The organism is Nocardia sp. NPDC056100, from assembly GCF_042266325.1.
In the GTDB taxonomy this organism is placed as follows: Bacteria; Actinomycetota; Actinomycetes; order Mycobacteriales; family Mycobacteriaceae; genus Nocardia.
This window is the reverse complement of record NZ_JBHJVY010000001.1, coordinates 2,336,327-2,451,069: the sequence shown is the minus strand read 5'-3', so window position 1 is coordinate 2,451,069 and position 114,743 is coordinate 2,336,327. Positions and strand designations below refer to the sequence as shown.

Sequence of the window (114,743 nt, the reverse complement as noted above, 5' to 3'; positions counted from 1 at the left end):
GCGACGGCGACATCGTGCAGCGCGGTGTGCAGATCGGGCCGGTCGACCAATTGCAGCGGTTCGACGCCGCTGATCCCGGGCAGTTTGATGAGCTTGCCGTTGACCGCCATCGATTGCGACCGGATCGGCGCGGCAATGGCCCGGACCGCGTCCGCGGCCCCGATGATCTCCAGCGCGGCCAGCCCGTTGGGGGCCAGGGCCAGGTTGGAGCCGATGCCGTACGCGGGTCCCGGGTACGCCTCGAAGACGCGGGCCTCGATCCCGGCCCGGTGCAGTGCGGCCGCGACGACCGGTCCGGAAATGCCGCCGCCGATGACGAGGGCGCTGCGAATAGCGCGTGAATTGGTGGACATGGGTTGTCTCCCTGAATATTCGAAGGGTGCGATAAACCCCGAATCAGAGCGTGCGCGGAGAACCCAGTTATCCTGTAGTTGCCAAACTCGGTACGAGTTCGCCTGCACGAGCACGGATCGGGAAGGTGTGTTCCCGGGTCTCGGCGGTGGTGTTGCAGCACCTTCGCCGGGGCCCGGTCTATTCGGTGAATCGATCGGTGGTTCAGTCCGGCGGCGATTGCGCGCCGGGCAGCCCTCCCTCCACTTGCGCCACGACATCGGCGGGCAGGGAGCCGCCGCTATGCCACTCCCGCCATTGGTCCACCTGGGGAAAACTGCCGTCGGCGAGAGCATCGCGCAGTGCGCGCGCCCAGTTCGCCTCCGCGGTCAGCATGGTGAGCTCATAGTCGTCTTCGACCAGGAACAGGCGCGGCAATGAGCCTGCGAGCGAATCGATTTGAGTGCGGGTGGCGGCGATGGTCGTCTCCAGCTTGGTGATTCGGTCGGTGAGCAGGCCGATCACCTCATCGGGCGGCAGCACCGAGAGCACCGAGAGTCCGGCCATGAACGGCCGCTGTTCGGGTTCCGGGCTGGCGATGAGTTCCCTTGTCCAGTCCGTGAGTTCGGCGCGACCGGCCTCGGTGATGCGGTAGATGGTGCGTTCGGGGCGGGCCCCGTCGCGCTCACTGCCGGTGACCTCGAGGAAGCCGTGTTTGGTGAGGTTGTCCACGACGGTATAGAGCGAACCCCATTTGACGCCCATATCGTGGTCCTTGCCGAACTCCCGCAAACGGGCGGCGATCTCATAGCGGTGCATGGGCTGAATGGCCATGACCGACAGCACCGCCAGTGCCATCAGATTTCCGACCTTGCGCTTGCGAGCCATCTCCGGCACCTCCCTTACTCGTCTACGAATATACGTCTACGAGTATCTGAAAAACAAGGGCCGATACCTGCCCCGAAACGACAGCGCGCCCCGCACGGCAAGGCCGTGCGGGGCGCTGGATTCGGTTCGCGTGTCAGGAGGTGGCGAAGCGTGCGCGCAGATAATCCGAGGTGGCCTGATCGGCGGGCAGGAAAGCCTCCAGGTGCAGTTCGGCCAGGGTGATATCGGTGGCCGTCGCGAACGAGGTCAGCGTCGTGATCAGGCGCAATTCGCCACCGGGGCTGCGCAGCCGCAGCGGTACCGCGAAACCCAGATGCTGCGGACCGGGATCGACCTTGGGCAGGTACGCCTCCAATTCGGTGATGAGCGCGTCCAGATCCGGATCCGGACTGCGTGCCGCCCGATTGCGCAGGCTGTCGGTGATATGCCGCCCCCATTCGGGCAGATTGATCACCCGCCGGGCCAGGCCGTCCGGATGCAGCGCCAGCCGCAACACATTCAACGGCGCGTCGAGTAGCTCCGGCGCACAGCCCTCGGCCAGCATCTCGAATGCCGCATTGGCCGACACCAGGACCCCGTACGGCCGGGTCACCACGGCCGGATACGGCAGGTGCCCCTGCAGAATGGTGTCCAGTGCGTGCCGTACGGGACCGAGTTCCGGTGCGTCCAAAGCGGATTCGGGAAAAGCGGGAGCGTAGCCCGCGGCCAGCAGCAGCGTATTGCGTTCGCGCAGTGACAATCCCAGCGATTCGGCCAGCCGCACCACCATGGTGCGCCCGGGATGTGAGCGACCCTGCTCCAGGAAGCTCAGATAGCGCTGACTCGTCTCGGCGCTGATCGCTAGATCGAGCTGGCTGATCCGGCGCCGGGTGCGCCAGTGCCGCAACTGCTGTGCGAAGGGGCTCGCCGGTGCTGCCACCGCCATGATCGTCATACCTCCACTGTGTGCGCCCGGCCGTCTCCGGGCGATTCCCCGGAGGGAATGGCCCGCCTGTGGAATGACAAGCGCGGCCATTCGATCATTCCCCGCGGAGCATGATCATTCCCTGCGGGGAATCGCGCTCGATCGCGCCGCCGAACAGACTTTCGGTCATGAGCAACGAGCTGAACACCGCCGCACTGACCACCCTGACCGAGCAGTACATCACCCTCTGGAACGAGGCCGACGCGGCCGCTCGCACCAAGCTGATCGCGGAACTGTGGGCCGAGGACGGCGCGCAGGTGCTGACCGATCCGCCGCAGGAGATCCGCGAGGCGGCCGCCGCCATCGCCTTCCCCGTCCCGTACCTGACCGTCCGCGGCCACCGTGAGCTGGACGCCCGGGTCACCCGGGCCTACGAAATGTTCATCGCCCCGGGCGAATACACCTTCCAGCCCCTCGGGGTGGCACAGCGCCTGGCCGGCGGTCTGGCCGGTCTCGGTTGGGCGATGGTCTCCACCGCGGACGGCTCGATCGGCGGCACCGGCTACGACGTGCTGGCGCTGGACGAGGACGGGCGCATCCGCAGCGATCACCAGTACATCGGCCCCGCGTAGCGACACATTCATCGGCACAACAACTTTCGAACGCTTTCAGGAGAACCACAATGAATGGCATTGCGTACCAGATGGATCCGCTGCGCGGCCTCGACGGCCTCGGCACCCGGGCGCAGCGGTTGCCCGAGCCCGGACCGCATCAGGTCGTCGTGAAGGTCCGCGCCACCTCGCTGAATCGTCGCGACATCCTGCTCTACGAGGGCAAATACCCGGTCCCCATGACCCCCGGCATCACGCCCCTGGTCGACGGCGTCGGCGAGGTGATCGCCCTGGGCGAGGGCGTGACCCGCGCCGCGCTCGGCGACCGGGTCACCGGCACCTACTTCGTCGCCTGGAACGACGGGCCGCAGACCCAGAAGTCCTCCTTCGAGCAGTACGGTGCGAATCATCACGGCTGGCTGGCCAACTATGTGCTGCTGGAAGAGGATTCGGTGGTGCACGTCCCCGAGCACCTCACCGACGCGGAGGCCGCATCGCTCACCGCGGCGGGCCTGGTGGCCTGGTCGGCGCTGACCAAGCCGGTTCCGGCGGGACCGGGGGATACCGTGCTCACGGTCGGCACCGGCGTGGTCGGCTTGTTCGCCGTCCAGCACGCCAAAATGCTTGGGGCGCGAGTCATTTCGATCACCTCCTCGCCCGATAAGGCCGAGCGCCTGCGCAAACTGGGAGCCGACGAGGTCATCGACCGCAAGGAATTCCCGGACTGGGAGCAGCGGGTCCTCGAGCTCACCGGTGGGGACGGTGTCCAACATGTGATCGATGCGGTCGGCATGCCGACGCTGCCGAAATCGCAGGCGTCCGGGGCCTACAACGCGATGATCACGCTGATCGGCGCGTTCCTGGCCGAGGCCGGACAGCAGCCCGGTGATCCCACGGGCTTCAAATACCTGGGCGTGCGCCGGATCGCGGTCGGCTCGCGCGCCGATTTCGAGGCGATGAACCGCACCATCACCGACCATCGGATGCGGCCGCTCATCGACCGGGTATTCCCGTTCGACCAGGCGCGCGAGGCGTTCCGCTACTACACCGAGGGCGACCCGTTCGGCAAGGTCGTCATCTCCGTCGCCTAGCCGCCCCGCCCCGTCACCCGGCCGCCCGGCCCGTCGTCCCCGTCGCTCGGCCGCCCGCCCCGTCGTCTCCGTCGCTCGGCTGCCCGCCCCGTCCGTCATCCCGGCATGCTTTTGGCCGGGATCCACAGCCCGGCAACGGTATTAATTCAGCCGGGCTGGGCGGCGACCTCCGCCGCACTCGCGAACCCACGGATACGCGCGGTGTCATTTCCCTTGCGCCACAGCAGTACCCACTGAATCGGCGCGGCATCGCGGAGCGGGACATAGGCGACATCGGGGCGGGCGTGATAGCGCTGCGCGTGAGCCCCGATGGGCAGCACCCCCTTGCCCGCGCCGACCGCGGTCAGCAATTCACCGGTGGTCCCGGTTCCGGTCAGCACGGTGGCGGCCGGGATATCGGCCAGGGTCACCGAACGCCGCTGCGCGAGGCGGTGATTCACCGGCACCGCCAGTATCCGGGCCTCGATGACCAGCACCGGCCCGGCGGTGATATCCGGATCGTGCACCGGCAGCACCCCCAGCGCGATATCGATCTCACCCTCGCGCAACCACGGAATCACCTGTGCGGGTTGAGCTTCCCGAATCCGCACCGCGCACTCCGGCAGTCGCTCGCGGAAGAGTTCGGCCGCGCGGGTGAGTAGTTGTCCGGTTGCCGCTTCCACGAACGCCACCTCCAGGGTGCCGCCGCGTCCGCGTCCGGTCGCCACGGTGTGCGCCACCGCCGCCGAGATCCGATCCCAGGCGGGCCGCAGTTCGGCGTAGAGATCACGCCCGGCCGGTGTCGCCGCCACCCGCCTGCTGCTCCGGTCGAAGAGCGGAACGCCCAGTCGCCGTTCGAGTTTGGCCACGGTCTGACTCACCCGGGCGGTGGAGATGTGCAGCCGGTCGGCGGTGCGCCCGAAGTGCAGTTCCTCGGACAGGGTGAGCAGGACCTCGATTTCGTGCCGCTCCAGCATTTCCGCCTCCACCAGCATTGTTAAGCCGTGCTTGACGATCGTTGCACACCGGGAGATTGCCGCCGCCCGCGCGGACGCCGACAGTGAAGCGGACCGCACCGCCAAGGAGGAACCGCAATGCCCGTCACCGCCTCGCACGCACTGTCCGCCCCGATCGCCGAGTACACCGCGACGGTCCGGGAATTGCGCGACCGCGCCGAGATCACCGACGCGCTGTACCGCTTCGCCCTCGGTCAGGATCTGGGCGATCGAGACCTGTTCGCCTCATCGTTCACCGAGGACGCCGAACTCGACTTTCAGCCGACCGCCGACCGCTGGGGTGGCAAGGCCCCGCTCATGGTGGGCCGGGATTTCATCGTCGACACCATCCTGAGCGGCTTCGCGGGCCGCGTCGACACCAGCCACCAGGTCACCAATCCGCGCGTTGTCATCGACGGCGACACCGCCTGGCTGACCGCCATGGTCGAGGCGCAGCACCTGCGCACCTATGACCACGATGTCTTCGCGCTGCTGAAGAACCGCTACGAGGTGGAGCTGGTTCGCGATGGTGAGCGCTGGCTCATGCGGCGCATCCGCATTGTGAATATCTGGTTCACCGGCGACCCGAAAGCCATCTTCTAGCAATCCAAGAAAATAGATACTGAGCTGGAATGATTCTGAGTCGTTAGGTCGATTCAGGTTCATGGCAAACCTGTGTACGGTCCTGGAAGACGAGCTTTTCGGATCGGCGGGCAAGCTGCCCGGGAATCTAAGGAGTTTCCGGTGTCCCTCGGCGCGGTGCGCGAGAAACCTCAGGTGAGCGACGACGACGGCACACCCGGCGTGGTGGAGTCCGGTGAGATGTCGGCGCGCACCCTGGTGCTGATGATCGTGCTCTCGCTGGGTGTGGTGCTGGCCCTGGTCGGTGGCAGTGTGCGCAGCAGCTTCGGCGGCTGGGGCGAATCCTCCGATGAACCCGCGGCCCCGGTCACCAGCTCCACCCAGCAGCCCGCCAGTGCGGGACCCGCGCCTGCTCCGGCACCCGCTCCCGCACCCCCGCCGCCCGCACCGGCCCCCGAACCCGCGCCCGCTCCGGAAACCTATTACGCCCCGGCCCCGGCCCCGGTCGCTCCGGCTCCCGCGCCCGAACCCGCGCCGCCGCCCGCGCCCGCCCCGCCGCCGCCCGCGCCGGTCATCCCGGACATTCTCGCCCCCATCCTGCCGTTCCTGTTGCCACCGCCCCCGCCACCACCGCCCCCGGCCCCCTGACCGGCGACCGGCCGGAATCCGAAGGAGGACAACCATGCTCGGTAGCCCGCGGCAATCCGACTCGGCGCACGAAGGCGATCTCGACCCGCGCGGTCTGGCCGCGGTCGTCCTCGTTTCCGGGCTCATGGTGCTCGCCATCGGCGCGGGCATGCTGCTCACCCGCTCCGGCGATACCGACGCGAATCCCGTTCGCGGCGTGCTGGATCCGAGCCGCACCTCGATGTATCACCCCCCGGCCGCGCCCGCCGCGGTCGCTCCGGCCGAACACGATTCCGTCGCCCCGGCACATGGATTGCTGCCCCCGTCGAAGGCTCCGGTGGCCGGTCCGGCCGCGCCGGTGAACGGTCCCGCCACCCCGCAGATCGGCTCCCCGGAGCTGGTGTATCCGCGCATGGCTCCGGCGAATCCGCCTGCCGCGCCTGCCAATCCGCCGCCCGCCGGGGTCGTGCCGCCCGTCGCACCGCATCCGGTCGAGGTCCCGATCCTGTTGCCGCCGCGATAACCCAGCGCCCCGGGATCGCTCCCGTCAGATTCCGGAAACGCCTGCGAGCTGGCCGATTCCGTAGGTGACCGCCATGGCGAGCGCACCGCCGAATACCACCCGCAGCACCGCGCGCCGGGGATTGCCGCCGCCGAGTCGCGCGCTCACCGAGCCCGTGATCGCCAGTGCCACAAGCACTGCCGCGAAGGTGACCGGAATCCGCCACGACACCGGCGGCAGCAGAATGGCCAGCAGCGGCAGTATTGCGCCGAGCGTGAACGACACCGCCGAGGAGATTGCCGCATGCCACGGATTGGTGAGTTCGGTCGGGTCCAAACCCAATTCGGCCTCCGCGTGCGCCCGGAAGGCGTCATGCGCGGTGAGTTCCTCGGCCACCTGGCGCGCGGTAGCCGTCGAGAGCCCCTTGCCCTCGTAGATCTGCGCGAGCTCGGCCAGTTCGAACTCCGGTGATTCGGCCAGTTCCCGCCGCTCCTTGGACAGCAATGCCTTCTCACTGTCCCGCTGCGTGCTCACCGATATGTATTCGCCCGCCGCCATGGAGATCGCACCGGCGGTCAATCCCGCGATACCCGCGGTGAGAATCGCCGAACTCTCCGTCGTCGCCGCGGCCACACCCACCACCAGCCCGGCGGTGGAGACGATCCCGTCATTGGCCCCGAGCACCCCCGCCCGCAACCAGTTCAGCCGCGAAGCCAGCCCCTCGTTATGCGGTTCATGCGGATGCGGTTCCCCGATCCCGCCCGCCTCGACACTCGTTTCGGCCACCCCGAAAGCCTATTCCACCCCTTGACCGTTTTGTCGTATCTGCCGCGGCCGCCGCCGGACGGCCGGTTCAGGACGAGACGGCCACCGGGAGCCGGTAGGTGTGCGGATCGTCGATGGCATCCAGGAGATACATCGCGAGATCGGCCCGGCGGGTGGTGGACCCCACCGGCGCGGTCGCGCCAAGTGAGACGCGCGGTGTCCCGGCGGGACCGTCGACGAGCCGGGTCGGGCGGACGGCGGTCCACCGCAGCTCGCTGGCGGCGAGCAGCTCTTCCATACGCGCCATATCGTCGTAGGTGCCGCGCATGAGGCGATAGAGCAGGCGGCCCGCGAGGCGGGTGCCCGGTCCGGCCGAGGCGGGGACTTCGATTCCGGCAGAAGAGATCACGAGCACCCTGCTTCCGGGCGCGGAGGCCGTGATGAGCGCCTCGGCACTGCGCGAGTAGATGGTGGCCGGACCGCGCCCGGTGGCCCCGAGCGCGGAGATCACCACATCGTGTCCGCGCAGCGCCGTGAGCGCCGCCGGATCGGTCGGATCCGCGACAATCGTGGCGACGGCCGCCGGGAACGCGGACTGTTCGATCGATCGGACGCCGGATGAAGCGTCCGCGGCCGGGTGTACGGGCCGCATGGTCGAGCGGGTCTCGACGGTGGGGCGCGAGGTGGGTTGCGAGCCCGGGCGGATGACAGCGGTGACATCGTGACCGCGGGTCAGGGCCTGCCGGACCAGGATTCGCCCGGTGCGGCCGGTGGCTCCGAGGATTGCGATGGTCGCCATATCAGTGTGCGGCCGGGCGGGTGGCGGGCTGGAACTTGAAGGAGACGGCTTCCATGAGGGGCTTGTGCTGGGTCTTCTGGACCGCGGCGATGCGCCACTGGCCGTCGGTATCGCGAATGACGGTGTAGGTGGCCAGTTTTCCGAGCTTCTTGGCCGTACCCTTACCGGATTCGCCACGGGTGACCACGATCGCGGTGTCGGAGCCGTAGCGGCGGATCTCCAGGATGTCGATGGTGAGCCGGGTGCCCTTGAGGAAGCTGTCGAACAGTGCCTGATGTGCGCCGCCGATCTCGTCGCCGCCGTGGTAGACGGTGCCGACGTAGGTCACGTCGGTGGCGTCGGCGGTGAAGCAGGCGCCGTAGGCGGCGCCGTCGCCGCGGCCCCAGGCGTCGGCGCTGCGCTCGATCAGGGCGCGGATGGCGGTGGTGTCGATCTCGGTGGCGTTCATGGTGTCTGCCTTTCGGTAGTGATCATTGGTGTGGACGATGGGGCCGCTGCCGTCGGTGAGCGCGGCCAGTGCGCGGTCGACCACCTGCTGCGGCGTCTGCACGTACTCGGCGGGGACGCCTTCGGCGGTCTGTGAGCGGGTGATGGTCACGCCGGGGCACAGGCCGATGACCCGTACGCCCCGCGAATGTTGTTCCTGCCAGAGAGCTTCGGAGAAGCTGGCGACGAAAGCCTTTGTGGCGCTGTATATCGCGAGTTCCGGCCGGGGTTCGAAGGCCAGCGCGGAGGCCACGTTGACGAGCGCGGCCCCCGGCTCGGCCCGGGCGAGGAAATGGTGTGCGAGCTCGATCACGCTGCGGCAGTTGAGATCCAGCGTTTCCAGCGCGTCCGCCACGGGAGTCACGGCGAACTCGCCGTGCGTGGCGGTGCCCGCATTGTTCACCAGCACCGCGTAATTCGCCGCGTCGAGCCGTTCGGTGACGGTCCGCACGCCTGCGGTGGTGGCGAGGTCGGCGATCAGGAATTCGTGATCGTTCCCGATCTCGGCCCGGAGTTCGTCCAGTCCGGCCGCGCCCCGGGCCACGGCGGTCACCGTGTATCCGCGTGCCGCCAGCGTGGTGGCGAAGGCCCGCCCGATTCCGGCGCTCGCACCGGTGACCAGTGCTCGTCCGGTCCGCGTGGTGGGGGTCATTCGAATCAGCCTCCATGTTATTCTTCTGCCTAGAAGATGCTTCTTCGTTAAAGAAGTTTCTTCGTTGAGGAAGAGATTAGGTGAAGGAGGCGAACCGTGTCAACACCCGCGGGATCGAAAGAGAGCGAAATCTTCCGGCGGTACGAAAGCGCCGTCGTTCTGCATGCTCAGGCGGGCGCGAAGGTCGTCGGATTGGGGGCGACCGATCTGTACGCGCTCAACATCCTGGGGCTGAGCGGGGCGATGACCCCCGGTGAACTCGGCACCCGCACCGGCCTGACCACAGGCCCGACCACCCGGCTCATCGATCGGCTGGAGGCGGCCGGTTATGTCCGGCGCGCCGCCGATCCGGGGGATCGGCGCAAGGTGATCGTGGAGCCGGTCGGCCAGCCCGCCGAGCTGGATCGAGTGCTCGCGCCGGTGCGCCGGGCGATCGGTGAGATCATCGGCGATTACCCCGCTGACCAGCGCGCGGTACTGTTCGACTACTTCGAGCGCGCGGCCGCCGCCTATCAGCGCGCCGCCGGCGAGATCGGCTGACAAGCGTCATGCCCCCGGCTCGCCGAGGGAGGTCTGGCTCTCGTTTTGCGGTGAATGCGAACAATTTGCTGGAACGATGAAGGTCATGGTGCGCATCGTCTGTCGCTATTGGTCGCTTGTCATTCCGCTCGTCGCCGCCCTGGTACTGGCCGTTTCCTGGGGTCGTGACCTCGGTCCGGCGGTGGTGGTACTGGTGTCCGCGGCGCTGGTCGGGGCGGTGTTGTCGGCGGTCAGTCATGCCGAGGTGGTCGCGCACAAGGTGGGTGAACCGTTCGGATCGCTGATTCTCGCGGTGGCGGTGACCATCATCGAGGTCGGCCTGATCGTCACGCTCATGCTCTCCAGCGGTGACAAGGCGGCCTCGCTGGCCCGCGATACCGTCTTCGCCGCGGTGATGATCACCTGCAACGGCATTCTCGGCCTATCCCTATTGGTGGCGGCGGCGAGACGGCGGCTGGCGGTCTTCAATGCGGAGGGCACCGGCGGCGCGCTGGCCACGGTCGCCACCCTGGCCACGCTGAGCCTGGTGCTGCCGACCTTCACCACCAGTGAGCCCGGTCCGGTCTTCTCGGCCTCGCAGCTGATCTTCGCCGCGACGGCCTCGCTGGTGCTCTACGGCGTCTTCGTCATGGTGCAGACGGTCCGGCATCCGGGTGACTTCCTACCCGTGGAGGACGGCGACCAGGCCGATGACGACCATGACGAAATGCCCACGCGCAAACAGGCTTTCATTTCCCTGGCGCTGCTGCTGGTGGCCCTGGTCGGTGTGGTCGGCCTGGCCAAGCTGGTATCGCCGTCCATCGAAAGCGGTATCGCCGCAGCGGGTTTGCCCGCCTCCGCGGTGGGTGTGGTGATCGCACTGCTGGTGCTGCTGCCGGAAACCATTGCGGCCGTGCGGGCCGCGCGCCGCGAGCGGGTGCAGATCAGTCTGAATCTGGCGCTGGGTTCGGCGATGGCGAGTATCGGCCTGACGATTCCGGCCATCGCGCTGGCGTCGATCTGGATCGAGGGTCCGCTCATGCTGGGCCTGGGCGCGACGCAAATGGTGTTGCTGGCGTTGACCGTTGTGGTCGGCGCGCTCACCGTGGTGCCCGGCCGCGCGACTTTATTGCAGGGCTGTGTGCACCTGGTGTTGTTCTCGGCCTTCGTCTTTCTGGCCGTCAGTCCGTGATCGCGGGTTCACGAGGTCCAGCGATAGATCTGCCCGTCCCGTAGTTCGTACGTGCTGGCGGGTTTGACGCCGTCGTGCCCGGAGAGCAAGGCCATGACCCGGGTGCGCCCGCGCGTGGTGATGCCGTCCTCGGTCCAGTGCACGTAGGGGTGTACCAGTTTGGCGAATGCCGTCCAGTCATCGGACGCGACCGCCGAAAGGACTGCCGACACTGTTGGATCCACAGGCACAGTGAACACTCCGGTCGGTCTTTACGCGCTGGCATGGCGGAAAACCGCCATAGCCGATGCGCACCCGGTATGGGTGGATTCGGGTAGCTGACTGTTCACCAAATTTCGGTTTTGGTATCGCACCAGCCGTTTCGGGTGGCCTGCCGCCGGTTGACTGGACGTGTGTCCAGCATCATATCGATAGCGGTAGCAACTAATAACAAGTTCTAGATCCGCAGGTCACATAGGCAATCGTCTTGTTGAACAGGATCGTCTCACATGTACTGGAAGGTAACTTAGAGTCCTGGGTCACACTTCCGACGGATTTGTTGTAACTCCGCGTAACCATTAGCTTTGATGGCAGGCAGTGTTGCCGATCACGGAGAAGAAGATTTGAACCTCGTCACCCGGCGCCGAATTCGGCGTCTCGCAGAAGTCACCCCGCAATGACCCGGACCCTCGCGCGCCGCTCGGCCGTGCGCAGCAATGTCCGCATCGTTCGCGAGAACTTCTCCGGCACCGCGGTGGCCTCCCTGCGCACCTTCGGCCGCGCGGCCGGCATCGCCCAGGAATCGGTGGCGGGCACCTTCACCGATATCGCGCGCCGCGAATTCCAGTGGAAGGAAGCCATTCTCCAGGCTTGGCGGCTGGTGACGGTGACCGCGATTCCGGCGATCCTGATGGCGATTCCCTTCGGCGTCATCGTCTCGGTGCAGGTCGGCAACCTCATCCACACCCTCGGCGCGGATTCGCTGCTCGGCGCGACCGGCGGCCTCGGCGTCATCAAACAGGGCGCGCCGCTGGCCACCGGCTTCCTGCTGGGCGGCGCGGGCGCGGCGGCACTGGCCGCGGATCTGGGCGCGCGCACCATTCGCGAGGAGATCGACGCCCTGAACACCATGGGCATCAGTCCGATTCACCGCCTGGTGATTCCGCGCATGGTGGCCATGCTGGTGGTCGCCCCGCTGCTGAACGTGCTGATCATCTTCGTCGGCGTGCTCGCCGGATATGTGGTGGCCATCGGCGGTCAGGGCGTCACGCCGGGCAGCTACTGGGCCACCTTCGGTTCCTTCACCACCACCGCCGATGTCTGGATCTCGCTGCTCAAGGCGGTCATCTTCGGTTTCATCGTGGTGATCATCGCCTGCCAGCGCGGGCTCGAGGCCAAGGGCGGGCCGCGCGGTGTGGCCGATGCGGTGAACGCCGCGGTGGTGCTCTCGGTGGTCTCGATCGTGGTGGTCAATCTGATCGCCACCCAGATCACCGCCATGTTCCTGCCGACGAGGCTCGCCTGATGTCCGCTACTTACGTCCCGAAGGGACTGGGCTGGTTCGCGCGCTTCTATCACCGTCGCGGGCTACTGCTGCGCCGCGTCGAAGGCGTGGGCTTCGTGCTCTCCTTCGTCTGGCAGGTGCTGTCGTCGATTCCGTTGACGCTCAAGCGCTATCGCGACGAGACCATGCGCGCCATCACCAATATGACCTGGGGCCGCGGCTCCATCATCGTGGGCGGCGGCACCGTCCCGATGATGATCGTGCTCGGCCTGGTCATGGGTGCGTCGGTGGCGGTGGAATCGTTCGCGACGCTGGACATGCTGGGCATGGGCCCGGTCACCGGCCTGGTGTCGGCGTACGCCACCACCCGTGAGCTCGCGCCGATCGCGGCCGCCATCGGTTTCGCCGCGCAGGCGGGCTGCCGCATGACCGCCGAGATCGGTTCCATGCGCATCTCCGAGGAGATCGACGCCATCGAATCGCTCGGCCTGCGTTCGGTTCCCTTCGTGGTGACCACCCGGGTGCTGGCCGGTGTGGTCGCGATCGTGCCGACCTTCCTGATCGCGCTGATCATGTCGTATCTGGCGTGCCGCGGCCTGATCACGCTGGTGCACGGATCATCCGCGGGCGTGTACGACCATTACTTCTTCCAATTCGTCTCCGGCTTCGATGTGATCGCGGCGGTGGTGAAGGTGGCCATCTTCGCGGTGGTGGTGATTCTGATCCACTGCTACTACGGCTTCTTCGCGACCGGCGGTCCCGAAGGTGTTGGCATCGCCTCCGGCAAGGCCGTGCGCGCGAGTTCGGTGGCGATCATCGCCCTGGACATGGTGCTCTCGCTCGGGCTGTGGGGCTTCAATTCGGCGATCACGTTCACGGGGTAGGGGATGCCGAACTACGGAATGCCCGGTGTTGCCGTGGACCGGAAACGGTCCATGGCGGTCGGCGCGGTCGCGCTGGCGCTGATCGTCGCGGTGGCGATCGGCTGGACGGTCTACTCGTCCGCGAAAACCGAAGACGGACTTGCGATTACGCTGCGCACCGAACAGATCGGCGACGGCGTGCTGGTCGGCACCGAGGTGCGGGTGAACGGCGTGGTGGTCGGCAAGGTCACCGATATCGCCCCCGACGCGCACGGGACGCAGCGAATCGGGTTGCGGCTGGACGACTCCCGGTTGTTCGGGATCGACGATTCCATGCTGGTGGACTACGCGCCCGCGAACCTGTTCGGCATCAGTGAGATCGAACTGCGCGGCGGATCCGGCGGTGCGCCGCTGCACGCGGGCGCGGTCATCGATCTGACCGGGGCCCGGGCGAACGCGGTCTACGACGCCACCATGGGGTCGATTCTGCGCAGCGCCTCGCAGGTCGGCGGTTCGGTGCTGACCCCGCAGATGGCATCGGTGATCGCGCAGGCGGCCGCAGATACCGAGGCTTTGACGCCGCTGGCGCAGGCCCTCATCACCGCCACCCGCACGGTCGCGGACAACCAGAAGATGCCGCTCTCGGAGCTGATGGGCCAGCTCGGCCCGGCGTTCGACGGCGGCGGCAAATTCGCCGGTGCCACCGTGCAGGTGGTCGACATGATCCGCAGTGTGCAACGGCTGCAGGGCAATCGGGCCACCTACGATTCGAATCTGGCGCTGGTGACCGGGCAGCTGCTGCCCGAACTCGCGAAAACCCTTGGCACGGCCGGTAATCAGCTCTCCGGACTGACCGATATGCTCGCGCCGGTGCTGGCCATGCTGGCCCAGATGGTGCCGCAGCCGCAGCAGTCCAGCGCCGAATTGCGCACGCTCATCGAGCGTTTGCGTGCCGCCATGCCGGATAACGGACAGGGCCCGGTGCTCAACGTCGAGGTCGATCTGCGTGGCGTGCCCGCCGTCGCGATCCCGCTGCTGGGAGGCGCGCGATGACGGTCAAGGGCGCCGCCTGGCGGCTCGGCCTGTTCACCACCGTGATCGTGGTGGTGCTCATGCTGGTGATCACCGCGATTCAGCGGCCGGTCTCGGGTGAAACCGAAACGCACGACGCGATTTTCACCGATGCCAATGGGCTCAAGGTCGGTGACGACGTGCGCATGTACGGCGTGCAGGTCGGCAAGATCAAGCACATCGAACTGGAGGGTGCGAAGGCGCGGGTCCAGTTGTCGGTCAAGACCGACGCGCCGATCTACGACAACAGCAAGCTCGCCATCCGGTATCAGAATCTGACCGGGCAGCGCTATGTCGATCTGCAGCAGCAGCCGCAGCCGGGACAGCGCGTCAAGGCGGGCGCGCGCATCGAGATCGACCACACCGTGCCGTCTTTCGATGTGACCAGCCTGTTCAACGGCCTGAAGCCGGTGCTGTCCACCATTTCCCCCGAGGCCATCAATCAATTCAGCGCCAGCATGGTCGCTTTGATCGAGGGTGACGGCAGCGGTGTCGGCCCGGCCATGGACGCCATCGGCAAACTCGCGTCCTACGTTGACAATCGGCAGCAGGTGATCGGCACGCTGATCCGCAATATGTCCGATCTCGATGATCGGCTCAGCGGTCGGGTGCACTATCTGGTGCCGCTGCTGGCGCGCCTGAGTGACATTTTCGAAGCGCTGCAGGCGAATATCGGCGGGCTGGCGCAGTTCGCGGCCACCGCGCCGTCGGTGCTCGGCCCGATCGACAGCCTGTTGCGCACGCTGGGCATCGACAGCGGCAGTGATGTGGACGCGCTGATTCGCCGCGTCTTCCCGGACGCGCAGCAGGCCGTCGAGGTCTTCGGCCGCCTGCCCGCGGTACTCGCCGCCGCCGACGTCTCCGCGCCCAATGCCACGGGCTGGAAGCCGCTGTGCAGCAAGGGCAATGCCGACGTGCCGCCGCTGGTGCAGGTGCTGATCTCCGGACAGCAGGTGTCGATATGCAAGGGATGACGTTGCGGCGCTTGTTCGTTCGAAATGACCGCGTGGTCGACGACGCCACCAAGAAGAAGCGCGAACTGCGCCGGGGCATTATCGGCGCGGCCCTGGTCGCGCTGGGCCTGCTGGCCGCGGGCGTGCTGTTCGTGGTGCCGTTCGGCAAGCACACCTACACCGCCGAACTCTCCGAGGCGCAATCGGTGAAAACCGGTGACGACGTGCGCATCGCGGGCATCTCGGTGGGCGAGGTGAAATCGCTGGAGCTGAAGCCGGATCGCGTGGTCATGCGTTTCACGGTGAATTCCGATGTGTTCCTGGGTGATCAGACCTCCCTGGACATCCGGATGCTCACCATTGTCGGCGGTCACTACGTCGCGGTCTTCCCGGCGGGCGATAAAGCCCTGGGCGACAAGGCGATTCCGCCGGATCGGGTGCGCCTGCCGTACAGCCTGGCGCAGACCTTCCAGGACGCGGCGACCCCGCTGGCCAAGATCGACGGTCAGACGCTGAACCGCAATCTGGCCGCGCTCGGCAATTCCGTCGACGGTGCGCCGGACAGTCTGCGCACCACGTTGCAGACCGTGAGCACCTACGTCGACGCCCTGGATCGCCAGCGCACCCAGGTCTCCAACGCGGTCTCGGTCGCCGATGAGTACGTGCGCATGTACGACGGCGCGAAAACCGATCTGGGCCGCCTGATGGACAACGCCAACCTGCTGGTGACCGTGCTCGCGGACAAGCACTCCGAAATGGCGGAGGCGCTGCGCCTGCTCAGCGCGGTGCTCGATCGGCTCGATGGCGCGCAGCCGCAGTGGGACGCCTCGCTCAAACCCAAACTGAACGATGCCATCACCCAGTTGGAGCAGCTCGGAACGCGTTTCGCGCCGACGCTCACGGCGGCGCAGGAGCTACAGCAAAAACTGTCGTCGCTGGTGATCCCGGACGGCGGCGTGACCATCGACCAGTCCGCCCAGACGGTGCCGGTCTGCGTGCCGCTGCCCGGAAAGGACTGCTGATGCTCAAGCGGATGCTCGCCTCGCAGGCGTTCATGTCCATCGCCGGTGCGGTGGTCGTGGTGGTGCTGGCCGTGGTCGGCTACTTCATCTACTTCGATCCCATGAAGAAGACCGAATCCTATTGCGCGGTAATGCCGGACGCGGTGGGTCTGTACGTGGGCAACAAAGTGACCATGCGCGGTATCGCGGTGGGCACGGTGACCTCCATCGATTCCGACGGCGCGAAGGTGAAGGTCGGCTTCTCGGTGGACGCGAAGTACCCGGTGTACGCCGACGCCGCGGCCACCACGGTCGCGGATTCCATTGTCGCGGACCGCAATCTGGCCGTACTGGCCAGCGGGAAGAACCGGGCGCACTGGGACTCCTCGCAGTGCATCAGCAAAACCCTTACGCCCAAGAGCATTACCGAGACGCTGACCGCGCTGGCGGATCTTTCCTCGCAATTGCAGCAGGCGCAGGCCCCGGACGCGCTGGCGCACGGCCTGGCCGGGCTCGATACCGCGACCGCGGGCGCGGGACCGCAGATCAACGCGATCGTCAAACAGCTCGGTTCCGCGCTGGCCGCGCCCGATGCCGATATCGGCCATCTGGCCGGTATTTTCGACGCCTTCGCCTCGGTGGGCGAGAAGGTGGAACAGCACTGGGGCGATCTGCGCTCGATGCTGTTGCGCCTGGCGCCCGCGCTGAACAATGCCAGCACCGAATTGATCGGTCCCGGAGCCGAACTCATCGACCGGCTGGGCCAGGCCCTGCCCATGCTCAATGATCTGATCACCATCATCGGCGATCCGATCATGCGGGCGCTGGACGACACGCTGCCGCTGGTGCGCCTGCTGCGCGCCAATGTCGGCTCGCTCTCGGAGATCATGCTCAAACTGCCGGTGCTCACCAATGCCGCCAAATCGGTCATGGGCTCCGGCGTCACCTACGGTTCGCCCCGCGCGGCGCTGCCCGCCCCGGACGCGGCCCAGGTCTGCGCGGCCGTGAACGCCGTCACCCCCGGCGCGTGCAGCGACCCCGGCAACGGCATGGTCGATGTCCCGCTGGTGCCCCTCGTGCTCGGAATGGCAGGTGCGCGATGAGAATCGGACCCTGGGAAATCACCCGCAACGCCGGTTATATCCGCTTTGCCCACCAGGTAGTAACGCCTGAGCAACCCGCACCGACACACCTCGTGCAAGCAGGGGCTGCGCTGGCCGCAGGTACTGCCGGGCCTATGGAATTTGCGATGAGGGCAGATTCCGCACACCGGGCAGCGACCCCCGGGCGTGCGGGCTCCGTGCCGAGGGCAGTCGGCCGGAGCCACCCCGCCTCCTTCTCGGGCAAACGCATCGGACAGGCCGTCGGTGCGGTGTTGTTGTCGGCGGGCCTGGTGGCCGGTGCGGCGGGTTGCGCGTTCGATCCGGCATCTGTTCCGGTGCCGGGCACTTCGGTGTCCGGGCCGACGTATCGGATTCACATCGAGTTCGGCAATGTGCTGAATCTGCCTGCGCGGGCGAAGGTTATCGCCAATGGCGCACAGGTCGGGACGGTTGCCGGGGTGCGCGTGGTGGATTCGGCGCATGCGGGCGGACGCGGCGGCTATGTGGTTGTGGACGCCGACATCTCGACCAAGGCGCAATTGCCCGCCACCACCATCGCCGAGCTGCGGCAGAACACGGTGCTCGGCGATATCCATCTCGCGCTGACCACCCCGCCCGACGGATTCGGCACGCTGTTGCGCGAGGGCGGCACCATTCCACAGGAGCGCACGCATCCGGCGGTGCAGTTGGAGGACACCATGGCCGCGCTGGCCGCCTTCACCCAGGGCGGTGCGGTGAATCAGTTGCAGGACATCATCAATCGCTTCAACGCGGTGCTGCCCGCCGATCCGAACGAGACCAAGCGCATCGCGCAGAACGCGGCGGGCAACGCCGTGGATCTGGCCGCGAATCTGGATCAGGTCGACTCGCTGCTCAACGGCCTGGGCGTCAATGCCCAGGTGCTGCATGATCGCGCGGATTTCCTGGATCACGAGCTGAGCCAGGAGTCGGTGGACACCCTGAACGGCGTCACCAACTCCATTCGCGGTGTGGCACAGATCTTCACTTCGCTCGGGCAGCTGGGAAATTCGCTGGCCTGGCTGGCCCCCGTGGTGAGCTCGGCCGATGGCGCGGCGAAAGCGTTTGTGCCGCTGGCTTTCTCGGGCTCGCCGCTGGATCTGTCGGTGTCCTCGAATCTCTCGCTGCTGGTTTCCCTGCTGCGCGACAAGCTGATTCCGTTCGTCGAGCACGGCCCGAAGGTGAATATCACCGGCGTGCACACGGATTCGGTCTCCAAGGACGACCAGGTGGGCAATATCCTCTCCACCCTGCGCATGATCGGAGCGGTGCGATGAAGTGGGGTTCGCTGGCATCGCTGGGCGGTATCGCCGCGGTCACCGTGCTCGGCGCGAGCTATCTGACCTTCGGTGTGGTGCGCGCGGATCCGTTCGCCGAGTACACCAATGCGTCCATGGTGCTGGCGAATTCCGGTGGCCTGAGCGTCGGTTCGCCGATTCTGCTGACCGGTATGAAGATCGGCCGCATCACCTCGGTGGACAGCAATGCGCGCGGTGTGGAGGTCGGTTTCCGCATCGACGCCGATCGCAAGGTGCCCACCGACAGCGTCATCAGCATCGAACAGCTCTCGGCGCTGGGTGAGCCGTACGTGGAGATCCGCCCCAAGACCGGCGGTGCGCCCTACCTGAAGAACGGTCAGCGCCTGGACACCTCGGCGGTGAAATCCCCGCTGTCCATTCCCGAGGTATCGCGCCTGGTCAACAAGGTGATGAACCAGCTCGATCCGGCGGTTGCGGCCTCACTGGCCAATACCCTCGGGGTGGCGTTCCACGACACCGATTCGGCCATGCCCGCGCTCACCCGTGCCGGTGATCTGCTGGCGTCGGCGATCATGAGCCGCGAACCGAAAATCGCGCAGCTACTGAATAGTTTCCAGGCCGCCGCCTCGAATATGGACGGTATCCCGGAGGCGACGGCGGCTGCCGCGCCCGCGTTCGTCCAGTTCGCGCAGTCTCTGAACGATCTGGTCGAGGCGGTCGGTAGACTCACCGATCGAGTGCCCGGACCGCAGTCCTATGTGGACAGCAATGGGCTGGCACCCTTCCTGGCGAAGCTGACCGATTGGTTGCAGCAGGCCGGACCCGAATTGAAAACCCTCGCGCCCCAATTGCAGCCGCTCGCCGATGCCGCACGCACGACCGGGCCGCAAATAGATATCAGCGCCCTGATCTCGCAGGCCCTCGCCAGTACCGGCGATAACGCCGTGCGGGTGCAGGTCAACGTCAAGTAGTCACCGAAGAAGGAGAAGCGGATGTCGCAGGACACCGAGCCGAAGCGGGCAGTCGACGCGGAGGCCGCTGCCGTCTCCGCTCCCGAGGCGCAGGAGCCCGAAGCGCCGAAGGTCGAGATGTCGAAGCCCGAAGCGCCGCAGGCGCAGACCTCACAGGCCAAGACCGTCTCGCTGAAGCTCTCCACGCTCGGCACCGTCGCGGCGGCCGTACTCCTGATCGGTGCGCTCATCACCGTGAGCGCACTGTGGCTCTCGGCGCGCGGGGATCTGCGTGACCGCGATACCGCCTCCGCGGACGCACAGCGCGCCGAACAGATCGCCACCGACTATTCGGTCGGCGCCTCCAATATCAACTTCTCCGATCTGAATTCGTGGACCGGCCGCCTCAAGGCCAACACCACGCCCACGCTCGCCAATAAATTCGAGGCGACCGCGCCGAAGTTGCAGGAGATCCTGGTTCCGCTGAAGTGGACCTCGAGCGCGACTCCGGTGACGGCGAAGGTGATGTCGCAGAACAACGGCGTCTACCAGGTGAATGTGTTCCTGAATGTCACTTCCACCAATGCGCAGAATCCGCAGGGCGTGCAGACCACCGTCACCTACACCGTGGCGGTCGATCCGAACAATGGCTGGAAGGTCGCCGATGTGGGCGGTATGAATCTGGCGCTGCCCAAGCAGTGATCCCGCGGGACTTCCCGTCGTTCGGCCCCACCGGCACTTGCGGTGGGGCCGAACTCATTTGGACGGGATTGCGATCCAGGTCACTTTCATGCGATAGTTCTCCCATCGTGTGAGACGGAGCAGTCTCACATTGCTTCGGAGGGTGGAAGAGAGTGCGCAAGCCGAAAACCGCACGGCGAATAGCCGTCGTGCTGGCCGCAATCCTGTCGTCGGCTGCCATGGCGGCCGCCGGTAATGCGGAGGCGGATCCGATTCCGGTGCAACCGGCCCCGGCGATCGCCGTTCCGCCGGAACTGGATTCGGCCTTCTATCGCCCCGCACCGGATGTGATCGCGAGCAAGGCCCCGGGCGAGATCATTACCGCCCGCCAGGTCAATGTCGCCAATTTCGGTGTCATCCCGGTGAATGTGGACGCCTGGCAGCTCTCCTACCGCTCCAATAACAGTCGCGATGAGCCGATCGCGGCCGTGACCACGGTGTTGAAGCCGCGTGGTTCGGCCCCGGACAAATTGGTCTCCATGCAGATCGCCGAGGACTCGCTGGCCGGATACTGCGCGCCCTCCTACGCGGTGCAGCAGTGGTCGCTGAGCGCGCTCGGCGGTCAGGTCGTGGTGCCCGCCGAATTCGCCATCACGCAGGGGGCGCTGGCGCAGGGCTGGGCGGTATCGATTCCCGATCACCAGGGCCCGAATGAGGCGTACGCCGCCGGACCGCTGGGCGCGCGCATCACCCTCGACGGTATTCGCGCCGCGAAGAATTTCGACCCCATGCGACTGGCCGCCGATACCCGCATCGGCATGTACGGCTATTCCGGCGGCGCGATCGTCACCGGGCATGCCGCGGAATTGAAGCAGTCCTATGCCCCCGAACTGAATATCGTGGGTGCGGCCGAAGGCGGTGTGCCCGCCGATTTGGGTGTGACGCTCAATGTGGCGAACGGGCAGGCCACCTCGGGCCTGATCTTCGCCGCGGTGCTCGGATTGACCCGGGAATACCCCGATTTCGCGCGTTTCGTGAATGAGCGCATGGATCCGTTCGGGCAGACCTTGGCCGCGGTCAAGAACAATCTGTGCCTGCAATACACCGCCGCGCTGCTGCCCTTCCTGAATCTGAAGGGCATGCTGCACACCGCCGGTGACCCGCTACAGGAGCCGGTCGTCGCCGATGTCCTGGACAAGACTCGAATGGGCAAGGTCGTCCCCGATATGCCCATGTACATCTGGCAGGGCAATCCGGATGAGGTCATTCCGGTCGGCCAGGTCAATACGCTGGTGGACACCTACTGCCGAAATCCCGAAGCGAATGTGCAATACACCCGCGAGCACCTGGGCGAGCACGTCGTCACCGAGATCTCCGGCGGCGGTCCGGCCATGCTGTGGATGAAGGATCGACTCGACGGCGTTCCGGCGCAACCGGGTTGCTCCACCACCGACGCCGGTTCACTGTTCCTGAACCCGCAGGGCACGGCCCTGCTGTTCAACACCTTCGGTGAGGTGTTCGCGTCCTTCTTCGGAAAGCCGCTCGGCGCGAAATAATACGGTCGACCTCGTGCCCCGAAATCAGTGGAGGGAACCACCATGGAACTCGGTCTGCACTACTGGAACTTCTCGACCCCGGCCGAACCGGAACTGATCACCCCGACCCTCACCAGCACCGCGCGGACCGCCGAACAGGCGGGCTTCGAGGAGTTCACGGTGATGGACCACTACTTCCAGATGGAGGCGCAGGGCAGCGCGGATGAGCCCATGCTGGAGGGGTACACCACGCTGGGCTATCTGGCGGCGGTCACCGAGCGAATGCGCTTGGGGCTCTTGGTGACCGGTGTCATGTACCGCTATCCGGGCCTGCTCGCCAAGATCGTCACCACCCTGGATGTGCTCTCCGGTGGCCGCGCGCAGCTGGGTATCGGGGCGTCCTGGTACGAGAAGGAACAGCGCGCGCTGGGCGTACCGGTGGTACCGGTCGCCGAACGTTTCGAACGGCTGGAGGAAACCCTTCAGATCTGCTTGCAGATGTGGGGTCCGGACAATGGCCCGTACAAGGGCGAGCACTATCAGCTCGCCGAGACCCTCTGTGTCCCAGCGCCTTTGAGCAAGCCGCGACCGCCCATCCTGATCGGCGGCGGTGGTGAGCGCAAGACGCTGCTGATGGTGGCGCGCTACGCCGACGCCTGCAATCTGTTCGTGATGGATATGGACGATGTGGCGCGCAAACTGGATGTGCTGCGCGCACACTGTGATTCGGAGGCCCGCGATTACGACAGCATTCGCAAGACGGCCTGTTACGTCCGGCCCGTGCTCGCCGACCCGGACCAATTCGTGCGTGATGCCGAACAACTCGCGGGCCTGGGGTTCACCCTCTTGAACCTCATGCCCAATGGCGATCCGCTCGCCTACACCGAACGGATCGGCGCGGAGGTGCTGCCCCGGGTCGCCGGGCTGTAGCGCCGACCGTTCCCGTGACGCCGGACGGGGCGGCCGGTATCATCGCGCGCGCTACTGATCACCTGGAGGAACCGTGTCCGCGAACCCCACTGCCGCCGAACTGCTGGCGACCGTCGAAGCCTCCCCGCGGGCGGTGGCGGCGCATGATCGCGCCGCCTGGGTCGGCCTTTTCGCCGATTCCGCCGGCGTGGAGGATCCGGTGGGTTCGCGCCCGCATATCGGCCGCGCCGCCATCGAGCGGTTCTACGACACCTTCATCGCGCCCAATGGCATCGCCTTCGATGTCGCGCACGATGTGGTCTCCGGTTCGACCGTGTTCCGCGATCTGACCATCGCCACCACCATGTCCACCGGTGTCACCCTGCACGTGCCCATGCACCTGCGCTATGACGTCACCGAGATCGACGGTGAGCTGAAAGTCGCCGCGCTGCGCGCACATTGGGAACTGCCCGGCATGATCACCCAGCTCATGGGCTCGGGTGTACAGGGCCTGCTGGCGGGTGCGAAGCTGGGCCCGCAGCTACTGGGCAATCAAGGCGTCGGCGGCGCACTGGGTTTCATGAAGGGCATGCGCAGCGTCGGCTCCGCGGGCAAACAGGCCGCCGGTCGCCTGCTGGACGCGGCGGGCCGCGGCGAATCCGCCGGAGCGCACGCCGCCCTGGCCCCGGTGCCCCGGCTGTCCTGGGCCGAGGATGAGCGAATGTCCCTGGAGGACTTCATCGTTCGCGCCAAGGGTCTGCGCTGGAGCAAGCCCATCGCGGCGGGCCGCACCGTCACCGCGACCGTTGAAACCCGCGACGGCCGCGGCATCGCACAACTCGACTTCCATGAGCGCGGCACCCGCATCGAAGCCGTCCGCGTTTTCGTGCCCTCGCGCTAGTCCCGCCCGCTCACGATCGCCGAAAGTGGATCGGTGCGGCTGAAATTGCTGCCACCGGCCGCGCCGACCACCTTCCCGTGCACGGCGATCATCCACTGTCCGCACACGCACCGTAGGTACTGCACCGAGCGGTGCGAGGACACGGGCGTGGGGGAGGGCCAAGCGCAGGAAGGGCATTCGGCTATCACCACTTCATCCTGCGCGCGTACGCGGCGGCACGCTCGCAGGACACGCGGCAAGATCGCAAACTGATTGCGAGAATTGCCTGGTTCACATTGCCCGATTTCCCAATGGATACAGGCGAACTCGAGCGGGTACTCCCCGTTCGAGTGCCGTGCGCCCCGCACGATCGCGGTGGTGTCCTACCGGATGCTGTTGTGTCCCGGCGGCTTTGCCGGATACCCGCGCGCGGCCGTCAGTGCGCAGCGCCGCCACCACCGCGCCGCACCGCGGTAGGCGTTGTGCCCCACCAGCGCTGGCAGCACCGGGTGAAGGTGGATTGTTCGGACAGTCCGACCAGCGACGCGACCTGACTCATCGGCATATCGGTGGTGGTGAGGTAGCGATGCGCCTCGGTGCGCCGCACCTCGTCCAGCAGTGCCGCGAAACTGGTGCCCTCGGCGGCCAGACGGCGTTGCAGTGTGCGCGGATGAATGGTGAGCAGCCGTGCGACAGCGCCGATTTCGGGCGCTGCGGTGCCGAGCAGCTTCTGCAGGGTGATGCGCACCTGCGGGGTGAGCGCCCTCGAATCCCCGCCGGACAGCTGTGCCAGGAAGGCCATGGCGAGCCGATGCAGATTCTCGTCACCGCCGGACAGCGGGCGATTGGCCAGACTGCTCGGCACCCGCAGCACCGCGGCCGGTCGCTCGATTCGCACTGGCGCGCCGAAGAATTCCTCGTACACCGCGATCGGCGCGGCCGGTCGATAGGGCAGCTCCACCGAGCGCAGCCCGTAGCGTTCCTCGGCCAGCCGCTGAATCGTGCGGTGTACGAAGGCCAATCCCACATCGGTGCCCTGCACCGGCGTCGGCAGGCCGTGCGCGGTGACGCCGTAGCGCAGCGCGGTGACGCCGCGATCGCCGTACGGATCCGGTGTCATGGTCAGGCTGAGCGAGCGCGCGTGCACGAACAGATAGCGCGAGGTGCACTCCAGTACATCCGCGAGCGTCGGCGAATTGCGGATGGCCAGCGCGAGCGGTCCGAGCATGTCCAATTCCTGCCGCCGGGACATGCGCAGCCCCAGATCCGGACAGTTCAGGCGATGCGCGGCCAGTTCCAGGGCCGCGCCGACGGCCTGATCGGGGACGAGCAGATCGTCGGTGTCCAGGGCCTCGGGTGGCAGCCCGCAGAGCGCGGCGAGCTCTTCGGCATCGCCGCCCAGTTCGGAGACGGTGGCGCGAAAGCCGCGCAATCCGGCGGATCGAATGACCGACATGTCGTTCAGAATCAAATACTTGTCGCGCAGAGTCAAGAAGGGCGAGCCCGGCGGACGCAGACTGGAGTTCATGAGCGCCGCGACCTCCAGCACAGTCGAGCATCTAGACGTCGTGATCGTCGGGGCCGGACTCTCCGGCATCGGCGCGGCGTATCGATTGCAGGCCGAACATCCCGGCCGCAGCTACGCCCTGCTCGAATCGCGCGCCGCGCTCGGCGGCACCTGGGACCTGTTCCGCTATCCGGGCGTGCGCTCGGACAGCGATATGTTCACCCTGGGCTACCCGTTCAAACCGTGGACCGATGCCAAGTCCATCGCGGACGGCCCGGCCATCCTGCGCTACATCACCGAGACCGCCGTCGAGAACGGCATCGACAAGCACATTCGCTACGGCACCAAAGTGCTTGCCGCACAGTGGGACAGCGGCGATTCCCGCTGGACGCTGACCCTGGAGACGCGCACCGGCGACAGCGTCGAACAGCGCACGCTCACCTGTGGCTTCCTCTACTCCTGCGCGGGCTACTACAACTACGACCACGGTTACGAGCCGGAGTTCCCCGGTATCGGCGATTTCGCGGGCACCGTCGTGCATCCGCAATTCTGGCCCGAGGACCTGGATTACACCGATAAGAAGGTCGTGATCATCGGCAGCGGCGCGACCGCGGTGACCCTGGTGCCCGCCATGGCCGAACAAGCCGAGAAGGTCACCATGCTGCAGCGCAGCCCCACCTGGATCTCCGCGGTCCCGGGCCGGGACAAGATCGCCGACCGGGTGCGCGAACTGCTGCCGCCGGGGCTGGCGCACCGGGTGATCCGCACCAAGAACATTCTGTTCAATGTCGGCTTCTATCAGTACTGCCGCCGCCGCCCGGAATCCGCGCGCAAGATGCTGACCGGGCTCACCGCCCGCATCCTCAAGGATGACGCGCTGGTGGCCGAGCATTTCACCCCCGACTACAACCCGTGGGATCAGCGGCTGTGCGCGGTGCCGGACGCCGACTTCTTCAAGGCCATGCGCAAGGGTAAGGCCGAGGTCGTCACCGATCACATCGAATCCTTTGTGCCGGAAGGGATTCGGCTGAAGTCCGGGCGGGTGCTGGAGGCCGATGTGGTGATCACCGCGACCGGTCTGCAATTGCTCGCCTTCGGCGGCATCGGTCTCTCGGTCGACGGGGCTCCGGTGGATCTGGCCGATCAGTTCGTCTGGCAGGGCACCATGATCACCGGCGTGCCGAATTTCGCGGTCTGCATCGGCTACACCAATGCCTCCTGGACGCTGCGCGCCGACCTGTCCTCGCGCCTGGTGTGCAAGGTGCTGGGTTATATGGATCGCAGCGGCTACCGGGCCGTCGTCCCGCAGCCCGATCGCGCTCTGGGCGAGCGCCCGCTGCTGGATCTGGCCTCCGGCTATGTGCAGCGCTCGATTTCGGAGTTCCCGCGCCAGGGCGACCGGCATCCGTGGCAGGTGCGCCAGAACTACCTCATCGATTCGGCCACCACCATGCGCACCGATCTGCGCAAGACCCTGCGCCCGGTGGCGGCGAAGACCCCCGCCCGGGTCTGAGTTCGCGACCCCGCACTGATGCGGCCGCACCGCTCGGCGTGTGGTAGGTCACAGTGGGCTGTGAATTGCCAGTCGTTAGCATCGGATTCGTGAGAGCGAAGCGGACGGCGGCGGCGGTGGCGACCATGGCGGTGCTGGGATCGGCGGCGTGGCTGCTGCCCGCGGCCGCACAGGCCGCCCCGCCCGCCGCGGTGGACCTGTGGACCGTGCCCACCGCACCGGCGGATTCCGCGACGCTGATCGTGGCCTACAGCTTCGGCAATCGGCTTGCGCCCGGCACGGATTCGACGCGCACCATCGGCGAACCGGGTCCGGTGAACGAGGCGCTGGCCGCGACTGTGGTGGCCGCACGCGGTGATCGAGCCGTTCCGGTGTACGCGCAGACCGAGATCGCGCAGGTGCTGCGGGAGCGGTACGGCCTGACCGATGTGATTTCCATCGATCCGGATCGCGCCGCCGACGGCACGCTCGTCTACCTCTCCACCGACGGCGTGGCGGCCAAGGTCGCGGAATTGCGCGGCGGCGCGGCGGCTTCCGACGCCGCTGCCGTGGTGGCGTTCCAGGATCACCTGTGGCGGGCCACCCGGACCACGGCCAAGCGCGGGTTCCATGCCTTCGCGCCCGCCGGGGTGGCGATGCCCGCACAGTACGATCCGCAGTCCGGTCAGCCGTGGACGACGAGCCCGCTGCTGTATCTGCCCACCGATTTCGCCGGGCGGCTGGCGCTGCTGAAGTAGCCCGCGCGCGACATTCCGGCAAGGGGTGCGCGAAGCCGCACTTGGGGTTTACCGCTGGCTACATCGCATGTCAGGCTGCCGTTACGGCCGGCTGAATCCGCCGGGGAGGGGAGCGCAGATGATTTCCGGTGATGCCGCGATACTGATTCCGGGCGCTGCCCGGAGGTCGATTCCGGGTGCCGCCGCGGTGATTTCCGGCATTGCCGCGATACCGATTTCCGGCGTTGCCACGATGCTGCCCGCACCCGATTTCGAACCCGCGACAGCGCCCTGTATCCGCTCCCGGAGTCGTCCCGCGCGGCGGCGCGCCCGGGCGCGAACGCAATCGGCGGCGCAATCGAGCCCGCGCTCCTGTCGCAATCACGTCATGCGTAATGCGGCCGCGCGGCGCACCGGAACCGTTGCGCTACAACGGGTATTACAGGCTTCGCACGCTGCGAAATCACACCCCTGTGACGCGGGCGATACCGCCCCGCGTCAATTCGCCGGGGCGGCACTGCGGTTGGCTCTCGAGGTGCTCGACGGGCGGCGCTCACCGGTACAACTGCGCCCGCTCGCGGAGCCGAGTGTGATCGCGGTACTGCGCACTTTGGCCGAGCACGGGCAGGCCCCCGGGAGTGAACTCGGCGCCGCCACCCTCACCAGGATCGATGTGATCATGGCCGGTGCGGGGGCCGCGGAAGTGTGCGCGGGATACGACCGGGGAACGCGACATTTCGCACTTGCCGCCCGTATTGTCCGCGGTCGTTCCGGGTGGCGGTTGACCGTTTTCCGGGTGTGCTGAAGACCGGATGGTCTCCGCGGTAATAGCAGAATAGTCTGATCTCACCGAATTCCATTCGCGCCTGGTTTGAAACTACCCCGCCGCGGCATTAGCATTTCGGCGAATAGCGGCACCTCTACGTGGAAGGGCAGTCCATGGCGAAGAAAGTCACCGTAACTCTGGTTGACGACTACGACGGCGAATCGAAGGCCGACGAGACAGTCTTTTTCTCGATCGACGGCTTGGACTACGAGATCGATCTGTCGATCAAGAATGCCGGCAAGCTGCGGGAGTCTCTCGAACCCTGGACCGAGAAGGCCCGCAAGGTCGGTCGTTCCAAGCAGCGCAAGGTCACGGCGGCGGGCGGGCGTACTCGTCCGGCCGTTGACCGGGAGGAAAGCACCGCGATTCGGGAGTGGGCGCGCGCTCAGGGCCATCAGGTCTCCTCGCGCGGCCGTATCCCGGCCGAGATCGTCGATGCTTACCAGCGGGCGAAGTAATACCGGGCGATTAACCCTCGCCCGTAGGGAAATTCGGCGGCAGCCGGTGGCCTTCCGGTCACCGGCTGCTGTCATTCCGAGTGGAAATTTCCGACCCAGATGTTAAGCAAGGCGAAGTAGCGAATTTCCGGCTATCGGAAGTTCGGTCCGGATTCGCTCCAGTTGCCGCTTGGCGCGTTCGCGATGCGCGGTCGCCGCGGCAGTATCGCCGAGTGCCTGTGCGAGCGTGGCCAGTACCGCGTCCATCGGTCCGAACGAGGCCATACTGGTTTCGCTGCCGATGATCGCTCCCGAATGCGGCAAAAGGTATTCATAGAGCGCCGCGATATCGTCCGTTTCGCCCAGTGCGATGGCGGTATGCGCGCGCAATGCCGACATCAGCATCGGATACATCTCCTCGCGCACCCCGGCCGTCTCGTGGTAGACCGCACGCGCCCGGTCGGTATCACCGGCGTGCACGAGGGAGAGCGCGTACGCCTGTCCGAAGGTCCCCGGCAGCAGCGTGTAGGTCTCGCCCAATCGCCCCACCAGCACCGACAGATCACCGCGCGCCCATCCGATCGCGAGCGCGCAGAACAACTTCGCCTCGGCCGCGTTGGCGATCCCGGAACGCGTTATCCGCCTGCCGAATTGCTCGTACAGCCGCTCGGCGGGCTCCACCTCGCCGCGCAGCAGCTCCAGGCTCGCCGCGAAACAGCTGACCAGATCCAGCAGCGACTGCAATTGCCCCTCGTCGGCCAGCTCCACCGCCTGCGCCGCCAGCCGCCCCGCCTCCCGCAGATCCGACCGCGCCACCGCCGCACGGTATTCCATATAGTGCGCCACGGCCTGATACTCGGCCAGCCCCGCCCCCGCGGCCACCAACTCCAACTCCGCGATCAACGCGAAGAAGTCGACCCCGTAGTCGTACTCCAGATACGTCACCGCATTCACTGCCGCACAGAACAATTCGGTATCGCCGAGCGTCCGGGCCAGCGCCAGCGCCTCCCGCGCCAACCGCTGCCCCGCCTCATACTCCTCCAGCCCCGCCTCGAACGTCGCCGTGATCAACAACCGCACCAACTCCTCCAGCGAAAGCCCTTCCGCCACACCCCACTCCGCCGCCGACGCCCGCAACCGCTGCGCCGACAGATCCATATCGGAGATGAATTCGCCGGGGGCGTAACGGGGTTCGCCCAGCGCGGAGCCCGCGTGGGCGTCCCATCGGGGCGATTGCCCCTGTCCGGCACTCGGCCCCATTGACTGCGGTGTCGTTGCGGCCGTCTCGCCGTCGGTCGCGGGGGATCTGCCCGGCGCGAAGGCCGTTTCGCTGTCGCGTGCGAGTGATGATTGCCGTGCGGCGGGTGTTCCGGTGACCGATTCGGTGGTCCAGGATGCGGCGGGGTAGGTGATGCCGTAGGGGGCCAGGGCGCGGGACAGGGCCTGTCGCATGCGGTGGTCGGGGGTGCGCCATTCCCGGATCGCCCAGATGACCGGGGCGCGCCAGCAGGTCAGGGCCTGCGCGCGCAGGCGGGGGGAGCCAAGGGTTTCGGCGAGGGTGAGGGCGCGGGCGCGTTCGGCGCGGGCCTCACGGTGCATATTGTCGTAGGCCAGCGCGGTGACCAGGGCGCAGCGCGTATCCAGCAGAGCGACACGATCGGTGTGTTCAGCGTGTTCGGCGGTGTCACCGGCGAGTTCGTGAAGTTCCACCGCGGCCCGGAGCAGGCGCACGCATTCCGCGCGATTGCGCTGGGCGGTCCGTCGGCGCGCGGCGGTGCGCACGTATTCTATTGCAGCTCTGGCTGTTTCGGTGCTCGCTCCGAGGATGGCGTGCCGCGCCAGCACATCCGGGTCGCGTGCCAGGGCGGGCTGGGAATCGGCGTGGGAGCGCAGCAGTTCCAGTGCCGCCCAATGCATCCGGCCCCGGCGCAGCGGCGGGATGCCGAGGTAGACGGCATCGCGGATGAGGGCGTGCACGAATCGGATGCCGCCGGTGCTGTCGGTGCCGACTAGCCCGGCGGCCTCGGCGGCGGCGATCAGATCGATCAGGGCGTCCTGTCCCAGCCCGGACGCCAGGGTGAGCAGCCCGAGGTCCATACCGCTGCCCCAGATCGAAATGTGCTGCAGCACTTCGGCGACGCCGGTGGGCAGCCGCGCGATGCGATTGTCGACGATCTCCCGAATGGAGTCCGGCACCTGCTCGATATTCCCGTGCGCGGCGAGCAGCTTCGCCAGTTCCCGCACGAAAAGCGGATTGCCGCCGGTGCGGCCGTGCAATTGCGCCAGCGTCTCCGGCCCCAGCGGCGCGAGTCCGGCCGCCTCGGCGACCTGTCGTGTCCCCGCCTGATCCAGTCCGCTCAATTCCATCTGCACGGAGGTCGACCGGGCAAGGGCGGCGGCGGTATTGCGCACTTCCGGCCCCGCCTCGGAGCGCCGCGCGGTGACGATCACCAGCACCGGCTCATCCCGCAGCCAATGCACCACCTGCCGCAGCACCTGCAGGGTCGCCGCATCGGCCCGGTGCACATTCTCCAGCAGGAGCACCACCGGACCGAAATCCGCTGCCTGCCTACATGATTGAGCCAGCCGCCGCGACAGCGTGAACGCGTCCTCGGCCCCGCCGGTGCGGCTGTCGGGCGTCCCTCCGGCCCACCCGGTTCCATCGCCGCGGCTGTCGCCGATCACTCCTGCCCGGCGGAGATCGTCACCGGTCGGAAACGGTTGCGCCGCCGCACTGTCCAGTGTCGCGCTGATTTCGGTCCAGGCCCAGGCCATGGGCGCTCCGTCGATTTCCGGGCAGTTGCCGGTGGCCGCGATCCAGCCGGTGGCGGTCAGCGCGGATAGCGCGCTCTCGGCGAGGGTGGTCTTGCCTATTCCGGCTTCGCCGGAGATCCACGCCAATCGCAGCCGCCCGACCCGTGCGTTCTCGGAGAGGGTGAGCAGTTCGGAGAGTTCACCGGAGTAGCCGGTGGCGGAAGGGGTTTCGGGAAAATAGCCGACGGTGGCCGGATGCGGTTCGGCGGTCTCGGCGACGGTGAGCAGTCCGCCGGGAACGGTGAGTTCGGCGGCGTGGGTGAGGATCGCGGTCTCCAGGTGCCGCAGTCCCGGTCCCGGGTCGACGCCGAATTCGTCGCTGAGGAATTCGCGGGAGCGCCGAATTGTGGTGAGCGCCTCCAATTGCTGGCCCTGCTGATATTGCGCGGTGGCGAGCAGCCGGACGAGTTCTTCGCGTCCGGGGTGTTCGTCGAAGAGCGCGCGCAGTTCGATGACGACCTCGCCCGCCCGCGCCAGTTCGAGTTTCGCCTGCGCATTGAGTTCGACGGCGGTGAGGCGCAGATCGGTGAGCCGATCCGCCTCCGCGGCGGCCCATTCGAAGTCGGCGAAGGCTTCCAGCGCGGGCCCGTGCCATTGCGTGAGCACGGTCTCCAGCAGGGCGTTGCGCTCACCGGGCGCGGGCCGGGTCTCGGGATTGCTGATCAGTTCCTGATAGGTCCGAAGTTGCTGTTCGAATTGCCATGCGTCCACGGCATTCTCGGCGATTTTCAATGCATATCCGGACGATTCGGACACAATGTATCGGGAGGGCGCGCGGCGTGCCCGATCCGGTTCGAACAGCCGCCGCAGATTGTGAATATGTACCTGCAGGACCGAGGCGGCCTTGGGCGGCGGCATCCCCGCCCACAGGTCATCCACCAGCCGTTCGGCGGGCACGGCCTGGCCGCGCCCCACGATCAGCCGCCCGAGTACGGCCCGCTGCATCGGGGTGCCGAGCGCGATCCGCTCACCGCCGAGGGTCAGGCGCAGCGGGCCGAGCACCCGTATCTCCGGCCCTGTCATCCACCCTCCTGACACCCCGGAAGCAAACTGGACGTTCGCCGCAAGAAGAGCACTATCCCGCAAAAACTCGAAGATGCCAAAAGTTTGCGCAATAGTTGTCGGATAGTTATGGCCGTGCCGGAGCACGGCCTGAATCTCGTGCTACGGAACATTGTTCGCCGCGCATACGGTATTCACCCGCCGGGCAACCCCACCGGAAGTGAATCGGAAGTGGCGTGCCGGATACTTTCGGGTGGAAGCGAACCTGAGGAAGAGGGTGTCCGACATGTTGGAGCAATGCGATTTCCCCAGCGGATTCGGAGAAAGCGGTGTCGAGCCCGCCGCGGACGGCTTCTACGTCGACCGTGACGGCGATATCTGGGAGAAGCAGGACCACAGTTGGCGATTGATTCTGCAGCGCGGCGTAGCGGTGGATCCCATGTCCCTCTGGGATTGGACCGAGGGCCACGTACGCGATTACGCGCCCTTCGCCCCGGTGGGCGCCGGCGCGGAGTGACCGCCGGGAACTGAACACAAACGCGTTACGGTCCCTTGCCCTTTCGAGCCCGGTCGCTAGTGTGGATGCGAGTTCGCCATTCGTATGCTGGCGCGTCCTGGCTGCCGTGAAACGGGCGCGCCCGCCTGATGCCACGAGGTGACAATGACTCAGGGTTGGCCAAGCTCCAGGGGCTCCTTCGACTCCATCGACGATATCTTCGAGCGTTTCTTCGGGTCCGGTATGACGGCCCAGCCACCGGTACAGCGCATCGACCTGACGCGGTTGCTGAGCGAAAGCGCCAAGGCCGTCGTGGACGGCGCCCGCGCGGCCGCACACGAATGGGGCAGCGCCGAGATCACCCCCGAGCATCTGCTCTACGCGGCCGCCGACACCGAACCGGCGACCAGCATCATCGCCGAGATCGGCCGGGACCCGAAACAATTGCGCGAACAGATGCGCAGCGCCGCGGGCAGCGGCATCGGAGCGCACGGCGGCGGGCACGCCCTGGCATTGAGCCCGGCGGCCAAGGCGGCCCTGCGCAACGCGCAGCGCAGCGCGGCCGAGGCGGGCAGCAGCTATATCGGCCCGGAACACATCCTGCTCGGCATCGCCGCCAGCCCGGACACCCCGGCCGCGCAGGCGCTCGCGGGCGCGGGCAAACTCCCGACCGCCAACGCGCCCAAGGAACCCAGCGATACCCCGACCCTGGACGAGTACGGTCGCGATCTCACCGCCGAGGCCCGCGCGGGCAAGGTCGATCCGGTGGTGGGCCGCGCCCAAGAGATCGAGCAGACCGTGGAGATCCTGTCCCGGCGGCGCAAGAACAATCCGGTGCTCATCGGCGATCCCGGCGTTGGCAAGACCGCCATCGTGGAGGGCCTGGCCCAGCGCATCGTGAACGGTGATGTGCCCGAGACGCTCGCGGGCCGTCGCGTCATCGCGCTGGATGTGGGTTCGCTGGTGGCGGGCAGCAAGTATCGCGGTGAATTCGAGGAGCGGCTCACCAAGATCCTCGACGAAGTGCGCGCGCACTCCGAGGAATTGGTGATCTTCATCGATGAGCTGCACACCATCGTCGGCGCGGGCGGCGGCGGTGAGGGCGCGATGGACGCGGGCAATCTGCTCAAACCCGCACTGGCGCGCGGTGAACTGCACTGCATCGGCGCGACCACCATCGACGAATATCGCAAGTACATCGAGAAGGACGCCGCGCTGGAGCGGCGCTTCCAGCCGGTCATGGTGTCCGAGCCGTCGGTGACCGACACCATCGAAATCCTGCGCGGCCTGGTCGATGTGTACGAGGAGCACCACCAGGTGCACTACGACGACGAGGCGCTGATCGCCGCGGCCGAACTGTCCGATCGCTATCTCACCGACCGGTTCATGCCGGACAAGGCCATCGATCTGGTCGATCAGGCGGGTGCGCGCGTCCGATTGCGCACGCGCACACTGGATCCCGAGGCGCGCGAGCATCAGGAGCGCCTGGCGAGCCTGCGCCGGGAGAAGGATGCCGCCGTCGCCGGTGAGGATTACGCGAAGGCGAACAAGCTCAAGGACGAAATCGCCAAGGCGGAAAAGGATTCCGGCTCGGACGACGCCACCTCCGCCGAGGTGCAGCAGGTGACTGTCACCGATATCGCCGAGGTGATCTCACGCCAGACCGGCATCCCGGTCGCCGATCTCACCGTCGAGGAACGGCAGAAACTGCTGAAACTCGAAGAGGTGCTGCATAAACGAGTGGTCGGGCAGGACGAGGCCATTATCGCGGTGGCCGAGGCGGTGCGCCGGGCGCGGGCCGGACTCAAGGATCCCAATCGGCCGATCGGCTCCTTCCTGTTCCTGGGTCCCACCGGCGTCGGCAAGACCGAACTCGCGAAAGCGCTGGCGCAGGCCGTATTCGGTGACGAGGACCGGCTCATTCGCTTCGATATGAGCGAATTCCAGGAGAAGCACACGGTATCCAGGCTGGTCGGCGCGCCGCCCGGATACGTCGGCTACGACGATGCCGCCCAGCTCACCGATAAGGTGCGCCGCCAGCCGTATTCGGTGATCCTGTTCGACGAGGTGGAGAAGGCGCACCCGGATGTGTTCAATGTGCTGCTGCAACTCCTCGATGACGGCCGGGTCACCGATTCCAAGGGCCGCACGGTGGATTTCAAGAACACCATCGTGATCCTCACCAGCAATATCGGCTCGGACATCATCCTGGCCGCGAAAGACGGTGACCTGGAATCGATTACGCCGCAGCTGGAGGAACGGTTGCGTCAGCACTTCCGGCCCGAGTTCCTCAATCGCCTCGATGAGCAGATCGTCTTCCGCCGCCTGGACCGCGATCAGCTGCGCAATATCGTGGATCTGGTGCTGGACGGCACCCGCCGCCGCCTGCGCGGTCAGGACATCGAACTCGACGTCACCGATAAGGCCATGGACTGGCTCGCCGACACCGGCTATCAGCCCGAATTCGGCGCCCGCCCACTGCGCCGCACCGTGCAGAAGCAGATGGACAACGCCCTGGCCAAACAGATCCTGGACGGCGCGCTGGGCGCGGGCGATACGGTCCGCATCGACGCCGACGCCAACGGCCTGGTCATCGAAGCCGTGCACCGCGACGGCGCCAAGACCAGCGAGGGCACCATCGCCTCGATCGACAAGCGCAGCAACTCCAAGAACGGTCACGCCAAGTCCGGCAGCGGTAAGTCCAAACGCTAGCTGCCCCACAGGCAGCGCCGCGCCGGGTCCACTACCGGCGCGGCGCTACCTTTCCGGCACTCGCTTTGAATTCGAATCTGGGTTAACTTTCAAAGATGGAACACGATCGCGAATCGGCAGCGCTGCCGCTGGGTGACCTGTTTGCCGATGGCCCGTTTCCGCCGCACCACCACGGGTGTTTCGGCTGCGGGCCGTCGAATCCGGCCTCACCTCGCATGGTGTTCGAGCGGCGCGGCGACACCGTGCGCGGCACCTTCACCATGGATGAGCGGCATCAGGGCGCGCCGGGCGTGGCGCACGGCGGCATTGTCGCCGCGGCCCTGGACGAGGCGTCCGGATCGATCCTGTTCCCGCTGCGCCAGCCCGCGGTCACGGTGAATCTGGACGTGAACTTCCGCGCCCCCGCCCGGCTGGGCCGGGAATTCGTGGTCACTTCGCAATTGACCGCGCGCGAGGGCCGCAAGATGTTCATCGACGCGGTGCTCACCGACGGCGATACCGTCATCGCCACCTCGCGCGCACTCTTCCTGACCGTCACCCAGAGTCATTTCACCGATCTCGGCGCGACCCCGGGTGAATTGTTCAGTCTCGGTATCTGATTCGGCCGCGCGCGGCGCTTCAGCTCAGTCGCCGGATATCACCGCGCACGCGGTAGAAGCCGCCGCGCGCGGATTCGGAGACCGAATCGACCACGTAGCGCACGCCCGCCTCGCGAATATCGCGGGGGAACTGCACATTCCAGCCGTTCCGATAGCCGGGGGACACCACGTGCACACGCAGGTTGCCGCCGTCGTTCACGCATTCCACGATCACGCCGTCGCCCGCGTCGACGGCCAGTTCGACCGTGGCACTGGGGGTTACGGCGGAGATCTCCGGGGCCTTCACCGAAAGCGTCTGCGGCAGCACACCCTGTTCGGCGTCGTGAATGGCGGCTTCGCTCACATCCAGGCAGGCCAGTGAGCCATTGGTGGTGACCAGGTACAGCTTCTCGTCGTGGTACTGCATGGAATACGCCGAACCGCAGCCGGTTCCGAGCTTCCACAGCCGCTGACCGCTGGAGTCGAAGCAGTACACCGATGAGTAATTGTCACCGGCGAAGACATAGCGCCCGTCCGGTGAGGTGGCGCAGGAGAACACCATCGCATCGCACTGGTAGCCGCGATCGGACTGCCCGTTCTTGGCCACCATGCGCACCTGATTGCGGCTGGTGCCCGCGTACACCGCGTCGGCTTCCTGCCAGCCGAACAGCACCGCGCCGTCGGTGCGCACCTGCCATTCGTTATTGCCGCTCTCCAGATCGTATTTGGTGACGCCCTTCGAATGCCCGTGGTAGACACCGTCATCGTCGATGCGCACCATCCAGCCGGAATCGCCATTGCTCTGCCGCGACCACAGCGATTCCTCCTCGTGGTCGATGACGGTGAGCCCGCCCTTGCGGTCCGAGACGCCGAGAACGCCGTCGTGGATATCGAGCCAGTAGATGTCGACATTGGCCGCGATATCGTAGGCCGCGCGCGGCACCTTGCCGGACAGATCGTAGACGCGGCCGTCATCGCAGCCCGCGTAGATCCAGAAGTCATCGGCCACAATGCATTTCACCGCGTCCGGGAGACGGAAGCGGCCGGTCACCTCGCCCGCCGGGGTGAGCGTGAAGACATCGCCGCTCTCATTGCCCACCCAGCAGCGCTGTTCGTCCACGAAGATGCCGAAGGCGGCCGCACCGGAATCGAAGGTCCACAGCACCGGGGCCTTCTTCGCGGTGGACCGCTGCGAGACGATGGCGCGCCGGGTGACCGGTCGCGCGGCCCGCGCGCCCATGACCGCGGGCGCGTACCCCTTGCGCACCTTCTCGCCGAGCTTCTTGGCGGCCGCGGCGCGCGCCTTGTCCACGGTGGCAAAGGAACTCACCCGGACCTGCCCGGTCTCACCGATGCGGCCGAAACGAATGGTCACCTGGGTGTCAGCCACCACGACCTCGTAGAACTTGTGTGCCGAACCGCTGTCTTCCGACAGTTCCAGATAGGTGGTTTCCCCGGTGGTCATGCGCCGCGCTCCAAGCTTCCGTCAACGTTTACGCCGCGAAAGCTAGCAAGCCGCACCGACATTCGCTCCCCGGGGGCGGGGCGAATCAGAGGTAGAGCTGCGCCACCAGGCCCGCGAGCGCACCGCCGACCAGCGGTCCGAGCACCGGCACCCAGGCGTAGGCCCAGTCCGCGTTCTTATGCCGCGAGCCCGGATGCGCGGGCAATTGCTCCTCCACCCGCTCCGCGACGCCGCCGCCCGCGTTCAGATCGGCCGGAACCCGTTGCGGGAGCATATTCATCGGGCGTCCGGTGGGCAGCAGCGCGTAGGCGATGCGCGGTCCGAGATCGCGCGCCGGATTGATGGCGTATCCGGTCGGGCCGCCCAGCGATGCGCCGATGCCGACCACCAGCAGTGCCGCCGCCAGCGGTCCGAGTCCGCTCGGGGTGTGCCCGAAGGCCAGGATCACGAATACCAGCGCGAAGGTGGCGATGACCTCGGTGAGGAAATTCCACCGGTACGAGCGGATGGCGGGACCGGTGGAGAACACCGCCAGCTTCTTGGCCTCATCGGGCTCCTCGTCGAAATGCCGCTTGTACGCCACGAATGCGGCGCAGGCTCCGACGAACGCACCGGCCAGCTGCCCGCTGATGTAGGCGACGGTATTGCCGAAGTTCACCGGTACGCCCGGCGCGTATTCGTCAGCCCCGGCGAACAGATTGCCGATGGTGACGGCGGGATTGAGATGGCCGCCGGTCTTGTAGGCGACGTAGACGCCGCCGAATACGCCGAGTCCCCAGCCGAAGGTGATGAGCAGCCAGCCGCCATCGAAACCTTTTGATTTGGCGAGCAATACGTTGGCTACGACTCCGGCGCCGAGCAGGATGAGGATCCCGGTGCCGAGCGCCTCACTCACGAATATCTCGCTGAAGTTCATGGATGACCTCCGATCGGGTGTTCTTCCGCTGCTGCGGCCATACCTGATCAGACTCTACGGTTTGAACTTCAGCAAATCTCCAGGAACACGCGCCGGTGCCTCGGCGGGACGGACGTCAGTGGCCGAGCGCGGCCGCACCCGCCTGTGCGAACTTCTCATCCTGATCACCGCTCGGCGCGCCGGCCACACCGATGCCCGCGATCGGCGCGCCCTTGGCGTCGACGGGTGCGCCGCCGGCCAGGAACAGCGTCCCCGGAATCGCGGCCAGCTGCGGCGCGCTCTGCAACCGCCCGGCCAGCTGCGAGGTCGGCGCATTCCACGACACGGCCGTGAATGCCTTCTGCTTGGCCGATTCGAACGACTGCGGTCCCGCGCCGTCCCCGCGCAGCACCACGATGGTGTTCCCGTCCCGATCCACCACGGCCACGCTGACCCGCTGATTCTCCTGCTTCGCCGCATCCAGCGCCGCCTGCGCGGCCTTGGTCGCGGCGGCCACGGTCAGATGCGTGGTCTGCAGCAGATTCGCATCCGACGCGTCCGCCACAACCGGCGCTTTCACACCCGGCTCGGTGCTGTCCGCATTGGACGCCACGACACCGACCACCCCGGCGGTCACCGCCACCGCGGCCACCCCGCCGACCAGAATCCGGTTCCGCACCGATACACCCTTGCCGCCCATGCCATTTCCTAACGCTCGCACTCATTCCGAACCAACCGGCTCGTTCCCCACCAATCCTGCGACCCGAACCCCCCACCTGCCATCCCCGTCCCGGCTACATTCCCCACCCCACCCGGCCGACCCCCCTATCAGCCGATCGGTTGACCCGCAAACCCACCCGAACCAGGCACAATGACACTGTTTGCCCCGACCGAGGAGGTGCGAGAGTGTCCACGCCGCACGCGGAAACCGCCGACGCCCGCCGCCTCGGTCTGGTGATGGATGCCGCGTTCTATGTACTGCTGGCCGCCTCGCTGGCTCGCTTCCTGATCCGGCATCATGACACTCCGCGCGCGTCCTGGGTCATCGCGCTCTCGGTGCTGCTGGCCGTGCTCTACGCACTCGATGCCCGATCGGATCGCCACCGCGACCGTCCCGACCATCCGTTACGGCCGTGGCGCACAGTCTGGTTCGGGGCCGTGGTCGCGGTGTGGGCGGTGCTGGTGGTGTTGGGGCCGAGCTTCGCCTGGTGCGCGGTGCCACTTCTGTATCTGGCTCTGCGCATATTGCCGCTGCGGATCGCGCTGCCGCTCGCGGTGCTGCTGACCGGGCTGGTCGTGGTCACCCAGGTGCGGCTGGCGGGTTGGCTGGATCCGAATGTGCTGCTGGCTCCGCCCGCGGTCGCCGCCATTGCCACCGCGGTTTTCGTGTACATGCGGCGGCAGACCGAACGTGAGGCGGCGCTGGAACGGCGGGAGGGGATGCTCGAGGAACGGGGGCGGTTAGCCATGGAGATTCATGACACGCTCGCACAGGGGCTTTCGAGTCAGCGGATGCTGCTGCAGGCGGCAGAGCTGGTGTGGGAACAGGATTCGGTGCGAGCGCGGGAGCATGTGCGCACCGCAGCCGGGATCGCGGATCGCAATCTCGCCGAGGCGCGGCGATTCGTGCACGATCTAGCTCCGGCGGAGTTGGCCGAGAACGGTTCGCTCATTGCGGCTTTAGGTGCGTTCGCTGCGCGCGAGACAGGGCCGGAGCTGGCCGTTGGCTTCCAATTCGATGGGGCTCCCGTGGAGCTGCCCGCGCGGGTGGAGTCGACGCTATTGCGAATTGCGCAGGGCGCGTTGGCGAATGTACGCGAGCATGCCGGTGCGGCCAACGCCACGATTACGCTGACCTATCTGGGTGATCAGGTCGCGCTGGATATCGCGGATGACGGGTGCGGATTCGATCCCGAGCGGGTCACTTCCGAATCAGAACGCGGGCACGGGCTTCCGGCGATTCGGGCCCGGGTGCGGCAGTTCGGCGGCGCGGTGACCATTGAGTCCGCGCCGGGGGAGGGCACCGTGCTCTCCGCCGCGATTCCATCGGAGCGGTCATGACGGATTCGGCTGTGCGCCTGGTGATCTGCGATGACCACGTGGTGGTACGAGCGGGACTGCTGGCCTTGCTGTCGAGTGCACCGGGGATCGAGGTGATCGGTGAGGCGGGCAGTGGTCCCGAGGCGGTCGCGCTGGCCGAGCGGCTGCGGCCGGATGTGGTGCTGATGGATCTGCAACTCGGCGGCGATATGGACGGTGCGGAGGCCACCCGGCGGATCACCGAATTCGCTTCTCCCACACCGCGGGTGCTGGTGCTGACCACCTATGACACCGATGCGGATATCACCCGCGCCATTGCAGCGGGGGCGACCGGATATCTGTTGAAGGCCGAGAGTCCCGAGGAGCTGTTCGCCGCGATTCACGCCGCGGCGCAGGGCAAGACGGCGTTGTCGCCGCCGGTGGCGCACCGTGTCATGGCGCAGATGCGTAATCCGCGCCCCGCCTTGACCGCGCGCGAACTGGATATCCTCGCCCAGCTCTCGCGCGGTCTCGGCAATCGCGAAATCGCTCGCGCCCTGCACATTTCCGAGGCCACCGTCAAAACCCACCTCGGCCGCATCTACGACAAACTCGCCGTGGACACGCGCGCGGCCGCGGTCGCGGTGGCGAAGGAACAGCGCCTGCTGCCTTGATCACGCGGTGACCGGGGTGGTCACCACGATGCGGCGGCGACGGCTCGGCAGCATCATGGTCGGATGCGCGACGCTCCACGCGGCGGCCGCGCAGATGAGCTGCTTGATACGCACGCCCGTGCGCCCGGTGAAGATCTTGTCCGTGGGCTCATCCTCATCGGTCACCTTCTGCACCAGGGCATCTCGGCGGCCGAGGCTGATGCACTGCATGTTGTAGCCGATCGGGGTTTCGATCACCTCGCGACCGGTCAGCCGCGCGGCAAGGGCGTCCGAGCCCTGCCACGACATGGGAGTCGCTGTGGCGCAACCCATTCGCAGGGTCTTACCCCCGACTCCCGCGACATGCGCGGCATCGCCGAAGGCGTACACGTCGGGGTGCGAGACCGAACGCATGGTGCCGTCGACGACGATCCGCCCGGCCTCGGACACCTCGAGCGTGGTGGCGGCCGCGATGGGATGCACCGCGAAACCCGCGGTCCACACCGTCACCTGCGCCGGAATCTGCTCGCCTGCAGCGGTTTCCACGCCATTCGCGCCGACCCGGGCGATATCGGCGCACTCGTGCACGGTGACCCCGAGCCGATCCAGCGCGGTCCGCAGATACTGCCGGGCCTGCTCGCTGAGCCAGTCGCCGATACCGCCGCGCGCCGCGATGGCGACCGCGAGATCCGGCCGGGCCTCGGCGATCTCGGTGGCGGCCTCGATGCCGGTCAGTCCGCCGCCCGCGATCAGCACCGTTGCGCCCGAAGCCAATTCGCTCAGCCGTGCGCGCAGCGCCAGTGCGGCCCGCTTGCTCGCGACATTGTGGGCGTATTCGGTGACGCCCGGGACCCCGTAGTCGGCGACGGTGCTGCCCAGGGCGTAGACGAGGGTGTCATAGCCCAGCGTCTCGGCACCGTTCTCACCGAGGAGATCGACCGTCTTGGCGTCGACATCGACCGCGCCGACCCGCGCTACTTTCACCCGAACCCCGGTGCCCGCGAACATCTCGCGCAGCGGACGCTGCTTCAATTCCTGTCCGCTGGCGAGCTGATGCAGGCGCACCCGCTCGACGAAATCGGGATCACCATTGACCAGGGTGATCTCGACGTCATCGCGGTGCAGCCGCTTGGCGAGGCGTCCGGCGGCGGTGGCTCCGGCGTATCCGGCTCCGAGGACGACGATGCGGTGGTTCATGGTGAGCTCCTATCTGGTTTGCGACACCTCCTGAACCGGACAGCGCCGCAATCCCTGACAGAACTCGGATGTGATGTGGGTCACCAGCTCCCGGTGAGGGGCTGATGCGGTGCGGAAGCGGCCCACTGCCGGGCGAGGCGCTCCAGTTTGTCGGGATTGACCTGGATATTGATCGCCACGACGCCCTCGGGAGTCGCGTTCAGGGCGAAGATGCCGTAGACCCGCCCGGCGACCTCGACCAGCATCGCGGGATCGCCATTGACCTCGACGGCGTAGAACGTCGGCTCGCCGCCGACGTAGGCGATCTTGGCCGGGGTCGACCGGAAGATATCGCGCAGGTAGCGGGCGATGGCGAGCGCACCATTGACCGGGGTCCTGCGCGCCGGAACCGTGCTGCCGCCGTCGGCGATGCTGACGGCGTCGGCGGTGAGCAGGCGAATGAGCGGTTCGGTATCACCGCTCAGCACCGCGGCCAGGAATTCCTCGACGACCTTGCGCGCGGCCGCCGAATCCACCTCGATGCGCGATTTCTCCGCTCCGACATGCTGTTTCGCCCGCCGATACAGCTGCTGGCAATTCGATTCGGTGAGCTCGAGGATCGCCGCGATCTCCCGATGTGAATGCCCGAACGCCTCGCGCAGCACGTACACCACGCGCTCATTGGGCGAGAGCCGCTCCATCACGGTGAGCATGGCGATCGACACCGACTCCCGCTGTTCGACGGTATCGGCCGGGCCGAGCATCGGATCCCCGGCCAGCACCGGCTCCGGAAGCCACTGCCCCACATAGGTTTCCCGCCTGGCCCGCGCCGAGGTGAGCTGATTGAGACACAGATTGGTGAGCACCTTGGTCAACCACGCCTCGGGCACCTCGATCAGTGCCCGGTCCGCCGCGTGCCAGCGCAGATACGCATCCTGCACGGCATCCTCGGCATCACCGGCCGACCCCAGCAGCCGATACGCGATCGCCTCGAGCCGCCCCCGCGACCGCTCGAACAGATCGGCTTCATACGTAGTGACCACCATGCCCCAATCGTCGACCATCAGGATCGACAACGTGGAAAGGGGTGCCGCCGTATTCCGGCGGCACCCCTTTCCACTGTTGCTACGGGGCTAGCTGACCGCGAGCAGGCGGGCGGCGTTGGCGGCCTCGTCGTCGTTCGCCTCGTTGGCGGCGAGTTCGGCGTGGACGCGGTCGTAGTACTGGTTGATCTCCGCGTTGGTGCGGTCGTCGTCCCAGCCCAGGTGCGGGGCGATGAGGCGGGCGATTTCCGGGGCCGCCTTCAGGCCGCGGTCGGGCACCTCGATGGAGATGCGGGTGCGGCGGGTCAGGACGTCGTCCAGGTGCAGTGCGCCCTCGTGGGTGGCGGCGTAGACGGCCTCGGCGGCCAGGTAGTCCTCCGCGCCCGGAATCGGTTCGCGCAGTTCGGGAACCGCGGCGATGAGGTCGAATACGCTCTCGGTGAGCGAACCGTAGCGGCCGAGCAGATGGCGCACGGTCTCGACCGGCAGTTCGGCGCGGACCGCGACATCCTCGATAGCGCCGAGCATGTCCTGGTAGCCGACCGCGCCGAGCAGCGGCAGATCCGCGGTGACCGAGGACGGCGCGTCGCTGCCCAGTCGCGCGGCGGCGGCATCGACCACATCGGCGGCCATCACCCGGTAGGTGGTGTACTTGCCGCCCGCGATGACGAACAGCCCGGGGGCGGGTTCGGCGACCGCATGTTCGCGCGAGAGCTTGGAGGTCTCCTTGTTCGCACCGGTCATGAGCGGCCGCAGTCCGGCGTAGGTGCCGACGATATCGGCGCGCGTAAGCGGTTCGCGCAGTAGCGAATTGATGTGGTCGAGGATGTACTGCACATCCGCGGCGCTGGCGGTCGGATGGTTCTTGTCCAGCGACCAGTCGGTATCGGTGGTGCCGATGATCCAGTGCTCGGCCCACGGGATCACGAACAGCACGGACTTCTCGGTGCGCATGATCAGACCGGTGTTCATGTTCAGCCGCTCGCGCGGCACCATGATGTGCACGCCCTTGGACATGCGCACGTGGAACGGGAATTCCACGCCGGTCATCTTGATCATGTCATCGGTCCACACCCCGGTCGCGCTGATCACGGTGCGCGCCCGAATCGTATGTTCCAGACCGGTTTCCAGATCCATGACCTTCGCGCCGACGACCTTCTCACCGTCGCGCAGCAGTCCGGTGACCTTGGTTCGGGTGAGCACGGTCGCGCCGTGCTGGGCGGCGGTGCGCGCCAGGGTCATGGTGTGCCGGGCATCGTCGACCTGGGCGTCGTAGTACTTGATCGCCCCGGTCATGGCGTCATCCTTGAGCGCGGGCGCCAATTCCAGTGCGCCCGTGCGGGTCAGATGCCGGTGCATGGGCACCGCGCGCGCTCCGCCGAGGGTGTCGTACAGCGCCACGCCCGCGCCGATGTAGGCGCGCTCCCAGACGCGATGCTGCAGCGGGAACAGGAACGGCACCGGATGCACCAGGTGCGGGGCAAGCTTGTTCAGCAGCAGCCCGCGCTCCTTCAAAGCCTCACGGACCAAAGCGAAGTCGAGCTGTTCGAGGTAGCGCAGACCACCGTGGATGAGTTTGGACGACCGGCTCGAGGTGCCCGCGGCGAAATCGCGCGCCTCCACCAGGGTGACGGACAGTCCACGCGAGGCGGCGTCCAGGGCCGCTCCCGCGCCGGTTACGCCGCCACCGATCACCAGGACGTCGATCTCGGTGTCGCCGAGCGCATCGATGGCCCGGGTGCGGTAGGCGGGATCCAGTTGTGCGGACACGAAAATCTCCTTGTTATCGGTGTTTTCAGTCATGGGTGGCAGCTTCGGATCAGTCGTCGTCATCGATATCGACCCAGTCGAGCGTTCGTGACACCGCTTTGAGCCAGCGGGCGTACCCGCGCTCGCGCTGCTGCTCGGAAAAGGTGGGCTGCCAGCGTTTGTCCTCGTGCCAGTTGGCGACGAGTTCGTCTGTGTTGTTCCAGAATCCGACGGCCAGTCCGGCCGCGTAGGCCGCGCCGAGCGCTGTGGTCTCGGGCACCATCGGCCGCGAGACCGGTACGCCCAGGAAGTCGGCCTGGATCTGCATGGCCAGTTCATTGGAGGTGACGCCGCCGTCCACGCGCAGCGTCTCGAGCTTCACACCGGAATCGCGCTGCATGGCCTCGACCACATCGCGGGTCTGGTAGCAGATGGATTCCAGTGTGGCCCTGGCCAAGTGGGCGTTATTGCTGTAGCGGGACAGGCCCAGGATCGCGCCGCGCGCGTCGGGCCGCCAGTACGGTGCGAACAGTCCGGAGAACGCGGGTACGAAGTACACGCCGCCGGTATCGCTGACCTGACTGGCCAATCGCTCGATTTGCGATGCGCCGGAGATGATTCCGAGCTGATCGCGCAACCACTGCACGGCCGATCCGGTGACCGCGATCGACCCTTCGAGCGCGTACACCGGCTTCTCGTCGCCGAACTGGTACGCGACGGTGGTGAGCAGGCCGTGCTTGGAGTGCACAATATCGGTACCGGTATTCAGCATCAGGAAATTCCCTGTGCCGTAGGTGTTTTTGGCCTCACCGGTCCGGAAGCACACCTGGCCGACGGTGGCGGCCTGCTGATCGCCCAGTACCCCGGCGATTTTCACCGAACCCTTGAACGGCCCGTCCGGATTGGTGGTGCCGAAGATCTCAGGGTTGGAAGACGGTGCGATGGCGGGCAGCATGGCGCGCGGAATCCCGAACACCGACAGCAATTCCTCGTCCCAGTCCAGGGTTTCGAGATCCATCAGCATGGTGCGCGAGGCATTGGTGGGATCGGTGATGTGCACGCCGTCGCGCACACCGCCGGTGAGATTCCAGATCAACCAGGTGTCGGGGGTGCCGAACAGTGCGTCACCGCGTTCGGCGGCTTCCCGCACGCCCGGGACGTTGTCGAGAATCCATTTGAGTTTGCCGCCGGAGAAATACGGCGCGGGCGGCAGTCCGGCGCGCTGCCGGATGAGATCGCCGTGCCCGGCCTTCTCGATCTCCTTGATGATGCGATCGGTGCGTGTGTCCTGCCAGACGATGGCGTTGTAGTAGGGGCGTCCGGTGCGGCGGTTCCACACGATGGTGGTTTCGCGCTGATTGGTGACGCCGACGGCGGTGAGGTCCTGCGCCGTGAGTCCGGCCCCGGCCAGGGCGCTCTTGATGACGGTGCGGGTGCGTTCCCAGATCTCGTCCGGATTGTGTTCCACCCAGCCGGCCTGCGGCATGATCTGCTCATGTTCGAGTTGATGGCGGGCAACCACCGCGCCGCCGTGATCGAACACCATGAAGCGCGTGGAGGTCGTGCCCTGATCGATGGCTCCCACGTACTGCGTCATCGCGGTCCCTTTCCGGATACTCGTCGTTGAGTCCGTAATCCCTGGTGAGACCGGTTGCGGCCGGGCCCGAGGTCCACGTTACGAAGTGGAGGGTGTCACCGACAGGGTGCGCGTTCGACAATGCCGAACGGTTTGCTGATAGGTTACGACCATGCCCGGCCCGATTCAGTCGATCGAGCGCGCAGCGGCCATGCTGCGCCTGCTCGCACGCGGATCCGGGCGCATGGGAGTCGGGGAGATCGCGGCCGCGCTGGGGCTGGCCAAACCGACCGCGCACGGGATCCTGAAGACCCTGCAGGGCGTCGGGTTCGTGGAGCAGGACGCGGTCAGCGGTAAGTATCAGCTCGGGTCGGCGCTCGGTGAGCTGGGCGCCGGCTATCTCGATGCCAATGAGCTGCGCTCGCGCGCGATCAACCGGGCCGATGCGCTGGCCGCGCGCACCGGGGAATCGGTGCGCATCGCCGCGCCGGTGCACGGTGAGGTGCGGGTGATCCACCATGTCTTCCGCCCGGACAACACCTCACAGGCGCTCGAACTCGGTGAAGTGCTGCCGCCGTACGCGACCGCGCTCGGAAAAGTGTTGCTGGCCTACGATTCCGAGCTGGCGGCCGTGGTGCGCGAGGCCGAGCTGCCCGCACTGACCCACCGCACCATCACCGATCGGCCCGCACTGGGCCGCGCGTTGACCGAGGTGCGCCGCACCGGCTGGGCGGGGGAGATCGGCGAATACCGTTCCGGCGAAGCCGGTATCGGCGCACCGATTCGTTCGAGGGGCGGCCTGGTGGTCGGCGCGATGGGCATCACCGGACCCATCGATCACCTCTGCGACGGCCAGCTGCGCCTCCGCACCGCGCTCATCGCGCAGGTTCGTGATGCGGCACAAGCTGTTTCGCGCGATTTGGGCGGTGCACAGTGAGGGCGCGCCCGGTGATCGGCTCCATTAGGTTGACCATATCCCGTTGCCGCACAGGGGTTCCCATGCCGGATCGGAGCGAGCTCGGATGACGCAGCGCTATGTTCTGGCGATCGATCAGGGCACGACCTCGACCCGCTGCATCCTGTTCGATCAGCGCGCCCGGTTCGCGGGGGTGGCGCAGCGGGAGCATCGGCAGCACTATCCCCGGCCCGGCTGGGTGGAGCAGGACGCGCTGGAGATCTGGAAGACCGTGGAGCGGGTGGTGCCCGCGGCGCTGCGGGATGCGGGCATCACGGCGGAGCAGGTGGCGGCGCTGGGAATCGCGAATCAGCGGGAGACGACCGTGGTGTGGGATCGGCGCACCGGTACGCCGATCGGGCGCGCCATCGTCTGGCAGGATGTGCGCACCGAGGAACTGGTCTCCGATTTGCGGGAAACGCCGGGGGCGGAACGGATTCGGGAACTGTGCGGGCTGCCGCTGGCCACCTATTTCGCCGCGCCCCGATTGCGCTGGATGCTGGACAACGTCTCGGGTCTGCGCGAGCGCGCCGAACGCGGTGAGGTGCTGTTCGGCACCATGGAGACCTGGCTGATCTGGAATCTCACCGGCGGTGCGGATCACGGGGTGCACGTCACCGATGTGACCAATGCCGGGCGCACACTGCTGATGAATCTGGCCACCCTGGCCTGGGATGACGAGCTGTTGCGATTCTTCGACATCCCGAAGGCGATGTTGCCGCGCATCGAACCGTCCACCGGGGATTTCGGCGTGGCCCGCCGGGTGGTGCCTGGCGTGCGCATCGCGGCCGCACTCGGCGATCAGCACGCGGCGCTGTTCGGTCAGACCTGTTTCGCACCCGGTGAGCTCGAATGCACCTATGGCACAGGCGGATTCCTGCTCATGAACACCGGACGCGAACTGGTGCGCTCGCAGCACGGACTGCTCACCACCATCGGTTATCAGATCGGCCCGGATCCGGTGTACGCGCTGGAGGGCCCGATCGCGGTGACGGGTTCACTGGTGCAGTGGCTGCGGGACAATATCGGGCTCATCGCGAGCGCCCCGGAGATCGAAACCCTCGCGGGCACAGTCCAGGACAATGGCGGCTGCTATCTGGTGCCCGCGTTCTCGGGTCTTTACGCCCCGCATTGGCGCAGTGACGCGCGCGGTCTGCTCATCGGTCTCACGTCCTATATCACCAAGGGCCACATAGCCCGTGCCGTCCTGGAGGCCACCGCGTGGCAGACCCGGGACGTGGTCGAGGCCATGAACGCCGATGCCGGACTGCGCGCCGAGTCGCTCCGGGTGGCCGGCGGAATGACCTCCGACAACCTCCTCATGCAGATAGTCGCCGATGTCCTCGACATACCGGTCATGCGCCCCATAGTCTCCGAAACCGTCTCGCTGGGCGCGGCGTACGCGGCGGGCCTGGCGGTCGGTTATTGGCCGGATCTCGAAGGGCTGCGCCATAACTGGCGGGTGGCGGCCCAGTGGGTGCCGCGCATGGACCCCGCGCTGCGCGCCGACGAATACGACAACTGGCGGCGAGCCGTGGAGCTTACCTTCGGTTGGCTGCGCCCCAAGAAGCCCTTGACCTAACGTGGCAGATATGCGGTTGTACGTGGGATGCGCGATGTGGACACACCCGGACTGGCAGGAACGCCCACTTCCCCCGGCGGAGCGCCTGCGCACCTACGCCTCCTGGTGCAACGCGGTCGAAGGCAACACCACCTTCTACGCCACCCCGCAGCGCCGCACCGTCGAATCCTGGTCCCGCCAAACCGATCCCGATTTCCGCTTCGTCATGAAGCTGCCGCGCACGGTGACCCACGACCGCCGCCTGTCCGGCATAGACAACGATATGAACCTCTTCCTCGACGCCATCGAACCCCTCGGCCGTCGCCTGCACGCCCTCTGGATCCAACTCCCCGGCTCCTTCACCGACCTGAAAGCCCTGTCCAACCTCCTCGAAGGGCTCCCCCCGCACTATCGCGCGGCCGTGGAGGTCCGCCATCCCGCCTTCTTCGAAAACCCCAGAGCCATAGCCCAATTGGAAGCCGTTCTGGAAGCCGCGGGCGCGGAGTGGATCCCCTTCGACACCACCGTCCTGTTCGCCGCGGGCCCGATCAGCACCGCCGAACGCGAGGCCCAATCCAAGAAACCCAAACTCCCGCGCCGCACCAGGGCCCTCACCGAATTCCCGATCGTCCGCTACCACGGCCGCGACGATGCCGCCGCCACCGTCGCGGGCTGGCAACCCTGGGTGGAGCAAACCGTCACCTGGCTCCAAGAGGGCCGCTCCCCAACGATTTTCATCCACACCCCCGACAACGCCACCTCCCGCACCCTCTCCCGCCGCTTCCACGCCGAAGTAGCCACCCACCTCCCGGACCTGGAGCCGCTGCCCGATCCCATCCCGACCGATCCCATGACCCTGTTCTGAGGGCCCGGACGCAATGAAAAACGCCGCCCCGGAACGGATTCCGGGACGGCGCTGGATGCGAAGGTCAGACCACGAGCAGGGCGGCCTGTTTCTCCGCGCGTTCGGCGTCGCGGGCGAGGGAGCGGTCGCGCTGTTCCTCGAACTTGACCACGTCCTTGCGCAGCTTGTCGAGGTAGTCGCCGAGTTCATTGCGAAGTTGGTCGCCGTGCGCGCCGAAGTCGGTGCGGTCGAAGATATTCCACTTCTTCAGGACGGGCAGCAGGACCTCCTCCAGGTGCTGGCGGAGGTCGTAGATGCCGTGTTTGGCCATGAGGACGCCGTTGCGGCGGAAGTTGGGCATACCGGCGCCGGGCATCTCGAAATTGCGGATCATATGGGTGATGGCTTCCATGGACTGATCGGGGGAGAGGTCCAGGGCCGCGCCGCACAGGTTGCGGTAGAAGATCATGTGCAGGTTCTCGTCGGCGGCGATGCGCTGCAGCATCCTGTCCGCTATGGGGTCATTGCAAACTTTGCCGGTATTGCGATGCGAAACGCGCGTCGCTAATTCTTGAAAAGTGACATAGGCGACGGAAGCCATAAATCCGGCAGCAGCCGGAATGGCGTTGGTGCCGATACGTTTCCGTGCGATCTGAGTCGCGCTGTAGCCGTTGGTCATGTGGATCATCCGGGCGTGTTCGAGCGCCTCGGGATCGACGCCGCGAGTCACCACCAGATAGTCGCGCAGTACGATGCCGTGCCGGTTCTCCTCGGCGGTCCAGCGGCCCACCCAGGTGCCCCACGGACCGTCCATGGAGAAGTTCTCCGAGATTTCCCTGTGGTAACTGGGCAGATTGTCCTCGGTGAGAAGATTGGTGATCATTGCCGCCTTGGCGACCTCGCTGAGCTGCGACTCCTCCGGATCCCAATCCTTACCGCCCATTGCTGCGAAGTTGCGACCCGCATCCCACGGCACATAGTCGTGCGGATGCCAGTCCTTGGCCATGGATAGATGCCTATTCACATTCGCTTCGGCGATCGGCTCAAGCTCGATGAGCATCTCGAGCTGCGTGAGATTCCTGGCCACCGTCGTGTGCCTCCCTCGAAATGGCAATGCGCTGCGGAATGATGCAGTAGAAAGCGCTTGAGAACTGGCGATCGCCGCCGCGGGGAAGACGCCGCCGGGAAGAGTTCCGGGGATGTCCGCGTGTCGGTCAAAGAGACTGGTCGGCTTCGCCTCGGATAATCTAGCCCAGTTCGCCGGAGATTGGCTTCATCCCCCGCCGAAGTGTCAACCGGCCGGGTGCGTTCGCTAGTTGCTACCAGTCCTTGACAGCCCACGCGGATCGAAATCTGGTTCGCCGGAGCATTGCTACGGAGAGTGAACGATCATGCAGACGCCTAAAAGGAAGTTCCCGAACGTCGTGGTCACCAGCTTGGCGGCCACCACCTCCATTGCCGGTGACGTCGATTCGACCTGGAAGGGCCTACTCAACGGCGAGAGCGGGATCGACGTTCTCGAGGACAGCTTCCTCGACGATTTCGGCCTGCCCGTGCGCATCGGCGGACATCTGAAGGTGTCGCCGACCTCGGTCCTCGAACGTGAGGAATGCCGCCGCACCTCGTATGTCGAGCAGATGGCGCTGGTGCTGGGCCGCGAGGTCTGGCGCAACGCGGGCAGTCCGGAGGTGGACGGCGATCGCCTCGGCGTGGCCATCGGCACCGGTCTGGGCGGTGCGGAAATGCTGATCATCGCGCGCGACAAACTCTCCAGCGGCGGCTACCGCAAGGTCTCGCCCCTGACCGTGCAGACCATCATGCCGAACGGTCCGGCGGCCGTGGTCAGTGTGGAGCTGGGCGCGAGGGCCGGTGTGACAACGCCTGTTTCGGCTTGTTCGTCCGGTTCGGAGGCGATCGCGAACGCCTGGCAGAAGATCGTCATGGGCGATGCCGACATGATGATCACCGGCGGCGTGGAAGGTTCCATCCAGGCGCTCCCCATCGCGGGCTTCTCCATGATGCGCGCCATGAGCACCCGCAACCACGATCCGAAGGCCGCCTCGCGCCCCTTCGACCGCGATCGCGACGGTTTCGTCTTCGGTGAGGCGGGCGCGCTCATGATCATCGAAACCGAGGAGCACGCACTGGCTCGCGGCGCGAAGATCCACGCCCGAATCATGGGCGCGGGCATCACATCCGACGGTTTCCACCTCGTCGCCCCCGATCCGGAGGGCACCGGGGCCGCCCGCGCCATGAGCCGCGCCATGGAACACGCCGGTATCTCCAAATCCGATGTGTCGCATATCAATGCGCACGCCACCGCCACCCCGATCGGCGATACGGCCGAGGCGAACGCCATCTATCAGGCCGTCGGCAACCACGCAGCTGTCTACGCGCCGAAGTCCGCGCTCGGCCATTCCATCGGTGCCGTGGGTGCGCTCGAATCGGTTCTCACCGTGCTCAGCGTGCGCGACGGAATCATCCCGCCCACCTTGAATTTGGACAATCTGGACCCGGAAATCGACCTTGACGTGGTCGCCGGTTCGGCGCGCTCCGGTACCTACGAGTACGCGCTGAACAACTCGTTCGGTTTCGGCGGCCACAACGTAGCCCTGGCCTTCGGCCGGTACTGAGTGACGTGCATCATGGACACCTGCTAGTCTTCCCCAGCCCCAGCTACTTCTCGGGCTTCGGTGTCGATTCTTGTTCGGTGTCACTGCACAGTCATTTCTGTGAGTTGAAAAAGGATAGGGAATGATCGGCGAGACCATTGATGACTATCTGGACGAACGCGGCAATATTCAGATGCCGAGCAACCAGACCATGATCGACCTGGTCGACAAGCACTCTGCGGCGCAAGGGGATGAGCTCGCCTACCGCTATGTCGACTACTCCCGCGAACGCGACGGTGAGTATTTCGAGCTGACCTGGAACGAGTTCGGTGTCCGGTTGCGCGCGGTGGCAGCCCGGTTGCAGCAGGTGACGCAGCCGGGCGATCGAGTCGCCATCCTGGCGCCGCAGGGCTTGGACTACATCGTCGCCATGTACGCGGCGGTCTACGCGGGTTGTATCGCGGTGCCGCTGTTCGACCCGGATGAGCAGGGTCATTCGGATCGGTTGCACGCGGTGCTCGACGACTGTCAGCCCGCGGCCATCCTGACGATCGGTCCCTCGGCACCCGGTGTGCGCGAGATCTTCCGGGATCTGCCCGCGCCGAAACGGCCGCGCATCATTGCGGTGGAAGCGATTCCGGACAGCGTCGGTTCCGCCTGGGTGCGCCCGGACATCAATATCGACAGCGTCGCGTACCTGCAGTACACCTCCGGTTCCACCCGCACGCCCGCCGGTGTGGAGATCACGCACCGCGCGGTCGGCACCAACCTGCTGCAGGTGATCAATACCGTTGGTATCACCGAGAAAGCGCGCGGCGTCACCTGGTTACCGCTGTTCCACGATATGGGCCTGTTGACGGTCATCCTGCCGACCATCGGCGGCAAGTTCATCACCATCATGTCGCCCAGCGCCTTCGTGCGCCGGCCGTACCGCTGGATCAAGGAACTGGCCGCGCAGGAGGACGGCGCCGAGATCTTCGCCGCCGCACCGAATTTCGCGTTCGAGCATGCCGCGGCGCGCGGATTGCCCAAGCCGGGTGAGGAACTCGACCTCTCCAATGTGATCGGCCTGATCAACGGCAGCGAACCGGTATCGGTGACGTCGATGAAGAAGTTCAACGACGCCTTCGAGCCGTACGGTCTGCCCAAGACCGCGATCAAGCCCTGCTACGGCATGGCGGAGGCGACGCTGTTCGTCTCGGCGACCAAGCGCGAGGATGAGGCGCGGGTGGTCTACGTGGACCGCACCGAACTCAACGCCGGGCGCATGACCGAGGTCAGTCCGGACGCGGAAAACGCTGTGTCCCAGGTGTCTTGCGGTTATGTGGCGCTGTCGCAGTGGGCGGTGATCGTCGATCCGGAGACCGGTGCGGAGAAGCCGGAGGGCGAGGTCGGCGAGATCTGGCTGCACGGCAAGAACATGGGCATCGGCTACTGGGGTCGCCCCGAGGAATCCGAGGCCACCTTCCGCAATCGCCTGAAAGTCCGTCAGCCGCAAGGCAGTCACGCCGAGGGCGCGGATGACGACGCGGATTGGATGCGTACCGGCGACTTCGGTTCGTACCTGGACGGCGAGCTCTACATCACCGGCCGCGTCAAGGATCTGGTGATCGTGGACGGGCGCAATCACTATCCGCAGGATCTGGAGTACTCCGCGCAGGAGTCCAGCACCGCGCTGCGCCCGGGATTCGTTGCGGCATTCTCGGTTTCGGCGAATCAGATGCCGGTCGAGGCGGCCACGCCGAACGGTGTGAAGCTCACCCTGGATCCCGGTGACAATGCCGAGCAATTGGTGATAGTGGCCGAACGCGGTACCGGCGCGGCCAAACTCGAACCGGAGCCCATCGCCGAGGCGGTGCGCACCGCCATCGCCAAACGGCACGGCGTCACCGTCCGCGATCTGCTGCTCGTCCCGGCCGGTTCCATTCCGCGCACCTCCAGCGGCAAGATCGCCCGCCGCGCGTGCAAGACCGCGTACGTCGAAGGCACCCTGCGCGGCGGCTACCGCCAGCAAGCCTTCCCCGACGTGACGGAATAGTGCATCGTCATCCCGGCCGAAGACGTGCCGGGATGCCGGGGAAGTTCGGCCCGCGTGCACTGCGCGCGGGCCGTTTTCATGCCAAGGGGGGTTGGCACGGCGGTGCGTACCGGGCAGGTAGTCAGACCGGTCCGTACACTTCCTGGCCGTGTGGACTTCCGCCCGGATCGGGCTTCTTCTGACGACTACCGCTGCCGTACTGGCCTTTTCCGGAATGCCGGTGGCCGGTGCGACCGAGGTGGCTCCCGCATTCTGCGGAACGCCGCTCTCCGCCGATGAAATCGGGACAATCGGCCGACTATCGGACACTTCAGACCTGACCGGGGATGCGTTGCAGCGGTTGGAGACCGCCGTGCGGCGCAATCACGAGATCACCGAAATCCTCACCGCGCACAAGGATCGCCGGGGACTGTTCGGTATCGGCCTGGACGGCGTCGAACAGGTCGCGGTCATGCCCCTGCAGGAGGATCCCACCGCCTTCCAGGACCGCGATTACGCGCACGCCATCAGCCTCGAGCTACTGAGCCGCTACCTGAACAACCTGCATGCCGAATTCACCGGTGGCGCGGTCGAATCCCATTGGGCGCGTTACTTCGCGCAGGCGGCGCGGTGTGAGCTGTCCGGGGCGCGGGTGGCCATGTCCGGCTACAGCGCGCATCTCGCGGTGGACCTGTCGTACTCCATCGCCGCGATCGGCACCCGCCCCGAGAACGCCCCCGACTACTTCAAGATCGTCGCCGCCATCGCGGGTGCGGGCGATGTCATCGTGGACCGCACCAAAGAGGTCTACAACGCCGACCTCGGCCCGCTCTGGCGCTTCTACTTCGTCGGCGAGGGCCTGGACCTGCTCGTGGGCAAGGGTGTCGCCACCAAACCCCTGCTGGTCCTGGCCGACCTCGGCGCGAACGTCGTGATCTTCGGAAACGGTCTGGCCCTGGAGGATCCGGCCCTGCGCGACGCCACCGCCGGTGAGATCCGCGCCCTCACCGATGCCGCCGACGTCGCCTTCCAGGTGCTGGCCGACATCCACGCCCTCTAGCCGTCTCGACAAGCCATCCGGCCGTCCCGGCGTGCGATCCACACCGTGCTGGTCGAATCAGCCTGCGGCGGTGTCGGTTCGGCGGCGGCGACGGCCTGCCGCCTTGGCCCAGTACATCGAATAGTCCGCGGCCTGCAGCAGGTCGTCGGCTGTCGTATGCGCCGCGTACTCCTCGGCGATGCCGACGCTGGCGGTGACGGTGAGCCGATGCCCCTGCACCTCGAACGGATGGGTGAAGGCGCGGCGTACGCAGCGCGCGATCTCATCCACCTCGGCGGTGGAGTTCGGCACCAGCACCACGAATTCGTCACCGCCGATGCGGGCGACCAGCTGCCCGAAGCCGTCCGCGCAGGCGTCCAGCCGCGCGGCGGCCTGCACCAGCAGTTCATCGCCGACCGCATGCCCGAAGGTGTCGTTGACGGCCTTGAAATGGTCCAGATCCACGTAGCAGAGCCCCACCCGGCTGTCCGGATCGGTGAAGGCGGCGGTGAGCGCGTCGAAGAAGCGGGAGCGATTGGCCAGCCCGGTCAGCTGATCGTGGTGGGCGCGATAGTGCAGTCGTTCGCGCAGCGCGCGCCGCTCGGAGATGTCCTCCACCAGAATGAGCGTGTACTGCGGCTGGCCGTGATCATCGCGAATCAGCGAGACATTGATATTGGTCCACACGGTGCGCCCGTCCCGGTGCGGATACGCCTTCTCCAACTGCGCGTTGTCCACATCCCCGCGTAGCACCGACGCGTACAGCGGCCACATCTCCGGATCATCGTCGGGATGGCTGAGATCGGTGACTTCGAGGGCGCACATCTCGGCGGGGGTGTAGCCGAGCATATTCGCGAAAGCAGCGTTCACTTCGATGATGCGTCCGGTCATATCGGACAATCCGGTGCCAATTCCGGCCTGCGCGAACACCGCTCGGAATCGCGCCTCACTGGCTCGCAGTTGTTCCTGCATGCGTAATCGCGCGGTCATCTCCGCCACCCGCACGCTTTCCTGCTCGGTGAGCAGCCAGCGCCGGAAGGCGCGGACATAGCCGGTTGTGAAGGCGCCCAGCAACTCTGCGGCACGCGTGGCCGGAATCGCGTTCTCCTGAGCGAAATACGCGTCGAGCACCGAGACGCAGCGGCCCAGCACCTCATCCCCGACGAAGTGCGCCCGCGCCAGTTCCGCGCCGAGTTCGGCCACCCGTTCGGCGGGCTCGCCATTGCGCGCGGCGGCATCGACCTGCCCGGCCAGCCGGGCGAGCAGTGCGATGGTCTCGTCGCGGCTCATGGGCACGACGTGATCGCGGGCTCCGCTGTCGAGCGCGGCCACCCACTGATCGACCAGTTCGGCGTGCGGGCCACCCTGCTCCGGCCCACCCCCGGGATCCGACGCCATGAGGGTCGATGGTAGCCCCGCAGCTCCGCTCCCGCGAACCCCGCCCCCGTGGCCGCCGGTGATATACCATTGCGGCGCTTCACGATTGGTAGCAGGTTCGAGAGGGGCTAGGAATCGATGACCAGACCGAGTTGGGCACCGGAGGGCATCGATCTTGATCGCCCCAGCGCCTCCCGCGTATACGACTACTTCGTCGGCGGTATGCACAATTTCGAGATCGACCGCGAACTCGCGCAGATGATCGAGAAGTTCACCCCGAACGTCGCCGAGACCATGCGCGCCAACCGCGATCTGCTGCGCCGTGCGGTGCGCCTGCTGACCGATGCGGGCATCGACCAGTTCCTGGACCTGGGTTCGGGCATCCCCACCGTCGGCAATGTGCACGAGGTGGCGCAGGCCCGGAACCCGCAGGCCCGGGTGGTCTACGTCGATATCGATCCGGTGGCGGTCGCGCACAGCCAGGCCATCCTGGACGGCAATCCGCTCACCGCCGTCATCCATGCCGATGTGGCGCAGGCTGATTCGATTCTGGCGAATCCGGATGTGCGGCGCCTGCTGGACTTCGAGCGTCCGATCGCCGTATTGCTGCTCGGCGTATTGCATTTCGTGCCCGACGAGTCCGATCCCGCCGCGGCCGTGGCGAAACTGCTCGATGCCTGCGTACCCGGCAGCTATGTCGCCATCACCCATGCCACCGCGGACGGCCAGCCGCAGGAGGTGCTGGACGCGCAGAAGCTCTCCGGCCGCACCTCGACCGAGATCACGCTGCGCGGCCGGGACGAGATCGCCGCCTACTTCGGCGACTGGACCCTGCTCGAGCCCGGCTTGGTGCAGCTGCCGCTGTGGCGTCCGGAGGATCCCGCCGATATCGGCGAGAATCCGGAACGTTCCGGCGCGTACGGCGGGCTCGCCAAGAAGGACTGACCGCGGTCCGCTCGGGGCGCGCCCAACGCGATACCGCGGCGGCGAGCAGACTCGCCACCGCGGTGTGTTCGGTTACCGTTACCGCGCCGCGCGGCGGAAGGTGAGTACCGCCGCCAGGGCCGCCACCGCGGCGATGACCGCGGCCGCGCGGAACGCCGCCGCGAACCCGTCGGTGAGAGCCAGTGTGTCGCCGAGCTTTTCGGCTCCGGCGGCGGAGGCGATCGCCGTCACCGCCGCCAGGCCCAGCGCCGAACCGATCTGATAACCGGTGTTCACGATGCCCGAGGCCAGCCCGCCCTCCTCCGGCGGCGCGGCCGAGATCGCGGTTTGCAGCGACGGCACGAACGCCAGTGACATGCCCAGCGCCGCGACCAGCGAACCCGGCAGCACATCCGCCAGGAAGTTCCCGTCCGCGCGCACGAACGACAGCCACACCAGCCCGGCGGCCAGAATCAGCAGTCCGGCGACGATCATGGTGCGAGCGCCGAAGCGCGCGAACAACTTCGGTGACAGCGCCACCATGCCCGCCATGATGAGCGCGGTCATCGGCAGCAGCGCCGCACCCGACGGGAACGCCGAATAGCCGAGCACCTGCTGCAGGTACAGGTTCAGGAAGAACCACATGGGGACCCAGGCCGCGCCCAGCAGCAACTGCGCCAGATTGGCCGCGCCCAGGTTGGGTGACCGGAACACCGACAGCGGCATGAGCGGCTCGCTACGGCGAATCTGAATGGCCAGGAACGCGATCAGCAGCACCGCGGCCAGCGCGAGCACTCCCCAGGTGGCCCCGGACAGCCAGCCCGCCTCCGGTGCGCGGACCACGGCGAACACCGCCGCGCCGAGTCCCAGGGTGGCGGTGAGCGCGCCGAGCAGGTCCACCGAACCGTGCGGTGCGAGCGCGCCGCCGGGAACCAGGGCGGGAGCCGCGATCAGCGCCAGGATGGCCAGCGGGATATTGATGTAGAAAACCCAAGGCCACGAGGCGTATTCGGTAATCAGCCCGCCGAGGAAGACCCCCGCCGTGCCACCCGCGGGCGCTGCCGCGCCGTACACCGCGAACGCTTTGGTCAGCTCCCGGGGATTCGACCCGAACAGCATCATGAGCAGGGTCAGCGCCGAGGGCGCGATGAGCGCCGCGCCAGCACCCTGGATACCGCGCCCGATCAATTCGACCGTGGCGGAGGAGGCCAGGCCCGCCAGCAGTGATCCGAGGCCGAGGATCGCCCAGCCGGTCTGGAATATCCGGCGTGCGCCGAGAATGTCGGACAGTTTGCCGCCGAGCAGTAGCAGTCCGCCGAAGACCACCACGTAGGCATTGAACACCCAGCTCAGGTTCTCCTGCGAAAACCCCAGCGCGCCCTGCATTTCCGGCAGCGCGACGCCGATGATCGAGGTGTCCATGATGACCATGAACTGGGCCAGGGCGATGAGGGCGAGGGCGGCCCACCGTCGCGAGGACGGTGGCGCCTGAGTAGCGATGGACACGGTCTCACTCCTTCGAAAGTTCGATGCGTTCTTGTATACCCATGGGGGGTATGCCGAGGGAATGGTGAGATCCGTGATTCATTTCATACCCACCGGGGGTATGAAAAAGGCGGCTCCCCGGTTAAGGGAGCCGCCGTGATACCGCTTGCGGTGGAGCGCTTTTCGCCGCTCAGGCCGCCTTCGCGCGGATGTACGCCGCCAAGGCGGGCAGCACCGCGTCGAGGCGTTCGCGCACCTCGGCGTCGGCCACCAGACCGTCCAGACCCAGCTGTTCGCGCACCACGGTGATCCGCCCGGATGCCGGTTCGGCGATATCGGCGCTCACGTAACCCAGTACGGTGCGCAGGGTTTCGATCGCCGCGTCGCCGCGGCCGGGATAGGCCACATTGATCCACGCCACCGGCTTGTCCACCAGATCGCCGGTGCCGACCGTCCATTCGAGCAGGTTCTTGAGACTGCCGGGAATCATGCCCGCGTACTCGGGCGTGCAGATGAGCACCGCGTCGGCATCGCCGAGCTGCTTGCGCAGGGCCTCGACGGTCGCGGGGGCGGGGTCATCGCCGGGGATGAACTGGGGCAGGTGCGCCAGCCCGTCGTAGAGCGTCGTCACGAAATCGGCCGAGGCCCCGGCCGCGATGGTGCGCAGCGCGGCGGTATTGGTGGAACTGTCCCGGGTGCTGCCCGAGATCAGCAGGATGCGCAGGGGTGTGGTCACAGTGCGGGCAACGTGCCTGGCCGCGCGGGTATTTCGCGGGCGGCCCCGAGCCCTTTTCCGTCCCACCGAGTGGGAGCTGTTGGTTCATAACCTGTCACTTCGTCCCATTTTCGGTATCGTGGGCGGAATGCCGCACTGTCCCGGACAGTGATAAACGTTCGGATTCGATTGTGCGACAACTGCATAGCGTGTGTTTGTGTTCGAAAGGCAGGCAACGATGACTGCGTTCACCAACCGCTTCGACGAGGCGGCGGTCGGTGCCGGAGGCTCCACCGAGGCATACGACGGGCTGGGTCCCGGGCGCGTGCTGGCGGCGGAGCCGATGACGGCGTACCTGCTGCCCGGGGTGCGACTGCCCGCCCGCGCCTGGCGCATCACCTACACCACGACCACCGGATCCGGTGCTCCGACGCAGGTCACCGGCACCGTGCTGGTTCCGCGCGAACCGTGGCGCGGTCCGGGCTCGCGCCCGCTGATCGGCTATGCCGTCGGCACCCAGGGCCTGGCCGACAAGGTCGCCGCCGCCTCCTGGCAGTTCCGGTTCGGCCTGGAATACGAATCGCTCTTCATCACCGCCGCCCTGCGGCGCGGCTGGGCGCTGGCCATCACCGACTATCCCGGACTCGGCAATCCGGGTACGCACCCGTACGTCATGGGCCGCTCGCTCGGCCCCGCCGTGCTGGACAGCATGCGCGCCGCGCGCCGCCTGACCGCCGCGGGTCTGGATCCGAACGGCCCGCTGGGCATCTACGGCTACTCCGAGGGCGGTTGCGCCGCGGGCTGGGCGCTGCAATTGCAGCCCTCCTACGCCCCGGATCTGCCGCTCGCGGGCGGCGTGGTGGGTTCCGCTCCGGCCGATCTGGTCGACATGATCAAGTTCCTGGACGGCACCCCGTACGCGTTCCTGCTGTTCTACGGTGTGCTCGGACTCGACGCCGCGTACCCGGAACTCGATGTGCTGCAATACCTCAAGCCCGCGGGCCGCGCGCTCGCCGCGGTCCTGCGCCGCACCCACGCGATTCCCGCCGCGGTCGCCGGTATCGGCCTGGGTCTGGTCGTGCCGACGAAGGTCTCCACCTACTGCTACCGGATGCCGTTCGAGGTGGCCGAGGTGCGAGCGCGCCTGCTGGAGAACAAGCTCGGCGCGATCGCCCCCGCGACGCCGGTGCTGGTGGCGGGCGGCACCGCCGAGCAGATCATTCCCTATCCGCAGGCCGTCCGATTGGCCGAGCAATGGAAATCGCTCGGGGTCGACGTCACCATGCTGTCCATGCCCAGGCGTGAACACATCACCGGCGCACTGTCTTTCGCGCGTCCGGCGCTGAGTTTCCTGGCGGACCGCTTCGCCGAATCAGGCGCGACCGTGCTGAAGCGCGGCGCGTAACCGTGTAGGCAGACAAACGAATCGGGTTGCCACACATGCCGTGTGACAACCCGATTCGTATTTCCCGGTGCGCGGTCAGACCCCGATGCTCCAATGCAACACGCGAGAAGTGAACAGCACCAGGCCGAGTGAGACCACCGCGACGGTGACGAGTCCGACGATGGCGACCACCAGTGGTCGCCAGCCGGTGCGCGCCAGTTCGCGAATGTTCACATTCAGCCCGACGCCCGCGAAGGTGAGCAGGAACGCCCAGCGCGAGAGATTGGCGAGGTTCGTGGTCTGCTGCTTGGTCAGCCAGTGCGCGGTCGCCACCGCGGACACCGCCAGGAAGCCGAGCACGAACTTGGGGAACTTCTCCCAGACAAACGCGGCCTTGGCGCGCACGCCCGGGGCGATGGCATCGGCCTGTCCGCGCGAGGCCCAGTAGGCCGCGAAGCCCAGCACCACGAAGCCGATGAGCGCGTTGCGGGTGGACTTCACCAGCACCGCGACCTTGCCCGCGGTATCGGAGTACAGGTAGCCGGTGGCGGTGGTCTCGGCCGTATTGTCAACGGCCAGACCGGCCCACAGCCCGAACTCGTGATCGGTCAGCCCCATGGCGTGACCCAGCGGCGGCAGCGCGAACAGCGCGACCGCGCCGAGCGCCAGAATCGCGGCGATGGCATAGCTGACATCGGAATTGCGCGCCCGGATCGCACCCTTACCGGCGATGATCGCGGATACACCGCAGATGGCGGTGCCGATGGCCAGCAGCGACCCCAGCTTGCCGGACAGCCCCAGCAGTCGCGCCACCAGCAGGATGATGGCCCCCGAGACCGTCATATCGACCAGGATCTGCAGGAAGCTGGTGCCGCCCAGCTTCGCCACATCACCGAGCAGGAAGCGCGAGCCCAGCGCCACGATGCCGATCTTCAGCCAGAATTCGTAGGTGCCCACGCCCGGCCGGAAAATACGGTGCAGCCCAACGGTATTGGTGATGAGCAGGCCGATCAGAATGGCCCACAGCACGTACTCGATATCGGGCACGGTCCAATGCTGGTGCTTGGCAAGGGAATTCCACCAGATCTGCGCGTACTTGCCGAGCACGCCGACGCCGATGAGCAGCGCGATGCCGGGCAGATAGGACAGCAGCCGGTTCAGCGTGAGCGGCCCGTTATCGGTGGTCTCATCGAATTCGTCGGATGTGGTGTTCGCGGTGATCGCCGTATCGCTCATGCCGTCACCACGGAATCTTGGGCAGGGCATCGAAAATGGCGAGCACGGTGGCCACGCCCGCCACGATCACGGACCACCAGTCGGCGCCGAGCCGCCCGAGGGCGTCCAACCACGACGATCGGGCGCCGGATGACTCCGGCGCGGGATGAGAACTTGTCACGACTTGCCTCCAGAAACACACTGCGGGTGGACCCCCTCTGGGCCGCAGACCTGCACTATGAGGCTGGGAACGGTCGCGAACCAGTGTTGAAATCGCGGTGATTCCGGATGCGTGGGTTCGGCCGCCGATCAGGTATCCGGCGGGCCGATCCAAGCGATCGCGGTGATGGGCAGGCTCAATCGCGGCGGTGGGCGCGGCGATGCGCGGCCGGGGTGGTGCCGGTCCAGCGTTTGAACGCGTGGATGAACGGCGTCGCTTCGGCATAGCCGAGCCGAATCGCGATATCGTCGACGGATAGCGGTGTGGCGGTGAGCATTTCCTCCGCGAGCGCCTGCCGCACCTCGTCCAGCAGCGCGCGATACGACGTGCCCGCGGCCACCAGGTGGCGGCGCAGCGTGCGGGTGCTGAGATTGAGGTCGCGGGCCACCGCGTCCAGGCTGGGCGGTGTGCTGAAACCCGTTGTGCCCGAACCGGGCAGCAGTCGATCGCGGACCTCGGCGGCGATTCCGGTGCGGGCGCTGCGCCGGTGCAGCAGTTCCCGGCACTGCGCCACGCATACCGCCCAGGTGGGTTGATTGGCCTGGGGGAGCGGGCGAGTCAGCAGATCCGGGTCGATGCCGAAAATGGTGTGCGCGCGATCGAAACGCGGGCGCACCCCGAACAGGGCGGTCATCCGATCGACCTGATCGGTTGCGGGATAGCAGAATTCGGCGCTGCTGAAATCGACGCGCGCGCCCAGCAGATCGCTCATCACCCGGTGCATGGCGACGATATCGCGCTCCACCAGGAACCGCTGCACATCCGCCGGGATGGTGTCGTGGTGAATCCAGGTGATCACCTCGTGCGGGCGCGATTCCACGATCGGCGTGCAGAACGCGAAACCGAGCCGGTAATAGCGCAGTGCCAGCGAAATCGCCTCGCGCAGTGTGGGACTGGTGACGCATGCGTACCCGAAGATGCCGAAGGTGCTGATCCGGTAGCGCCGCCCGACCTCGACGCCCAGCGCGGGCACATCGGTGACCTCGCGCACCAGATTGCGCACCACGGCGAGTTCGGCCTCGGCGGAGACCTGTGCCTCCGGATCGCCGAGCTGTGCCACGCTCACCCCGGTATCGGCCAGCATGCGCGCGAGCGGCACCCCGTGCTCGCCCGCGAACTCGGTCATGACCGCGACGCTGGCGGTGCCGCGCGGAAAATTCCAGGTGCGGACCTCCGGCTCCTCGAGCGTGCTCATACCCCCAGTATGTCCGAAACTGTGGATTTCTTGGCCGCCGCGCATTCTCGCTCGCATCGCCGCTGGTCGTAGCGTTTCGGGTATGCGCTTCGACTACGACGTGATTGTCATCGGCTCCGGTTTCGGCGGCAGTGTCAGCGCCCTGCGCCTGACCGAGAAGGGGTATCGCGTCGGCGTGCTGGAGGCCGGGCGGCGGTTCGAGGACCACGAATTCGCCAAGACCTCCTGGCGCGCACGGCAGTTCCTGTGGGCTCCCGCCCTGGGCTGCTTCGGAATTCAGCGCCTGACCCTGTTGAAGGACACCTTCATCATGAGCGGTGCGGGCGTCGGCGGTGGTTCGCTGGTGTACGCCAATACGCTCTACCAGCCGCCGGACAAGTTCTACGCCGATCGCCAGTGGGGGCATATCACCGACTGGAAGGCCGAACTCGCTCCGCACTACGACCAGGCCAAACGCATGCTGGGCGTGACGACCAATCCGGCCACCACGCCCGCGGACCGGGTTTTGCGCGAGGTCGCCGACGATATGGGCATCGGCGACACCTATCAGCGCACACCCGTCGGCGTCTTCTTCGGCGGACCCGGTCGGCGTCCGGGGGAGGATGTGCCGGATCCGTTCTTCGGCGGCGTCGGCCCGGATCGCCGCACCTGCACGCACTGCGGCGAGTGCATGACCGGGTGCCGCCACAATGCCAAGAACACCCTGGTCAAGAACTACCTCTACCTGGCCGAAAAGGCCGGTGCCGCAGTGCATCCGCTCACCACGGTGACCGATGTGCGCCCGCTGTCGGGTGGCGGCTATGCCATCGAGACGGTGCGCACCGGGCGGCGAATTCGGAAGCAGCGGCGTGAATTCACCGCCGAACAGGTGATTTTCGCCGCCGCCTCACTCGGCACCCAGCGGCTGCTGCACCGTCTGCGCGATCGTGGCTCACTGCCGAATATCTCGCCCCGGCTCGGATACCTGTCCCGCACCAATTCCGAAGAGCTGCTGTCTGTTCGGAGCCGGGACCGCGATAACGACTTCACCAAGGGCGTGGCGATCACCTCCTCCATCCACCCCGACCCGGACACCCATATCGAACCGGTCCGCTATGGCAGGGGCAGCAATGTCCTGGCCCTGATGACCACCGCCATGGTCAGCGGCGAACCGCCGCGCGGTCGGCGCTGGCTCCGCGAATTGGCCAGGAACCGGCGTGATCTCGCGAAAATGCACAACCCGCGCCACTGGTCCGAGCAGATGATCGGCCTGCTGGTCATGCAATCGGTGGACAATTCGATCACCACGGTCACCAGGCGCGGCCTCTTCGGCCGCCGCATGACCACCACCCAGGGCGAGGGCGACCCCAACCCCACCTGGGTCCCCTCCGGCCATGAGGTCGCGCACCGCGTCGCGGCCAAAATCAATGGCTTCCCCACGGGTTCGGCCACCAGCAGCATTTTCAATATCCCCATGACCGGCCACTTCCTCGGCGGCTGCGCCATCGGCGATTCCCCCGACACGGGCGTGGTCGACCCCTACCACCGCCTCTACGGCCACCCGGGCCTGCACATCATCGACGGCTCCACCATCTCCGCCAACCTCGGCGTGAACCCCTCCCTCACCATCACCGCCCAGGCCGAACGCGCAACATCGCTGTGGCCCAACAAGAATGAGCCCGACCCGCGCCCCGCCCTCGGTGCCCCCTACGAACGCCTCACCCCGATCACGCCACACAACCCGATGGTCCCCCCGACCGCCCCCGCCGCACTGCGCCTCCCGATCATCGCGATCAACGAAACCACCCCTGCGGAAAGCTGATACCCGCCGAGCCCCTTGGAAAGGGGGGCTCGGCGAACTATTACAGCTGAGCCAGACGGGTTTTCGCGTCGGCGTATTCGCGAGCCAGGCGGTCCACCAGGTCGGCGGTGGGCACCACGGCGTCGACGGCGGCGATGCCCTGGCCCGAACCCCAGATATCGCGCCACGGCTTGGGCCCGATGGTGGGGGAGTCGCCGGTGCCGAAGTCCATGGCGGACGGATCGGCGGAGCCGAGGTTGTCCGGATCCAGGCCGGCGGCGGTGATGCTGGGGCGCAGGTAGTTTCCGTGCACACCGGTGAACAGGTTGGAGTACACGATGTCCGAGGCCGAGGAGTCGGCGATCATCTGCTTGTAGCCGTCGACGGCATTGGCCTCCTCGGTGGCGATGAAGGCGGAGCCGATGTACGCCAGATCCGCGCCCGCAGCCTGGGCGGCGAGGATGGACCGGCCGTGCGCGATGGCACCCGAGAGCAGCAGCGGCCCGTCGAACCAGGCCCGAATCTCCTGGATGAGCGCGAACGGCGATTGCGCGCCCGCATGCCCGCCCGCACCGGCGGCGACGGCGATGAGTCCGTCCGCGCCGCGTTCAACCGCCTTGTGCGCGAACACGTCATTGATCACATCGTGCAGCACGATGCCACCGTAGGAGTGCACGGCCTCGTTCACATCCGGGCGCGCGCCGAGCGAGGTGATGACGATCGGCACCTGGAATTCGACGACCGTGGCCAGGTCCTCCTCCAGCCGGTCATTGCTCTTGTGCACGATCAGATTCACCGCGTACGGCGCGGACGGCTGCTCCGGATGTTCCGCGTCATGTTTGGCGAGCGCCTCGTTGATCTGGATCAACCATTCGCGAAACTGCGCCTGCGGCCGGGCGTTCAGCGATGGGAACGAACCCACCACGCCCGCACGGGATTGCGCGATCACGAGCTCCGGCCCGGAGACGATGAACATGGGGGACGCGACGGCGGGCAGCCGCAGACGTTCGGACAGGATGGGCGGCAGGCTCATTGACGCATTTCCTTCGATGGGCGGTTAACTTCGCGCGGGGCGCGCTGGTGATACTGCCAGCGCGCGCCCGTGCCCGCGATTCAGGCCGCGTGACCGATGTAGTTGACCGACCCGCCGATCGTCCCCTGCTCCTTCGGACCGATCAGAACCTTGATGAACGACTGCTGCGCGCGCAGCCCCGCGCGGGCCTGCCGAGCGCGCCAGCCGGGCACCAGCATGCCGACGCCGGAGCGCGCCACATTGACCGGGAACTTCGCCACCGGATACCAGGGCGGCATATAGCCGGGCAGGCCCAGCTGCCGCATCCGGCCCCGCCCCAGGAAGGCCGTGCTGATCGAAAGATGCTGTGCCCAGGCGATTCTGCGGCGCAGCGCCGGAAGTGTGGAGTAGTGCCAGGTCAACGGGTCCTCGGCCATGGGCCGGGCCAATTCCATACTGCTGTCGTCGGGCGCGGTGAGGACGCTCAGATAGTGGTAGAGCTGTTTGGTGGCGTCCAGGAACCCATTGGGCAGATACCGTTCCTCGATCCCCATGACCCAGCCGACATAGCGGGTGAGGTGCACGATGGCGTCGAGTTCCCTGGGTGTGAAGACATTGCCCATCATCATCCCGGTGAGCGCGGGCGCGTAGAGCGCGCCCAGCATGGTGACGGCCATATCGGTCTGATTGACCGGCACGCCCCATTCCTCGGCGTTCCACTCCGGCAGTTTCGCGACGTGCCGCCGCACGAAGGTGTGGATAAGCCGCACGTGCAGCGTGGAGCGAAAACCCTTGCCGCCGGGCCGCATTCCGCCGTCGGAGATGACGTCGAGGGCCCATTTCATGGTTTCGGCGAAGCGCTGGCCGCCGCCGGTGGCCCCGCTCTTACCGGTATTGGTGAGCAGCAGCGTGCGGTTGATGCCGGAGGCGACGAATCCGCCGAGGAACGGCACATCGCGCGCGAGGTAGATGCCGTCGAGTCCGGCGGCCTGGAAGATGCGCTCGCCCAGTTCGATTCGTTTCCAGTCCACCCATGCGGGCGGGTTCTCCACCTGGGTGAAGAAGGCGCGCAACGGTTCCGGTGCGTCCGGGACATTGTCGATACCGTGCTCCAGCGCCTGATCGAAGAGCGGCCGCACCTTGCCCATTCCGGCCGTGTACATCCACTCGACCAGCTCGTCCATGGGCCGGTCGCCGATGGTCAGGGCCTCGCCCATGGCCGTCCACTCCGCATCGTCGGGCGGCCGCATTCGCATCAGCTTGGCCACCGGCCCCAGTACCGGCACCGCGGCCGGGTGCACGGGGTGCCTGGTCGGAATGGTGGACGGTCGAGTGCGCGTCATCGGGCAGCTCCTTCGCAATTCTGGTGAACTTCCTCACCAGATATCTGGCAATAGTCTCCACCAGACGGGCGACCGTGACAAGACTCGAGAGAAAATCTCTCATGCACTCAGACCTGCTCAGGGGTGGTATCGGACCGGGCCGAGCCTGTCACCAGTACGTTTGGTGATAGGCTTCACCAAAATTGCCGAGAATTTCGGACGGGCGGTGCGGCACGTGGTAACGGATCGCGGGCGATACGCCGGCCTCAGCGCCGAGGAGCGCATGCGGCAGCGGCGCGGGAAATTGCGCGAGGCCGCCCTGGCGACCATTGCCGAGCAGGGCCTGTCCGGGCTCAAGGTGCGGGCGCTGTGCGCTCGCGCGGGTCTGAACGACCGCTACTTCTACGAGAGCTACGCCGATACCGACCAATTGCTGTTCGAGGTCATGGAGATCGAACTCGCCGCCGTCATGGCCGAATTGGTCGCCGTCATCGCCACCGAACCCGCGGATACCCGGGTGCGTCTGCGCGCGGTGGTGGAGGCCGGAATCGCCGCGGTCGCGGACCATCCGGTGCGCCGCGCCATCTTCATCGATTTGCAGACCACCGGTGAATTGCGCCGCCGCCGTGCCGAATTCGTCGCCATCGTGGGCGGCATCATGCTGGATCAGGGCCGTGAGTTGCTGGGCGCGGACGCCGTCACCGGCATCGACGCCGAACTCGCCGCCCGCACCATCTCGCACGGCGGACTGGAGTTGGTATCGGAATGGCTGCGCGGCGATCTGGATATCGAGCGGGCCCGGCTCATCGACTTCCTGGTCGCGATGATCCTGACCACCTCGCAGATCACCACCACCGTGCGCCGCGAGATGGCCGGGGCCACCGACGGATCGCGAGGCTGAGATGGCGGCCGAACCCCGGGTGGATTGGCTGGCGGGTGGTGTCCGCCGCTCGCTCGCCAGTGATCGGATAGTCGCGGTCGCGCGGGAATTGTTCCTGGCCAAGGGTTTCGACCGGGTCGGGATGGACGATGTGGCGGCGGCCGCCGGTTGTTCCCGAGCCACCCTGTACCGGCATTTCAAGGGTAAACCCGCGCTGATCGACGCGGTGATGGCGAATTCCGCCGTGGTGGTGGCCGAACGGGTCGCGGCGGCGGTGCGGCGCTACGAGGGTTCGCGCCGCATCGTGGAGGCCATTCTCGCCTCGGTGACGGCGGTGCGCTCGGATCCGGCCATGGCGCGCTGGTTCGCGGACCGCGCGGGCGGCACCGACGAGGTCTTCGCCACCTCACCGGAATTGGGGCGGATCGCGACCGTGCTGACCGGTATCGCGCCCGATGACGAAGCGGCGCAATGGATTGTGCGGGTGGTGCTGTCCCTGCTGTGCTGGCCGCTCGCCGATGCCGCGAGCGAACGCCGCATGGTGGAGCGCTTCGTCAGCTGACCACCGGATCTCAGCTGAGCAGCGGCGCGTCCGGATCCAGGATCAATCCGCGCGACTCGGCCGTGGAAGACAGTGCGCCCCAAGCGAAATGGGTGAGCTGTTCGGCCAATTCCTTACCGTCGATGACCGGATCGTTGAGCCAGCGCAGTACGCCGAGCCCGACCGCGCCCAGCAGCGCGTCCACCACGAACTGGGTGTGCTCCCCGTTCGCGCCGCGCAGGCGCAGCACCCCGGACAGGAATTCGGCGACGGCGTCGGAGAGCGGCCGCCCGTCCTCGATCAGCCGCGCGGCCCCGAACGCCGCCACCACGTGCGAGCTGACAATGAACCGAAACAGGTTGGGCCGCTCGGAAACCAGATCGATATAGGCCGTCAGCGCGGTGCGAATCGCCTCGCGCGCCGAGGCGGCGGGATCGAACAGCGGCGTCACCCGCTCCACGATCAGTTCCTGCACCCGCCCGCTCACCGCGGCCAGCAGTTCCACCTTGTCGCCGAAGAACCGGTACAGCTTGGGACGCGGTATACCGGCCGTTTTCACCACATCGTCGATGGACAGATCCGGCCCGTGCGCGTCGATGGCGCGAATGGTGGCCTCGATGAGTTCGGCGCGCACCAGCGCGCGATGGGTATGCCAGCGGTCATGTCTGGCATCGCCTTTGAGCATGCCCGCGCCTTTGAGCACGGCCGCCGGACCGCGCGGGATCTCGGGCAGGGGATCGCGCGGCGGATCGGAAGCCATGCGGCAGATTCTAATTCGATCCGTTACGGCGCACCCCTTGCTAGCTGTCTGGGACAATCCTACACTGACATCACATCGAACACTCAGTACTAGGTACTCCGTGTTGCACCAAGGATGGTCGAGATGACACTTGCCCCCGTAGCAGGCACCTATCCGAAGGCCAGGCGGATCAAATTCCGCTTCGACCAACACGATTCGAACGATAAGTACTTCGTCGACGGCGATATGGTCTTCAGCCACTTCGTCGCCGGACTCTCCGGCGGATTCCCGCCCGGTGAGGAATCCTTCATCCGCTCGGTCCGCCGCGTGGCCGACCGCATCACCGATCCACTGCTGAAGAAGCGCATCGCCGGATTCGTCGGCCAGGAGGCCACACACGGCCAAGAGCATCGGCAGCTCAATCGCAAACTCGTCGAAATGGGTTATCCCATCGAATGGATCGATACCGAGCAGGCACACGCCCGCATGCTCGCCATCGAGGAGCGCTTCTCCGATCTGGTGCATCTGGCCGCCACCGCCGCGGCCGAGCACTACACCGCCGTGCTGGCCGAACGCGTGCTCTCCAGCGACGAAATCCAGTCCATCCCAGCCGAACCCGAGTTCTGGAACCTGCTCAACTGGCATGCGCTCGAAGAGCTGGAACACAAATCGGTGGCCTTCGACGCCTTCCGCGCGGCGGGCGGCACCGAGGGTGTGCGCATCGGCGTGATGGCCGGGCTGTACGCCTTCACGCTGCCGTTCACCTTCGGCAGCCTGGCGTACGCACTCGTCCGCGATCCGGTCGCCCGCCGGCAGCCGGTGCGGGTCGCCCGTGAGGCGTACGACCTGTTCCGCGGGCCCATCTTCCGCGGCCTCATGGTCGAGCTGGCCAAGTACATGCGACCCGGTTTCCATCCCGACGATATCGACACCACCGCCCTGCTGAAGCACTGGCAGACAGAGCTTTTCGGCGATGACGGCGTACTCGTCGACCACCTGAAGTAAACACAACTCCATTTGAGAAAGGACCGGCCAATGACGATCGGTCAGGACGCCAAGTCCCTCACCCCGTACCCCAAGGTCCGGCGCATGCGATTCCGGTTCGGCCAGCCCGAACCGATGACGCACATCTTCGCCGAGGGCGATATCCCGCTCACCCATCTGATCGCCGTGCTCTCGGCGGTCTTCCCGCCCGGCGAGGAATCCTTCATTCGCTCAGTGCGCAAATTCTCCGGTGAGATCACCGATCCCGTGCTCAAGAAGCGGGTGGCCGGATTCATCGGGCAGGAAGCCGTACACGGGCAACAGCATCGCGTACTCAATGAGCAGCTCATCCGGCTCGGCTTCCCGATCGTGCGGGTCTTCACCTTCGATCCCGGTGCGCGGCGCGAACGCGCGCTCATCGCGGTCGAGAATATGGTGCCGCGACAGGTGCATCTGGCCGTCACCGCGCTGGCCGAGCACTACACCGCGACGCTGGCGCACCGGGTGCTCGGAACGCCGGAGATCCAGGCTCTCCCCGGCGATCCCGAAGTGCTGAACCTGTTGAACTGGCACGCCTTCGAGGAGCTCGAGCACAAGTCCGTCGCCTTCGACGTCTATCGCGCCACCGGTGGTTCGGAAGTGGTGCGCATCGGGCTGATGGCGGGCAGTTACGCCCTCACCATTCCGGTGGTCGGGCTCGGGGTGTTCGCCTCCATCCTGAGCGATCCACGCAGCTGGCGGCCGATCAAAGTGGCACGGCAGACGGTGAGGCTGGTGCGCGGCCCGATCGTGAAGGGCCTGCTGCTGGAGATGCGGCCGTATATGCGGCCGGGCTTCCATCCCGACGATATCGACACCAGCGAACTGCTCGAACGCTGGCGCGCCGAATTATTCGGTGTGCGGGGCGAACTCGTCGATCGCATCGGCTGAGGACCACGGATGAACAATTTCGGCGACAAGGGTGCGCCGGACCGAACTCGTCCCGATCACGAGGTCATCGTGGTCGGGGCCGGTTTCGGCGGCATCGGCACCGGTATCGCGCTGCAGCGCAAAGGCATTCACGACTTCGTCATCGTCGACAAATGGGATCGGGTCGGCGGCACCTGGCATGCCAACACCTATCCCGGTGTGGCGGTGGACATTCCCTCGTTCATCTACAGCTTCTCCTATGAGCAGCGCGGCGACTGGTCGCGGATCTTCGCACCCGGCAGTGAACTTCGCGACTATGCCGAGAGCATGGTCGACAAGTACGGGCTGCGATCCAAACTGCGCTTGAACACCACCATCGTGGCGGCGGAATTCGATGACGAGCACAGCCTGTGGCGGTTGACCTCGGACGGTGGGCATGAGCTCACCGCGCGGCATATCGTGCTCGCGATCGGCGGTCTCGAGCGACCGAAGATGCCCGATATCGAGGGGCTGAACGATTTCGGCGGCACCCTGGTGCACACCGCCATGTGGGATCACGATGTCTCGCTGCGGGGTAAGCGGGTGGCGGTGATCGGCACGGGTGCGACCGCGCTGCAATTGATCCCGTCGATCGTCGAGGAGACCGGGCACCTCACGGTCTTCCAGCGCACCCCGATCTGGGTGTTCCCGAAGAACGACGCCGAGATCGGCCTGCTCGGCCGACAGCTACTGGGCCGCAGTCGGATTCGCTCCGCCTTGCGCATCGCGGGAAATCTGGGCACCGAACTGGCCATGAGCGGAATGGTGGTCGGTCCGCCCTGGCTCACCGAATCCGGGCGGCGGCTGGCCGAGGGTCCGATACGCCGGTGGATGCGGAGTCAGGTGGACGATCCGGTGCTGCGGGACAAGCTCACCCCGCGGTACGGGCTCGGCTGCAAACGGCCGTCCATGTCCAATGACTATCTGAAGACGTTCAACCGGTCCGATGTCAGCCTGGTCACCGATTCCATCGAGCGCATCACCGCACGCGGCGTGCTCACCGCGGACGGCACCGAACACGAGATCGATGTGCTCATCTGCGCCACCGGTTTCAAGCTCTGGGACAAGGGCGCGATCCCGCCCTTTCCGATGCGCGGGCGGCGCGGGCTCGATCTGGAGCGATTCTGGGATGAGCACCGGTACCAGTCGTACCAAGGGGTTTCGGTGCCCGGCTTCCCGAACGCCTTCACCATCACCGGGCCGTACGGCTTCGTGCTCGGCTCCTACATCTGGATGATCGAGGCCACCGCCGCACATCTGAGCCGCGCCATCGCGGAGGCGAATCGCCGGGGCGCCACCGAGATCGAGATCCGGCAGGAGGTGCACGACGAGTACTTCGAGCGCTGCCTGAAACGGCAGGAGAAGAACTTCCTGTTCACCCCGGTCTGTGCGGGCTCGAACACCTATTACATCGACAACAAGGGCGATTCCCCGTTCCGGCCGTCCACCCACGGCGAGATGTATTGGCAGAACCGGCATTTCGATCTCGACGTGTACCGGTACAGCACGGGCGCACCGCATCCGGCGGATATCGCGGCCCGGTCCGAGGAGGTCTCGTGAAACTCAATGACATCCGGCCGCGTCTGGTCGTGGTCACCGGTGCGGGCAGCGGTATCGGGCGGGCGGTCGCATTGCGCTTCGCGCGCGGCGGCGCGCAGGTCGTGGTCTCCGATATCGACAAGGACGCCGCGCTGGCCACCGTCGCCAAGATCCAGTCCGAGGGACGTCGCGCCGTCGCCATGCAATTGGACGTGACCGATCCGGCGGCCTGGAAATCCTTCGCCCGGGACGTGCACGCCGATCTCGGAGTGCCCGATGTGCTGGTCAACAATGCCGGAATCCTGGTCAGCGGAGCGTTTCTCGATCTGGAGCCCGAGGATTGGGACCGGCAGCTGTCGGTCAATCTGCTCGGCGCGGTGTACGGCTGCCGTGCCTTCGGCAAACAGATGATCGAGGAGGGCAAGCGCGGGCATATCGTCAATATCGCATCGGCCGCCGCCTTCACGCCGACCCCGGTCATGTCGGCCTACTCGGTGTCCAAGGCGGGGGTGAAGATGCTCACCGAATGCCTGCGGCTCGAACTCGCGCCGAAAGGTGTTGGTGTGAGCGCCATCTGTCCCGGGGTGATCAACACCAATATCGGCGATCACGCCATCACCGTCGGCGTCGATCCGGCGCTGGTGCAGCGCGGTAAGGAAATCGCCAGGCAGGTACAGGATTTCGCGGAACGGCTGCCGTTCTCGCCGCTGAGCCCGGATCTGGTGGCGCGCGCGGTGGTGCGTGCGGTGCGCTTCGATCTGGCGGTGGTGCCGGTGCGTACCGAGGCGTGGCTGGGCTACTTCATGCTGCGCCTCGCGCCCGGCGTCAATCGCCGTATGACCCAGCCGATTTCGATGGAGCGCATCGAATCCGCGGGTGCCTGGCTGCTGAATCGAATCGGCTACGAGGTGCCGCTCGAAGTGGCCGTTGGCTCGGGGAGAGCCGGATGAACGCACGCGCCCACCGGATCAAGGTGCGCGAGGTCATCAGCGAGACCGCCGAGGCGGTCTCGCTGGTCTTCGATATCCCGGAGGATCTCGGCCGCCGATTCGCCTACTCCCCGGGACAATTCCTGACCCTTCAGGTGCCCAGCGACCGCACCGGATCGGTAGCCCGCTGCTATTCGCTGTCCAGCAGTCCGCACTGCGGCGACCGCCCGACGGTGACGATCAAGCGCACGCCGGACGGCTACGCCTCGAACTGGATTTGCGACAATATCGAGGCCGGATCGATCGTCACCGTGCTCGAACCCGCCGGAAACTTCGTGCCGCGCAACTGGAATCGGGATCTGCTGCTGTGCGCGGCGGGCAGTGGGATCACGCCCGTCATGTCGATTCTCAAATCGGCGTTGTTCCTGGGCCGATCGAAAATCACACTGCTGTATGCCAATCGGGATCGGTCCTCGATCATCTTCGCCGAACAGCTGCGGCAGCTGGCACAGCGCCATCCGCGAAGGCTCACCGTGCTGCACTGGCTGGAATCCGAGCGGGGCCTGCCCACCGCCCGGGGTCTGGCCGGACTGGCCAAGCCCTATCGCGGCTATGAGGTCTACCTCTGCGGCCCGGCCGGGTTCACTATGGTTACCCGGCAAGCCCTGGCACAATTGCGGATATCCGAGCGCGTCATCCGCCAGGAGGAATACCGCTCGCTGACGGAGAACCCGTTCGAGCAACCCGCACCGGCGGCCACGGCCGCGGCGGCAGCGGCGGTCATAACCGCGGCGCCATCGAATGCGGATACCGCCGTCGTGCGGGTCGATATCGACGGGCAGACACACCAACTCGCGTGGCCGCGCGGCCGCAAACTGCTGGACGTCCTGCTCGAGCACGGTATCGACGCACCGTATGTCTGCCGGGAATCCGCCTGCGGAACCTGTGTCTGTCGCGTGGAACGGGGGAGGACGCGCATGCTGATGAACGAGGCCCTCATAGACGAGGAACTCGCCATGGGGTTGACCCTGGCCTGCCAGACCCTGCCCGAATCCGACGACCTGCACATCACTTTCGACCAGTAATTCCGGCCCGACAATGAGGTTGCCCGCCATGCTGACCCCGACCGCCACGCTGACTCTGCCCGAGGGAATCCGCGGCGCCGCGGACCCGCGCTTCGCCGCCCCCGTTCGCGCCTTCGCCCGGCTGTTCACCCACTACGTGCGCACCGGCGGTGCGCTCTCGGTACATCTGAGAGGTGAACCGGTGGTGCGGATCTGGACCGGCACCGCCGACGCCGCGGGCGATATCCCCTGGGAGGCGGACACCACGGCGCTGACCTTCTCCACCACCAAGGGCATCACCTCGCTGGTGGTGCACCGGCTGGCGGATCGCGGATTGCTCGATTACGACGCGCCGGTCGCCGAGTACTGGCCCGAATTCGCCGCGGGCGGAAAGCATTCCATCACGGTGCGCGATGTGCTCGCGCATCGCGCGGGGCTCTCGGATCTGCGCCGCGTGGTGCGCGCACCCGGCGATGTGCTCGATCACCTGCTCATGGAGCAGCGCCTGGCGGCGGCCACCCCGGACTGGACCCGCGGGCTGCCCGTCTATCACGCGGTGACGTTCGGCTGGCTGCTCGGCGGTCTGTGCCGCGCCGTCACCGGGCAGAGCATGGCGGAGCTCTATCGCACCGAACTGGCCGACCCGCTGGGCATTACGGGCCTGCACCTGGGCCGCCCGTCCGATGGCACCCCGGTCGCGGATCTGGTCGGCCCCAGCCTCAATGCCACCGGAAGCCGCCTGGGCAAGCCGATCACCCTCGCGGCGGTCCGCGTCCCGCTGGTGGGCAAGGCGATCAGCTCCATGCACTTCACCGGCGGTGAGGAAGCCATGCGCGGGCCGATTCCCGAGCTGTCCTACTCAGAAAACGGCGCGGCCACCGGTGTATTCACCGCCGACGCGATCGCGAGCGTTTACACCACCCTGGCCAATGACGGCAGCTGCGGTGACACCCGGCTGCTCTCCTCGCGGACCACCCGCGCCCTGATCCGCTCCACCAACACCAGCCCCGATCCGAACCGCCTCACCTTCTGGCATCTCGGCTACCACCCCTTCCCCACGGTCGGAGCACCCCGCGGCCTCGGCCATATGGGCCTGGGCGGCTCCGGCGGCTGGGCAGACCCCGATTCCGGCCTCTCGGTCGGCTTCGTGCACAACCGCCTCGACCTGGCCCGCCTGCCTATCGACATGACCCTGATGTCGCTCCTGCTGCCCACCGTGACCCGGGCGGCGTCCTCTGCGGGCCGCGCCGAAAGCGCCACCCGCGCAGCCTGATCCACCGCCGCGTACGCGCGCGGAAACAGGACCGGGTGGGACGACCCGCGCCGAACCCGCGGCACCCGGTCCTGCTGAACCCTTTTCGCCGGAATGAAGGGGCCGGTGATTATGCGCGAGCGAGTTCCGAGCGCGCCGCGACCACCATCGCGGTGATCATCGCGGGCAGCGTCTGCGCCGGATCCGGTGCGAAGCGCGGGGAGTGATTGGAGGGGAAGCGCGGCGGAATGGTGTGCTCGGCCAGCATGAGCGCCTGATCCTCCTCGGTGAACCGCGCCGCGTCGATACCGCCGATATGCCAGAACACCGACGGGCACCGCGCGGCGGTGCCGAAGACGCCGAAATCCTCACTGCCGGTGAGCGGATGGGTCAGCGGCATCACCGGGACCCCGCCGTCGGTGAGCGTCCGCATAATGCGTTCGGTCGCGCCTTCGGTGTTCACCGTCACCGGGAACGGGTCGTACGGGGTCACCTCCGGCGGGACGGGCGCGCCCGCGCCCTCGGCCTCACTCGCGGCGAGGCGGGTGATGTCGTCGAGCATGGCCGCCCGCGAGGAATCGCTGAAAGTCCGCAGCGTGAGCAGGATTTCGGAGGTCTCGGCAATGATATTGGGCCGGGTGCCCGCGTGCAGCGCGCCTGCGACCAGCACCGGACTCGCCGGAACGGCGGCCTGCCGGGCGGCCAGCGCCTGCATGCGCACCACGAAATTGGCCGCCATGAGCAGCGGGTCCACCGCCAGATGCGGTTGTGAACCGTGCCCGCCGCGCCCGGTGAACCGCACCCGAATGGAATCCGAGGCGGCCATGATCGGCCCGCTCTTACTGATCGCCAGTCCGGCGGGCAGCGGCGCGACATGCTGGCCGAGCACGATGCCCGGAGTCGGAAAGCGTTCGAGCACACGGTCGTCCACCATGCGCTGCGCGCCCGCGCCGGTCTCCTCGGCGGGCTGGAAGATCGCCACCACGGTTCCGGCGGGCCGATCCTGGGACAGCTGCGCACACGCGCCGAGCAGCGCCGCCACATGTGAATCGTGTCCGCAGGCATGCATGACTCCCGCTGTGCGCGAGGCGTATTCGAGCCCGGTGGCCTCCTGTACGGGCAGCCCGTCCATATCCGCGCGCAGCCATACCACCGGTCCCGGGGCACCCCGCAGTACGCCGACCACACCGGTGCCGCCGACGCCCGTGGTCACCTCCCAGCCGTCCAGCTTCCGCAGTTGCTCGGCCACCAGACTCGCGGTGCCGTGCTCTTCGCCGGACAGTTCCGGATGTTCGTGCAACTGCCGGTAGACCTGCTGCCAGTGCTCGGATATCGCCTGTGCGACAGCAGTATCGGTGGTGGTCACGGGAGACTCTCCTTCGTCGGTTCGACCGCCGGCGCGCGCCGGGCCACCTTCGCCCGGAACTCGTCCGCGGTCTGCGGGACCAGCGACGCCGCCACGATGCTGAGCAGCGGTCCGATGGCCATGATCTCGAAAGCCGTTGTGTAAGAGACGTGGTCGGTCACCACCCCGAAGAGCAGCGGGCTGAGCACACCCGCCACCTGACCGCCGAAAATAATCACACCACTGGCCGCGCCCATATACGCGCTGCGCAACGCGCGCAGCGGCACCGAGAACGCGGGCATGAACGCCAGCCCGGCCGCCAGGCTCATCACGGTGCCGACCACCACGAACAGCGGGAACGGCTCGGTGCGCGGCAGTACGAACAGCATGGCCGCGGTGAACGCCATCGCGGGCACCACGATCACCCGGGGCCGTCCGCCCAGCCGATCGGAGAACCGCGCCCCCAGCACCACACCTGCCCCCGCGGCCAGGGTCGACGGCACCGCCGCGACGGCGACCAGGGTCATGGAGACCCCGCGCTCCTCCTGCAGGAAGGTCGGCGTCCACGCGGTGACACCCCAGACCAGCACGTCATAGCCGAAGAAGATGGCGGCGTAGCCGAGCAGCGCGGGGGAGAACAGCACCGCGCGCCGTTCGGCCGCCGACAGCTCCTCGTTCTCCTGGGTCGCGTCCTGCGGCAGCGGTTCCGGCATCCATTTGCGCCACGCGATGATCACCGCCACACCGAGTACCGAGATGAGCGCGAACATGATTCGCCACCCGACCGTCGGCAACAGGATGCCGGAGATCACCGCCGCCGCCAGAATCCCGACCGCGTTCGAGGAGTTGGTCCAGCCGGTCGCGGTGGTGCGCTGCTCGGGGACCGAACGTTCGGCCAGCGCCTTCATCGCGGCGGCCGGGAACACGCCCTGCACCAGTCCGAACAGGAAGCGAATCGCCAGCAGTACCGCGAAAGACCATGCGACGGCGGTCAATCCGGTGAAGACCGACCATGCGATCAGCCCGATGGTGCCGACCTTGAGCGCCCCGTAGCGGTCCGCCAGCAGCCCGCCCGGCACCTGCACGATCGCGTACGCCAGGAAGAACACCGAGATGAGCAGACCCTGCTGGGTGTGGTCCAGCCCGAGATCCTTGCCGATCGACGGCAACGCGAAATTGATCACGGTCCGGTCGATGTAGTCGACAACCCAGGCCGCGAACAACAGCATGACGGTTATCCGGGTGGTGCGTGGCATTCCTGCCCCTTCACAACGTGGAGGCGTGGCGAAATGCCACAATGGCCCCCATGGCCGAGGATATGGCGAAATCGCTGGATAACGCCATTTCCGATCAACTCCCGCCGGATTCCGCCACGGGCAGCGGTCGCGCCGGGATCGAACCCGCCGGGGCGCGGGGGATCGCCGCGGGGTTCGGGGAGCAGGATCTGGATCTGGTCAACGCGTTGCAGATCAATCCGCGCGCCTCGTGGACGCGGATCGGTGCTTCGCTGGGAGTGGACGCCACCACGGTCGCGCGGCGCTGGGCGCGGCTGCGCGGGACCAAACTGGCCTGGATGACGGCGTACGCGCCGGAGTTCGCGGTCATCGGCTACGTGCGCGTGCACTGCCGGGCCGATGCGGTGGCGATGCTGTCCGATCGGATCTGCGCGTACGAATGCGTCTTCTCGGTGGAGCGCACCAGCGGGCGCTATCAGCTGAATCTGTCGGTCGCCGCCGAAGACGCCTGCGCACTGGACGATTTCGCGGTGCGCGCACTCGCCGCGCTGCCCGGTGTGCTGGACGTGCGGGTCGCGGTGGGACTGCGCATCTATATCGAGGGCGGGCACTGGCGGCCGGGCGCGCTCGATCCGGTGCAGCGCACCCTGCTGACCGATGCGCAGCGGCACCCGCCCGCACCCTCGCGGGTCCGCGCCGGGGATATCGAACTCATGCTCGCGCTGGCACCGGACGCCCGCCGCGGTATCGCCGAATTGGCCGCCGACACCGGACTGAGTGAGACAACCGTGCGCCGCCGCCTCGCGGATATGACAGGTTCGGGTCGTTTGCAGATTCGCTGCGACTTCGCTCAGCAGTCCGCGGGCTGGACCGTCAACACCAACCTGTGGGTACGGCTGCCCGCCGGTGAACTCGACGCGCTGGGCGCCGAACTCGCGCAATGGCCCGAGATCCGGCTCTGCGCCGCCGCTACCGGTGCCAGCAATGTGCTGGTCATCGCCTGGCTGCGCTCGCAGCACGAATGCATCCTCCTGGAAAACCGTCTGCTGCAAAGTTTCCCGAATCTGGACATTACCGAGCGCCAGCTAACCCTGCGTGCCCTCAAACGTATGGGCAGACTGCTCGCGCCGGACGGTGCCGCCACCGGTCATATCCCCTTCGCGGTGTGGCCCGCCCCGGTCGCGGGCGGGGTGGACTAGGCCCGGGAGCGGTGCCCTGTCCATGTGCCGGGGCTCAGAACCGGTGCGGTGCCATTGGTTCCGGGCACAAGGTTCCGGTGAATACCGCGCTCGGACTTGCTTTCGGGCGCTCGGGACCTAGATTGAACCCGCGCGGGGTCTGAACCGTTAGTCCTGAAGAGTCGATCGAATCCCGGTTGCGGGCGAGATGCTGACTCGAATGTCATCGCATTCGGGTCGCAGCGCCACCGGGATCCGTTCGGCGGCGTCCCTACACGCCAAAATCGCTGACTACCAGCACTTTTCAAGCAATTCTGTGACCTGTGACACATTGTCTGGGACGGGTGTCCGTGGATACATTGTGGACGATGTATCGCGGGCAATGTATATCGAAACGGGGGATCGTGAGCGAACGCGGAGCAGCCGTTCAGACCGTCGCGGACGTCATCGTCGCGCGACTCGGCGCCTACACCGATCACCTCTTCGGCGTGGGCGGTGCCAATATCGAGGACCTGTACGACGCCGTCCAGCGCCGCCCCGATCTGCTGACCGGCATTGTCGCCAAACATGAATTCGGCGCGGCCACCATGGCGGACGGGTATGCCCGCGCCACCAATCGGCTCGGCGTGGTCGCCGCCACCTCCGGCGGTGGAGCGATGAATCTGCTTGCGGCGCTTACCGAGTCCTACGACTCGCGGGTGCCGGTGCTGGCGCTGGTCGGTCAGCCGCCGATCGGGCTGGAAGGCCGGGGTGCGTTCCAGGACACCAGCGGCGGCCACGGGCGGCTCGATGCCGAGCGCATCTTCGGCGCGGTCAGCGTTTCGTGCGTGAAAGTCGCACGGCCGCAGGATATTCACGCCGATTTGGAGCGGGCCGTCGAGGCCGCGCTCGCAGGTGGTCCGGCGGTATTGTTGCTGCCCAAGGATATTCAGGCGGCCATAGCGCCCGGTGGTTCGTGGCCGGTATATCGCGAGGCCGATCCCGTGCCCGCGCCCTGGCAGGTCGATGTGCGCGCCGCGGGGCAGCTCGCCGAGGCGGCCGAACTGCTCACGCTGGCCGCCGGACAGGGTCCGGCGGTGATCATCGCCGGACCCGAGATCGCGCGGGCCGACGCCCGCGCCGAACTCGCCGCGCTGGCGGTATCCCTCGATGCCCGGGTGCTGGTCACCCCCGACGCGAAAGACGCCTTCCCGAACCGGCATCCGCGTTTCGCCGGTGTCACCGGCATCATGGGGCATCCGCACGCGCCGGAACTGGTCGCGGCCGCGGCGGTGTGCGTACTCGCCGGGACGCCGCTGTCGATGACCGCGCGCGCCGGACTGGACGACGCGCTGGCCGCCTGCCCCCGGGTGCTGCACCTGGGCGAGGACGAGCCGTTCGTGCCGGTGCGGGTGCGCGTACCCGGATCGCCGCGCCGCCGCCTGCTGGAGCTGTCCGCGCGTACTTCGCGGCCGGGATTCGGGACGGCACAGCCTGATCGGGACGCGCTGCCGGAACTGTCGCCGCCGCCCGCGAACGGACCCGGCGTGCGCTATCGCGATGCCGTACAGTCGATTTCGTCGCGCTTGGAACCCGGCACCGATGTGGTTGCCGATGCGGGCAATACCGGTGCGGCGGTGGTGCATCACCTCCCCGTTCCCGACGGCGGGCGCTTCCTGATCGCGCTCGGCATGGGCGGTATGGGTTACTCCTTCGGTGCCGGCATCGGCTGTGCGCTCGGCCGTCGCCGCCGCACCTTCGTAATCGCCGGTGACGGTTCGTATTTCATGCACGGCAACGAGGTGCACACCGCCGTCGAATATCAGGCCCCGGTCACCTTCGTCATCTTCAACAACAACGCGCACGCCATGTGCGTCACCCGCGAACAGCTCTACTACTCGGGCGAATACAGCTACAACCGCTTCCGCCCGGCCGAGATCGGCGCGGGAGTGGCGGCCATGTTCCCGCAGCTGCCCGCCTATACCGCGAGCACCCTCGCCGAATTCGACAACGCCCTGGACAAGACCCGCAACGAGGCGGGCCCGGTCTTCATCGAAATCCTCTGTGATCCAGATGAACTCCCTCCCTTCGCCCCCTTCCTGAAGGAGCCCCGCGCATGACCGACACCGTCAAGGCCGAACCGGTCGAGGTACCGCATCTCGACGTCCCCGGCGTGTACCGCATCGAGACCATGTCCCTCAAGGAGGGCATGCCGATGGTCCTGGACATGACCCGGGCGGTGTACCCGCACGATGAGATATTCGGCGAGTACTGCACCGTCAACGAATACATCGACGCACCGCCGGACGAGGTGTTCGAGTACCTCTCCGATACCCGCAGCCTGTGCGAATGGACCTACAGCATGCGGGGTTTCGAGCGCACCGACACCCCGGACCTGTGGGTCTCGGACGATCGCATCGGCTCGCACACCCGCATCTACACCCGCACCGAATCCAGCCGCGAGACCCGCACCGTGGACTACCACTGCGCCTGGGATCAGGGTGAGCACCTGTGGATGATCTACCTGATGCGGGTCGTGGACGCGCAGAAGGTGCTCAACAAGCCGGGCTCGGTGGTGCTGTGGACCAACTGTCACCACCCGTTCTACGACGAGAACGCCTACCCCGCGACCGCACCGGAGGGCCGCCCGGTATGGGTCGGCGACTTCTGGCACCTCTTCGCCGCCGGGCATCTGCTGGAACTGCGCAATCTCAAAGCCATTTGCGAACACCGGCACGCCAACGGCCAGCCGATCAAGCCCGAATGGATGGACTGATCATGACCACAGCTACCGTCAGCCTGCTCGACGTCGCCGGGTATCTGCCCGAAACCGTCGTTCCCGCAGACTATTTCGCGCAGTACGCCGATGCCGACGACGTCACCGCGAACATCATGTTCAAATCGCCCAAGTTCCGGCATCACGTGGCCCCGGGTGAGACGCCCGCCGATATGGCCGAGCGCGCCGTCGCCCCGCTGCTGGACCGGCACGGGCGAGATGTGTTGCGGGACATCGATGTTCTGATCGTGCACACCCAGCTCCCGGAGACCGGCATCGTCGGCAATGGCGGTGAGGTCGCCGCGCGCCTGGGCATCAATCCCGAATGGCTCATCGATCTGCACAATGGCGGCTGCGCGGCCTTCGTGCACGCCATGAAGCTGGCCCGGCAGATCCTGGTCAGCACCGATGCCAAGGCCGCGCTCATCGTCACCATTCAGAACGCAGCCGGGCAGATCTTCACCCAGGAGCAGGTGCGCGGAAAACCGCAGGCCGCCATACCCGGTGACGGTGCGGGCGCGGGTCTGCTGGTGAAATCCGATATCTCGCCCATCCTCGATATCGAGACCCGGCATCTGCCGCAGTTCGCGGGTGAGATGACGGTGCTGGCCGATCCGCCGCGCAAGTACTGGGAGGCCGGGCCGGGCCAGATGCACGTCGGCTTCACCGAATCCAAGATCGCCAAGGTGCTCGGGCGCGGCAATCGGATCGTGCCGGAGGTGGCGCACGCGGTGTGCAAGCGGCTCGGCGTCCCCAGCAGCGAACTGGATCTGCTGGTCACCAATCAGCCCAATCGCGCGTTCCTGCGCAACTGGCGCGATGCGCTGCTGCTGCCCCAGGACAAGCATCCGGACACCTTCGACGAATGCGGAAACCTGTTCGGCGCGGGCATTCCCGTCAATTTCGACCGCGCGATCGATGAGGGCCGCGCCGCCCCCGGATCGCTGGTGATGTTCGCCGGATTCGCGCACGCCGGCGACTTCGCGGCCGCCGCGGCGGTGCGCTGGGGCGGGCGCTGAGGCGACGCGATGGCACCCCTGGCCCCGCTCGGGCATCAGTTGCAACTCAATGAAAACCCCTATGGGCCACCGGCTTCGGTGCGTGAGGCGCTCTCGCGCGCACTGTCCTCGGCGAATCGGTATCCGGAGTTCCTGCCGCAGCGGCTGCCCCGGCTGATCGCCGAACGGCTCGGGGTGGACGCCGATCGCATCGTGGTCGGGGCCGGGGCGACCGGCGTCATCATGCATATCGTGCAGGAATTCGGTTCCGGCGGTGCGGGTGTGGTGATGGCGACGCCCACCTTCGACGGGTATCCGATCCTGACCACCATGTCGGGCGGGCGGCCGGTGACCGTACCCCTCACCCCGGACGGACGGCAGGACCTCGACGCGATCGCCGACGCCATCGATGACCGCACCCGGCTGGTGGTGCTGTGCAGTCCGCACAATCCGACCGGAACACTGATCACGCCAAGGGAATTCGAGAAGTTCCTGCACCGGGTGCCCGCGACGGTCCCCGTCGTGCTGGACGAGGCGTATGTGGACTTCGTCCCCGGCGAAGATCGCATCGAGGCTTTGGCATTGGTCGAACGACATCCGAATCTGCTGGTGCTGCGCACCTTTTCGAAGGCGTACGGACTCGCAGCGCTGCGCGTCGGCTACGCCATCGGCGATCCGGAACTGATCGAGCGAATCGCCCGCTGGCAGTTGCCCTTCGGGATGAATGCGCTCGCCGAGGTCGCCGTGCGCGCCTGCTATGCGGCCGAGCCGGAGATCGCGGCCCGGGTGAGCGTGATCGCCGGACATCGGCATCGCCTCACCGCCGGACTGCGCGAGCTGGGTCTGTCGGTGCCGGACAGCTACGCCAACTTCTCGTATCTGACCCTGCCCGAGCCGGATATCGATCGGGTGGCGGCGGCCTTGGCGGGCGCGGAGATTCACGTCAAGCGCTATCCGACCGGTATCCGCATCACGGTCGGGGACCGCTCGGCCACCGACGCCGTTCTCGCCACCGTGCGCAGTACAGTGCAGTAATGTCAGAAAATCCGCCTTCCGCACCCGATGGGCACCGGGCCGGAGCGGACGAGGAGATCGACTACGCGCTTCTGTCGCTGAACGCTCAGCTGTGTTTCGCGCTGTACTCCACGTCGCGGTCCATGACCGCTGCCTACCGTCCCTTCCTGGACGATATGAATCTCACCTATCCGCAGTACCTGGTGCTGCTGACGCTGTGGGAACGTCCCGGAATCACCATGAAAGAGCTCGGCGAGCATATTCACCTCGACTACGGCACGCTGTCACCGCTGGTACAGCGGCTCACCGCCAACGGTCTGGTGGAGAGTGAGCGCAGTGCCTCCGATGGCCGGGCGCTGGTCTTGCGCGCCAGCGCCGCCAGCGCCGAACTGCAGGTCGCGGCCCAGCACATGATCCATGCCGTACTCGAATCGGTCGGGCTCCCGATCGAGGACATCGAGGCATTGCGGGACCGGGTCAACGCGCTGGGCGCGCGGCTCGACGCCATGGTCGTGGCCGCCCGCTCCCACTGATGGGAATGGTCTGCGGCACACTCGGGTGATGTGCGCGGTGTTCGCCCGCACATTGTGATCCACCGCGCAGGGCTCCAGCATTGTGAGTTGGCCCTGCTTCGGGGGTCATGCGAGAGTGTGCCCGCGTGCCGGACACGGGGACCGGCAGCAGAGAGGTCGTAACAGATGGGATCCACCGCGGTTGCAGGGCGCGAGTTCGAGGCGCAGGCGTCCTACACCATCGCCGAGGGTGCGGCGCTGACCGATGTCGTCGACAACCTGGAGCGGGATTCGCCTGATTTCGTGGCGTTCCAGATCCCCGAGGGCTCCGGCTGGCGCGATGTGACGGCGGCCGAATTCGCGGCGCAGGTGCGCGCGGTGGCCAAGGGGCTCATCGCCTCCGGTATCGCGGCGGGGGATCGGGTGGCGCTCATGTCCGCCACCCGTTACGAGTGGACCCTCATCGACTACGCCATCTGGACCGCCGGTGCGTGCACCGTGGCCATCTACGATTCCTCCGCCACCGATCAGGCGCAGTGGATCCTCTCGGATTCGGGTACCAGACTGCTCATCGTCGAGAACGAGCGGCATGCCGCCGTCGTCGCCGAGATCAGCACGCCCGATCTGGGCGAGACGCTGCGGGTGGATTCGGGCGCGATCGATACGCTGATCGAGCGCGGAAAGTCGGTGCCGGACAGCGCTATTGCCGAGCGCCGCGCCCAGGTGCGCGCCGAATCGCCTGCCACGCTCATCTACACTTCCGGCACCACCGGGCGTCCCAAGGGCGTGGTGCTGACGCAGTCGAATCTGCTGGCCGAATCCATCTCCGGCAAGATCGCGCTGCGGCATCTGCTCGCCGAGGGCAAGACCACGCTGATGTTCCTGCCGCTCGCGCACGTCTTTGCCCGCGCCATCGCGGTGGGCTCGCTGGCCGCCAAGGTGACCGTCGCGCACACCTCCGACTGGACCACGCTCACCACCCAATTCGCTTCGTACAAGCCGGATTTCATCCTGGCGGTGCCGCGCGTATTCGAGAAGGTCTACAACGGCGCGCGCCAGCAGGCGCATGACGGCGGTAAGGGCAAGATCTTCGATCTGGCCGCCGACACCGCCATCGCGTACAGCACGGCGCTGGAGACCGGCGGTCCCGGACTGGTGCTGCGGGCCAAGCACGCGCTGTTCGACAAGCTGGTCTACTCCAAACTCCGTGCGGCCCTTGGTGGTCGGTGCACCGGGGCGGTGTCCGGCGGCGGTCCGCTGGGTGCGCGGCTCGGCCATTTCTTCCGCGGTATCGGCGTCCCGGTCTTCGAGGGCTACGGCCTGACCGAGACGAGTGCCGCCGTCACGGTGAACACGGTGTCGCGGATGCGGGTCGGCACCGTCGGCGTGCCCATCGAGGGCAATGCCGTGCGCATCGCCGAGGACGGTGAGGTCCTGCTCAAAGGCTCGGTCGTCTTCGACGGGTACTGGAAGAACGACGCCGCGAACGCCGACGCATTCACCGACGGCTGGTTCCACACCGGCGACCTGGGCGCGCTCGACGCGGACGGTTTCCTGTCCATCACCGGCCGCAAGAAGGAAATCATCGTCACCGCTGCGGGCAAGAACGTCTCGCCCGCGCCGATGGAGGACACGCTGCGCGCGCATCCGCTGATCGGGCAGTGCATGATCGTCGGCGATAACAAGCCGTTCGTCGGCGTGCTGATCACCCTGGACCGCGACGCGCTGCCGGGCTGGCGGCAGCGCAACGACATCCCCGCCGACGCCACCATCGAGGATCTCACCGTCAACCCGATCCTGGTCGCGGAAATCGATGCGGCGGTGGCGGATTCGAACAAGAAGGTCTCGAAGGCCGAGGCGGTCAAGAAGATTCGCATTCTGTCCGCCGACTGGACCCAGGAAACCGGCGAGCTGACACCCAAGATGTCGCTGAAACGCGCTGTGGTGCTGGAGAAGTACGCCGACGAGGTCGCGGCCATCTACTCCTGACACATCCCGGTCACACCGCTACCCCGCAATCCCCCGTTCGCCGCGACAGGCGAGCGGGGGATTGTGCGCTTCGGGGTTTAATTCCGCGCGGTGAAAACCATTGAAAGTGAATGACTGGGCAAAATTGGCTTTCAGTGGTCTGGCACACAGTGAAAGTGCACGAGAACATTCCGTTAACCATTTGTTTGCACGCCGGTGTATTGCATCCATCTGGTAACAATGATGTTCTTGGTTCGCGCCCGACTCGGCGCATTCCCGGCAGCGTCGCCGCCGCTCTCTCAAACTGCTCGTCAGCCGAGCCGCCGTTTCGGCGCACAGCTTCAACTGATGAAGGTTCGAAAGGATTTCAGGCCATGAACGCACGTATCGTCATCCGGGTTGCCGCCAGCTGTGCGGGCACCGCCCTGACATTCATCGCGCCTGCCCTGGCTACCGCCGCACCGGCGGGAGGCGATATCCCGCCTCCCGCCGATGCGACCGCTCCCGCCCCTGTTCAGTCCGTCCTTCCGGCGCTCGGTTCCGGTAGCGCGGCCGCCGGAACAGGCAGTTCGACCGGAGCCGGCGTTCTCGGAGCACTCGGCACCGGCAGTTCCGCCGCGGGTTCGCTGGCCGGACTCGTCCCGGGACCGGGATCGGTATTGAGCCTGCTGGGCACCGGCAGTGGCGCGGCAAGTGGTTCGGCACAGGCGGGCGGCACGCTCGCGCAGGCCCTCGGATCCGGAAGCGCCGCAGCGGGTGCGGGCTCCTCGGGTGTGAAGTAAGTCAATAGCTTTCAATTCGCCAGACGTGAATTGAAGGGCGTGGAATTTTACGGAATCCATACGCCCTCACCGCCGGGCATGAAATTCGATGAGGACATCGATATGGAATACACACATCTTTCCGAATTCGCCCTGCGCCCGGGCACATTGACGCTGTGGCGGCCGGAACTGGCCGCGGGACAGGAGTGGACGGGCGATCCCCGGCCCTTCACCAGCGTGCATGTCCGGCACTGCCTGGACACCGACGCCACCGATCCCAAGCCCGGCCGCGGCCGCTGGATCGGCACCATCTTCGAAATGGACGCGGCCTTCGAACCCGAGCATTGGCGCGAGACCGTGCGGCTGTGGCATGCCCGGCACGAGGGTCTGCGCACCACGCTCGACCGGGCCACCGGCGCGGAACCGCGGCGACTGGTGTGCGCACCGGAGGCGGTCGCGGTCGCCGACGAACCGGTGCCCGAGCTCACCACCCCCGGTGCCATCACCGAATACCTCTGCGACGCTTTGGAATCGCGACTGTCCGCACTGGTGTGGCCGCACTGCCTGCTCGCCACCGTGCGGCACGAGAGCGATGACTTCACCGTGCTGATCGCCGCCGACCATTCGGTCATGGACGCCTACTCGCAGGCCATCGTCATCCTGGAACTGCGCACCCTGTACCGCGCGGTGGTGGCGGGCGAACCCGCACGCGAATCGGTGACCTTCGGCAGCTCGGCCGATTTCGCGGCCCTGGAGCGCAGCACCGCCGCCGCGCTCACCCCGCAGTGCGAGGCCGTGCGACTGTGGCGCACCTTCCTGGACGGGTCCGGCGGCATGCTGCCGCGCTTCGAACCCGCCATCACCGCGGGCAGCGGTACCCCGTCCGAACTGCCGCAGACCAGTGTTTCGCGAAAGCTGCTGCCGCTGGATGAACTCGAACGCATCGAGACCATGGTCACCGCGCGCGGACACCGGCTGTCCGTTGCGGTATTCACCGCCCTGGCCATCGCCTACCGGCGGGCCTTCGGCTACATCTCCATGCGGGCGATCATGCCGATCGCCACCCGCCCGGATCTGAAGTGGCTGGAATCCATGGGCTGGTTCGTCAATGTCGTCCCCATCGACATCACCCTGTCCCCGGACCTGGATCTCGACAACGCCCTCGAATCCACCCGTAAAACCCTGCGCCGCTCCAAGGTCGCCAATGACGCCACCTGGACCCGCGCACTGGAGCTGCTCGGCTGCGAGGACCGCCCCCGCTTCGGCATCTCCTTTCTCGACATCCGCGTCCTGCCCGACTACGAACTCGTCGAATCCCTGCGCGGCCACACCCTGCGCGCCGAGTCCTACTCCGGTGACGAGGTCTTCTTCTGGATCGTCCGCGCCGCCGACGGCCTGCGCCTGTCCACCCGCTTCCCAGCCGCCTTCCCCGCTCACGAAATGGACCGCTTCCTCACCGAATTCACCCGCGCCATGCGCGAATTCGGTGGCGCGAGCATGGTGGATCGAGAAGCCTCCGCCCTGGCGGAAGCCGGTGACCTGGTTCGCGAGGTTACGGACTTCCCAGGGACGCAAGCTGTCCCGGCCGCCGCACATGAGGTGGCGGCCGCCGCCGGAGCCGGGATGGCGGACCGTACGGCCGCCGCCGGAGGGCATGAGGTGGATCGCCGGGTTCCCGCGTCGCGCGGCGGGCCGGGTGAACCGATTTCGTCCGCCGGAGCGCAGCCACCGGCCATCGTCGCGGCTGCGGCGGAATGCGCGGTGGTCGCGAATGATGCCGCAGCGCAGCGGGTTCCGGTCGCGGCGCAGGGCTGAGCCATGAAGGTGCTTCTGGCCTTCGCGGGCAGCCGGGGTGATGCGCAGCCGGGGGCGCTGCTGGGCCGGGAGCTGGCCGCGCGCGGACATCGGGTGACGGTGGCGGTATCGCCGAATCTGGTGGAATTCGCGCGCGGGCACGGGGTTTCGGCTGTCCCCATCGGTGTGGACAGTTCGGAACTCCTGCGGGCGCAGCAGCGCGATGAGCGATTCGCCAGCTGGAGTCCGATGGCGCGGGTGCGGGCGGTGGTGGATCTGCAACGCCGCGGATTCGCCGAGGCGGCCCGGGATCTGCTGGCTATCGCCGGGGACGCCGACGTTCTCGTCACCGGAATGGCGTGCGAGGAACTCGCCGCCGAAGTGGCGCGGTCGCAGAGGATTCCGCTCGCCGCCATGCACTTCTTCCCCATCCGGCCGAATCGATCCGTACCCGTGGTGCCCGCGTCCTGGGCGAGCCGCCTGCCCGGATCAGCGCATCGGCTCGGCTGGCAAGCGCTCACCAAGGCCCGCGCCTGGGCGCTGGCCACCGAGATCACCGCCTTCCGCGCCGACCTGTCCCACGCCGCACGACTGGGAGCCGACGGCCGAACCGATCGCCCGGCATTGCGAGAGTTTTTGCCCTACACCGCTATTCAGGCGTACGACATCGAACTGTTTCCCGGGCTGGCGGAAGAGCTGGGTGATGTGCCGGTCACCGGATTCCCGGTTGTCCCCGGCCCGAGCCCGGCGGCGGCCACCCCGGCGGAGGATTCGCCCGAGCCGCTCGCGCCGCTGTTCGCGCGGTGGCTGCGGGCGGGCGAACCGCCGGTGTACGCGGGATTCGGTTCCATGCCGGTCGCCGATCCGCACTCGGTGCGGCAGCTGGTGCGCGAGGTGGGCAGACGGCAGCGCCGCCGGGTGCTCCTGACCGGCAACATGTTCGAGCCCGAACTGAGCCCGGAGCTGGCGGTGCTCCCGCAGGTCGACCATCGCGCGGTGCTGCCGCGCTGCGCGGTCGCCATCCATCACGGCGGGGCCGGGACCACCGCGGCCGCGTTGCGTGCCGGGGTGCCGTCGGTCATCTGCTCGGTGCAGGCGGATCAGCCGTTCTGGGGCCGCCAGCTGACCGCGCTCGGCCTGGGAGCCACGCTGCCGTTCGCGGAACTATCGGCGGATCGCCTGGAACGGGCACTGATTCGCGCGACCGAACCCACCGTGCTGCTGCGGGCCTCGGCCTACGGTATGCGGTTCCGCGACGACGGTGTCGCCAGAGCCGCCGACGTCATCGAGTCACTGTCCGCCGGTTCGGCGGATTCCGACGCACCGCAAGACAATTCAGTACCGTCTCGAACCACCCCGGCAGGTTTGCCGGACGGTGCGGCGGTCCTCAGGATCGGAGATGTGCGATGAGCGCCGAGCTCGCAATCGAAACGCAGTCGCTGGGAAAGACTTTCGGCTCGTTGACCGCGGTCGACAAGGTGGACTTGCGGGTGGAGGCCGGTACGGTCTTCGGCCTGCTCGGCCCGAACGGCGCGGGCAAGACGACCACCGTGCGCATGCTCGCCACCCTGTTGCGCCCGGACTCCGGCAGCGCAACGGTTTTCGGCCACGATGTGGTGCGCGATGCCACCGCCGTCCGCTCCATGATCGGTCTCACCGGCCAGTACGCGGCGGTGGACGAGAACCTGACCGCCCTGGAGAATCTGCGCCTGTTCGGCCAGCTGCTCGGCCTGACTCGTCGCGCCGCCGCCCGCCGCGCCGAGGAACTGCTGGAACAGTTCGAGCTGACCGCCGCCGCCCGCCGCCGCGTCGGCACCTTCTCCGGCGGAATGCGCCGCCGCCTCGACCTGGCGGCGACCCTGATCACGTTGCCGCCGTTGATCTTCCTGGACGAGCCGACCACCGGCCTGGACCCGCACACCCGCGAGAGCATGTGGACGATCGTGCGCGAGCTGGTCGGCCGCGGCGCGACCATCCTGCTCACCACCCAGTATCTGGAGGAGGCCGATGCGCTCGCAGACCGCATCGCCGTCATCGACCACGGCACCGTGGTCGCCGAAGGCACGGCGGCCGAGCTGAAGTCGTCGCTCGGCGAGGAGATGCTCCGCATCGACCTGGTCGATCCGGCCCAGCGTTCCCTGGCGGACGCGGCGGTCGAGCGCATCGTCGGCGTCACCCCGCTGCACGGTGACACCCCCGCCACCCTCTCGGTCCCGCTCCGCGATATCGAGAGCGCTGCCGATGTCATCACCGCCTGCCGCGACAGCGGAATCCGCTTGCGCGGCTTCGCCGTCGACCGCCCCGACCTCAACTCGGTCTTCCTCACCCTCACCCGCAAGACCGAGCGGAAGGCGTCCGCATGACCGCCCGCACTTTTCAGGGCGTCGAATCCCGTTGTAACTCAACGCGCTCACATCGGGACCGGACCGGGACCCGCCGTATCGGGGAGCACTCACCCATCACATCGAAATCCCGCACCGAGAGGGGGACCCGCGCATGACCGTCCTCACCGAGACCCCCGTGATCGCCGAGCCGCAGGCCCGCATCGAGCGCAAGCCCACCGTCCGGCACGTGGGACCGCTTGCGGCGCTGCGACAGTCGCTGACCATGGCCAAGCGCGGCATGCTGACCTTCCGCCACAGTCCGCAGCTGCTGTACGACGCGGTGCTGCTGCCGATCATCGGACCGCTGTTGTTCGGCAGTGTGTTCGGCACCGCCATCGCGGGCAGCATGCACGCCTACCTGCCGACCCTGATACCGGGCGTGCTGGTGCAGATCGTGCTCACCTCGTCGGTGGCGACGGGAGTGCAACTGTCCGAGGACATTCGGTCCGGTGTCTTCGATCGCTTCGTCGCCATGCCGATCGCCAGGTCCGCACCCGTCACCGGTGCGCTGGTGGCCGGGGCCACGCGGTACGTGATCGCCGCGGTCATGGTGCTGGTGGTCGGCTTCGGAATGGGTTACCGCCCCGAACATCCCGGTGGCCTGGTACTGGGCGCGCTACTGGTGGTGCTCGCCACCACGGCGCTGAGCTGGATCTTCGCCTTCATCGGCGTGACGGTGGCCAAACCCGCCGCGGTACAGGGCATGTCGATGCTGGTGCTGACCTTCCTGAGTTTCGCCTCCAATGCCCTGGTGCCGGTGGCGGCCATGCCGACCTGGCTGCGGCACGTCTCGGACTACAACCCCGTATCGCATCTGGTGGCGGCCGTGCGCACCCTCGCCGACGAGGGCCGCGTGGGCGGTGACCTGATGTGGTCGGTGGCGGCGGCGCTCATCGTCGCGATCGTGTTCGCCCCCTTGACCGTTCGCACGCTACGCAATCGCTGATTCGGAGGATCCGGGATGAACCGGCTGACCGCAGACGATGATCTGTTCCTGAAACTGCACGCCCTGTACGGCAACGCCCTGGTCAATCAGCTGGCCTGGCGTTTCGACGAACCCGTGGATCCGGTTGTGCTGGAACGCTTTCACGCGCATCTGGCGCACGGCTTCCTGGCCCGGCGGGTGCGCACCACGGCGGTGCCCTTCGCCCGGCCGTGGTGGGTGCCCGCCGCACAGTCCATCCCGCTGACCGCACAGGCCGACACCGTGCCGGAAGACGGCGTGCTGGACTGGTTCTTCGACCAGAGCCGCGTCGATTTCGATCCGTCGGTGGGCCGGGTGTGGCGGCTCTCGTCCGCCCCGACCGATACCGGCGGCATGCTGCTGTCCCTGGTCACCTCGCATGTCGGCGCGGACGGGGGAGCGGTCCTCTACGCGGTCGGCGATGCCCTGGATCGCCTGGATTCCGGTGCGCCGGTGGATATCGCGACCAGCTCCGGCCGTCTCGTCGGCGACCTGCCGTCAACGGGGTTGTACCGCAGGCACTTCGCCGACGCGCTCGGTCAATTGCGCGCCGCCGCCAAGGGAATTCGCGCCGCCGTCGCCGCTCGCGATGTCCAGGAACCGGCGCGCAATCCACGCCCGGCCGAACCCGCCCTCGACCTGCCGGACCGGCACACCGCCGCGAGTCTCGTGGTGGAAGTCGGCCTGGCCGAATGGAATACGGTCGCCGCCGCACACCAGGGCACGGCCAACGGCCTCATGGTCGGGGTCGCGGTCGGCATTCTCGGCTGCACCGGGCGCATTGCCGACGGTGCCGAGGTGCGGGTGGACATTCCGCATTCCATGCGCCTGCCGGACGATCCACGCGGCAACGCCACCACCGGCCTGCCCATCGCCGTGCGCTACCGCGCGGGTGAGCTCACCGATCTCGTGCAGGTGCGCGCCGCGATCAAGAAGGCCGCGCGCGCGTATGCCGATCCGGCGACCACGCCAGCGCTCCAGCATCTGCAACCGGTGCAGATGATGCTGCCCAAATTCGTGCTCGACCGTTTCTCCCGCACCGCCAAGGCCCCCGAATGCCTGTGCACCAATCTCGGCGAAACCGGTCAGACCGTGGCGAGCTTCGCCGGTGTGCGCGCCCGCTCGGTGCTCATGCGCCCGGTGGTCTGCACCAATGACACCGAACTGTTCCGCCGCGTGGAGGTGGGTCTCAATCTCTCCTGGTCCAGCGATGGCGAAACCGTCACCCTGGCGGTGACCGGCGCGGATCCCGATCGTTTCCCGACCAGGGAGGCCCTGCGCGAATGCGTGGCCAAGGAGTTCGCCGCCTGGGGTCTGCACCCGGTTTTCTGGTCCTGAACCCGCGTCAGAGTAGACGTTACTATGGATAACAGATAACATGCGGGAAACCCGGACGACGGAGCCCGGGCATGAACAGACGAAGCGAGTACCTCAATGACGCGGCATGTCGACGTACTGATCATCGGCGCGGGCCTGTCCGGTATCGGCATGGCCTGCCATCTGACCCGGGAGAACACGGGTCGCAGCTATCTGATCCTGGAACGCCGCACCGCCATCGGCGGCACCTGGGACCTGTTCAAGTACCCGGGCATTCGCTCGGACTCCGATATGTACACCTTCGGCTACGGCTTCCGCCCGTGGATCGGCACCAAGGTGCTCGCCGACGGGCCGCATATCCGCCAGTACGTCGAGGACACCGCCGCCGAATACGGCGTCACCGAGCACATTCGCTTCGGCCGCAAGATGACCACCGCGAGCTGGGACAGCGCCGCCGGTCTCTGGACCGTGCAGGCCCTGAACGAGACCACCGGCGAGACCGAGACCTACACCGCGAACTTCGTGGTCGGCTGCACCGGCTACTACGACTACGACAAGGGTTACCGCCCCGAGTTCCCGGGTGAGCAGGACTTCACCGGGCAGATCATCCACCCGCAGCACTGGCCCGAGGACCTCGACTACACCGGTAAGCGCGTGGTGGTCATCGGCAGCGGCGCGACCGCCATCACGTTGATCCCGGCCATGAGCGATAAGGCCGCGCACGTCACCATGCTGCAGCGCTCGCCCACCTATATCGCCGCGCTGCCCGCCAACGATCCGGTCGCGGTCGGCCTCAAACTCGCGAAAGTGCCTGCCGCCATTGCCTATCGGGCGGGCCGGGCGCGCAATATCGCATTGCAGCGCGCGAGTTACCAACTGTCCCGGACCAATCCGAAGCTGTCCGCCAAGCTCATGCTGGCCGCGGTGCGCGCCCAGATCGGTTCCGGAATCGATATGCGGCACTTCACCCCGTCCTACAATCCGTGGGATCAGCGCCTGTGCGTGGTGCCCAACGGTGATCTGTTCAAAACGCTGCGCAGCGGTAAGGCGTCCATCGCCACCGATCAGATCGAGACCTTCACCGCGAACGGCATCAAGCTGCGCTCGGGCGAGGAGCTGGCCGCCGATATCGTCGTCAGCGCAACGGGTTTGACCGTGCAGATGCTGGGCGGGGCCACCCTCGAGGTGGACGGTGAGCAGCTGGCGACGCGAGATCTGGTGGCGTACAAGGGCGCTCTGCTCGGCAATGTCCCGAACCTCATGGTGATCCTGGGCTACACCAACGCCTCCTGGACCCTCAAGGCCGATCTGGCCGCGGAGTACTTCTGCCGCCTGCTCAACCATATGAAGGCCGAGGGCTACACCGAGGTCGTGGCCGTGCCCGAGGAGGGCGATCGCTCCGAGGCCTCGCTCATGGGCGGCGCGCTCACCTCCGGATACATCCAGCGCGGCGACGGTGTCATGCCCCGTCAGGGCACCCGCGGTCCGTGGCTGGTCATCAACAATTACTTCCGGGACCGCGCCATGCTGCGCAAGGGCGCGATCGAGGACGGCATCCTGCGGTTCCGCCGCCGGGTCCGCAAGGCCGAGCCGGTGGCGGCCGAATCACGTTCCGCCTGACCATGATCGCGTGACCACCGGGCGGTGGCGATGTCCCCTCCGCGCCACCACCGCCCGGCACCCGGTCAGGCTCTGGTGGTGCCGATCAGCAATGCCATCAGCACCAGGCAGGTGGCCGCGGTCATGGAGGACATGGCCCAGCGGCTGATATGCCTGCTGCCGGTGCGGATATTGGTGACGGTGGAGGCCCGGAACTCCCCGGTCCGGCTCCGATGTCCCTCGGCGAAGGCCGGATCACCGCTGTGCAGATCGGTGCCGAACCAGGGCAGGAAGTGCAGTGTCCAGCGCACGCCCGCGTCATCGGTGATGCGCAGGCGCATACCGGTGCGCCAGCGAATCGGCGCGAACGGCCGGGCCAGGCGCGAGATGAGCCCGATGCGCGCGCCCGCCACCACATGTACGAGTAGCGCTGCCGCCGCCACCGCGCCGACCGTGGCGGTCATGATCGCGCGTGAGAACGGCGGCAGGCCCTCCAGGAAGAGCGCGGCGGTGGCGAGCAGGAACCAGAACGGTTGCAGCACCGGCATTTCCATCGGTCTCGGATCCACGGTGACGGTGCCGGTCAGGCTCGACCGGCGGTAGCCTGCGGTCGGCAGCGGCACTGCCGCGATCCGAGGCAGCGGCTGTGCGCAGCCGGGGCGGTGCCCGGCCGCGATGTGACCGGTCCAGCCGCAGCGTTGACATCGGAGTGTGGCGTCGGAATACACAGGTTCTCCTGACTGCGGAGCTGATCGCGCTGTGCCATCCGAATCGACAGGCGCAGTACGACTTCCCGCAGGGTGGTGCCGAGTTCACCGGCCCGGATGGCGGCCAGTTCCAGGGCGAGTTCGCCGTCGGCGAGGGCGGGATCGCTCAGGATCTCGTCCAGCACCATGCCGCTGACGGCCTGTTCGAAGCTCAGCGGCCGGTCCGGCAGCCAGCTCAATTCCCACTCGTGTTCGGAAGTAGTTGAGCGCAGGGCGATTTCGGGAGTCACGTCACTGGTTATCAACCACGTGGTGAATGCGAGGGCCATGTGAACACCTCCTCGGGAAGTGCAGGCGATTCCGCGGCTGAAACCGCCTGTGCCATCAAGGGTATGCGATATCACACATGGCAAAAAGCGAGTTCTTGTGGTGCAGAGCGCTATTCGAGATCAAATCAGGATATGAAATATGCTTTCTGATGACTCAGTATCCGGAATCTGCTCACAAATAGGCCGGATCGCTTGAAAACCGAGGCGAAAATGCTTGCCGCAGAGCACGGGTGACTGCACCGCACGCTTCGAGTAGCCGCAGTTCGAGCCTGTTTTTTCTGCTGCAATCTTGCAAATCGAAAACTCGCCGGACTTGCCTGGCACACATGACACATCGTGCTTACTATGGGTGCCGCATGGCACGTGGTGGCACGGCTAATTTTCGGAACTCTGATGGGAGAGGCAGCATGTCTCGCTCAGCCGCGGACGGCGAGCAGGTCGGTGAGCTGGTCCGCCGACTCCGCAAGGAACGCGATCTCACGCAGTTGCATCTGGCCGAACAGGTCGGCTGCTCGCGCAGTCTGATCCAGCAGATCGAGAACGGCACTCGCATACCGCCGCTCGCGCTGCGGGAGCGACTGAGTTCGGTTCTGGGCGAACGCATGCCGGTCGTCGGCACCGAGACGCAAGCCGATCTGGTCAGCAGCGATCTGCGCATGCAGTTCAACATCCTGCTCGGCAAGGATCCGGAATCGGTCGCCCGGGTGCTCGCCATCGCCCAGAGCCTGATCGATGTCGGCGCGGCGCGCAGCGAGGTCACCCCGCTCGGCTTCATCGCCAAACGGCAACTCGAACGCGCGGAAGAGCTTTTGACCCAGATCCCTTCGGGTAGTGCCACGGTATGGGAGTGGAACACCATCAATGACTGGCTGACCGTGCTGGGCCGCGCGTCCCGGGCGATCTGCGCCATTCACACCGCGGATCTCGGTGCCATCGGCGGTGACCTCGGCGATGAATACCACCTGGAGATCATGCGCATCGCGCGCGCCGGGGTGTCGGTGCGCCGGCTCTACGTCATCGACGCCATCGCCGATGTGGTGCCCTACGAGGACAAGATCTGGCAGCAGGTGCGCGCCGGGGTCGAAACGGTGCTGGTGGATCGCGCACACGCCAGCAACGCGCAGAGCATGTTGATCGTCGACGAGAGCTATGTGACCACCGGCGAATACGATTACGCGCGGCGCGAACGCGTCGCTACCCGCTTCTCCGCGCTCAAACACGATGTGCAGTTCGCGCAGAGCAGGTTCGACAAACTATACGAACTCAGGAGTGCCGGAATGGCCCTCGTGGTCAACGAAATCATGGCGCAGCCCACGCTGGCGCGGTTTTCGAGGCTCGGACCCGAAGACAGCCGTGCGCTGTTCCGCGACGCACTGGCCCAATCCTGGGCCGAGGGCGCGGGCGCGTCGAGCGGTGAAGGCGGGTACCGGTGACCGAACGCACGGCAGTGCTGTGCCCGGACCCGGTGCGGTTGACCAATCGCTCCGATGAGCGCAAACAGGCCGCACGCGCCTTCCTCGGCCCCGATCCGCTGTTCCCGGGGACCCGGGGGCGGACCTATCCGGGCATCATCGATGCCTACCACGGCGAGACCGGCTTGGAGATGGACGAGCTCACGGTCGCGGCCCTGAACACCGCCTGGCATGAGCTGATGACCCGCACCCAGCCCGACGAGTACCGGGACGGACGGCTCTACGACAAGAAGCAGCCCCTGGTACTGCGAAAGCTGGCCGCGGACAGTCTCTTCCAGCGGCTGCACGCGCCCGTGCCGGAGGTGGCGGGCGTACGGGTCGATCCGGCCGAGGTGCTGGTGTGCCCGTACTCGAGCACGGTGTTGCTGGAGGAGGCCATCGCCACCATCGCGCGGCCGGATGGCGTGCTGGTGTGTCCCGAGGGGTATTACAAGAGCGCCAGCGTGCATATCGCCAAGTACGGATTGCGCATGGTGTCCAGCGCGGCGACGGCCGATCGCGCGTTCAAGATCGATCCCGTCGAATTGGCGCGGACGCTGGAACTCCATGCCGCACAGGGGAATCTGTGCGGGGTCATGCTCACCCTCCCCGGCAATCCGGTGGTCGCGGACTACACCGTCGCGGAACTGACCGAGATCGGCCGGGTGCTGGTCGCGGCCGGGGTGCCGATCATCTGCGATATGTCCTTCGATCTGCTAGTCGATGATCATCTACCGATCGCCGCGATCACCGTGCCGACCGCGGACGGTCCCGTGCGGCTCTACGATCGCGTGCTCAGCATCACGGGAAACTCCAAGGCGTACAACGCCTTCGGCCCGAACAAGATCGGCGCGGCGTGCTCGGGCGACAGCGCCTGGCTCGATGAGATCCGCGCGCGGCTGGCCGTATCGTTCCAGCGCGAGACCACCCACCTGGCGCGCGCCACCATCGAACACATCTCCCCGGATCAGCTGGCGCACAACCGAAGCCGCCTGCGTGCTCAGGTCGATACGGCCTGGGAACTGCTGGCGGCGGTCAATCTGCGGCTCGGCGCGGAGCTACTGCATCCGCTCGGCAGCAGACAGGGCATGTTCGTCACGGTCGAATTCGACGCCGAACTGCTCACCGCCGCCGGTGTGCACACCAGCCCCGAACTGGAGGATCTGCTGCTCACCATGGCGGGAATCGACAGTGTCGCCCTGGGCCGCACCGGTTCCCACCGCCTCGGCGTCCGCCTCAACGCGGCCGCCCCGCGTTACGGCGCGGGCCAGGAGGACCGGGCATTGGAGCTGCTGCACCAACTCTTCGATCGCCTCGAATGCCTCATCGAACGCCTGCGCGGCGGCATGACGTACGGGGATGCCTTGTCGGAGCGGCACATTCCCGCCATCGCGTCCTGAGCTGGGAACCGGCCGTCCGCGGATCCCGAGAGGTGATCCGCGCGACGTCATGCTCCCGGCATGAACAGGACGCGGATGAAGCTCGCCACCGGGACGGCTCGGATCAGCTCAGGGTCAGCACCGATTCCAGGGGCAGGCGTAGTGAGCGGGCGGTGGGCGGGGCGGCGTGCGCCAGGCGGAAGAGCAGGACTTCGGCGTGGTCGGCGGGGGTGTCGAAGAGGCGGCGATAGCGCTGGCGCAGGGTGGTCAGCTGCGTGCGTTCCTTGGGGTCCAGGCCCGCGCCGCCACCGCGTTCCAGGCGGGCGAAGAGGTAGGGCAGGGCCGTCATGGGTTGCAGTGCGATGGACTCCCGGGTGGCGGTGAGCCACAGGCGCTGCATGATTCGGCCGCCGCGCAGATAGCTTTCGCGGCCGATACCGGGAACGGTGAGCAGGCAGACGGCGGAGGCCGAGGCGACGGCACTGCGCGCGAGGTCCTCCAGTGCCCGCCCGCCGCCGATATCGCGCAGACAGCGCATGACATTCCAGTCGCGGACCAGGTGCAGGGCGGTGCGTTCGGCGGCGGTCAGTTCGGCGGTGGCCAGATCGAGGCCGTGCCGCTGGGTGCGGGCCTCCTCCGGGGTCCAGCGATAACCGCGCATGGCCTGGTGATGCATCGACTCGTTCAGCAGGGTAAGGCGGTCCGCCGCACCTATGAGTGCGCCTGCCTCGTCGAGATCCTTTGGTGTGCAAAGGAATTGCAGATTCGCGTCATGCGATTCGGCGGTGGTGGCGAGCAGGTCGGATATCCGTGGTTCGAGTTCGCGGTGTTCCTGGCGGACGCGATTGGTGATCCGGGTGACCAGGTGCGAGCCGAGCCGGTCGACGGTGAATGTCGCGGGTGCGGGCGTGAATTCGACGGTCGCCACCAGATCGGGTGCGGTGGGATCGGGCCAGGTCTCGGGGTGCGCGCACAGCCCGAGTTGGGCGGCGGCCAGCTCGATATTCTCCAGCAGCGCACCGAAACCCACCCAGGTGGCGCAGTTCTCGAAATCCAGGGCGGGCAGATCGCGCGCCGGATCGTGGCGGCATTCCAGCCGGGCGTGATCGCGCCGCCAGTGCAGCGTCCAGGGCTGGGCATTGTGCGCGGACGGGGCGAGGGTGCCCAGGGCGGCGATCCAGCGCACGGCGTCATCGGCGAGCACCTCGCCGTTGTTCGATACGTCTCGGCCGGTGGGTTTCGGCGGTAGCGACGGGGTGGTACGAGCTTCGGGTGCGATGGCGAATTGCGGTGCGGGAGTGACCGGTTCGCGGTAGAGCGCATGGCGTTCGGTGACGAGTTCGCCCGGGTCGACGTGATAGCGGCCGGAGGGGATGTCCTCGCCCAGGAGCAGGCGGCGGGCGGTGTCCGCGAGTATCGCGCCGCCGAGTGCCACGCCCGAGGCCAGTTGCGGCCAGCTGCCGATGGAGTGGCCGACCTCGGGTAGCGACGCGGCGGCACGGGTGCTGGGCGCGCCGAGGATGGCCATGATGTGCGGGATCTTGTCCCGGGTGGACAGGCCCCGGAGCTCCTCCGCGCGCAGCGATCCCAGCAGGCCGTGCAGCAGCGGCCGGCCCGGCTCCAGGTCGAAGCGTTCGACGTCCAGCATGCCGCGGTCGCTGGTCTCCATCAGTACCGGAATGCCGTGCGCGCGTGCGCGTTCCCGGATCAGCACCTTGGTGTGCAGGTCATCGCATTCCTCGATGAGCAGGTCCAGCCGCCCACCGCCGAGCAGGAAGTCGTCGACGAACGAGTCGCGAATACCGTTGCTGTGCAGTTCGATTCGCAGGAACGGATCGATCTCCAGCAATTGCCGGGCGGCCAGCACCGTCTTGTCGACGCCGAGGTCGGCCACCCGCGCGCGCAGCCGGTTCAGATTGGTGAGGCCGAGCCGGTCGAAGTCGGCGAGTTTGAACTCCCCGCCGATGCCCTCCATCGCGAGGGTGACCGCCGCGGCGTTGCCGACCGAGAGCCCGACGATGCCGATGCGCATACCGGCCAGCCGCTGCTGTTCCGCGCGGGTGATCTTGTACCGATTGCGGTCGGCGCGCACCGCGCGGAACTCCTTCTCGGGCAGCAGATGTACGAGATCGCCCGTCCACGGGTACCAGACCCAGACGCCGTACTCGGCGAGATCGCCCGGCGTCGCCGTACCGCGTGGTGTTCCGAGTTGCCGCAATTGTCCGGTAATCGTGTCATGTATTCGCGGGTCGGCCGAGGCGCGGAGTTCGGCGAGCGCGAGCCGATCCCTTTCCGAGGCCGCATTGAATTGAACTGGCCGCCATTCAGAATTGCTCGCGTCGATCCGGGTCCGCATTATTCAGGTCTACACCCGGAACACTCGATCATGGCTATGATTGGAATAGCTGATCACTGGCTGAATATCGCCTGTTTCCATTGCTCTACTGCGTCATCGAATGCTGCGAACTGGTGCTCGGGGGAGAGGAAACCAGTCGTGACCGTGTCATCGGCTCCGACCGTCGTGCTGCGCTTTCCGGGCACGCTCACCACATCGCATCTGGAGGCCGCGCGGGGTCCGATCCGCGTGGAGATCTCCGATGCCGCCCTGCACGACGTTCGGGAGTGCCGCGACTTCGTCGATGAGCTGATCCGTTCCGGCAGACCGGTTTACGGCGCCACCACCGGCTACGGCGCACTCGTCGGCTATCACGCCGAGCCCGACGGCGCCGAACATTCGCGGGGCCTGGTCGATTTCCTCTCCGTCGGCCAGGGACCGCCGCTGCCGCCGGAGTTGGTGCGCGCCATGCTGCTCGCGCGGGTATGGAGTCTGGCGCACGGCAATTCCGGCGTCTCGCCCGCGATACTGCACCGCCTGGTCGAGGTGCTCGGCACCGGCTTGGCCCCGGTGGTGCCGGAGTACGGATCCGTCGGCGCGAGCGGGGATCTGGTGCCGCTCGCGCACGCCACCGCCGCGCTCATGGGGCGCGGGGACATGTTCGAGGGGGTGGAACGGCTACCCGCCGGGGTCGCGCTCGCCCGTGCGGGCCTGTCGCCGCTGCCGCTGGCGGGCCGCGATGGACTGGCGCTGGTCAACGGCACCGCACTGACCGGCGCGGCGGGCGGGCTGGCCTGTGCGCAGGCGTCGCGCGCGGTGCGCACCAGCCTGCTGCTCACCGCCGCGCTCGCCGAAATCCTAGGTGTGGACACCGAATTCGCCGATGCGGCGCTGGCCGAAGCCTCGGGGCACGGCGGCGCGGAGATGGCGGCCCGGCTGCTGCGCGCTCTGCTGGCGGGTTCGGTGCCCTCCGGTACGCGTCCGCTACAGGAGCCGTACAGCCTGCGCTGTGTACCGCAGCTGGTCGGCGCGGCGCTCACCTCGGTCCGGCACTCGACCAGCGTCGTCACCGCCGATCTCAATGGGGTCAGCGACAATCCGCTGTTCTTCCCGCGGGTGGGGGAGGTGGTGCACGGCGGCAATTTCTTCGGTCAGCCGGTCGCCTTCGCCGCGGATCTGGTCTCCAGCGCGCTCACCCAGCTCGCCAATCTCGCTGAGCGGCAACTGGATCTGCTCATGGATCCGCACCGCAATACGGGCTTGCCCCCGTCGCTGTCCGCCGCGCCGGGCCGCAGACATGGGTTGACCGGTGTGCAGATCGCCGCCACCGCCATCGTGGTGGCCATGCGGCGCGCGGCCATTCCCGCTGCGATGCAGAGCATTTCCAGCAACCAGCACAACCAGGACATCGTCCCGTTCGGCACGCAGGCCGCGCTCACCGCGTACGAGCAGGCGCGCAAGCTGCGCTGGATACACGGTTCGCTGGCGGTGGGGTTGCGGCAGGCGCTGCACCTGGCGGACGACCCGCCGCTGTCGGCGGCCGGTGCGGCCTTCTTCGAACAGCTCTGCGCCGCAGTCGCTCCCGTGGATCCGGACCGGCCGCTCGATGTGGATGTGCGCCGCGCGGCCGATCTGCTGGACGACATATCGGCCGCCGAAACGGAATTCGAAGGGCAATGGAAATGACCGTCGCACCGGACGACCCCGGCAAACTGCTGCTGTGCCTCGAATCCACGGTGGGTGCACCACAATCCGATATCGAGCAACTGCCCTGGCTGGTCGAGTTGCGTGAATTCCGGGCGCGCATAGCGTGGAACAGCGGCCGTCGCCCCGATTTCCGGCAAACCGACGGCACTTTCGCCGATCCGGACCCGCACGATCTGCGCGCCTATCACCTCATGGTGCGAACCGATGCGGGCGAGCTGATCGCGTGCTGTCGCTACGCGCCGCTGGAAGCGCTGCCGTGCAGTCGAATTCGCGAACTCGATCCGGTGGGAGCGGACCGCATCGCTGGCGAACTCGGTTGTCTGGACGCCGAAATGCTGGAGGGCGGACGCCTGCTGGTCGCCATGCAGTGGCGGCATTACGGCCTCGCGACCGAACTGCTGCTCGCCGGAACGGCTTTGGCGCGGCTACTCGACCGCCGCGCCATCTGGGGCACCGCCGGGGTGCGCGACGGGCAGGAGCATGTGTTCCTGCGCCTGGGCTACCACTGTGCGGCGGCCGATCTCATCCCCGCCCCGCACTACGATGACGAACTCCGCATCATCGTGTGCGATCCGGCGCGCGTTCCGGCCGCCATCGAACCGCGCATCACCGCGCTCGCCACCGAACTGCGCGGTCTGCTCGGCCGTATCGAACCCCACCGCACCGGAGCGTGAATCATGCCAGTTCCGGTACCGGTGGATATTTCGCACCGGATGCCGGATGGGCAGACTTGGTAGATGACGATCGCGTCGAATCCGGCCCTGCTGTCCGATACCGTCCGGGAGGCGTTCGCCCCGACGGTCACCTATCTGAACGCGGCCGGGTACGGACTCATGCCCAGCGCGGTGCTGCATGCCGTCGAAGCGGCCGAACGCGGCAGGGCGAGCGGTGAATTCGAGATAGCGGACGTCGACGCCACCATGCGCGCCTGCCGTGCCGCCTTCGGCGCACTGGTCGGGGTGCGCCCGGACCAGGTGGCGGTCGGGGCGCAGGTGTCCCAACTCGTCGGGCTGATCGCACAGAGCCTGCCCGCCGGTGCCCAGGTGCTGGTGGGCGAACACGAATTCACCTCGGTGACATGGCCTTTCCTGGCGCGCGATGATCTGCGGGTGCGGATCGTTCCCATGGCGGAACTGACCACCTCGGTGCTGCCGGAGGACGATGTGGTGGCCGTCGCCGCGGTCCAATCGGCCGATGGCTACGTGGTGGACGCCGCAGCGCTGACCGCCGCCGCACACGCCAACGGCGCGCGCGTACTGCTCGATGTGAGTCAGGCCGCGGGCTGGCTGCCGGTGCACGACACCGGCGCGGATTGGATTGTCAGCGTCGGGTTCAAATGGCTGCTGGGTCCCAAGGGCACCGCCTTCCTGGCCGGAACCGATGCCGCGCTCGATGCGCTGCGCCCGATCGCCGCGGGCTGGTACGCGGGGGACGAGCCGTGGCAGACCTGTTATGACGCGCCGCTGCGACTGGCGAGCGATGCCCGCAGATTCGATGTCTCGCCGGTCTGGCCCGCCTGGCTCGGCCAGCAACCGGCGCTGGAACTACTGCTCGAGGTGGGGATCGAGAACATCCGGCGGCACAATCTCGCGCTCGCGAACCGCCTGCGCACGGGTCTCGGTCTGCCCGTGGGTAATTCGGCCATTCTGTCGGTGCCGGTGACACCGGAGACGCTGGAGCGATTGCGCTCCGCGCGGGTGATCGGTGCGGTGCGAGCCGGGCGGCTGCGGCTGGGCTGCCACCTCTACAACACCGAGGCCGATATCGACCGGGCCTTGAACGTGCTCACCGATCACTGACCGGTCAGATCGGCTGGAAGCCCGCGCCCAGGCCGCCGTGCGCGTCCGCGTCCGCCCGGATCGCGTCGAAGGACACCGCGACCACTGGTGAATGCAGTGGATTGGCGGAATTGGTGCAGCTGAAACGCATTCCGGCGGTGTCACTGATCAGCGCCCGCGATACCAGCCCCACCAGCCGATTGCCGACGGTCAGCGGACCGCCCGAATCGCCGTAGCTCGAACACGCCTGATCGATGAAACCGCCCGGCCCCGCGGACCATACGACACCGCAGGCGAATCCGATGGTGCGCCCGTTCTGGCAGGCCACATCCAAAGCGGTGGGCGCGGAGCCGATTTCGGTGATCGTGGTCGCACCCACCGTGCGCAGCGGGGTCACTTTGGCGGGATCGAATTCGATGACGCCGTAATCGAGATCATTGTCGGAGTCCCGCATCACCCCGACCACGCCCGCGTCCGGGAACTGCTCGCCGCGCACCGGCGTCCCCGCTTCGGCGCAGTGTCCGGCGGTGAAGCCGACCAGGCGGCCGGCGGCGTCATTGCCGATGGTGGTGAGCGTGCATTTGGTGGACCGGCCGAGCACGATTCCGGATCCGCCGCCCAGCGCGGCCTCGGTCTCGCCCGGCGCGGCCTGCGCCTGCGTGACCGGCAGCCCGAGCATGGCCATCATGACGGCGGGCACGGCCCACCGGCGAAATCCGAGCATCTGGAACCACCCATCCGTCTCGACACCCTCCGACCTCGGAGTTGCCCTCAGTTTGCCATTGCGGTGCATGGACGGGGCATACCCGGTGCGCCCGCCGTCACGCTCGCCGGTCGATATTCGGCGTGGCGGCGGGTGCGGCCGGTTTCCGGGTCAGCGCGACCAGAGCGCGCGCTGACCGGCGAAGGGATCGGCCTGCACCCGGGGTGAATCCGACCAGATCATGGTCTGGCGCTGCTCCAGGGTGTAGCGCGGCCAGGCCGCACCCGGATCGCCGGAGGTGATGAAGGACACCCAGGATTTGTGCACCGCGTCCGCGAGGGACTGCGGTGGATTGTCACCGGCCACCGCGGTGACGCCCTGCGCCTTCAGGCAGTCGAAGGCGAACGGCACATCCAGACAGTGGAAGGAACTGCCCTGGAATTTCGGCGCGCTCGACGCCCAGGTGAACTCGTACAGCCAGGTGGGCTGATTGCGGGTCGCGCGGTCCTCGGCCAGCCGGTAGGTGGGCGCGCGCAGCAAGAGATCACTCTGCGCCTGGCCGAGCAGCTGTGCGGCATTGTCACCCGGGTACGCGGTGCGGAAGGCGTCGATATCGCCGGGCGGCAGGCCCATGGCGGCGAAAGCGACGGGCAGGGTGGCATCGGTGACCGGCTGCTCGCTCGCCATACCGTTGAATTCGTCACGGGTGAAGCCGAGCAGCAGCGGAACATTGATCGCCCCACCGGATTTCAGCAGCTCCGGGGTGGACTGCGGAATGGTGCGGCCGTCGGCGAACGGGGCCAGTCCCAGGGCGGACACGGTCCCGCTGTCGGGGCCGATGGCGCGCAGCTTATCCTCGAGATCCTGAATCTGGCTGCCGGACAAACCATTCAGCGCCGCCGTGGTGGCGGGCAGGCCGGTGCGCCTGGTGAACAGTTCGGCCTCGGCCACCGCGGTCGCCAGATCATTGGGCTGGGACACCGCGCCGGAGGCCGAAATACCCGCGTGGAAAAGACCTTTCGCGGACGGTGCGGCCATGAGCGCCCACACCGCGCCGCCGCCCGCGGACTGCCCCGCGATCGTCACCCTGCCCGGATCACCGCCGAAGGCCGCGATATTGTCGCGCACCCAGGTCAGCGCCGCGATCCAATCCAGCACCCCGCGATTGTCCGGTGCGCCCTGGACCCGCAGGAACCCCTCGATGCCGAGCCGATAACCGACGGACACCACGATCACGCCGTCCCGATTGAAGGCCGCGCCGTCGTACCAGGGACTGGCCGCACTGCCCGCCACGAAGCCGCCGCCGTGAATCCACACCAGCACGGGCAGTTTCGCGCCGGTATCGGGTGTGAAGACGTTCAGGTTGAGCACCCCGTCGCCCGGGATGCTGGGCTCCGGAATCGCGGTCACCTCGGAGAGTCCCTTGCGCTGCGCGGTGGGCCCGTACTTCGTGCAATCGAGCGGCTCGCGCCACGGGGTCGGCGGCACCGGGGCCGCGAATCGCAGCTCGCCCACCGGCGGCTGCGCATAGGGGATACCCAGATACGCGGTGCCGGTCTCGCGCCGCACCCCTGTGACCGGTCCGTACGTGGTGGTGATCGTGTCCGCCGGGCCGGTCTTGTCATCGGACTTGCTGGTCGAACACGCGGTGGCCAAGGCCAATACGCCCGTTCCGAGCAGGAGTGAGCGGCGTCCGAAGTGCGGTACTGGCATGGCGAACCTCTGGTCCATATTTAAGTCAACGGTTGAAATAATTATGGGCCAGCATAATGTCGACCTGTGAAGCACGCATCCTCGGGCAGCCCCGACGCCTCGGCAGCGCAGACCGCCCCGGTCGCGCCGTGAGTGCGGGGGACGCGGCCCTGCGCGGGGATCTCGCGCGCCGCCCGGCCGATTCCGCCGCGGTGCGCCGCCGCAATCTGGGTGCGGTGCTCCGGCATATCGCCGAGCACGGTGCGTGCGCGCGGACCGATATCGCCGCCGCCACCGGATTGGCGCACGGCTCGGTGACCGCGCTCGTGGGAGATCTCATCGAGCGTGGACTCGTGCGCGAGGACGATGCGCTGCGCAGCGGCGGCCGGGGTCGGCCGGGTCGGCCGCTGCGGCTGGTCGCGCGCCGGGCGCTGTCGGTGGCCGTGCAGATCACCTCCGAACAACTGCGCGTCGTCGTCGCCGACCTCGGGGGCGTGATCGTCTGGCGCGAGTCCGCCGCGCATCACAGCGCGCCCGGCCGACCGGAATCCATGGCCGATGCGGTCGCGGCGGCGGTCCTGCGCGCCGGGCGCTTCGCTGTCGCCGCGATGCCGGTGACAGGCTCGGGCGGGAGCGATTCCGCCACAGGGTCTTCCGCCACTATTGCGGCCGCACCCGGGGACGCGCGATCGGAGGAGCCGAATTCGGCGGATTCGGTGCTGGTGCGAATCGTGATCGCGATGGCGGGGCCGGTGCGCGACGATGCCGCGCAAACCGTCATGGCTGCTGCGGATTTCGGATGGTTGCGACCTGTGCGGCTGGGTGAGCTGGTGGGGGAGCGGCTGCCGGGGATCGGCTGCCCGATCGATGTGGTCAATGACGGGAACTCGGCGGCGCTGGCCGAGTACCACGCGCGGGCGCGGCGCGGCAGGCTGGTGTTGATCGAGGCGGGCACCGGTATCGGCGGTGGCGTTGTATTGAACGGGCGCATCGAGATCGGCAGTCACGGGGTAGCGGGAGAGCCGGGGCATCTGCCGGTCGCGCTGGACGGGCCGGTATGTCTGTGCGGGGCGCGCGGGTGTCTGGTTCTCTACGCCGGTCCGGAGGCGGTGCTCACCGCCGCCGGGCTGGGGGAGGAGCTCGCGCACGCGGGGCTGGAGACCGCCGCGGCGCGGTTGATCGATGCGCTGGCGGTGGGCGACCCGCGGGCCGTGCGTGCGCTCGAGACCGCCGGACATGCGCTCGGCGCGGCGATTCTGGGCATCACCGCACTGCTGGATGTGGATGAGGTCGTGCTCGGCGGGCTGCTGGCGCAATGGTTTCCCTGGCTGGAGCCGACCATCACGGCTCGGCTGGCCGGGCGGCGGGCACTGGCGCGCGGGGTGGAACTCGGAATCGGACCGGCGGTGCTGGGGGAGGACGCCATGCTGCTCGGGGCAATCGAATTCGCCAGGCGCACAGTGCTTTCCGACCCGGCCACGGTGCCGGTGCGGGTGGACTCGCCCGGGATCTGAAACACGCCAGCAGTGGCGTGACCTGGCGGTTCGGCAAAGATCGCCACAGATTCGCTGATCTGACCGCGAGTGGTGGTTTCATAGCGGAATGGATCTGCGGCCGGACCTGCGTGGCACTGTCGGCGACCTCATGCCCGAGCTGAAGGATCTGCTCGAGCGGCTGGTCGCAATCCCCTCCATCGCCTTCCCGGACTATCCGAAAGAGAATGTGCAGCGCGCGCACGATCTGGTAGCGGATGAGTTGCGAAAGTCCGGAGTCGCGGATATCTCGGTATTGAATCTGCCGGATACCTCCCCGGTCATCTACGGCCGGATTCCACCGCCGCCCGGCGCGCCGACGGTACTGCTGTACGGCCACTACGACGTTCAGCCCTCGGGCGATGAAAGTCTGTGGAATACACCGCCGTTCACGCCGACCGAAAAGGACGGCGCGATCTACGGGCGCGGCGCGGCGGACTGCAAGGCCAATGTCGTCGCCCATATCGGGGCGCTGCGGGCCTACGGCGGCAAACCACCGGTCGGGGTCACCATCGTCATCGAGGGCCAGGAGGAGTACGGCTCCGGCTTCGACGACTATCCGGGGGAGAAGCCGGACCTGTTCCAGGCCGATGCCCTGCTCATCTGCGATGCCGGGAACATTCGCGCGGGCACCCCAACCCTGGTCACCGCATTGCGCGGTGTCGCGGACGTTTTCGTCGAGGTACGCACGCTCGCCGCCCCCGTGCACTCGGGGCAGTTCGGCGGTGCCGCCCCGGACGCGCTGCTCGCACTGGTGGCCGGGCTCGCCACCCTGCACGACGCGGATGGCAATGTGGCCGTGAAAGGTCTGCGCCGGGACGACTGGACCGGTGCGAACTACACCGACCAGGAATTCGCCGAAATCACCGGTATGGCACCGGGAATGCCGCTGCTCGGCACCGGACCGATCGGTGAGCGCATCTGGTACGGCCCGGCCATCACGGTGATCGGCCTGGACGCGCCGCCGGTGAAAACCGCTGCGTCGGCGGTGGTTCCGTATGCCAAGGCATATCTGAATGTGCGCGTGCACCCGGAGCAGGATCCGGCCGAGGGGCAGCGCGCGGTCATCGAACACCTGAAGAAGGTCAAGCCGTACGGCATCGAATTGACCGTCACGGGTGGTGATGTCGGCGCCGGATTTGCCGCCGGGACAACCGGTCCCGCGTACGCCGCCATGCGTGAGGCCATGGGTAAGGCGTGGAATACCGAGGTGGTCGATTCGGCCATGGGCGGCTCCATTCCGCTCACCAATTCCATGGCCGCGGCCAATCCGAACGCCGAGGTGATCATGATCGGCGCGGAGGACTCCAAATGCAATATGCACGGCTTCAATGAGCGAGTCCTGTTGAGCGAGTTGAGCAATACCGCACTCGCCGAGGCCGAGTTCTTCCAGCTGTTCGCGAACAGGATGCGCAAATGAGCGACACCACGGTGGCCGATCCGGCTCCCGCTCCGAAACCCGCGCAGCACAAGAAGAAACGCGGCTTCCCCTCCACCTACACGATTCTGGCGGGCGTCACGGTCGCGGTGTGGCTGGCGGCCTTCGTGATTCCGCCGGGCGCGTACCAGGTGGACGACAAGGGCCACACCATCGCCGGGTCGTACCACCGCATCGAGGGTGCGAAGGGTTTCGGCGAGCGCCTGCGGGATCTGTTCCTCGCGCCGGTGAACGGGCTCTACGGGATTCAGGGGCAGGACGGTCAGGTCGCGCCCGACAGCTCCGGAGCGCTCTACGGTGCGGCGGCGGTGTTCCTGTTCGTGCTCGCGGTGGGCGCGTTCATCACCGTCGCCTTCGCCACCGGCGCGCTGGACAGCGGAATCGGGCGGCTGGCCTACAAATTGCGCAGCCGGTCCTTCCTGCTCATCGTCGGCATCATGGTGGTGTTCGCCATCGCGGGCACGGTGGAGGGCTTCGCTGAGGAAACGCTGGGCTTCTACGCACTGCTGGTCCCGCTGATGCTCGCGCTCGGTTATGACCGCATGACGGCGGTCGGGGCGATCATCGCGGGCGCGGGCATCGGCGTGCTGTGCTCCACGGTCAACCCGTTCGCCACCGGTACCGCCTCCTCGGCGGCGAATGTGGCCATCGGCGACGGCATCGTGCTGCGGCTGGCCATGCTGGTGGTGCTCACCATCGTCACCGTCGCGTATGTGCTCTGGTACGCCCGGCGGGTCAAGAACGATCCGGACAAGTCCTGGTCCGGCTGGCAGCCCGGGGACCGGGATGTGAAAGCCGAAGAGCATGAACCGGATCCGCTGACCGCGCGGCAGGTGGCGGTGCTCTGGCTGGTCGGGCTCACCTTCGCGTTCATGATCTTCTCGATCATTCCGTGGGGCACGGTGATCAATGGCCCGGACGCGAAATCCTTTCCGTGGGAACTGGATTGGTACTTCCCGGAGCTGACCGCGCTGTTCCTGGTCGGTGCGGTGGTGATCGGCCTGGTGGGCGGGCTCGGTGAGGGCAAGATGTCCGAGGCCATCGGCAAGGGATTCGGCGATTTCGTCGGCGCGGGCATCGTGATCGTGCTGGCGCGCGGGGTCACGGTGATCATGAACAACACCCAGATCACCAGCACCGTGCTGCATGCGCTGGAAGGGGTGGTGACCGGGACGTCGTCGGCGGTGTTCGCGGTCGCGGTATTCCTGGTGAATGTGCCGCTCGCCTTCCTGATTCCGTCCACGTCGGGGCATGCCACGCTGGCCATGCCGATCATGGCCCCGCTCGCGGATTTCGCGAATGTGCCGCGCTCGCTGGTGGTCACGGCATGGCAGTCGGCCTCGGGCTGGGCGAATCTGGTCACGCCGACCACCGCCGTGGTGACCGGTGGTATCGCACTGGCCAAGGTGCGCTACGACCGGTACGTCAAGTTCATCGCGCCGCTGATGGGCATTCTGTTCGTGCTGATCTGTGTGTTCCTGGCCGTCGCGGCCTGGATCGGCTGACTCAGCGAATCAGGTTGTGCCAGCACCGTTCCAGATGTGCGGCCATATCGAAGCTCGGATCGATGAGCCAGCGCGATTGCAGGCCGTCGGCGAGGGAGAACAGGGTGGTGGCGGCGTCGTCGGGGTCCAGGTGCGCGGGCAGTCGCCCGGCATCGCGCAGGGCGCGCAGCGAGTGCGAAAAGCCTTCGATGCCAAGGCGATACCGTTCGCGCATATAGTCGTGCGCGGGGTGGCGGGGGTCGGCGGCGGCCGCCTGCATATGGGTGAACAGTTCGATGAGCCCCGGCACCCGGGCATTGCGCCGCACCACGTCGATGAAGGCTTCCGGAGTGTATTCGGCCGCGGCCGCCACATCGGTCTCATCGCGGCGGCGCAGCACCGCGACGAACAGTTCCTCCTTGGAACCGAAGTAGTGCAGCAGACCGCCCTGGCTCAGGCCGACCGCCTCGGCCAGTTCGGCGACCGAGGTGGCCAGATAGCCGCGCTCGGCAATGGTGCGCAGCGCGGCGTCGAGAATCTGCTCTCGCCGCTCGATGCCCTTGCCGTAGGGTCCCCGTTTCGCCACGCACAGAGTCTAAAGCCAGGTCCGGGGTGTTCTTGCCACTCAAAACCGAGCGCTGTACGGTTTTCAATGCGGCCACTGCCGCGCACAAGCGAAGGAGAATCCGGTTCCGATGCGTGTCCGTCCTCGATATTTCGCCCCCGCCGCCCTGGTCGCCGCCACCCTCGTACTCGGCATCACCCCGGCCGCCGCCCGGCCCGCCGCGCCGACTCAGGTCGCGCCGCTGGGCAGCGATTTCCTCTGGGGCGTGGCGGCCTCCGGTTTCCAGTCCGAGGGCGACGCCCCCGACAGCAATTGGTCGCGCTACGTCGCGCAGGGCAAAACCGATGACCCGTACCGGGACTCGATCGACTTCCACTCCCGCTTCCGCTCGGATATCCAACTCGCCAAGAACCTGGGCGTGAAGGTGTACCGCATGGGCATCGAATGGGCCCGCGTACAACCACAACCCGGCGTATGGGAC

General features: G+C 67.1%; 104 protein-coding genes (2 of these 104 running past the window's edge). 68 read left to right on the top strand and 36 right to left on the bottom strand.

Annotation, left to right across the window (positions count from 1 at the left end):
- The 3 genes from ACFC0O_RS11365 to ACFC0O_RS11355 form a co-directional block, all read right to left on the bottom strand.
- Window positions 1-353, bottom strand: the beginning of a protein-coding gene (locus ACFC0O_RS11365) for an FAD-dependent monooxygenase (RefSeq protein ID WP_375955785.1). Its footprint begins 862 nt before the window's first position; only the first 353 of its 1,215 coding nucleotides appear in the window; the start codon lies at window positions 351-353; its stop codon lies beyond the left edge, outside the window.
- Between the two features lie 202 nt (window positions 354-555).
- On the bottom strand, window positions 556-1,218 hold the full coding sequence (locus tag ACFC0O_RS11360; RefSeq protein ID WP_375955783.1) for a PadR family transcriptional regulator: 663 nt from the start codon (window positions 1,216-1,218) through the stop codon (window positions 556-558).
- Between the two features lie 133 nt (window positions 1,219-1,351).
- Complete coding sequence (locus tag ACFC0O_RS11355) at window positions 1,352-2,152, bottom strand: helix-turn-helix domain-containing protein (protein ID WP_375955782.1); 801 nt, start codon at window positions 2,150-2,152, stop codon at window positions 1,352-1,354.
- Between the two features lie 158 nt (window positions 2,153-2,310).
- Here ACFC0O_RS11355 and ACFC0O_RS11350 point away from each other — a divergent pair, with 158 nt between their 5' ends.
- Together ACFC0O_RS11350 and ACFC0O_RS11345 are read left to right on the top strand one after the other, a co-directional pair.
- Window positions 2,311-2,754: a hypothetical protein gene (locus ACFC0O_RS11350; protein WP_375955780.1), complete on the top strand. Its 444-nt coding sequence runs from the start codon at window positions 2,311-2,313 to the stop codon at window positions 2,752-2,754.
- A 50-nt stretch (window positions 2,755-2,804) separates the two neighbouring features.
- Window positions 2,805-3,824, top strand: coding sequence for an NAD(P)-dependent alcohol dehydrogenase (locus ACFC0O_RS11345; RefSeq protein ID WP_375955778.1), 1,020 nt, complete (start codon window positions 2,805-2,807; stop codon window positions 3,822-3,824).
- Between the two features lie 146 nt (window positions 3,825-3,970).
- On the opposite strand, the gene ACFC0O_RS11340 is transcribed toward ACFC0O_RS11345, so the two are convergent.
- On the bottom strand, window positions 3,971-4,798 hold the full coding sequence (locus tag ACFC0O_RS11340) for a LysR family transcriptional regulator (RefSeq protein ID WP_375955776.1): 828 nt from the start codon (window positions 4,796-4,798) through the stop codon (window positions 3,971-3,973).
- A gap of 99 nt (window positions 4,799-4,897) precedes the next feature.
- Between ACFC0O_RS11340 and ACFC0O_RS11335 the strand changes: the two genes are divergently transcribed.
- From ACFC0O_RS11335 to ACFC0O_RS11325, 3 genes are all read left to right on the top strand, one after another.
- The gene (locus ACFC0O_RS11335) at window positions 4,898-5,401 is read left to right on the top strand and encodes a nuclear transport factor 2 family protein (RefSeq protein WP_375955774.1); all 504 of its coding nucleotides are present in this window, start codon (window positions 4,898-4,900) and stop codon (window positions 5,399-5,401) included.
- 141 nt (window positions 5,402-5,542) lie between these two features.
- Window positions 5,543-6,028, top strand: coding sequence for a hypothetical protein (locus ACFC0O_RS11330; protein WP_375955773.1), 486 nt, complete (start codon window positions 5,543-5,545; stop codon window positions 6,026-6,028).
- Window positions 6,029-6,062: 34 nt separating this feature from the next.
- Window positions 6,063-6,530 carry a hypothetical protein gene (locus tag ACFC0O_RS11325; protein ID WP_375955772.1) on the top strand — a complete coding sequence of 156 codons (468 nt, stop codon included), beginning with the start codon at window positions 6,063-6,065 and terminating at the stop codon, window positions 6,528-6,530.
- Window positions 6,531-6,554: 24 nt separating this feature from the next.
- On the opposite strand, the gene ACFC0O_RS11320 is transcribed toward ACFC0O_RS11325, so the two are convergent.
- The 3 genes from ACFC0O_RS11320 to ACFC0O_RS11310 all read right to left on the bottom strand — a co-directional run bounded on the left by ACFC0O_RS11320 (window position 6,555) and on the right by ACFC0O_RS11310 (window position 9,211).
- A complete protein-coding gene (locus ACFC0O_RS11320; RefSeq protein ID WP_375955770.1) occupies window positions 6,555-7,295 on the bottom strand; it encodes a VIT family protein in 741 nt (246 codons plus the stop codon).
- 67 nt (window positions 7,296-7,362) lie between these two features.
- Window positions 7,363-8,073 carry an NAD(P)-dependent oxidoreductase gene (locus tag ACFC0O_RS11315; protein WP_375955768.1) on the bottom strand — a complete coding sequence of 237 codons (711 nt, stop codon included), beginning with the start codon at window positions 8,071-8,073 and terminating at the stop codon, window positions 7,363-7,365.
- Window position 8,074: 1 nt separating this feature from the next.
- Window positions 8,075-9,211: an SDR family NAD(P)-dependent oxidoreductase gene (locus ACFC0O_RS11310; protein WP_375955766.1), complete on the bottom strand. Its 1,137-nt coding sequence runs from the start codon at window positions 9,209-9,211 to the stop codon at window positions 8,075-8,077.
- A 96-nt stretch (window positions 9,212-9,307) separates the two neighbouring features.
- Here ACFC0O_RS11310 and ACFC0O_RS11305 point away from each other — a divergent pair, with 96 nt between their 5' ends.
- Together ACFC0O_RS11305 and ACFC0O_RS11300 are read left to right on the top strand one after the other, a co-directional pair.
- Window positions 9,308-9,751, top strand: a complete 444-nt coding sequence (locus tag ACFC0O_RS11305; protein WP_375955764.1) for a MarR family winged helix-turn-helix transcriptional regulator — start codon at window positions 9,308-9,310, stop codon at window positions 9,749-9,751.
- Window positions 9,752-9,827: 76 nt separating this feature from the next.
- On the top strand, window positions 9,828-10,922 hold the full coding sequence (locus tag ACFC0O_RS11300; protein ID WP_375955762.1) for a calcium:proton antiporter: 1,095 nt from the start codon (window positions 9,828-9,830) through the stop codon (window positions 10,920-10,922).
- Window positions 10,923-10,930: 8 nt separating this feature from the next.
- On the opposite strand, the gene ACFC0O_RS11295 is transcribed toward ACFC0O_RS11300, so the two are convergent.
- Window positions 10,931-11,134, bottom strand: coding sequence for a nuclear transport factor 2 family protein (locus tag ACFC0O_RS11295; protein WP_375955760.1), 204 nt, complete (start codon window positions 11,132-11,134; stop codon window positions 10,931-10,933).
- 443 nt (window positions 11,135-11,577) lie between these two features.
- Between ACFC0O_RS11295 and ACFC0O_RS11290 the strand changes: the two genes are divergently transcribed.
- The 12 genes from ACFC0O_RS11290 to ACFC0O_RS11235 all read left to right on the top strand — a co-directional run bounded on the left by ACFC0O_RS11290 (window position 11,578) and on the right by ACFC0O_RS11235 (window position 23,649).
- Window positions 11,578-12,426: an ABC transporter permease gene (locus ACFC0O_RS11290; protein WP_364628692.1), complete on the top strand. Its 849-nt coding sequence runs from the start codon at window positions 11,578-11,580 to the stop codon at window positions 12,424-12,426.
- On the top strand, window positions 12,426-13,289 hold the full coding sequence (locus ACFC0O_RS11285) for an ABC transporter permease (protein WP_375955758.1): 864 nt from the start codon (window positions 12,426-12,428) through the stop codon (window positions 13,287-13,289). Before ACFC0O_RS11290 ends, ACFC0O_RS11285 begins: the two co-directional genes overlap by 1 nt.
- Window positions 13,290-13,292: 3 nt before the next feature.
- Window positions 13,293-14,321, top strand: coding sequence for an MlaD family protein (locus tag ACFC0O_RS11280; protein WP_375955756.1), 1,029 nt, complete (start codon window positions 13,293-13,295; stop codon window positions 14,319-14,321).
- Window positions 14,318-15,313: an MlaD family protein gene (locus ACFC0O_RS11275; RefSeq protein ID WP_375955754.1), complete on the top strand. Its 996-nt coding sequence runs from the start codon at window positions 14,318-14,320 to the stop codon at window positions 15,311-15,313. Before ACFC0O_RS11280 ends, ACFC0O_RS11275 begins: the two co-directional genes overlap by 4 nt.
- Window positions 15,301-16,314: an MlaD family protein gene (locus tag ACFC0O_RS11270; protein WP_375955752.1), complete on the top strand. Its 1,014-nt coding sequence runs from the start codon at window positions 15,301-15,303 to the stop codon at window positions 16,312-16,314. The genes ACFC0O_RS11275 and ACFC0O_RS11270 overlap by 13 nt, the downstream gene beginning before the upstream one ends.
- Window positions 16,314-17,396 carry an MlaD family protein gene (locus ACFC0O_RS11265; protein ID WP_375955750.1) on the top strand — a complete coding sequence of 361 codons (1,083 nt, stop codon included), beginning with the start codon at window positions 16,314-16,316 and terminating at the stop codon, window positions 17,394-17,396. Before ACFC0O_RS11270 ends, ACFC0O_RS11265 begins: the two co-directional genes overlap by 1 nt.
- Before the next feature lie 197 nt (window positions 17,397-17,593).
- Entirely contained in the window at window positions 17,594-18,691 is a 1,098-nt protein-coding gene (locus ACFC0O_RS11260; RefSeq protein ID WP_375955748.1) for an MlaD family protein, read from the top strand.
- Window positions 18,688-19,644, top strand: a complete 957-nt coding sequence (locus ACFC0O_RS11255; RefSeq protein WP_375955747.1) for an MlaD family protein — start codon at window positions 18,688-18,690, stop codon at window positions 19,642-19,644. The genes ACFC0O_RS11260 and ACFC0O_RS11255 overlap by 4 nt, the downstream gene beginning before the upstream one ends.
- A 21-nt stretch (window positions 19,645-19,665) precedes the next feature.
- A complete protein-coding gene (locus ACFC0O_RS11250) occupies window positions 19,666-20,325 on the top strand; it encodes a hypothetical protein (protein WP_375955745.1) in 660 nt (219 codons plus the stop codon).
- Window positions 20,326-20,543: 218 nt separating this feature from the next.
- Window positions 20,544-21,860, top strand: a complete 1,317-nt coding sequence (locus ACFC0O_RS11245; protein WP_375956118.1) for a lipase family protein — start codon at window positions 20,544-20,546, stop codon at window positions 21,858-21,860.
- 42 nt (window positions 21,861-21,902) lie between these two features.
- Entirely contained in the window at window positions 21,903-22,769 is an 867-nt protein-coding gene (locus ACFC0O_RS11240; RefSeq protein WP_375955743.1) for an LLM class F420-dependent oxidoreductase, read from the top strand.
- 73 nt (window positions 22,770-22,842) lie between these two features.
- The gene (locus ACFC0O_RS11235) at window positions 22,843-23,649 is read left to right on the top strand and encodes a nuclear transport factor 2 family protein (protein WP_375955742.1); all 807 of its coding nucleotides are present in this window, start codon (window positions 22,843-22,845) and stop codon (window positions 23,647-23,649) included.
- Window positions 23,650-24,064: 415 nt separating this feature from the next.
- Here the strand turns inward: ACFC0O_RS11235 and ACFC0O_RS11230 are convergent, their stop codons facing one another.
- Window positions 24,065-25,084, bottom strand: coding sequence for an AraC family transcriptional regulator (locus ACFC0O_RS11230; RefSeq protein ID WP_364628716.1), 1,020 nt, complete (start codon window positions 25,082-25,084; stop codon window positions 24,065-24,067).
- Window positions 25,085-25,154: 70 nt separating this feature from the next.
- On the opposite strand from ACFC0O_RS11230, the gene ACFC0O_RS11225 reads away from it, so the two are divergent.
- From ACFC0O_RS11225 to ACFC0O_RS11210, 4 genes are all read left to right on the top strand, one after another.
- Entirely contained in the window at window positions 25,155-26,648 is a 1,494-nt protein-coding gene (locus ACFC0O_RS11225) for a flavin-containing monooxygenase (protein WP_375955740.1), read from the top strand.
- A gap of 89 nt (window positions 26,649-26,737) precedes the next feature.
- On the top strand, window positions 26,738-27,385 hold the full coding sequence (locus ACFC0O_RS11220; protein ID WP_375955738.1) for a hypothetical protein: 648 nt from the start codon (window positions 26,738-26,740) through the stop codon (window positions 27,383-27,385).
- Window positions 27,386-27,503: 118 nt separating this feature from the next.
- Complete coding sequence (locus ACFC0O_RS11215; RefSeq protein ID WP_375955737.1) at window positions 27,504-28,169, top strand: Rv3235 family protein; 666 nt, start codon at window positions 27,504-27,506, stop codon at window positions 28,167-28,169.
- 134 nt (window positions 28,170-28,303) lie between these two features.
- The gene (locus tag ACFC0O_RS11210; RefSeq protein ID WP_364628725.1) at window positions 28,304-28,648 is read left to right on the top strand and encodes an Lsr2 family protein; all 345 of its coding nucleotides are present in this window, start codon (window positions 28,304-28,306) and stop codon (window positions 28,646-28,648) included.
- Between the two features lie 102 nt (window positions 28,649-28,750).
- On the opposite strand, the gene ACFC0O_RS11205 is transcribed toward ACFC0O_RS11210, so the two are convergent.
- Window positions 28,751-32,464, bottom strand: a complete 3,714-nt coding sequence (locus ACFC0O_RS11205) for a BTAD domain-containing putative transcriptional regulator (protein WP_375955735.1) — start codon at window positions 32,462-32,464, stop codon at window positions 28,751-28,753.
- A gap of 265 nt (window positions 32,465-32,729) precedes the next feature.
- Between ACFC0O_RS11205 and ACFC0O_RS11200 the strand changes: the two genes are divergently transcribed.
- The 3 genes from ACFC0O_RS11200 to ACFC0O_RS11190 all read left to right on the top strand — a co-directional run bounded on the left by ACFC0O_RS11200 (window position 32,730) and on the right by ACFC0O_RS11190 (window position 36,250).
- Window positions 32,730-32,960 (top strand): hypothetical protein, encoded by a 231-nt coding sequence (locus tag ACFC0O_RS11200; RefSeq protein WP_364628731.1) that lies wholly within the window; start codon window positions 32,730-32,732, stop codon window positions 32,958-32,960.
- Between the two features lie 144 nt (window positions 32,961-33,104).
- Complete coding sequence (locus ACFC0O_RS11195; RefSeq protein WP_375955733.1) at window positions 33,105-35,651, top strand: ATP-dependent Clp protease ATP-binding subunit; 2,547 nt, start codon at window positions 33,105-33,107, stop codon at window positions 35,649-35,651.
- Between the two features lie 95 nt (window positions 35,652-35,746).
- On the top strand, window positions 35,747-36,250 hold the full coding sequence (locus ACFC0O_RS11190; protein WP_375955731.1) for a PaaI family thioesterase: 504 nt from the start codon (window positions 35,747-35,749) through the stop codon (window positions 36,248-36,250).
- Between the two features lie 19 nt (window positions 36,251-36,269).
- Here ACFC0O_RS11190 and ACFC0O_RS11185 read toward each other — a convergent pair whose 3' ends face one another.
- The 3 genes from ACFC0O_RS11185 to ACFC0O_RS11175 all read right to left on the bottom strand — a co-directional run bounded on the left by ACFC0O_RS11185 (window position 36,270) and on the right by ACFC0O_RS11175 (window position 39,289).
- Window positions 36,270-37,694: a WGR domain-containing protein gene (locus tag ACFC0O_RS11185; protein ID WP_375955729.1), complete on the bottom strand. Its 1,425-nt coding sequence runs from the start codon at window positions 37,692-37,694 to the stop codon at window positions 36,270-36,272.
- 85 nt (window positions 37,695-37,779) lie between these two features.
- Window positions 37,780-38,610, bottom strand: a complete 831-nt coding sequence (locus tag ACFC0O_RS11180) for an MIP/aquaporin family protein (protein WP_375955727.1) — start codon at window positions 38,608-38,610, stop codon at window positions 37,780-37,782.
- A 115-nt stretch (window positions 38,611-38,725) separates the two neighbouring features.
- Window positions 38,726-39,289 (bottom strand): heme-binding protein, encoded by a 564-nt coding sequence (locus ACFC0O_RS11175; protein WP_375955725.1) that lies wholly within the window; start codon window positions 39,287-39,289, stop codon window positions 38,726-38,728.
- Between the two features lie 206 nt (window positions 39,290-39,495).
- Between ACFC0O_RS11175 and ACFC0O_RS11170 the strand changes: the two genes are divergently transcribed.
- Both ACFC0O_RS11170 and ACFC0O_RS11165 read left to right on the top strand, forming a co-directional pair.
- Window positions 39,496-40,650 (top strand): sensor histidine kinase, encoded by a 1,155-nt coding sequence (locus ACFC0O_RS11170; RefSeq protein ID WP_375955723.1) that lies wholly within the window; start codon window positions 39,496-39,498, stop codon window positions 40,648-40,650.
- A complete protein-coding gene (locus tag ACFC0O_RS11165; protein WP_375955721.1) occupies window positions 40,647-41,282 on the top strand; it encodes a response regulator in 636 nt (211 codons plus the stop codon). Before ACFC0O_RS11170 ends, ACFC0O_RS11165 begins: the two co-directional genes overlap by 4 nt.
- On the opposite strand, the gene ACFC0O_RS11160 is transcribed toward ACFC0O_RS11165, so the two are convergent.
- The 4 genes from ACFC0O_RS11160 to glpK (ACFC0O_RS11145) form a co-directional block, all read right to left on the bottom strand.
- A complete protein-coding gene (locus ACFC0O_RS11160) occupies window positions 41,283-42,458 on the bottom strand; it encodes an NAD(P)/FAD-dependent oxidoreductase (protein WP_375955719.1) in 1,176 nt (391 codons plus the stop codon).
- Between the two features lie 80 nt (window positions 42,459-42,538).
- On the bottom strand, window positions 42,539-43,483 hold the full coding sequence (gene sigJ / locus ACFC0O_RS11155) for an RNA polymerase sigma factor SigJ (RefSeq protein WP_375955717.1): 945 nt from the start codon (window positions 43,481-43,483) through the stop codon (window positions 42,539-42,541).
- Window positions 43,484-43,570: 87 nt separating this feature from the next.
- Complete coding sequence (gene glpD, locus ACFC0O_RS11150; RefSeq protein WP_375955716.1) at window positions 43,571-45,283, bottom strand: glycerol-3-phosphate dehydrogenase; 1,713 nt, start codon at window positions 45,281-45,283, stop codon at window positions 43,571-43,573.
- Between the two features lie 16 nt (window positions 45,284-45,299).
- On the bottom strand, window positions 45,300-46,826 hold the full coding sequence (glpK, locus tag ACFC0O_RS11145; RefSeq protein ID WP_375955714.1) for a glycerol kinase GlpK: 1,527 nt from the start codon (window positions 46,824-46,826) through the stop codon (window positions 45,300-45,302).
- 151 nt (window positions 46,827-46,977) lie between these two features.
- On the opposite strand from glpK (ACFC0O_RS11145), the gene ACFC0O_RS11140 reads away from it, so the two are divergent.
- From ACFC0O_RS11140 to ACFC0O_RS11130, 3 genes are all read left to right on the top strand, one after another.
- A complete protein-coding gene (locus ACFC0O_RS11140; RefSeq protein WP_375955712.1) occupies window positions 46,978-47,742 on the top strand; it encodes an IclR family transcriptional regulator in 765 nt (254 codons plus the stop codon).
- 85 nt (window positions 47,743-47,827) lie between these two features.
- Window positions 47,828-49,342, top strand: coding sequence for a glycerol kinase GlpK (glpK, locus tag ACFC0O_RS11135; protein WP_375955711.1), 1,515 nt, complete (start codon window positions 47,828-47,830; stop codon window positions 49,340-49,342).
- Window positions 49,343-49,352: 10 nt separating this feature from the next.
- Entirely contained in the window at window positions 49,353-50,186 is an 834-nt protein-coding gene (locus ACFC0O_RS11130) for a DUF72 domain-containing protein (RefSeq protein WP_375955709.1), read from the top strand.
- 64 nt (window positions 50,187-50,250) lie between these two features.
- On the opposite strand, the gene ACFC0O_RS11125 is transcribed toward ACFC0O_RS11130, so the two are convergent.
- A complete protein-coding gene (locus ACFC0O_RS11125) occupies window positions 50,251-51,252 on the bottom strand; it encodes an acyl-ACP desaturase (RefSeq protein ID WP_375955707.1) in 1,002 nt (333 codons plus the stop codon).
- Window positions 51,253-51,556: 304 nt separating this feature from the next.
- Here ACFC0O_RS11125 and ACFC0O_RS11120 point away from each other — a divergent pair, with 304 nt between their 5' ends.
- The 3 genes from ACFC0O_RS11120 to ACFC0O_RS11110 all read left to right on the top strand — a co-directional run bounded on the left by ACFC0O_RS11120 (window position 51,557) and on the right by ACFC0O_RS11110 (window position 55,854).
- Complete coding sequence (locus ACFC0O_RS11120) at window positions 51,557-52,798, top strand: KasA/KasB family beta-ketoacyl-ACP synthase (protein ID WP_364628774.1); 1,242 nt, start codon at window positions 51,557-51,559, stop codon at window positions 52,796-52,798.
- 124 nt (window positions 52,799-52,922) lie between these two features.
- Window positions 52,923-54,815, top strand: coding sequence for a long-chain-fatty-acid--AMP ligase FadD32 (fadD32, locus tag ACFC0O_RS11115; protein ID WP_375956115.1), 1,893 nt, complete (start codon window positions 52,923-52,925; stop codon window positions 54,813-54,815).
- A gap of 148 nt (window positions 54,816-54,963) precedes the next feature.
- Complete coding sequence (locus tag ACFC0O_RS11110) at window positions 54,964-55,854, top strand: DUF5995 family protein (RefSeq protein ID WP_375955705.1); 891 nt, start codon at window positions 54,964-54,966, stop codon at window positions 55,852-55,854.
- Between the two features lie 57 nt (window positions 55,855-55,911).
- On the opposite strand, the gene ACFC0O_RS11105 is transcribed toward ACFC0O_RS11110, so the two are convergent.
- Window positions 55,912-57,231 carry a diguanylate cyclase domain-containing protein gene (locus tag ACFC0O_RS11105; RefSeq protein WP_375955703.1) on the bottom strand — a complete coding sequence of 440 codons (1,320 nt, stop codon included), beginning with the start codon at window positions 57,229-57,231 and terminating at the stop codon, window positions 55,912-55,914.
- A gap of 117 nt (window positions 57,232-57,348) precedes the next feature.
- Here ACFC0O_RS11105 and ACFC0O_RS11100 point away from each other — a divergent pair, with 117 nt between their 5' ends.
- Window positions 57,349-58,155 carry an SAM-dependent methyltransferase gene (locus ACFC0O_RS11100; protein ID WP_375955701.1) on the top strand — a complete coding sequence of 269 codons (807 nt, stop codon included), beginning with the start codon at window positions 57,349-57,351 and terminating at the stop codon, window positions 58,153-58,155.
- Between the two features lie 78 nt (window positions 58,156-58,233).
- On the opposite strand, the gene ACFC0O_RS11095 is transcribed toward ACFC0O_RS11100, so the two are convergent.
- Both ACFC0O_RS11095 and ACFC0O_RS11090 read right to left on the bottom strand, forming a co-directional pair.
- The gene (locus ACFC0O_RS11095) at window positions 58,234-59,634 is read right to left on the bottom strand and encodes an MFS transporter (RefSeq protein ID WP_375956112.1); all 1,401 of its coding nucleotides are present in this window, start codon (window positions 59,632-59,634) and stop codon (window positions 58,234-58,236) included.
- Window positions 59,635-59,809: 175 nt separating this feature from the next.
- Window positions 59,810-60,355, bottom strand: a complete 546-nt coding sequence (locus ACFC0O_RS11090; RefSeq protein ID WP_375955699.1) for an NADPH-dependent FMN reductase — start codon at window positions 60,353-60,355, stop codon at window positions 59,810-59,812.
- Window positions 60,356-60,572: 217 nt separating this feature from the next.
- Between ACFC0O_RS11090 and ACFC0O_RS11085 the strand changes: the two genes are divergently transcribed.
- Window positions 60,573-61,739, top strand: coding sequence for a lipase family protein (locus tag ACFC0O_RS11085; protein ID WP_375955697.1), 1,167 nt, complete (start codon window positions 60,573-60,575; stop codon window positions 61,737-61,739).
- Between the two features lie 75 nt (window positions 61,740-61,814).
- Here ACFC0O_RS11085 and ACFC0O_RS11080 read toward each other — a convergent pair whose 3' ends face one another.
- From ACFC0O_RS11080 to ACFC0O_RS11070, 3 genes are all read right to left on the bottom strand, one after another.
- Entirely contained in the window at window positions 61,815-62,954 is a 1,140-nt protein-coding gene (locus ACFC0O_RS11080; RefSeq protein WP_375955695.1) for a YeiH family protein, read from the bottom strand.
- A gap of 4 nt (window positions 62,955-62,958) precedes the next feature.
- Window positions 62,959-63,114: a hypothetical protein gene (locus ACFC0O_RS11075; protein ID WP_364628794.1), complete on the bottom strand. Its 156-nt coding sequence runs from the start codon at window positions 63,112-63,114 to the stop codon at window positions 62,959-62,961.
- A 175-nt stretch (window positions 63,115-63,289) separates the two neighbouring features.
- Window positions 63,290-64,348, bottom strand: coding sequence for an AraC family transcriptional regulator (locus tag ACFC0O_RS11070; RefSeq protein WP_375955693.1), 1,059 nt, complete (start codon window positions 64,346-64,348; stop codon window positions 63,290-63,292).
- A gap of 82 nt (window positions 64,349-64,430) precedes the next feature.
- Here ACFC0O_RS11070 and ACFC0O_RS11065 point away from each other — a divergent pair, with 82 nt between their 5' ends.
- Window positions 64,431-66,149, top strand: coding sequence for a GMC oxidoreductase (locus tag ACFC0O_RS11065; protein ID WP_375955691.1), 1,719 nt, complete (start codon window positions 64,431-64,433; stop codon window positions 66,147-66,149).
- Window positions 66,150-66,189: 40 nt separating this feature from the next.
- On the opposite strand, the gene ACFC0O_RS11060 is transcribed toward ACFC0O_RS11065, so the two are convergent.
- Window positions 66,190-67,161: an NAD(P)H-dependent flavin oxidoreductase gene (locus ACFC0O_RS11060; RefSeq protein WP_375955690.1), complete on the bottom strand. Its 972-nt coding sequence runs from the start codon at window positions 67,159-67,161 to the stop codon at window positions 66,190-66,192.
- Window positions 67,162-67,241: 80 nt separating this feature from the next.
- The gene (locus tag ACFC0O_RS11055) at window positions 67,242-68,483 is read right to left on the bottom strand and encodes an oxygenase MpaB family protein (protein ID WP_375955688.1); all 1,242 of its coding nucleotides are present in this window, start codon (window positions 68,481-68,483) and stop codon (window positions 67,242-67,244) included.
- Window positions 68,484-68,697: 214 nt separating this feature from the next.
- Between ACFC0O_RS11055 and ACFC0O_RS11050 the strand changes: the two genes are divergently transcribed.
- Together ACFC0O_RS11050 and ACFC0O_RS11045 are read left to right on the top strand one after the other, a co-directional pair.
- Window positions 68,698-69,363 (top strand): TetR/AcrR family transcriptional regulator, encoded by a 666-nt coding sequence (locus tag ACFC0O_RS11050; RefSeq protein WP_375955686.1) that lies wholly within the window; start codon window positions 68,698-68,700, stop codon window positions 69,361-69,363.
- A 1-nt stretch (window position 69,364) separates the two neighbouring features.
- Window positions 69,365-69,904, top strand: a complete 540-nt coding sequence (locus ACFC0O_RS11045) for a TetR/AcrR family transcriptional regulator (RefSeq protein ID WP_375955684.1) — start codon at window positions 69,365-69,367, stop codon at window positions 69,902-69,904.
- A gap of 10 nt (window positions 69,905-69,914) precedes the next feature.
- Here ACFC0O_RS11045 and ACFC0O_RS11040 read toward each other — a convergent pair whose 3' ends face one another.
- A complete protein-coding gene (locus ACFC0O_RS11040; protein ID WP_375956109.1) occupies window positions 69,915-70,568 on the bottom strand; it encodes a TetR/AcrR family transcriptional regulator in 654 nt (217 codons plus the stop codon).
- A gap of 198 nt (window positions 70,569-70,766) precedes the next feature.
- Here ACFC0O_RS11040 and ACFC0O_RS11035 point away from each other — a divergent pair, with 198 nt between their 5' ends.
- The 6 genes from ACFC0O_RS11035 to ACFC0O_RS11010 are packed head-to-tail and all read left to right on the top strand — an operon-like array spanning window position 70,767 to window position 77,359.
- Window positions 70,767-71,627: a metal-dependent hydrolase gene (locus ACFC0O_RS11035; RefSeq protein ID WP_375955683.1), complete on the top strand. Its 861-nt coding sequence runs from the start codon at window positions 70,767-70,769 to the stop codon at window positions 71,625-71,627.
- A 30-nt stretch (window positions 71,628-71,657) separates the two neighbouring features.
- Window positions 71,658-72,536: a metal-dependent hydrolase gene (locus ACFC0O_RS11030; RefSeq protein ID WP_375955682.1), complete on the top strand. Its 879-nt coding sequence runs from the start codon at window positions 71,658-71,660 to the stop codon at window positions 72,534-72,536.
- A gap of 9 nt (window positions 72,537-72,545) precedes the next feature.
- Entirely contained in the window at window positions 72,546-74,114 is a 1,569-nt protein-coding gene (locus ACFC0O_RS11025) for a flavin-containing monooxygenase (protein WP_375955681.1), read from the top strand.
- Window positions 74,111-75,043, top strand: a complete 933-nt coding sequence (locus ACFC0O_RS11020) for an SDR family NAD(P)-dependent oxidoreductase (protein WP_375955679.1) — start codon at window positions 74,111-74,113, stop codon at window positions 75,041-75,043. The genes ACFC0O_RS11025 and ACFC0O_RS11020 overlap by 4 nt, the downstream gene beginning before the upstream one ends.
- Window positions 75,040-76,107, top strand: coding sequence for a 2Fe-2S iron-sulfur cluster-binding protein (locus ACFC0O_RS11015; protein ID WP_375955677.1), 1,068 nt, complete (start codon window positions 75,040-75,042; stop codon window positions 76,105-76,107). Before ACFC0O_RS11020 ends, ACFC0O_RS11015 begins: the two co-directional genes overlap by 4 nt.
- 28 nt (window positions 76,108-76,135) lie before the next feature.
- Complete coding sequence (locus tag ACFC0O_RS11010; RefSeq protein ID WP_375955676.1) at window positions 76,136-77,359, top strand: serine hydrolase domain-containing protein; 1,224 nt, start codon at window positions 76,136-76,138, stop codon at window positions 77,357-77,359.
- A gap of 109 nt (window positions 77,360-77,468) precedes the next feature.
- Here the strand turns inward: ACFC0O_RS11010 and ACFC0O_RS11005 are convergent, their stop codons facing one another.
- Together ACFC0O_RS11005 and ACFC0O_RS11000 are read right to left on the bottom strand one after the other, a co-directional pair.
- Complete coding sequence (locus tag ACFC0O_RS11005) at window positions 77,469-78,704, bottom strand: amidohydrolase (protein WP_375955674.1); 1,236 nt, start codon at window positions 78,702-78,704, stop codon at window positions 77,469-77,471.
- Window positions 78,701-79,939 (bottom strand): MFS transporter, encoded by a 1,239-nt coding sequence (locus tag ACFC0O_RS11000; RefSeq protein ID WP_375955673.1) that lies wholly within the window; start codon window positions 79,937-79,939, stop codon window positions 78,701-78,703. Before ACFC0O_RS11000 ends, ACFC0O_RS11005 begins: the two co-directional genes overlap by 4 nt.
- Window positions 79,940-79,989: 50 nt before the next feature.
- Between ACFC0O_RS11000 and ACFC0O_RS10995 the strand changes: the two genes are divergently transcribed.
- The 14 genes from ACFC0O_RS10995 to ACFC0O_RS10930 all read left to right on the top strand — a co-directional run bounded on the left by ACFC0O_RS10995 (window position 79,990) and on the right by ACFC0O_RS10930 (window position 97,183).
- The gene (locus ACFC0O_RS10995) at window positions 79,990-81,117 is read left to right on the top strand and encodes an Lrp/AsnC family transcriptional regulator (RefSeq protein WP_375955672.1); all 1,128 of its coding nucleotides are present in this window, start codon (window positions 79,990-79,992) and stop codon (window positions 81,115-81,117) included.
- Between the two features lie 383 nt (window positions 81,118-81,500).
- Window positions 81,501-83,195, top strand: coding sequence for a thiamine pyrophosphate-binding protein (locus ACFC0O_RS10990; RefSeq protein ID WP_375955670.1), 1,695 nt, complete (start codon window positions 81,501-81,503; stop codon window positions 83,193-83,195).
- Entirely contained in the window at window positions 83,192-83,851 is a 660-nt protein-coding gene (locus ACFC0O_RS10985; protein WP_375955668.1) for an SRPBCC family protein, read from the top strand. The genes ACFC0O_RS10990 and ACFC0O_RS10985 overlap by 4 nt, the downstream gene beginning before the upstream one ends.
- Window positions 83,852-83,853: 2 nt before the next feature.
- Window positions 83,854-84,870: a 3-oxoacyl-ACP synthase III family protein gene (locus tag ACFC0O_RS10980; RefSeq protein WP_375955666.1), complete on the top strand. Its 1,017-nt coding sequence runs from the start codon at window positions 83,854-83,856 to the stop codon at window positions 84,868-84,870.
- 9 nt (window positions 84,871-84,879) lie between these two features.
- The gene (locus tag ACFC0O_RS10975) at window positions 84,880-85,884 is read left to right on the top strand and encodes a pyridoxal phosphate-dependent aminotransferase (protein WP_375955664.1); all 1,005 of its coding nucleotides are present in this window, start codon (window positions 84,880-84,882) and stop codon (window positions 85,882-85,884) included.
- A 122-nt stretch (window positions 85,885-86,006) separates the two neighbouring features.
- Window positions 86,007-86,396: a MarR family winged helix-turn-helix transcriptional regulator gene (locus ACFC0O_RS10970; RefSeq protein ID WP_375956106.1), complete on the top strand. Its 390-nt coding sequence runs from the start codon at window positions 86,007-86,009 to the stop codon at window positions 86,394-86,396.
- A 165-nt stretch (window positions 86,397-86,561) separates the two neighbouring features.
- A complete protein-coding gene (locus ACFC0O_RS10965; RefSeq protein WP_375955663.1) occupies window positions 86,562-88,364 on the top strand; it encodes an AMP-dependent synthetase/ligase in 1,803 nt (600 codons plus the stop codon).
- Window positions 88,365-88,717: 353 nt separating this feature from the next.
- A complete protein-coding gene (locus ACFC0O_RS10960) occupies window positions 88,718-89,125 on the top strand; it encodes a hypothetical protein (RefSeq protein ID WP_364628848.1) in 408 nt (135 codons plus the stop codon).
- A 39-nt stretch (window positions 89,126-89,164) separates the two neighbouring features.
- Window positions 89,165-90,919: a condensation domain-containing protein gene (locus ACFC0O_RS10955; protein ID WP_375955661.1), complete on the top strand. Its 1,755-nt coding sequence runs from the start codon at window positions 89,165-89,167 to the stop codon at window positions 90,917-90,919.
- Window positions 90,920-90,922: 3 nt separating this feature from the next.
- The gene (locus ACFC0O_RS10950) at window positions 90,923-92,308 is read left to right on the top strand and encodes a glycosyltransferase (protein ID WP_375955659.1); all 1,386 of its coding nucleotides are present in this window, start codon (window positions 90,923-90,925) and stop codon (window positions 92,306-92,308) included.
- Window positions 92,305-93,261, top strand: coding sequence for an ATP-binding cassette domain-containing protein (locus tag ACFC0O_RS10945; protein WP_375955658.1), 957 nt, complete (start codon window positions 92,305-92,307; stop codon window positions 93,259-93,261). Before ACFC0O_RS10950 ends, ACFC0O_RS10945 begins: the two co-directional genes overlap by 4 nt.
- Window positions 93,262-93,394: 133 nt before the next feature.
- Window positions 93,395-94,228 carry an ABC transporter permease gene (locus tag ACFC0O_RS10940; protein WP_375955656.1) on the top strand — a complete coding sequence of 278 codons (834 nt, stop codon included), beginning with the start codon at window positions 93,395-93,397 and terminating at the stop codon, window positions 94,226-94,228.
- A gap of 15 nt (window positions 94,229-94,243) precedes the next feature.
- Window positions 94,244-95,584 (top strand): hypothetical protein, encoded by a 1,341-nt coding sequence (locus ACFC0O_RS10935; RefSeq protein WP_375955654.1) that lies wholly within the window; start codon window positions 94,244-94,246, stop codon window positions 95,582-95,584.
- Between the two features lie 96 nt (window positions 95,585-95,680).
- The gene (locus ACFC0O_RS10930; protein ID WP_375955652.1) at window positions 95,681-97,183 is read left to right on the top strand and encodes a flavin-containing monooxygenase; all 1,503 of its coding nucleotides are present in this window, start codon (window positions 95,681-95,683) and stop codon (window positions 97,181-97,183) included.
- Window positions 97,184-97,248: 65 nt separating this feature from the next.
- On the opposite strand, the gene ACFC0O_RS10925 is transcribed toward ACFC0O_RS10930, so the two are convergent.
- The 3 genes from ACFC0O_RS10925 to ACFC0O_RS10915 all read right to left on the bottom strand — a co-directional run bounded on the left by ACFC0O_RS10925 (window position 97,249) and on the right by ACFC0O_RS10915 (window position 98,522).
- Window positions 97,249-97,785: a hypothetical protein gene (locus tag ACFC0O_RS10925; protein ID WP_364628866.1), complete on the bottom strand. Its 537-nt coding sequence runs from the start codon at window positions 97,783-97,785 to the stop codon at window positions 97,249-97,251.
- Window positions 97,746-98,198, bottom strand: coding sequence for a hypothetical protein (locus ACFC0O_RS10920; protein ID WP_375955650.1), 453 nt, complete (start codon window positions 98,196-98,198; stop codon window positions 97,746-97,748). The genes ACFC0O_RS10925 and ACFC0O_RS10920 overlap by 40 nt, the downstream gene beginning before the upstream one ends.
- A 120-nt stretch (window positions 98,199-98,318) precedes the next feature.
- Window positions 98,319-98,522 carry a hypothetical protein gene (locus tag ACFC0O_RS10915; RefSeq protein ID WP_375955648.1) on the bottom strand — a complete coding sequence of 68 codons (204 nt, stop codon included), beginning with the start codon at window positions 98,520-98,522 and terminating at the stop codon, window positions 98,319-98,321.
- 83 nt (window positions 98,523-98,605) lie between these two features.
- Between ACFC0O_RS10915 and ACFC0O_RS10910 the strand changes: the two genes are divergently transcribed.
- Together ACFC0O_RS10910 and ACFC0O_RS10905 are read left to right on the top strand one after the other, a co-directional pair.
- On the top strand, window positions 98,606-99,631 hold the full coding sequence (locus tag ACFC0O_RS10910; protein WP_375955646.1) for a helix-turn-helix transcriptional regulator: 1,026 nt from the start codon (window positions 98,606-98,608) through the stop codon (window positions 99,629-99,631).
- Window positions 99,628-101,049: an aminotransferase class I/II-fold pyridoxal phosphate-dependent enzyme gene (locus tag ACFC0O_RS10905; RefSeq protein WP_375955644.1), complete on the top strand. Its 1,422-nt coding sequence runs from the start codon at window positions 99,628-99,630 to the stop codon at window positions 101,047-101,049. Before ACFC0O_RS10910 ends, ACFC0O_RS10905 begins: the two co-directional genes overlap by 4 nt.
- Before the next feature lie 103 nt (window positions 101,050-101,152).
- Here ACFC0O_RS10905 and ACFC0O_RS10900 read toward each other — a convergent pair whose 3' ends face one another.
- Complete coding sequence (locus ACFC0O_RS10900; protein WP_375955642.1) at window positions 101,153-103,384, bottom strand: Rv1355c family protein; 2,232 nt, start codon at window positions 103,382-103,384, stop codon at window positions 101,153-101,155.
- 138 nt (window positions 103,385-103,522) lie between these two features.
- Between ACFC0O_RS10900 and hutH the strand changes: the two genes are divergently transcribed.
- The 3 genes from hutH (at window position 103,523) to ACFC0O_RS10885 (ending at window position 106,869) form a co-directional block, all read left to right on the top strand.
- Window positions 103,523-105,049 (top strand): histidine ammonia-lyase, encoded by a 1,527-nt coding sequence (gene hutH / locus ACFC0O_RS10895; RefSeq protein WP_375955640.1) that lies wholly within the window; start codon window positions 103,523-103,525, stop codon window positions 105,047-105,049.
- The gene (locus tag ACFC0O_RS10890) at window positions 105,046-105,744 is read left to right on the top strand and encodes a hypothetical protein (protein WP_375955638.1); all 699 of its coding nucleotides are present in this window, start codon (window positions 105,046-105,048) and stop codon (window positions 105,742-105,744) included. The genes hutH and ACFC0O_RS10890 overlap by 4 nt, the downstream gene beginning before the upstream one ends.
- Before the next feature lie 63 nt (window positions 105,745-105,807).
- The gene (locus tag ACFC0O_RS10885; RefSeq protein ID WP_375955636.1) at window positions 105,808-106,869 is read left to right on the top strand and encodes an aminotransferase class V-fold PLP-dependent enzyme; all 1,062 of its coding nucleotides are present in this window, start codon (window positions 105,808-105,810) and stop codon (window positions 106,867-106,869) included.
- A gap of 4 nt (window positions 106,870-106,873) precedes the next feature.
- On the opposite strand, the gene ACFC0O_RS10880 is transcribed toward ACFC0O_RS10885, so the two are convergent.
- Window positions 106,874-107,572 (bottom strand): hypothetical protein, encoded by a 699-nt coding sequence (locus ACFC0O_RS10880; protein WP_364628891.1) that lies wholly within the window; start codon window positions 107,570-107,572, stop codon window positions 106,874-106,876.
- A 150-nt stretch (window positions 107,573-107,722) separates the two neighbouring features.
- Window positions 107,723-109,264, bottom strand: coding sequence for a carboxylesterase/lipase family protein (locus tag ACFC0O_RS10875; RefSeq protein WP_375955634.1), 1,542 nt, complete (start codon window positions 109,262-109,264; stop codon window positions 107,723-107,725).
- A 128-nt stretch (window positions 109,265-109,392) separates the two neighbouring features.
- On the opposite strand from ACFC0O_RS10875, the gene ACFC0O_RS10870 reads away from it, so the two are divergent.
- The 3 genes from ACFC0O_RS10870 (at window position 109,393) to ACFC0O_RS10860 (ending at window position 113,718) form a co-directional block, all read left to right on the top strand.
- The gene (locus ACFC0O_RS10870) at window positions 109,393-110,757 is read left to right on the top strand and encodes an ROK family protein (protein WP_375955632.1); all 1,365 of its coding nucleotides are present in this window, start codon (window positions 109,393-109,395) and stop codon (window positions 110,755-110,757) included.
- 88 nt (window positions 110,758-110,845) lie between these two features.
- Window positions 110,846-112,195 carry a M20/M25/M40 family metallo-hydrolase gene (locus ACFC0O_RS10865; RefSeq protein ID WP_364628899.1) on the top strand — a complete coding sequence of 450 codons (1,350 nt, stop codon included), beginning with the start codon at window positions 110,846-110,848 and terminating at the stop codon, window positions 112,193-112,195.
- On the top strand, window positions 112,192-113,718 hold the full coding sequence (locus ACFC0O_RS10860; protein WP_364628902.1) for a YfcC family protein: 1,527 nt from the start codon (window positions 112,192-112,194) through the stop codon (window positions 113,716-113,718). Before ACFC0O_RS10865 ends, ACFC0O_RS10860 begins: the two co-directional genes overlap by 4 nt.
- Before the next feature lies 1 nt (window position 113,719).
- Here ACFC0O_RS10860 and ACFC0O_RS10855 read toward each other — a convergent pair whose 3' ends face one another.
- Entirely contained in the window at window positions 113,720-114,283 is a 564-nt protein-coding gene (locus ACFC0O_RS10855; protein WP_375955629.1) for a TetR/AcrR family transcriptional regulator, read from the bottom strand.
- A gap of 109 nt (window positions 114,284-114,392) precedes the next feature.
- Between ACFC0O_RS10855 and ACFC0O_RS10850 the strand changes: the two genes are divergently transcribed.
- Window positions 114,393-114,743, top strand: the beginning of a protein-coding gene (locus ACFC0O_RS10850) for a family 1 glycosylhydrolase (protein WP_375955627.1). 960 nt of this gene lie beyond the right edge of the window; only the first 351 of its 1,311 coding nucleotides appear in the window; the start codon lies at window positions 114,393-114,395; the stop codon falls past the right edge of the window.

Coding starts and splice junctions, on each gene's coding strand:
- ACFC0O_RS10985 (WP_375955668.1), top strand. CDS start 83,192: ATGACCGACACCGTCAAGGCCGAACCGGTCGAGGTACCGCATCTCGAC.
- ACFC0O_RS11340 (WP_375955776.1), bottom strand. CDS start 4,798: ATGCTGGTGGAGGCGGAAATGCTGGAGCGGCACGAAATCGAGGTCCTG.
- ACFC0O_RS11360 (WP_375955783.1), bottom strand. CDS start 1,218: ATGGCTCGCAAGCGCAAGGTCGGAAATCTGATGGCACTGGCGGTGCTG.
- ACFC0O_RS11245 (WP_375956118.1), top strand. CDS start 20,544: ATGGCGGCCGCCGGTAATGCGGAGGCGGATCCGATTCCGGTGCAACCG.
- ACFC0O_RS11030 (WP_375955682.1), top strand. CDS start 71,658: ATGACGATCGGTCAGGACGCCAAGTCCCTCACCCCGTACCCCAAGGTC.
- ACFC0O_RS11165 (WP_375955721.1), top strand. CDS start 40,647: ATGACGGATTCGGCTGTGCGCCTGGTGATCTGCGATGACCACGTGGTG.
- ACFC0O_RS10935 (WP_375955654.1), top strand. CDS start 94,244: ATGAACCGGCTGACCGCAGACGATGATCTGTTCCTGAAACTGCACGCC.
- ACFC0O_RS10900 (WP_375955642.1), bottom strand. CDS start 103,384: ATGCGGACCCGGATCGACGCGAGCAATTCTGAATGGCGGCCAGTTCAA.
- ACFC0O_RS11205 (WP_375955735.1), bottom strand. CDS start 32,464: ATGACAGGGCCGGAGATACGGGTGCTCGGCCCGCTGCGCCTGACCCTC.
- ACFC0O_RS11240 (WP_375955743.1), top strand. CDS start 21,903: ATGGAACTCGGTCTGCACTACTGGAACTTCTCGACCCCGGCCGAACCG.
- ACFC0O_RS10865 (WP_364628899.1), top strand. CDS start 110,846: ATGGATCTGCGGCCGGACCTGCGTGGCACTGTCGGCGACCTCATGCCC.
- ACFC0O_RS10960 (WP_364628848.1), top strand. CDS start 88,718: ATGAACGCACGTATCGTCATCCGGGTTGCCGCCAGCTGTGCGGGCACC.
- ACFC0O_RS10950 (WP_375955659.1), top strand. CDS start 90,923: ATGAAGGTGCTTCTGGCCTTCGCGGGCAGCCGGGGTGATGCGCAGCCG.
- glpK (WP_375955714.1), bottom strand. CDS start 46,826: ATGACGCAGTACGTGGGAGCCATCGATCAGGGCACGACCTCCACGCGC.
- ACFC0O_RS10860 (WP_364628902.1), top strand. CDS start 112,192: ATGAGCGACACCACGGTGGCCGATCCGGCTCCCGCTCCGAAACCCGCG.
- ACFC0O_RS10910 (WP_375955646.1), top strand. CDS start 98,606: ATGTCTCGCTCAGCCGCGGACGGCGAGCAGGTCGGTGAGCTGGTCCGC.
- ACFC0O_RS11310 (WP_375955766.1), bottom strand. CDS start 9,211: ATGACCCCCACCACGCGGACCGGACGAGCACTGGTCACCGGTGCGAGC.
- ACFC0O_RS11120 (WP_364628774.1), top strand. CDS start 51,557: ATGCAGACGCCTAAAAGGAAGTTCCCGAACGTCGTGGTCACCAGCTTG.
- ACFC0O_RS10965 (WP_375955663.1), top strand. CDS start 86,562: ATGGGATCCACCGCGGTTGCAGGGCGCGAGTTCGAGGCGCAGGCGTCC.
- ACFC0O_RS11060 (WP_375955690.1), bottom strand. CDS start 67,161: ATGAGCCTGCCGCCCATCCTGTCCGAACGTCTGCGGCTGCCCGCCGTC.
- ACFC0O_RS11230 (WP_364628716.1), bottom strand. CDS start 25,084: ATGTCGGTCATTCGATCCGCCGGATTGCGCGGCTTTCGCGCCACCGTC.
- ACFC0O_RS10970 (WP_375956106.1), top strand. CDS start 86,007: ATGACCGCTGCCTACCGTCCCTTCCTGGACGATATGAATCTCACCTAT.
- ACFC0O_RS11180 (WP_375955727.1), bottom strand. CDS start 38,610: ATGAACTTCAGCGAGATATTCGTGAGTGAGGCGCTCGGCACCGGGATC.
- ACFC0O_RS11195 (WP_375955733.1), top strand. CDS start 33,105: ATGACTCAGGGTTGGCCAAGCTCCAGGGGCTCCTTCGACTCCATCGAC.
- ACFC0O_RS11105 (WP_375955703.1), bottom strand. CDS start 57,231: ATGGCGTCGGATCCCGGGGGTGGGCCGGAGCAGGGTGGCCCGCACGCC.
- ACFC0O_RS11000 (WP_375955673.1), bottom strand. CDS start 79,939: ATGCCACGCACCACCCGGATAACCGTCATGCTGTTGTTCGCGGCCTGG.
- ACFC0O_RS11130 (WP_375955709.1), top strand. CDS start 49,353: ATGCGGTTGTACGTGGGATGCGCGATGTGGACACACCCGGACTGGCAG.
- ACFC0O_RS11190 (WP_375955731.1), top strand. CDS start 35,747: ATGGAACACGATCGCGAATCGGCAGCGCTGCCGCTGGGTGACCTGTTT.
- ACFC0O_RS11065 (WP_375955691.1), top strand. CDS start 64,431: ATGCGCTTCGACTACGACGTGATTGTCATCGGCTCCGGTTTCGGCGGC.
- ACFC0O_RS11225 (WP_375955740.1), top strand. CDS start 25,155: ATGAGCGCCGCGACCTCCAGCACAGTCGAGCATCTAGACGTCGTGATC.
- ACFC0O_RS11160 (WP_375955719.1), bottom strand. CDS start 42,458: ATGAACCACCGCATCGTCGTCCTCGGAGCCGGATACGCCGGAGCCACC.
- glpD (WP_375955716.1), bottom strand. CDS start 45,283: ATGACTGAAAACACCGATAACAAGGAGATTTTCGTGTCCGCACAACTG.
- ACFC0O_RS11275 (WP_375955754.1), top strand. CDS start 14,318: ATGACGGTCAAGGGCGCCGCCTGGCGGCTCGGCCTGTTCACCACCGTG.
- ACFC0O_RS11265 (WP_375955750.1), top strand. CDS start 16,314: ATGCTCAAGCGGATGCTCGCCTCGCAGGCGTTCATGTCCATCGCCGGT.
- ACFC0O_RS11045 (WP_375955684.1), top strand. CDS start 69,365: ATGGCGGCCGAACCCCGGGTGGATTGGCTGGCGGGTGGTGTCCGCCGC.
- ACFC0O_RS11250 (WP_375955745.1), top strand. CDS start 19,666: ATGTCGCAGGACACCGAGCCGAAGCGGGCAGTCGACGCGGAGGCCGCT.
- ACFC0O_RS10980 (WP_375955666.1), top strand. CDS start 83,854: ATGACCACAGCTACCGTCAGCCTGCTCGACGTCGCCGGGTATCTGCCC.
- ACFC0O_RS11200 (WP_364628731.1), top strand. CDS start 32,730: ATGTTGGAGCAATGCGATTTCCCCAGCGGATTCGGAGAAAGCGGTGTC.
- ACFC0O_RS10890 (WP_375955638.1), top strand. CDS start 105,046: ATGACCGTCGCACCGGACGACCCCGGCAAACTGCTGCTGTGCCTCGAA.
- ACFC0O_RS11280 (WP_375955756.1), top strand. CDS start 13,293: ATGCCGAACTACGGAATGCCCGGTGTTGCCGTGGACCGGAAACGGTCC.
- ACFC0O_RS11085 (WP_375955697.1), top strand. CDS start 60,573: ATGACTGCGTTCACCAACCGCTTCGACGAGGCGGCGGTCGGTGCCGGA.
- ACFC0O_RS11070 (WP_375955693.1), bottom strand. CDS start 64,348: ATGAGCACGCTCGAGGAGCCGGAGGTCCGCACCTGGAATTTTCCGCGC.
- ACFC0O_RS11300 (WP_375955762.1), top strand. CDS start 9,828: ATGAAGGTCATGGTGCGCATCGTCTGTCGCTATTGGTCGCTTGTCATT.
- ACFC0O_RS10975 (WP_375955664.1), top strand. CDS start 84,880: ATGGCACCCCTGGCCCCGCTCGGGCATCAGTTGCAACTCAATGAAAAC.
- ACFC0O_RS10930 (WP_375955652.1), top strand. CDS start 95,681: ATGACGCGGCATGTCGACGTACTGATCATCGGCGCGGGCCTGTCCGGT.
- ACFC0O_RS11285 (WP_375955758.1), top strand. CDS start 12,426: ATGTCCGCTACTTACGTCCCGAAGGGACTGGGCTGGTTCGCGCGCTTC.
- ACFC0O_RS11025 (WP_375955681.1), top strand. CDS start 72,546: ATGAACAATTTCGGCGACAAGGGTGCGCCGGACCGAACTCGTCCCGAT.
- ACFC0O_RS11035 (WP_375955683.1), top strand. CDS start 70,767: ATGACACTTGCCCCCGTAGCAGGCACCTATCCGAAGGCCAGGCGGATC.
- ACFC0O_RS11255 (WP_375955747.1), top strand. CDS start 18,688: ATGAAGTGGGGTTCGCTGGCATCGCTGGGCGGTATCGCCGCGGTCACC.
- ACFC0O_RS11080 (WP_375955695.1), bottom strand. CDS start 62,954: ATGAGCGATACGGCGATCACCGCGAACACCACATCCGACGAATTCGAT.
- ACFC0O_RS11270 (WP_375955752.1), top strand. CDS start 15,301: ATGCAAGGGATGACGTTGCGGCGCTTGTTCGTTCGAAATGACCGCGTG.
- ACFC0O_RS11335 (WP_375955774.1), top strand. CDS start 4,898: ATGCCCGTCACCGCCTCGCACGCACTGTCCGCCCCGATCGCCGAGTAC.
- ACFC0O_RS11040 (WP_375956109.1), bottom strand. CDS start 70,568: ATGCTCAAAGGCGATGCCAGACATGACCGCTGGCATACCCATCGCGCG.
- ACFC0O_RS11210 (WP_364628725.1), top strand. CDS start 28,304: ATGGCGAAGAAAGTCACCGTAACTCTGGTTGACGACTACGACGGCGAA.
- ACFC0O_RS11010 (WP_375955676.1), top strand. CDS start 76,136: ATGCTGACCCCGACCGCCACGCTGACTCTGCCCGAGGGAATCCGCGGC.
- glpK (WP_375955711.1), top strand. CDS start 47,828: ATGACGCAGCGCTATGTTCTGGCGATCGATCAGGGCACGACCTCGACC.
- ACFC0O_RS11290 (WP_364628692.1), top strand. CDS start 11,578: ATGACCCGGACCCTCGCGCGCCGCTCGGCCGTGCGCAGCAATGTCCGC.
- ACFC0O_RS11350 (WP_375955780.1), top strand. CDS start 2,311: ATGAGCAACGAGCTGAACACCGCCGCACTGACCACCCTGACCGAGCAG.
- ACFC0O_RS11315 (WP_375955768.1), bottom strand. CDS start 8,073: ATGGCGACCATCGCAATCCTCGGAGCCACCGGCCGCACCGGGCGAATC.
- ACFC0O_RS11215 (WP_375955737.1), top strand. CDS start 27,504: ATGATTTCCGGTGATGCCGCGATACTGATTCCGGGCGCTGCCCGGAGG.
- ACFC0O_RS10940 (WP_375955656.1), top strand. CDS start 93,395: ATGACCGTCCTCACCGAGACCCCCGTGATCGCCGAGCCGCAGGCCCGC.
- sigJ (WP_375955717.1), bottom strand. CDS start 43,483: ATGGTGGTCACTACGTATGAAGCCGATCTGTTCGAGCGGTCGCGGGGG.
- ACFC0O_RS11325 (WP_375955772.1), top strand. CDS start 6,063: ATGCTCGGTAGCCCGCGGCAATCCGACTCGGCGCACGAAGGCGATCTC.
- ACFC0O_RS10875 (WP_375955634.1), bottom strand. CDS start 109,264: ATGCCAGTACCGCACTTCGGACGCCGCTCACTCCTGCTCGGAACGGGC.
- ACFC0O_RS10995 (WP_375955672.1), top strand. CDS start 79,990: ATGGCCGAGGATATGGCGAAATCGCTGGATAACGCCATTTCCGATCAA.
- ACFC0O_RS11015 (WP_375955677.1), top strand. CDS start 75,040: ATGAACGCACGCGCCCACCGGATCAAGGTGCGCGAGGTCATCAGCGAG.
- ACFC0O_RS11355 (WP_375955782.1), bottom strand. CDS start 2,152: ATGACGATCATGGCGGTGGCAGCACCGGCGAGCCCCTTCGCACAGCAG.
- ACFC0O_RS11140 (WP_375955712.1), top strand. CDS start 46,978: ATGCCCGGCCCGATTCAGTCGATCGAGCGCGCAGCGGCCATGCTGCGC.
- ACFC0O_RS10945 (WP_375955658.1), top strand. CDS start 92,305: ATGAGCGCCGAGCTCGCAATCGAAACGCAGTCGCTGGGAAAGACTTTC.
- ACFC0O_RS11100 (WP_375955701.1), top strand. CDS start 57,349: ATGACCAGACCGAGTTGGGCACCGGAGGGCATCGATCTTGATCGCCCC.
- ACFC0O_RS10885 (WP_375955636.1), top strand. CDS start 105,808: ATGACGATCGCGTCGAATCCGGCCCTGCTGTCCGATACCGTCCGGGAG.
- ACFC0O_RS11345 (WP_375955778.1), top strand. CDS start 2,805: ATGAATGGCATTGCGTACCAGATGGATCCGCTGCGCGGCCTCGACGGC.
- ACFC0O_RS10920 (WP_375955650.1), bottom strand. CDS start 98,198: ATGGCCCTCGCATTCACCACGTGGTTGATAACCAGTGACGTGACTCCC.
- ACFC0O_RS10880 (WP_364628891.1), bottom strand. CDS start 107,572: ATGCTCGGATTTCGCCGGTGGGCCGTGCCCGCCGTCATGATGGCCATG.
- ACFC0O_RS11175 (WP_375955725.1), bottom strand. CDS start 39,289: ATGGGCGGCAAGGGTGTATCGGTGCGGAACCGGATTCTGGTCGGCGGG.
- ACFC0O_RS11185 (WP_375955729.1), bottom strand. CDS start 37,694: ATGACCACCGGGGAAACCACCTATCTGGAACTGTCGGAAGACAGCGGT.
- ACFC0O_RS11055 (WP_375955688.1), bottom strand. CDS start 68,483: ATGACGCGCACTCGACCGTCCACCATTCCGACCAGGCACCCCGTGCAC.